Raw genomic sequence first — 114,201 nt, 5'->3', positions numbered from 1 at the left:
CGTGCTGCCGCGTATTTTCGAGCGATTCTATTCAGCCATGCCAAACGGCCAGGGCACCGGCATCGGCCTGGCGTTCGCGCGTATGGTGATGACCAGTTTTGGCGGCGATATTCGGTGCCATTCCGTTGTTGGACGTTATACCGAATTCGTCATGTTGTTTCCCGCAGTAGGCCGCGATGAGTAAAACCCGTTTAGCGCCGTATTTTCATCCCACTCAAATCGTGCTTGTCGACGACGACATTGATTTTCTGGGCAATTTGAGCCTTCAGTTGGAAGCGGATTTACCGTATCTGTTGTTCGACTCCACCGAAAAAGCGCTCGCCTATATCAATGATCGCGACGACGAGTCGCCGTCGCGGCAACGGTTCTTCCGTTTGGAGGACGAGCAGGAGGGGCGCCGGCATGTAACGCTCGATACTGACGCGCTTGCGCGCGAGATGCATTTCACCAACCGCTTCTCACGCATATCGATCGCGATGATCGATTACGCCATGCCGCGCATGAACGGGCTGGAGTTCTGCCGACGGATTCGCGATCCGCATATAAAAAAGATTCTGTTTACCGGCGTAGCCACGGAAACGGAAGCGGTGGAGGGGTTCAACGACGGCGTAATCGATCGTTACATCCGTAAAAGCGAACACAACGTCTACGAACACCTCAATCGTACGATTCGCGAACTCCAGCACGCGCACATTCTGGAGACATTCAAGACAGCAATCGACGTCTTCGATATCGAAATGCCGCCGTTGCTTGGCGACGAGGCGATCGCGGAGCTGCTCGGGACGCTGCGTTCGAGATACGAATTCGTCGAATATTACATGGTGTTCAATCCCGCCGGTTTCCTGTTGATTGATGGGGACGGCGAGCTCTACCGGCTGGTCATAGTCGACGAACTCGAGCAGCAGGCACTTGTCGATCAGGCCGCAGCGCTCGGTGCGCCCGCGGAATGCGTTCGATTGCTGCGTTCTGGCGAAAACTTGCTGGATCCGGCATTTATGAGTCGTGCGCAGAACGTCACATCTGACGCGTACCGTCACTGGAAATCGCATATGCGGGTGGCGGAGTGCATAAATGGGGCGCGCAATTATCGCTGGGCGGTGTTCGAATCGGACCCCGGTGAACATGGGATGTCGCGGCCAAGGTCGACCTTCAATCGTTATCTCGAGTGGTTAGATACGATGGGTTATTCGCTGATGTAGTCGCGTGCATACGCCTGCCTGTGCATCGTTGCGCTGGCCCACGCGAGGCCTTATTCGTGCTTGGCTATCGCCTGTTATAGATAGCCGGTGAGGTATTCATGGAAAAGCGTGGCTGTGCGCTTTTCAAACATTCGTTCGGACACATCCTGATATTGCCTCGGCAAACATAAAATTGCGTGCTATTGACGCCTCGCAATTTTGTATGGCGCAGATATTTAATATAAATAGAGTTCAATAGAAAATTGCGTTACTGACAAAAATTGTCAGATCGAAAAAGCAATGAACCGCCATATCAATACCAATACGAGGTTGTCATGAACGAATTTGAAGCTTCCAGCTATTCCTCCCTCCGGCCGAAGTCAGTCGCGGAACCCACGTTTCTCAAGCGACACGTGGACCACTATTTTCGTGAGCGCGTCGAGAAGACGTGGAAGGGCGGGCATATCATGCACGGTCGCCAGCCCGATGCGAATTCGATTCTGATGGTCACTAACGACTATCTGGACCTCGCCAATCATCCCGAAGTCATTCAGGCACAGATCGATTGTCTGCGTGCGTCCGACAATACGGTCGTGATGTCCGGCGTCTATCTGCATGGTGACAGCCCGCAACTACACCTGGAACGGCGTATGGCCCGTTGGATGCGTATGGAGTCGAGCCTGCTTTGCCAGTCGGGTTATGCGGCGAACGTCGGGTTGATTCAATCGATCGGCGCGCCGGGTACGCCAGTCTATGTCGACATGTTTGCCCATGCCTCTCTCTGGGAAGGTGTGCGCAGTGCTGGACTGGAATGGAAGCCGTTCCGGCACAACGACCCGTCACACCTCGAAACGATGATCAAGCGCAATGGCGCGGGCATCATCGTGGTGGACTCGATCTACAGCACGACGGGCAGTATCGCGCCGTTGAAGGAGCTCGTCGCGGTGGCCAATCGGCATGGCTGTGTGATGATCGTCGATGAGTCCCATTCCCTGGGTACGCACGGCGACCAGGGGCGCGGCCTGGTAGCCGGGCTGGGTCTGGAATCGCAAGTGCACTTCGTGACCGCGAGTCTGGCCAAGGCCTTTGCCGGTCGGGCAGGGTTGATTGCCTGCAGCGAGCGACTGCGTCAGTTCATCAAGTACAACTCGTTCCCGGCGATTTTCAGCTCCTCGCTGTTGCCCCACGATATTGCAGCGCTGTCGCGTACGCTCGATCTGATCAAAGGCGCCAATCACGAGCGCGAGCGGCTGCATGCGAACGCCGCTTATCTAAGGCGCCATCTTGATGCACTGGGTTATAACGTCGATAGCGGCGAGGCGCAGATGATCGCGCTCGAGTCAGGCCCGGAGGAGCAGACCATCGTATTGCGCGACGCACTGGAATCGCGTGGTGTGTTCGGCTCTGTGTTCTGTGCGCCCGCTACTGCGACGAAGCGTTCGTTGATCCGACTGTCTGTCAACTGCAACCATAGTTATTCTCAGCTCAATCGGGTGATCGATGTCTGTCGCGATATTCGCAATGAGGTCGATCTGGCCAACTGGCCGTCGACACGGCGCGGCGGCAAGCGCCCTGCGCTGGTACGCGCTAACGCGGCGTGAACGATGTGTGCATGTGTGTCGGCCCGTATATGTACGGAGCCTCTCTCGGGAATGATTCGCGCCAGTGTTTGTCGAAACCGAGACATGACGAAAGAGTGCGAAACTATGACGGACCTGAACGAACTCAGCGAGAAGACCGATACCAGCGTCGAAATACTGCAGGCGATCGCCGATCAGCAAGGTGACGATCCTGACAGGATCGAGGAGACGCTCGAAAACCCCGAGGATTTCGACTCGCTTATAGCGCGTGCCCGTGAACGCGCTAAAGACAAAGATGCCTCGCTGAAATGGCAGGGCCGGCAGATTCTCTAGCGGGTCATCTGCGTGGACTGAATGCGGGCCTGCCGATTCTTGGTCGACAGGCCCGCACCATTTTCATTGCGCGGCTTGCGCTACGCCGTGAATTTCAATCCCAGATGCCCGGTTCGACCTGATCCGGGTTCTTCAGTACGGCGCGGTGGAATACCGGCTCTTCGATGCCTTCGGCGCGTTGGCGCTCATAGTCCTTGAGCACGCGTAACGCGATCGGTAACAGCAGCAGAATGGCGATCAGGTTGGTCGTTGCCATCAAGCCCATCGCCAGATCGGCGAAGTCCCATACGAAAGTCAGTGTGGCCATCGAGCCGATCATGACCATGGCCAGAATCAGCGGTCGTAGAATTGTGACGGCTTTTTTGTGATGTTTGCCCGCCAGATATTCCAGATTGATCTCGGTGTAGGCAAAGTTCGCCAGAATCGAGGTATAGGCGAAGAAGAAGATAGCGATCGCGATGAAGCCGACGCCGAAGCTGCCCAAGTGGTCGGCCATGGCGTCCTGCGTGAGCTGAATGCCCTGCATCGAATCATCGCCGGTCTGGGTTGCCAGCATCTGGTCGTAGACACCGGACAAGAGAATCACGACTGCAGTACAGCTGCAGATGATCAGCGTATCGACGATCACGCCGAATGATTGCACCAGCCCCTGCGCGGCGGGGTGATTGACCTCTGCAGTCGCGGCGGCGTTCGGGGTCGAGCCCATGCCGGCTTCGTTGGAGAACAATCCGCGTTTGACGCCATTCTCCATGGCAACCTTGATGGTATAGCCCACGGCGCCACCTACGGCCGGACCGAAGCCGAAGGCACTCTGAACGATCAGCCAGAGCATGCCCGGAACCTGCTCGTAGTTCGCGATAAGAATATAGACTGCGACCAGAAAATAAGCGATGGCCATGAGCGGCACGATCTTCTCGGCGGTCTTGGCAATCGAGCGCAGACCGCCGTAAACAACGATACCGGCGAGTACCACCAGCGTAATACCGGTCGCCCAGGTCGGGATATCAAATGCGCCTTCCATGCCTTTGGCGATGGTATTGGCCTGAGCGCCCGAGAACGCGAAGCCGTAGGCGATGATCAAGAACACCGCAAAGATGATGCTCATCCAGCGCTGGCCGAGGGCACGTTCGATGTAATAGGCGGGCCCGCCGCGATACACGCCGTCGGCGTAGTGAATCTTGTATACCTGCCCCAGCGTGCATTCGATGAATGTCGTCGCGAGACCGACAAGCGCGGTCATCCACATCCAGAACACGGCGCCCGGGCCGCCGACCCAGAGGGCCAGGGCCACACCAGCCAGATTGCCGGTGCCTACCCGGGCGGCCAGCGAGGTCGCCAAGGCCTGAAAGGAACTCACGCCCTGATCGCTGCTGCGGCTATCGAATGTGATTCGGATCATGTGCCCGAGCATTCGAAACTGCATGAACCGCGTGGCCACCGTGAACACCACGCCGGCGCCGAATAGGAGATAGAACAGGATGTATGTCCAGACAAAGTCGCTAACCGGCGTCATCACGGCGTAGATCGCGCCGCGCAGCGTTTCAACGAATTCCATTATTGAGTTCCCCTGTATGCCGTTCGGATAGGCGAGCGTATGGCGTGCCATCACGCTTCGCCGCGTGGTGCACTAAAGCAATTGTTACGCCAGCTGTACTCGCAAGATGTCTTGAGTGTTGGCTAAACGCTTTCACCCCAGCGTTTCGATCGAGCCTACGCCCGCTACAAGATGAACGCTAGAGAGCGATTAGTCGGACTGTCGGAAATTTACAACCGCTTTGGATTGTGCACATGAAGTCCAAAAAAAACCCGTCGCATGCCTGGGCATGCGACGGGCTGGAACCGCAGGCGAGGATCAGTTGATCGCGCCACCCTCGCTGGGCTGACTGCATTCGGCCAGGCCGGCATCGGTCGAGCAACGGATCTTTTTGAGCATGTGCTGCATGTCGTGGTCGTACCAGTTGTCGTCCCAGAGTTTCTGGCGCGTGTTGCGGAACATCTCACGATAGTTCGCATCGCGTTCGCCGGAGATATGTACCCAGTACTTGTCCGGAATCTCCTGGTCAGCGTTTTTTACCCGACGCATGGTCGAGTCATACATGTTGTTGAATACCCATTCGCGCGACTTCTGCCCGAAGCCGTCCTCGAACTTGTCCTTATGAATGATCAACTGGCCCGACAGCATGCCGAGCACAAAGTCGGCAATGCCGCCCTGTTCACCGAGGCCTTTGTAGAGTTCGAGCGCGTTATAGGCGAAGGACGGCGCATAGGCCAGGTCCACGCTGCCGTTGTTGAACATCGGCCCGAAGGACGCGATCGACGCACCCACCGGCGAGGCGCCGGCCACATTGGCCAGCGTGGATGCCTGCTTGTCGTAGGACATGACCGCGATCTTCTTGCCGGCCACCGTATCCAGGCTCTCCAGATAGCTCTTGTCGCGCGAGAACAGGAACGCCTTGCCCAGCGGCACCACGCCGACGACTTCATAATCGTCTTCGGTCATACGATCGGCCGCCTTGGGGCTGGACATGACCTTGATCGCCGTCTTTTCCTGATCGTAGGTCTGCAGCCCCCCGGCCATATCGAGACTACCGGCGAATTTCACGAAGTGAATCGCCCGGATGCCGGTTACGCCGACCATATCGCACTTGCCGGCCTTGAAGTCGTTCGCGGCCACGGCTTCGTCGGTATAGGCACGCGTGTTGAGCTTGATGCCCCATTCACGCGCCTGTACGACGTAATCCTGAAACGATTGGTAGATAAAGCCGTTGGCGCCAATGGGGTCGTAGACGCAAAGCGAACGGGTTTCCTGGGCGCTGGCAGTTTGTAGTGCGCCGCCGAACAGGGCCGCGGCGCCGAGCGCGGCTGCACCCAGATAAGAGGTCATTTTTCGGGACAGCATGGATCATATCCTCCGGAGTTGTCTTCTAGTACGGGCTCAAAGACGTTCGTTGCAGGAACGAGCGGTGCCACAGCGCACACGCTAGAACAGCTTCATGAAAATCAGCGGGATGAAGGCCACCAGCAGTAGCGAGGAGCCCATCACCGTGATCGGCAGCAGCATTGCTTCGTGGCGTCGCCAGAAACTCGGATCGTTGGCGACCTCGGCCTTCGCTGCCTGAATTTCGGCGTCGCCGATCACCTGACGTGTCAACAATTGGTTGAGCGCGACCGGCGGGCTCAGGTAACCCAGCTCGAACGCCACGAGCACGATCATCCAGAAATGCACCGGATTGATGCCGTTGTCGTAGGCCAACGGCGCCAGCGTGGCGCTGACCAGAATGATGGCGCCGTATGGCTCCATGATCATGCCGATGATCACCAGCATCACCACCAGAATACTGGTGGCATACCAGACACTGCCGAGGTTTTCGGGGAACAGCTCCATGATGCCGGAGCGCTCCATCACGCCGCCGAATACGATGGAAAGCACCATCAGCATCAGCAGTGCGCCAAGCAGCATCGAGGTGTCGGCGGTTGAGGCACGCAGCGCATTCCAGAAACCGGCCGGTTCGTGATCGGGCGCCTTGGCCTGACCGCGGTCGGCAGCATAGATCGCCTTGTCGTAGAGACGACGGGCACGCCAGCGGTCGTAGCCGAGCAGGGCGATCATCATCAGCGGCAGAATGACCGGCGCCGAGAACTCGTTGAAGCTCTGCCCGAGCAGTTTCGCGTAGATGAGCACCACGACGACGCCAATTACCACATACGGAATGATAGGCCCGAGGGCGCGGCGTGTGGCCGGCAGGGCATCGTCGGGCGTTGCCAGATGGGGGCGACTCTTGCGCGTCATGTATACGAAAGCCGTGAACAGCAGTGCGGTAAGTGCGAACACGTATAAGCCCCAGCCATACAACTGGTCAGTCGTGACCTGACGGTTGAGGGCGGCGATGATCACCACCATCAGACAGGGGTTGAGCACCACGCCCATGCTGCCCGACATCGCAGTCGAGGCGACGGCCAGTTGTCGATAGGTGCCGGCAATACGCAGCTCCTGATAGATCACCGCGCCGATCGCGAGCACGAAGATGCCCGATGCGCCGGTATAAGCCGTGGGCCAGGCCGAGGCGATCACCACGATGATCACGATGAACTCGGGGCGCATCTCCCAGGAGCGGAACACGCCGAACAGCAACTCGGCGATGCGCGTGTGTTTGAGCATCATGCCGACCCACACGTACAGGCCGATGCCCGTATAAAGATCCGCGAAACGGATCATTTTGGTGAGCTGGATGGCCGGCCCAGCGATATAGCCTTCGCTGATGAAAAAATAAAGCAGGCTCACCAGCGCGAGCCAGCAATATAGCGGTATAGCAAGCTGTGCACGCAGAATCGAGCCGCCGGGCGTGGCGGTTGCGGGCACCTTGAAAAAGCGATAGGCGGCGACGGCGGCGAGCGCCAGAAAGCCGACGAGCCAGGTGAGGTTTAGGCCGAAGTCACCGCCCGAATCCAGTCGCAGCCAGACGAAGCCACTCACGGCCATTGCAAGATTGGCGGCCACCTGGGCGCCAGCGCTGACGCGGTAGTCCAGTCGCGACTTGGGCATGCGCAGTGCGATCTGTTCATTGAGCGCGAGCGCTATGAACCCGCCCAGCATGATCAGCAGTACCAGAATATAAGCCTGGACGCCCTGGCCCATCTGGTTGATACGACCCATGCCCAGTTCGAGGGAACGGTAGGCACGCAGCGTCGACGTCGAGGTCGTCTGCTGGTTGTATTCGTAACGTTCGTAGCTCTCACGGCACTGCCCGCGTTGAGCCTCCAGCGAACGGCGCAGCGCTTTCGGGTCCGACGGTCCGGCGTCGAAGAGGCTGTCCTCATCGGGTGCGGCTGAAGCGCTGGACTGGCTCTGGGCTACGCGGGCGTCGATATCCATGTCCGGGTCGCAGGCCGGCTCGGCCATGTCGACGCGTAACATGTTGTAGTTCTGCCAGATATCGCCGCCAAGGCTGAGCAGCTGGCCGTGAATGAACGCACTCGTGCCGAACAGGATCGCCAACAGCAGCAATGCCGCGATGGGCAATGTAATCAGCCAGTTACGGCCTGCACTGTATGTCGTGGACAGATCGTCGCTATGCGGATCGACCGGGGCCGATCCGCCACCATGATTTTGATTAGTCATCAGTTAAGAAAGCTGTCCGCGTCGAAGTCCGAATCCGAGTCGCTGCTATCTTCGCCGGGGAAATCGCCGAGCGCGAGAAACGGTGTGCGCTGACCGGTTTCGCGTGTCCAGATGCGATCGGACAGATAAAGCGCTTGTGCGTAGGCCACTTCGCTGAGAATCAGATAATCTTCCGGCCCGTCGCCGGCATTGTAGATCTTGGCAACCTGGCGAATTCCTTCTTTCTCGCGGGCGTCGTCGGACTGCCCATAGCCGGCCACCGCATACAGCATGGCGGCCATCGGCATGCCCTTGGTTTCACCATAGTCGGCGGCTTCCTTGAGCTGCGCCCAAGGGTCCTTGCCTTCCGGCATGGTGCCGGGAACGCTGAGCCACACGACGGCTTGCAGGGCATTCGGCACGCCCCACCATTTTTCGTTGTCCATGCATGTCGTTGCACGCCCGGCCCGCGCGGCGACATCCTGCGGTACGCCTACGCTGCTCGAGGCTTGAATATCGCTCAGCAGTGCCTGAATCGAGGTCAACGTGCCTGCCATGTACTCGAATTCTTCGGTGTCGTTGCCCAGCGAAGGACATTCGCCGTTGCCCAGTTCGCCGAAGGCATCCACCGTATCGCGATAAACCGCATAGCGGCGCAGCGCAGTACGCCGGAACAGGCGTTGGGATTCGATACGCGCATCGCGTGCTTCTTCGGTATTGCCTTCGCGCAGCGCTCGTGCGAAGCGCAGCTGTGCTTCCTGGGCCTCGGCTTCAGCGCACAGGCCGGCGAGCAGGCTGGTATTCAGCAACACGTTGGAGGGCCGACCGATGACACGGCTGAAGGAGGAAAGAAACTGATGCTGCCCCATGCCGGTACCGCAAGCGGCCAGGTCCAGATCACCGCTGCCGATCACATACGGTACGACTTCGTCCTGCGAATAATGCGCGAGCACGTGCCCGGTGGGCTTGTAGATGAGGCCGCAGCCACTCAAACCAACGACGAGGCCTGCCACGAGGGGCAGCGAGAGTCTCTTCAGCATGGCGTTTAAGCCTCCTACGTATTGTTGTAAGTCTTACGTTCTCGCACCACGCGTGCTGCGGCTAAGCCGTCTTTTTGTCGTGCCGTTGGCGCATGGGGTCCAGCGGTGCATGCCGTCATGGACTGCGATCAATATCCGACATCGATGACCACAACGCCACGGGCAGTTCGGAAAATATATCTTTTACGCGGGCCGAAACCAAGTTTCATCGAAAGCAGGGCGCAGCGTACGCGTTCGATCAGCCTCCCGACGGCGCCCGCGCTCGTGCGACAATCACCTGCTGAAAAGCCCGGATTCATACGCGTTTCGTGTCAGTTCGGGGCGCTGTTTCTAGAGACCATGGCGGTAGGATGAACGTCAATCGATCGACAGACGTGATCGTGCTCGGCGGCGGCGCAGCCGGGCTGATGTGCGCAGCGGTGGCTGGCGCGCGCGGCCGACGAGTGGTCGTGATCGAGGGCAGCAAGCGCTGCGGTAAAAAGATTCTCATGTCCGGCGGCGGGCGCTGCAATTTCACCAATCTGTACAGCGGCCCGGAGAATTTCCTTTCCGCGAACCCGCATTTCTGCAAGTCGGCGCTGGCGCGCTATACGCCAGCGGATTTCATTGCACTGGTCGAAGCGCACGGCATTGCCTACCACGAAAAAGAACGCGGTCAGCTTTTCTGCGACGAGTCGTCCAAGCAGATCGTAGCCATGCTGCTCGATGAATGCGCGTCGGCGGGTGTGGAGATTCGCGTAAATGAGCCGATCGAGCGCGTGACCCGTCCTGCGCAGGGCGGCTTCGAAGTCACCACGTCTGCAGTCACGCTGCATGCCGAGAGCGTGGTCGTGGCGACCGGCGGCTTGTCGATCCCTAAGATGGGGGCGAGTGATATCGGCTATCGCATAGCCCGCGATTTCGGTCTGCCGGTTCATGCGACTCGTGCAGGGCTTGTCCCGTTCACCGTCGACGGCTCGGCGCGCTCGGCATTCGCCGAGCTCTCGGGGATCGGGACCACCGTGGAAGCCGCCTGCAACGACGGCATGTTCGAGGCCGGGTTGCTGTTCACCCATCGCGGCTTGAGTGGGCCGGCCATGTTGCAGGTGTCTTCGTACTGGCAGCCGGGCGATACGGTGGCAATCGACTGGTTTGCAGGCGAGCCGGTCGGCGGTTGGCTCGACGGGGAGCGCGCAGCGCGCCCGAACGCTCGCCTGGCAAGCGCGCTCGCAAAACGTTTTCCGCGTCGACTGGCGAACTGGCTGGCCGAGCGCTGTACGCCGGGCAACGCGCGGCTCAAGCAGTTGGACGAAGCCAAGACTTCAGCGCTTGTCGGAGAACTTTCCGCATGGCCGTTCACCCCCGACGCTACGGAAGGCTATCGCACGGCGGAGGTTACACTCGGCGGTGTCGATACGAATGTGCTGTCCTCGGCCACATTGGCCGTAAAGAACGTGGACGGCCTGTACTTCATCGGTGAGGTGGTCGATGTGACCGGCCATCTCGGCGGGCACAATTTTCAATGGGCCTGGGCGTCCGCGAAGGCGGCAGGCGAGGTAGTCTAGGGCTCTCTTTCCAAAGGGTTGGTTTTTATGCGGATACGGTTCGTGTCGAGCAAGTTGCGTGACCTTCTGCTGCCACTGGGCGTGCTCACACTTGCCGCCTGTGCATCGCAGTCCGTGGAAACGGCACAATCGTCGGATACCGCACTAAGCGGGTCCGCCGATGTGGCCGCCGATATGCGCATGTCGGCGCCCCCGGCTGTTGCGACCGCGTCGGCGGAGCCGGTACGCGACACGGCAGGCTTCGAACGCTGGATCGCGGATTTTCGTCAGCGTGCCGCCGCGCGCGGCGTATCCAGTCGCACGCTCGACGAGGCGTTCGACGGGGCCGAATTCGTGCCGCGTATTGTCGAGCTGGACCGCCGCCAGCCGGAGTTTTCTCGCGCTATTTGGGATTATCTCGACAGCGCCGTGTCCGATACGCGCGTCCGCCAGGGCCGCGAGCAGCTGGGCACCTATGCCGAGGAGGCGCGCGAGGCCGAGAATCGTTACGGCGTGCCTGGCACGATCATCGGCGCGATCTGGGGGGTAGAAAGCAACTACGGCAGCAACTTCGGCAATTACGAAACCATCGATGCCTTGTCGACGCTCGGATACGACGGCCGACGCACGGGGTTTGCCGAAGAGCAGCTCTATGCTGCGCTCAAGATTCTCGAAAATGGCGATATCGACCGCGATCGCATGCGTGGCTCCTGGGCGGGCGCGATGGGCCACACCCAGTTCATCCCCACCAGTTTCCTGGCCTATGCGGTCGATGAAGACGGTGATGGTCGCCGCGACATCTGGGCGAGCATCGCCGATGTCATGGGCTCGACCGCCAACTATCTGCAGAAAAACGGTTGGCAGCGCGGCCAGACCTGGGGCCGCGAAGTGGTTTTGCCCCCGAACTTCGACTACGCCCAGGCCGAACTGGATACGCGACGTAGCACGTCGCAATGGCAGAGTGCCGGCGTTCGCGCGGTGGATAGCCGCGGCTTGCCGTCATTTCCCGCAGCTTCGATCATCGCCCCGGCCGGCGCGCATGGCCCGGCATTCATGGTGGGGCCGAATTTTCGTACCATTCTGCGCTACAACAACGCCACCAGCTATGCGCTGGCGGTCGGCCTGCTTTCCGATCGGCTCGCAGGGGCATCGGGCGTTTATGGCGATTGGCCGCGGACGCTGGCCAACCTCTCACGCACCGAAATCAAGGATATGCAGCGCCTGCTCAACGAACTCGGCTATGGCACCGGCACGCCGGACGGCATCATGGGGCCGAATACCCGTGCGGGACTGCGGGCCTTCCAGCGTGCCAATGGCCTGACCGCAGACGGCTACCCGACACACGAGCTATTGCGCCGGATTCGCGCGGTCGCGGGCTGATAAAAAAAGCCGGGCGTTCGGCCCGGCTTTGCATGGCGGTGTACGCCGTCGCTTAGTTGTGCCCGGCGATCGGGTGCGGAACGTAGGGCGCTTCCAGTGTTTCTTTTTCATCCGCCGACAGTTCGATATCGATCGCCTGGATCGCCTGCTCGAGATGATGCGACTTGCTGGCGCCGACGATCGGCGCTGTGACCATCGGATTGGACGCTACCCAGGCCAGCGCGATCTGGGCCATCGACACATCGCGGGCTTCGGCCACTTCACGTAGCGCATCGATCACCGGCGCGTCGATTTCGCCGCCGAGCTGCCATTTGCGCGTGTTCTCGTCGGTCTGAGCGCGCGTGGACTCGCCGCCTTCGCCCTGCGTTGTCTTGCCGGCCAGCACGCCGCGCGCCAGCGGGCTCCAGGGAATCACGCCCACGCCCTGATCGGCACATAGCGGCAGCATCTCGCGTTCTTCTTCGCGATAGACGAGGTTGTACATGGGTTGCATGGTCACGAACGGCGTCCAGCCATTACGTTCCGCCACCTGCTGCGCCTTGGCGAATTGCCATGCGTACATCGACGAGGCGCCGATATGGCGCGCCTTGCCGGCTTTCACCACGTCATGCAGTGCCTCCATCGTCTCCTCGATGGGCGTGTCGTAATCCCAGCGATGAATTTGATAGAGATCCACGTGATCGGTGCCCAGCCGTTCGAGTGAGCCATCGATCGCGCTCATGATGTGCTTGCGTGAGAGCCCACGGTCGTTCGGCCCGTTGCCCATGGGCATGAAAACCTTGGTGGCGAGTACGAAATCGTCGCGTTGGGCGTAGTCGGTCAGGGCCTTGCCGACCACGCGTTCCGACTCGCCGCGTGAATACATATCCGCGGTATCGAAAAAATTGATGCCGGCGTCCAGCGCCTGTTTGATGAACGGACGACTGGCCTGTTCGTCGAGCACCCATTCGCGCCATTCGGGCGTGCCATAGGTCATGGTGCCGAGGCATAGCGGCGAGACTTTCGTACCGGTGCTGCCGAGACGTTTGTATTGCATTGATGCCGTACTTTGAAGAATCGATGCCTCATACAATAAAGCAGGACGCGTCACTCTGTAACCGGCGACTCCCATGCTAATCTGAGGGGCATCCGCACCCTGCAATGAATGCCCCAATGGGCCAACAGCCGACCCTTACCGGGCTGCTGGAATCGCTGGATTCCAGCGCCGACGCCAAAGCCGAAAGCAACAGCGCCGCCGATCGACTCTCGATCGGTGAAGTGCTGCAGGTTATCGGCGAGCGTGGCTATGGCCCGCTGGTGCTCATTCTCGCGTTGATCGCCGCGCTGCCTACAGGGGCCGTGCCGGGCATTCCCAGTGTCTGCGGCATATCGATCGCGCTGGTATCCACGCAGCTGATTTTTGGCAAGGCGCATCCCTGGTTGCCCAAGCGCCTGCGACAGCTATCGATCGAGCGGCATCGCTATCGCCAAGTCTCGCGCCGACTCACGCCCTGGACCCGGCGTATCGACCGGCTTGTCCGGCCGCGTCTGACCGTGCTCGTGCAGGGGGCGGGCACACGTCTGATCGGTCTGGCCTGTGTCGTGCTCGGGCTGTGCATGGTACCGCTCGAGATCATTCCCTTTGCCGCGGCGGCACCTGCCTTCGCCATCGCGTTCATGGGGCTGGGGCTGACCGGGCGCGACGGCTTCTGGGTGCTGGCGGGGCTCGTGCCGGCGGGTCTTGCCGGCTATTTCCTCTATACCTTGATCAGCTAAGCGCGGGGATCAACTAGGCACCGGCTGACAATGCGGACAGCGGTATAGCCGACGACTGGCGACGGTGGATTTTTCGATGCCCGCTCCGCAGTCGTAGCAGCCTTGGCCGGCTCGGCCGAAGACCATATGCCGGCGCGCGCCGAAGCGCTTGCCTTGGGTTTTGAGGTGTTGCGCACGCTGTGGGTCGTTGGTTATCCCTTTGAGTCGGTAGGCGCGTTCGATCATGCAGCGCGTCGCCGCGATCAATCGGGCGCGTTCGTCGCCGGTCAACGATTTCGGCTTGCGTGCCGGGTGCAGGCCGGCCACGAACAGGATTTCGGAGCGTAGGTAATTGCCGACGCCTGCGATGAACCCCTGGTCGAGCAAGAGGCCGCCCAGCGCTCGGCCGGCGAAACGCGCCTCGTTGAGCTGTTGCGCCAATCGGTCATCGTCCACGTCCGCATCGTTCAGCAAGTCCGGGCCGAGCTTGGCGAGATAAGGCACTTCATCGAGTGCATCCGGGCGTATGAGCCGGATATCGGATGCGCTATACAACCGGGCGGCGCGCGGTTCGGCGGTTACCGCGAATCGCAGCTGGCGCCTGGTGGTGGGTAAGGCATTGGATCGGCCGATGCGCCACTGGCCATACAGCTGGTTATGGCTATAGACACACCAGGGCGCGTCGTCGCCGCGCGCGGCGAAAAACACCAGTACCGCCTTGCCGCGTGCCTCGACGGCGGTGACCCGGCGCCCGCCCAGCGCCGACTCGAAACCCTTGTAGCGTTCGAAGGCGAAAAATACCGTGTCGGCATCACGGCCGCCGATCGCGGCCTCGATGTCGTCCACCATGCGTCGTATTTCAGGGCCTTCGGGCATTCGTCGTTCAGTTTGGCTTATGTGGAGAGGCGCTAGGCTCGGGTAAATCAGCATCTACTTAAAATCCGATAGACTCGGATGCAGCCATCAAAACCCAAAACCGCAAGCAAGTGAATCGTATGAATAAAACCATTATCGGTCTGGCCGCGACTGGCATGCTCGCCGCGACGGCCATGAGTGCCAACGCAGCTGAAACCTACACGGTCGATCCATCGCATACCTACGGTAATTTCGAGATCGGCCATATGGGCCTATCCACCATGCACGGCCGTATCGACGTAACCGGCGGCGAAATCGTGATGGATCGCGAGGGCGATACCAGCAGCGTGAACGTGACGCTCGATCCGGCCACGGTGGATACCGGTCACGACAAGCGCGACGAACACCTGCGTGACACGGAAGGCTTTTTCGAAGTCGACAAATATCCGGAGATGCGTTTCAAGTCGACGCGCGTGACGTTCGATGGCGACGATGAAGCCACGGTAGAAGGCGATCTGACCATGCATGGTACGACCAAGCCGGTTACGCTCGATGTCGATGACATCGTCTGCAAGACCAATCCGATGGACGAGAAGAAATACACCTGCGGCTTCTCGGCTGAAACCGAGATCAAGCGCAGCGAGTTCGGTATGGACAAGTACGTACCGATGGTCGCTGACGAAGTCGATATTCAGATCGAGGTCGAGGCCAATCGGCCGAACGATAAGAGCTGAGTTAGCGCAGCTCGTACAAAGCCGGTGGCTTGAAAGAGCCGCCGGTTTTTTTTGCTTGAGGCTCGGGCCGAAAAGTTTCGGCGTGGGAGAGCATGACGAACACACGCGTGGAGCGTGAGCGAATGCTCGGTTCAGCGCCCGACCGAATCAGCCCTGACGCGCCTCCAACGCTTCCCAACGCACCAACGCCTCCTCGAGCTCGCTCTGTGCCTTGCCCAGCGCTTCGGTCTTGCGTTTGATTTCGTCCGCCGGCTTGTCATAGAAGCCCGCCTTGCCGAACTCGGCCTCGTAGCCCGCTATCGTTTTCTCAAGCTTTTCGATCGTATCGGGCAGGGAACGCAGTTCCTTGCGCTCGTTGCTGCTTAGCGGATTGGCTGGCTTGGGTTTGGATGCGGCCGGCGCTGGCTGGGGCGCGGGCTTGCTCTTCTTGCCAGCCGGCGCTGGGGTGGGCTCGGCGCTACGCGGACGCTGGCGCAGCCAGTCGGTATACCCGCCCACATAGTCGTTGACCTCGCCATTGCCTTCGAACACGAGGCTGCTGGTGACCACGTTGTCCAAAAAGGCACGGTCATGAGAAACGAGCAGCAGAGTGCCTTCGTAGCTCATCAGCCGTTCTTCGAGCAGCTCCAGGGTTTCCACGTCGAGATCGTTGGTGGGCTCGTCCATGATCAGCAGGTTGGCCGGGCGGGTGAACAGCTTGGCCAGCAGCAGACGGTTGCGTTCACCGCCGGAGAGCACGTGCGTAGGGCTGCGGGCGCGCTTGGGCGAGAATAGAAAGTCCTGCAGATAACTCATCACGTGCCGATCCTGGCCGTTGATGGTGATCGAGGAGCGTCCCTGCGCCACGTTGTCGAGCACGCTGATGGAGTCGTCGAGCGCGGCGCGGTGCTGATCGAAATGGGCGATATCGAGATTGGTACCGAGCTTGATGGTGCCGGCATCGGGCTCGATACGGCCAAGCAACAGGTTGATGAGCGTGGTCTTGCCACAGCCGTTGGGGCCGATGATGCCGACCTTGTCGCCGCGCTGGATCACCGTCGACAGATTATTGACGATCGGTTTTTCGTTGTTGCCGTCGCGCCAGGTATAGGCCAGGTTTTCGGCCACGATCACGTGCTTGCCGGATCGCGCGGCGTCCTGGGTGATGATATTGGCGTTGCCGCCACGTTCACGGCGTTCGGCGCGTTCAGCACGCATGGCTTTCAATGCGCGTACGCGGCCTTCGTTGCGGGTACGCCGGGCCTTGATGCCCTGGCGAATCCAGACCTCTTCCTGGGCAAGGCGCTTGTCGAACAAGGCGTTGGCCTTCTCCTCGTCGGCCAGCATCTTTTCCTTGCCTTCGGTAAACGTGTCGTAATCACCGGGCCAGGAGGTGAGCTTGCCGCGATCCAGATCGATGATGCGTGTGGCCAGATTCTTCAGAAAGGCGCGGTCATGGGTAATGAACAGCAGCGCGCCGTTCCAGGCCAGCAGCATTTCTTCGAGCTGGGCAATCGCGCTGATATCGAGATGGTTGGTCGGCTCGTCGAGCAGCAGCAGGTCCGGTTCCTGTACCAGCGCGCGGGCGAGCAGCACGCGGCGTTTCTGCCCGCCGGACAGGGCTTCGAACTGCCAGTCGGCATCCAGATTGAGCCGCGACAACGTGGACTCGACCTGCGGCGCGAGCGTCCAGCCGTCCATGGCCTCGACCTGGGCCTGGGCCTGGGAGAAAGCGTCCATGACGTCCTCGCCGGCCGACAGGCGCGCGGTCAATTCATGAAAACGTGCCAGCGCTGCGCCGACATCGCCGAGGCCGCCGGCGACGACGTCGAATACGGCGCCTGACGTACCGGCCGGCACTTCCTGTTCGAGGCGCGCGATACGCAGATCCGGCTTTTGTTCGCGAATGACTTCGTCCGGCTCGATTTCGCGCGAGACGATCCGCATGAGCGTGGACTTGCCGGTGCCGTTACGGCCGACCAGGGCGACACGTTCGCCGCGGTCGATGCTCAGTTCGGCGTCGTCGAGCAGCGGGTGGGTGCCATAGGCCAGACGCAGGTTGCGCAGTTGCAGAATCATGGGCGCGACCACATCGCGAGCTGGGAAAACGAAGCGCGTATTGTACGCGTTGGCAGGCCCGCTCGTTGTGGTGGGCACCTGGGGGCTCGACGCCGCGGTTTAAACTAACGCCCAACCTGCAAGAGCATCGATTTCGCGATGGCATCCGATACAACACTCTATATCGCCTGTGCGTTACTGGCCGGCGCGCTGCTGGGCGGTGTGTTCGTGCTGCTCTGGGCGCGCTCGAAACAGGCACAGCTGGCCGCGGAGCGCAGCAGCGCGCTGCGCGAAGCCGAAACGCGGGCTACAGAAATCGCGGACACCCGCGCTGCGCTGGACGAGGCGCGTGCAGAAAATGCGCGGCTGGAAACCCGTCTGGACGCCGAGCGCCGCCACGCCGAGGACAAGCTCAAGACGCTGACCGAAGCCCGGGAAGCGCTGACGCATCAGTTCAAAACGCTTTCGCAGGAAATTCTGGAAGAAAAAAGTCGTGCCTTCACCGAACAGAACAAGGCCAGCCTGGAACCACTGATCAACCCGCTGCGCGAGCATATCGGCCGCTTCGAAAAACAGGTTCGTGAGGCCTACGATCAGGAAAACCGTCAGCGCTCGGCCCTGGCCGAGCAGGTGCGCCTGCTCGAACAGTCCAACAAGGCCATCGCCGAAGACGCCACCAATCTCGCCAATGCGCTACGCGGCGAATCCAAGACCCAGGGCAACTGGGGCGAAATGATTCTGGAAACCGTGCTCGAGCGCTCGGGGCTGGAAAAAGGCGTGCAGTACGAAACCCAGTTTGCCGCGACCACCGAAGACGGCAATCGCCAGCTGCCCGACGCGGTGGTGCATCTGCCCGAACAGCGCAGCATCGTAGTCGATGCCAAGGTATCGCTGACCGCCTATCTGCGCGTGCATGAGGCCGAAGACGAAACCACGCGTCGTGCGGCCCTGGCCGATCACGTGGCCTCGGTGCGGCGTCATCTGAAAGGCTTGTCGGCCAAGAATTATCAGAACATCGACCGGATCGAAACACTCGACTACGTGTTCATGTTCATCCCTTCGGAAGCGGCCTATGTGGAGGCACTGCGCGGCGATTTCGATCTGCAGCGCGAAGCGCTGGATGCCAACATCGCGCTGGTGTCGCCGACCACGCTCATGCCCATGCTGCGGGCGATCGCCAACCTGTGGAAACTCCAGCAGCAGGAAGAAAACGCGGCCGAAATCGCCAACAAGGCCGGCGCGCTCTACGACAAGTTCGTGGGCTTCGTGGACGATCTGGACAAGCTCGGCCGGGCCATGGATACCGCCAACAAGGCCTTCGATTCCGCCCGCAACAAGCTGGTGAGCGGGCGCGGCAATATCGTGCGGCGCAGCGAACAGCTCAAGAAAATGGGCGCGAATACCAGCAAGTCCATCGGTGCGGCGTGGACACGCCAGGCCGAACTGGGGGCCGACGCCGAAGACGCACTAGAAAGCCCAGAAGACGATAGTGATAACGACAATGACGACGCGGGATCGACCCCATGAGTCTTAAAGATCAACTCGCTGCCTTGCGTGAGCGCATCCCGCCGGTGAGCGCCGCGCGTGCGGCTGAACTCGCGCGCGAGGGCGCGCTGCTTGTGGATATTCGCGAGGCCGACGAGATTGCCGAAGGCACGCCGGTGGGCGCCAAGCCATTGGGCCGTGGTTTTCTGGAAATGCGTATCGAACAGCAGGTCAGCGATCCGAACCAGACCATTCTGCTGCTGTGCGCGTCGGGTTCGCGCTCGCTGCTGGCTGCAGATCAGCTTTCGCGGCTGGGTTATGCCGATGTGCGCTCGGTCGAAGGCGGCTTCGACGCCTGGAAGGACGCGGGGCTGGCATTCGAAACGCCGGCCATGCTCGATACCGCCGATCGTGCCCGCTATGCGCGCCAGCTCACCCTGCCGGAGGTCGGCGAAGCCGGCCAGACCAAGCTGCGCGATGCGCGGGTGCTGGTGATTGGCGCCGGCGGGCTCGGCTCGCCGGCAGCGTATTATCTGGCCGCGGCCGGGGTAGGGCATATCGGCATCGTCGATCACGATGTGGTCGATCGCTCCAACCTGCATCGCCAGATCCTGCATCGCGATGCCAGCGTCGGCCAGCCCAAGGTGCGCTCGGCCATGGCCACGCTCACCGCGCTCAATCCGAGTATCGATATACGGCCCATTGAAAACCGCGTGAGTGCCGACAACGCCGCCGACCTGGTGGCCGGCTATGATCTGGTGGTCGACGGCAGCGACAATTTCACGGCCCGCTATGCCATCAACGATGCCTGTGTGGCGGCAAAAATCGCGCTGGTCTATGGTGCGGTCGAGCGTTTTTCCGGCCAGGTCGGCGTATTCCCGGCCGGCGGCCAGCCGTGTTATCGCTGCCTCTTCGCCAGCGCGCCGCCAGCGGGGTCCGCGCCGACCTGTGCCGAGGCCGGTGTGCTGGGCGTGGTGCCGGGCCTGGTGGGCACGCTGCAGGCCCTGGAAGCCATCAAGCTGATCGTCGGCATGGCGGATACGCTCAGCGCGCGGGTGCTTACACTCGACGCCCGGACGCACCGCTGGCGCAGTCTGCAGATACCGGCCGAGCCGCACTGTGTGGTCTGCGGTACCGCCTGAGGCGGGCGATACGCAGTTCCATCCGGCTTTTGGTATCGATGCGATCGACGATAGTCGACTAGCGGCGTTTCGGATGCCATTGCTAGCATTCGCCGATTACACAGCGCCAAGCCGTTCAGGGCGCGACAGCGTGGGGAGACGAGATGCCAGCCTTTCTTCTAATCGTGATTACGCTCGTCGCGTTTTATTTCGCTTACAAGTTCTATTCGCGCTATCTGGCTGAAAAGGTCTATCGGCTCGATCCCAATTTCGTCACGCCCGCCCATGCAATGCGCGACGGCGTGGATTTCGTGCCCACCCACAAGCATGTGCTGCTCGGTCACCACTTCACCTCCGTGGCGGGGGCAGCGCCTATTGTGGGCCCGGCCATTGCTGTCTACTGGGGCTGGTTGCCGGCGCTCACCTGGGTGGTTCTGGGCACGATATTCGCCGCGGGCGTACATGATTTCGGTTCCATCGTGGTATCAGCCCGCAACCGCGGCCAGAACATCGGCACCTTGTCCGGCAAGGTCGTGTCGGCACGGGCGAGTACGCTGTTCCTGCTGATCATCTTCTTCTTGCTTACGCTCGTGAACGCCGTGTTTGGCGTGGTCATGGCGATACTGTTCGAAAGTAATCCGGGCGCGGTCATTCCGGCGCTCATCGTGATTCCGATTGCGGTGTTCATCGGCCAATGGGCCTACCGGATGGGCCGGTCGATCGTCATTCCATCAATACTGGGTCTGTTGCTGCTCTATGTGGCGATTCCGGTGGGTCAGGCCTATCCGATCTATGTCGATGGTCTGGCCGAGGCGGTGGGTCTGTCGGTACGTACGACCTGGATCATTCTGATCTTTGCCTATACCTGGATTGCCTCACGCCTGCCGGTCTGGGTGCTGCTGCAACCGCGCGACTACATCAACGGTCAGCAGCTGATCGTGGCACTGGTGGTGATATTCCTGGGTGTCCTCATTGGCTGGGATACGATCAGCGCGCCGGCGGTTAACGAGGTCGCCCCGAATTCGCCGCACTGGTTCCCGTATCTGTTCATCACCGTGGCCTGTGGTGCGATCTCGGGCTTTCATAGTCTGGTCGCGTCCGGCACCACGTCCAAGCAGCTCGGCAACGAAACCGAGGCGCGCTTCGTCGGCTACGGCGGTGCGCTGGGCGAGGGCGCGCTGGCGCTGGCCGCGATTCTGGCCTGTACGGCCGGTCTCGGTGCAGCGGGCGACTGGAATACGGCCTATGCCGATTTTGGCGCGGCGTCCGGCGGGGCGTTGGGCCACTTCGTCAACGGTACCGGTCATTTCCTGAGCAATCTCGGCATTCCGGCAACCTTGGGTGCCACGTTTGCGGCGGTAGTGGTCATCACCTTCGCGGGTACAACCATGGATACCGGCGTACGCCTGCAGCGCTACATTCTCGAAGAAATTTCGGAACTGGCCGGTATCAAGTCGCTGGTCGGACGCGTGAATCTGCTGACCACGCTGGCAGTGCTCATTCCGCTCGGTCTGGCGCTGGTGCCCGGCGGCGACAGCGCCGGCGGCAAGGGCTTTGCCTTCGGCCGGCTATGGACATTGTTCGGTACGACCAATCAGCTCACGGCAGGTCTGGCGTTGTCGATCATCGGCGTCTGGCTGCTGGCGCGTAATCGCAATCCGCTGGCGGCACTCATTCCGCTGGTGTTCCTGTTGTTCATGACCACCTGGGCGTTGTTGCTCAACCTCGGCGACTTCTTCGCCAAGGGCGACTGGCTGCTCTTGGTCATGGATGCCGCGATCTTTGTGCTCGCAGCCTGGCTCGCGGTGGAGGCGTTCACGGCCTTCAATCGTGAACGTCGCAACCCGAGCGCTGCCGCCGAAGAGTCGTGAGTTCGACGTCTGCCGTCGGCCCGGCCTCGCGCGGCCAGGCTAGGGGCAGGCGTTCGCATCAGGTGATTCTGGTGCGCGAGCAGGATGCCCAGCATAGCGGTTCCGGCTGTTGTGGCCGGCTGGGCGAACGCCATACCGCGCTGGGCGCGGCGGCCGATTTCAGCCAGAGCCGAGCACGTATGGAACAGATCGGCGAGATCTATCGGGCGCTGGCGCAAGCCGCACCCGATCTCGAACTGGTGATAGCCGATCCACGTAACCTGATCTGGCTTTACCCGGCGGTATGGCGCGCGGCCCGTGCCAACGGCAGCACGGCGTTTTCAGCCTGTCGAGCCATGGCACGCGCGGGCGCGCCGGTCGCTGTGGTCGTGGATGGCAAGACGCTGTATTCGGGCCGCCTGCCGAGCGCACAGGTCGTCGTCGATAGAGTGCTTGCCTGGACGGCACGTCCACTCAACGCATAACGTCCTATTGTTTTTCGATCGGACACCTCAATGACAGATAAGAGCCTCTGGCAGCGTTTCTCCGATTATCACGACGAGCTGTTCATGGCGCCGTGGCGGGCCGGTATTGCCCGCGAGGCACGCTCGGAAGAGGACGCATTGGTCGCGTTGTTATTTCTGGAAGCGCTCGGTATTCCAGGGCCGGCAGACTACTATGCCCTGGAGCTCTACCCCGACCTGATCGAGGCGTTTCATCGCTGGCACCAGCGCATGGGCATGGAGACGTTTCCCGAGGCGGGCGTGTGCTGTTGAGCCGAGCACGCTGAGGGCGGCCACGCGACGCACTTCAACGTGCGCGTATGCCGTGTTGTTCGCACATTCACGCTTGTACCCACTGACAGACCAGGCCCATGGCGCACGACCACGCACATCATCATGATCTGCCCACCCGGTTCTATCTGTTCGGTGGCAAGGGCGGGGTCGGCAAGACCACGCTCGCGGCAGCCAACGCGCTGCGGCTGGCCGCGGCCGGCGAGCGTACGCTGCTGGTGTCGACCGATCCGGCCCATTCGGTATCCGATCTGCTGGAAGCACGACTGGGCGCCGAGCCCACCGCCGCGGGCGAGAATCTCTGGGCGATGGAAATCGATCCGCAGGCCGATGCCCAGGCTTATGTCGAAGGTATCCGCGAAGATGCGCAAGCCGCGGTTTCGAAAGCGGTGCTGCCAGCGCTCGATCGGCACCTGAAACTGGCTGTACAGGCGCCGGGTACGGCGGAATCGGCCTTGTTCGATCGGTTTACCCGCATCATGGAATGGTGTCCGCAACGCTTCGACCGCATCGTGTTCGATACCGCGCCCAGCGGCCATACGCTGCGCCTGCTTACCCTGCCTTCGATGCTGGGTGCCTGGGTGGAAGGTCTGCAGGCCCAGCGCGCCAAGGTGAATAAACTGCAGGGCATGTGGCGCTCGATGGCCGGTGTGCGTGAACCCGAGCGCGAGGACCGGGTGCTGACCCGCCTGCGCCAGCGCGCTGAACGCTTTGCCCAGGCCCGCCACCGGCTGCACGACGAATCGGTATTTCATCCGGTATTACAGGCGGAACGGCTGCCGATCGAAGAGACCGCGCGCGTGATCGAACAGCTGCGCGATACGCATATCCCCGTAGGCGCGTTGTATGTGAACCGGCTATGGCCGGCCGATGAAAGCAGCGCGTTCGTCACCGAGCGCGTGGCCCAGCAAAACGAATATCTGGCCGAGATTCGGGAGCGTTTTGCCCGCCACGAGTTGATCGAAGTCGCCCAGAGCGCACGCGATATCGTCGGTCGCGCCCAGCTCGACGCGCTGGCGGCTCGTTTGAGTGCGCCGTCTGCCGGTTAGCGTAACGCTCGAGCCGCGCGATTCACGCTCAAGGGTGCGTCAATCCAGCAGGCGAATGGTGATCCGACGTACGAGTTCCTTGGCCTGAGCAGGGCTCAAGTGGTGCGCGAGCGCAACGGTACGATGACGCAGTCGCATCATGACATGCGTTCGCGGCACGCAGAGCAATGTACCGGCGGGCGGTGTGCCGGTGGCCTGGGTCGCGACCGGTAGGGTCAACGTGTTCTCGTCGAGCGCCTCGTCGTAATAGTTACGAACGTTTGCCTGCGCCTGTTCGGGCACATAAAGCCCGCCGATATGGCCACGCTGGTAGCGGCCGCGGTCGCCACCCGAGATCACGCGCAGCGATTCGTAACCGATGACGATGCGGGCCAGCGCCGGGTGGCGTAGCGCCGATCGCACGACCATGAATAGCGCCATCGAAACCAGCACGATCAAACTTACCGTGACCGGCACCATGAATGCATCGGCCATGCCGAGCAGATAATAATGAGCCCAGAACAGCAAGGCGGCATACACGATCGCGGCGTTGGCGACGATATAGAGCAGTTGCGCGAGCGGGCGCCAGCGCGGCGCGTGGACGTCGATGGCAACGGTGCCGTTATGGCGGCGGCGCTCGGTGATGCCCAGTCGTTCTTCGACACGGTGGGCCCACATAGCGGATACCGCATTCAAGCCCAACGTCAGCGCTACGCTAGCGAGCACGAATAAGCCGGCAGGCGTCAACGGCAGTGTTGCGAACGTCGGCGCGTGTTGCCAGGGTGACAACCATAATCCGAGACCGAGTAGCCCGCAGACGATGAGCGCCAGCGTGATCGCGCACACGCTGACTTTGCCGCGGGCGCTTTGTACGACGCCGATCAACCCGAGCAGGGGTATCGCCCAGCCCAGCAGCGGAGCGATGTAGTCGCCGATGCCGAATCGGTCGATCGGCTGTAGCAGCGCCGGCAGGCCGAATGCCAGCTTGAAGCCGGACAGTTCCATGCCATGGCCCAGGGTCAGCCATGGCGTGAAATAGAGTACAAGCAGCGCGGTAGTCAACGCAGCGAGGGTCCAGCGACCATCGGTTTGCACAGGCGGCGTACCGGGTTCGAGACGAACCCGAATTATAGGTCAGCTGTCGCGCAACTCAATTGAACGCAATCCGTCTTGCGCAATCAGGATGCAATCGCCTCTGCGTGGCTCGGACGTGGTCGTACCCACGGCGACGTGGACAGGATCCGGCTTTCATCGCAGCGATGGGCGTAAAGCTGGGCTACATCGATGATCTCACTGAGCAGATTGTCGCGCAGCGTGGTTGGGTCGAGCCCGAGATCGAGCAGGCAGGCGTTGTCCACGCACAGATCGTTTTCGGGCGCCTCGCGACGGGGGTTGGGCAGGTTGGCGATGTTCGCGCCGGTCATGCGAGCGACGAGTTTGGCCAGCTCCCCGACCCGCCAGGTCTCGGTCATCTGATTGTAGATACGCACGCGCTCGCCGGCCGCCGGCGCGTTGCCGATCGCCATCTCGATACAGCGCACCGTGTCCTGAATATGGATGAATGCACGGGTCTGGCCGCCGCTGCCGTGTACGGTCAGATCGTGGCCGACCGCCGCCTGCATCAGGAAACGATTGAGCACCGTGCCGTAATCGCCGTCGTAGTCGAAGCGGTTGATCAGGCGCTCGTCCAGACGCGTCTCGCGAGTCTGGGTGCCCCAGACCACGCCCTGGTGCAGATCGGTAATCCGCAAGCCGTCGTTCTTGTTATAGAAATAGAACAGCAGCTGATCCTGCGTCTTGGTCATGTGGTAGATGCTGCCCGGATCCGGCGGAAACAGGATCTCGCGCTGGGTACGCGCGCCGTCGCTGTCGTCGACTTCGACCGTCAGATAGCCCTCGGGGATACGCAGGCCGCCGCCGTAGCCGTACACGCCCATGGTGCCCAGGTGCACCAGATGCGCGTCGATGCCGGTTTCGACCATCGCGCAGAGCACGTTCTGGGTCGCCGCGAGATTGTTTTCGACGGTGTAACGCTTGGCCCGTGCATGCTTCATGGAATAGGGCGCCGAGCGCTGTTCGGCGAAGTGCACGATGGCATCCGGGGCGAGACGCTCGATAGTTGCTTCCAGGCGGTCATACTCGCGCGCCACATCCATATGCAGCGCGGCAATCGTGCGCCCGGTCAGATCTTTCCAGGCCGCCAGCCGGATATCGAGAGGCGAGATCGGCGTGAGCGAACTCACCCCCAGTTCGTTATCGATATGCCGACGCGACAGATTGTCGATGAGGGTGACATCGTGGCCTTGAACCGACAGATGCAATGCCGTGGGCCAGCCACAGAAACCGTCGCCGCCAAGTATGAGGACTTTCATCGTGCGTTCTCCAATGCCGGGGGCGCAAAGCGCAGGTTGGGGCGACGTGCCGGCGCCAGCTGGGTGGCGAACTGGGCAGCCGAGGCTGCCCAGCTGTTGGCGCGGGCATAGGCGATGCCGGCTTCGCCGTCGAGTTCGAGCGCGGCCAGGGCGGCGGCCTGCAGGTCGTTGTCGAGCACGCCCGTAACGCCGTGCTCGACGACCTGCAGTGGGCCGGTCACCGGATAGGCCGCGACCGGCACACCACAGGCCATGGCTTCCATGAGGACCAGCCCGAGCGTGTCGGTCCTGCTGGGAAAGACCATGCAGTCGGCGACACAGATATGGCGAATCAATTCTTCGCCGAGGTGCATGCCCACGAAACAGGCGTCGGGATAGCGGCGTTCCAGTTCGGCACGGGCCGGGCCGTCGCCCACCACGAGCTTGCTGCCGGGCAGGTCGAGCTGCAAAAACGCCTCGACGTTCTTTTCCGGTGCGACGCGACCGAAGTACATGAATACCGGCCCGGGCAGATCGAGCGGCATGGGCTCGACCGGCCGAAACAGCCGGGTGTCGACGCCGCGACCCCACAGGGCCAAGCGCGAAAAACCACGGTCTTGCAGATAATCGGCCAGCGGGCGCGTGCTCACCATCGTGCGTACGCTGCGCCGGTGAAACAGATTGAGCACCTGATAACCCAGCCCCACCGGCACCATCGGCCAGCGTGCATTGATGTACTCGGGAAAGCGGGTATGGAAAGAGGTGGTGAAGCGCCAGCCCCGCAGGCGGCAGTAAAGCCAGCCGGCCAGGCCCACACTGCCCTCGGTGGCGATATGTACGGCGTCGGGCTGGAAGCGTTGCAAGCGACGGGCGACACCGGGCAACGGTGCGGCCGCCAGCCGGATTTCGGCGTACGTCGGGCAGGGCACGGTCACGAACAGCCCGGGATGGATGACCTGTACTTCGTGGCCGGCGACTTCCAGTTCGCGAACCAGGGCGGTCAGCGCGGTGACGACACCGTTGACCTGCGGTTTCCACGCGTCGGTGAGCAATGCGATACGCATGCGTCTCCTCGTTGCTGCCTTGTCATCACCATGACAACAGGCTTGCACTGGAGCGCAGTGTGGGTTGCACAGATAACGCCAGGATGACACGGCGATGTCGTTTCAATGACAGCCTCGCCGCGTTGTCGTTATCTCATTCGCGTTAGCCGAACGCGGTGCGGCCCGGTCGGCCACCACCAGACCGGGCCACAGAAACCGTTTATTCCTGCGGTTTGATGACCAGCTTGCCGGCTGCCTTGCGCGAGGCAAGCACGGTGATCGCTTCGCCGCCGCGTTCGAGCGGGTAGGTGCCCGAGACGTGCGGGCGCAGCTTTCCTTCGGCCAGCCAAGTGAAGATCTGCTTGAGCTGTTTCTGGTTTTCCTGCGGTTCGCGCTGGGTGAACGAGCCCCAGAACACGCCTACGATCGAGCAGCCCTTGAGCAGGGCGAGATTCAGCGGCGGCTTGGGGATCTCGCCGGCGGCGAAGCCGATCACCAGCAGACGTCCGCGCCAGGCCGTGCCACGCAGGGCTTTTTCTGTCATGTCACCGCCGACCGGGTCATAGACCACGTCCACACCGCGCCCGTCGGTGCGGGCCTTGATCGCGTCCTTGAGGTCTTCTTCGACGTAGTTGATGGTTTCGTCTGCGCCGTGTTCGCGGCAGACCGCCAGTTTTTCTTCGCTGGAGGCCGCCGCGATCACATGCGCGCCCAGCGCCTTGCCCAGCTCGATCGCGGCCAGGCCGACGCCGCCGGCGGCACCGAGCACCAACAGCGTTTCGCCAGACTTAAGTGCCGCGCGATCGGCCAGTGCGTGATAGGTGGTGCCATAGGTCATCACGAACGCGCTGGCGGTGACATGATCCACGCCGTCAGGCATCGGGATCACGCGGTTGGCATCGGTGGCGATCTGTTCGGCCATGGCGCCATAGCCGGTAAACGCGATCACGTTGTCGCCGGCCTTGAGATGCTTGACCTCGTTCCCGACGGTGTTGACCACGCCGGCGAGTTCGCCGCCTGGCGAGAAGGGCAGTTCCGGCTTGAGCTGGTACTTGTCTTCGATGATCAGGCTGTCGGGGAAGTTCACCGCCGCGGCCTGCACGTCGATGAGTACCTGCTTGGGGCCGACTTCGGGCGTGGGCTGTTCTTCGACGACCAGTGTTTCCGGCGGGCCGAACTGTTTGCAGAGCAATGCTCGCATAGGGGTCTCCTCTTTTTTTGACGACTGTATGGACCGAGCGCCGCTTTACAGCGAAGCAATGAACGGACGTTCGTTCGTCCATTCTGCCTGAAGCGCTTCCGATCGTCGCTTTTCGAAAGCATTCGTACAAATCGGGCCTGCCGGGCGGGCCGGGTGGCAATCGCCGGCGGCGATGCCGCCGCGACGCGCTTTATTCGCGCGCGGCGTATCGCGCCAGAAACGTGGCAACCGCGGCATCGCAGGTGCGTTGTACCTTGGCCGCCGAGGGGCGGCGCTCGTCGTTGAGCATGCGCGGCCAGAACACCACGCTGGAGATCATGCCCAGAAATTGCTCGGCGGCCAGGCCGGCATCGGGCACCGCCAGTGTGCCGAGCTGATGCTCGCGCTCGAAATAGCCTTTGACCGCGGCCAGAAACGGCCCGTGGCCGCGTTGCTCCAGCGCATGCCCCATCTGCGGCAGCCGTATCGCTTCTGCGATCAAGGCCCGCACCAGCGGATGGAAATAGGGCGTGAGGATCAGCCGCGCGTAACGGTCGGCAATGTCGTGGAGCACGCGCTCGGGTTCGCCCGAGGGCAGCGTCTCGATCGATTCCGGCGAGCCGTCGAGAAACGGCCGCTCGATGATCTGGGCGAACAGCTCGTCCTTGCTCGGAAAATGCCGGTAAAGCGTGGCCGTCGATACATCGGCGGCCTTGGCGATGCGGTTGAGGCTGGTGCCGGCAAAGCCGCGTTCGAGAAAACACTCGAGCGCGGCATCGAGAATAGCGTCGCGCTTCTCGGCAGAGATCTGGCGATGGTAGGCAGCGGCCGGACTCGCGCGGGCCATGGGCTTTCCTGAAAAGGTCAGGAGGCCAGTTTAACGTAACCATCCCAAAGGTGAGCCACTCGACTTGACTTAAGATCGAGAGCGCTGCAATCTCCATTCAAACAGGTCGTTTAGAACCAATGAGCCGTGGCACGGGCATAAAAATCGCTCGTGACCGTCGGCCCGCCTTTCGGCAGGAGACCCATACCGTGGATTCGGTGCGTATCGGCTGTGCGTCGGCGTTCTGGGGTGATACCAATACCGCAGCCGCCCAGCTTGTCGAACACGGCGAACTCGACTACCTGGTTTTCGACTATCTGTCGGAAATCACCATGTCGATTCTGGCAGCCAAACGCCGGCGTGATCCCGGCGCCGGCTATGCCGAGGATTTCGTGGCTTACGCGCTCAAGCCCGTACTTGTCCGGATCAAGCAGCAAGGCATTCGTGTAATCAGCAATGCGGGCGGTATCAACCCGGCTGCCTGTCGTGATGCGCTGGCGGCTGCTGCAGCCGAAGCCGGCGTCGAGTTCAAGATCGCTATCGTCACCGGCGATGACCTCATGCCCGAACGCGATCGCCTGGCCGGCTCGATCGAACCCATGGCCGGCGCGGGCGCCGCGCCGCAATCGCCGGTCAGCATGAATGCGTACCTGGGCGCGCCCGGTATTGTCGCGGCACTCGATGCCGGCGCCGATATCGTGATCACCGGCCGCTGTGTCGATAGCGCGGTCGTACTTGCCCCGCTCGTGCATGAGTTCGGTTGGGGCTGGCACGACTACGACCGTCTGGCGGCCGGCAGCCTGGCCGGCCATATCATCGAATGCGGTTGCCAGTGCACCGGCGGTAATTTCACCGACTGGCATCTCGTGGCCGATGGCTATGCCGACATGGGTTTTCCTATCGTCGAAGTCGAGCGTGAGGGCGCCTTCGTGGTGACCAAACCGGCTGGCACCGGCGGCCTGGTGAGCTGCCATACCGTCGCCGAACAGATGCTCTACGAGATCGGCGATCCGCGTGCCTATCTGCTGCCGGATGTCGCCTGCGATTTCACCGGCGTGACGCTGGAACAGGTGGGTGAAAATCGTGTGGCGGTCGCCGGTGCGCGTGGGCAGGCACCCAACGCCGACTACAAGATTTCGGCGACCTATATGGACGGCTATCGCTGTACCGCCGTGTTCGTGGTTGGCGGTATCGAAGCCGGCGACAAAGCCCGCCATGCCGCTGCCGCAATCCTCGCCAAGACCGAACGACAGTTCTCGGAAAAAGGTCTTGCGCCCTATGTCGATCACGATATAGCCGTGCTCGGCACAGAAGCCATGTACGGCGCGCATGCCCATGCCGGGGCCGCGCACAGCCGCGAGGTGGTGCTCAAACTCTCCGTGCGCCACGAATCGAAAGACGCGCTGACCCTGTTCACCCGCGAACTCGCACAGGCTGCCACCGGCATGGTGCCGGGGGTGACCGGTTTCTTCGGCGGGCGGCCGAGTGTGAGCCCGGTCATACGGCTTTATTCCTGTTTCGTGCCCAAACAAGCCGTCGCTGTGGCGGTGGATGTCGAGGGCACGCGCCGCGAAGTCGCGGTCGCTACAGCCGGCGGTTTCGATCCCCGCGGGCTGGCGCCAACCCATGGCTCGGCCGGCGCGACCGATCTGGAGAACAGCGTATGCGTGCCCTTGATCCGTCTGGCGCTCGCCCGCAGTGGCGACAAGGGCGATGCGGCCAATATCGGTGTGATCGCCCGCGATCCGGCGTATCTGCCCTGGCTGCGCGCCGCGCTCACCGATGAGGCTGTAGCCGCCTGGTTTGCCCATGTGCTCGAAGGCGAGGTGTGCCACTGGGAACTACCGGGCACGCACTCGATGAATTTCCTGCTCACCCGCGTGTTGGGTGGCGGCGGCATCGCGTCGCTGCGTGCCGATGCCCAGGGCAAGTGCCTGGGTCAGATACTGCTCGATTTTCCGGTGCCTGTATCACCGGACATCGCGGCGCGAATCGAGACCGAATAACGAGAGTCGACCATGCAATTCACCACCGAACACGACGCCCTGCGCGACACCATCGCCCGTTTCGTCGATGGCGAGATCAATCCCTACGTCGAGGCTTGGGAAGAAGCCCAGCAGTTCCCGTCGCACGCGCTGTTCAAGAAGATGGGCGATCTCGGCCTGCTGGGTATCCATAAACCCGAGGCGTATGGCGGCATGGGCCTCGACTACTCTTATGCCATGGTCGCAGCCGAAGAACTGGGCCGTATCAAATGTGGCGGCGTACCCATGGCCATCGGCGTCCAAACCGATATGGCCACGCCCGCGCTGGCGCGCTACGGCAGCGACGCACTGCGTCGCGAGTTTCTGGCCCCGGCCATCGCCGGCGACCAGGTGGCTGCGATCGGCGTGTCCGAGCCGCAGGCCGGCTCCGACGTGGCCCAGCTGAAAACCACCGCCAGAAAAGAGGGCGACGACTACGTCATCAACGGCTCGAAGATGTGGATCACCAACGGCATGAAGGCCGACTGGATCTGCCTGCTGGCCAACACCTCGGACGGGCCGGCCCACAAGAACAAGTCGTTGATCGTCGTGCCGCTGGATACGCCCGGCGTGGAGCGCGCCCGCAAGCTGCACAAGCTCGGCATGTGGTCGTCGGATACCGCGCAGCTGTTCTTCGACGACGTGCGGGTGCCGCAGCGTAATCGCATCGGCAACGAAGGCATGGGTTTCACCATGCAGATGCAGCAGTTCCAGGAAGAACGCATTTTCGCCGCCGCCTCGGCGCTCAAGGGGCTGGAGAACATCGTCCAGGCGACGATCGAATACACCTCGGACCGCCAGACATTCGGTATGCCGATCCTCCATAACCAGGTCGTGCATTTTCGTCTTGCGGAGCTGCAGACCGAGATCGAGGCGCTGCGCTCGCTGACCTATCGCTGCTGCGAACGCTATATCGCCGACCCCAACGACAAGGGCGTGCTGCAGCTGGCCTCGATGGCCAAGCTCAAGACGGGCCGGCTGGTACGCGAAGTCACCGATGCCTGTCTGCAATATTGGGGCGGCCAGGGTTATATGTGGGAAGCCGAGGTCGCACGGGCGTTTCGCGATACGCGCCTGGTGTCGATCGGCGGCGGCGCGGACGAAGTCATGCTCGGCATTATCTGCAAGACCATGGGCATTCTGCCCGGCCAGCGAGGTTAGAGGTTTCTTATGGCCGTTCTAGCGACAGGCGTGGATTGCCATGCCGAGAGTTTCCAGCGTAACCGCGAAGGCATGCTTGCGGCCGTGCAGGCGCTGCGCGATATCGAAGCGAGCGTGCATGCCACCGAGCAGAGCAAGGCCGAGCGCTATCGAAAACGCGAGCAGCTGCTGCCACGCGATCGCGTCAACCTGTTGCTCGACCGCGGCTCGCCGTTTCTGGAGTTGTCGACGCTGTGCGGCTATGGCTGTCACGACGACACCGACGGTTCGCTCGCTGGTGGCAACAGTATTTGTGGTATCGGCTATGTGTCCGGCGTGCGCTGCATGGTCAATGCCTCCAACAGCGCGATCAAGGGCGGCACGATGACGCCCTGGGGTGTGCAGAAAACCCTGCGTATCCAGGAGATCGCGCGGCAGCAGAAGCTGCCGATCGTGTCGCTGATCGAATCCGGCGGCGCCAATCTGCTTTATCAGGACGAGATGTTCATCGAAGGCGGGCGGACCTTTGCCAATCAGGCGCGTCTGTCGGCGCAGGGATTGCCCCAGATCACCGTCGTGCACGGCTCGTCGACCGCGGGTGGCGCCTACATGCCAGGGCTGTCCGACTACGTAATCATGGTGCGCGGCCGGGCCAAGGTGTTTCTAGCCGGCCCGCCGTTGCTCAAGGCAGCCACCGGCGAAATCGCCGAGGACGAAGAACTCGGCGGCGCGGACATGCATGCAGGCACCGCCGGCACCTGCGAATATCTGGCCGCCGACGATGCCGATGGCATCCGCCAGGCACGCGAAGTCATGGCGCGGCTGGACTGGAACGCGCGCGCGCCGAAGGCCGACCTGCGGGCGTTTGGCCCGCCGCGCTACGACATCGACGAGCTGTGCGGCATCGTCTCGGCCGACCATAAAAAGCCCTACGACTGCCGCGAAGTGATCGCGCGGTTGGTGGACGATTCCGACTTCGACGAATTCAAGGCCGATTTCGATGCCCAGCTCGTCTGCGGCCATGCCGCGGTCGAAGGGCGCACGGTCGGTGTGATCGGCAACAACGGCCCCATCACCACCCAGGGCGCGAACAAGGCCGCCCAGTTTATCCAGCTGTGCTGCCAGGCCGATATTCCGCTGGTATTCCTACAGAACATCACCGGCTATATGGTTGGCAAGGATGCCGAGCAGGCCGGCATGGTCAAGCACGGCTCGAAGATGATCCAGGCCGTGGCCAATGCCCATGTGCCCAAGATCACCTTCGTGATCGGCGGCTCCTTCGGGGCTGGCAACTACGGCATGTGCGGGCGCGGTTTTTCGCCGGATTTCATTTTTGCGTGGCCGAACGCGCGTACCGCGGTCATGGGCGGCGAACAGGCCGCGGGCGTGATGCAGATCGTCACCGAGGCCAAATACAAGGGCCGCGGAGAAGCCCCGCCCGAGGGCATGCTCGACAAGATGTACGAGCAGATCACCACCAAGTTCGAGCAACAGGGCCATGCCTTTTACGGCAGCGCCCGCCTGTTCGACGACGGCCTGATCGATCCGCGCGATACCCGCCGTGTGCTCGCGCTCACGCTATCCGTGTGCCGTGACGCGCGCCAGCGCGATGTGCGGCCCAACGACTTCGGCGTCGCCCGTTTCTAAGGCCTCGCTGCCAGGAGAATTCGAATGTTTACCCATGAACACGAAGAGATACGCCGCACAACCGAGCGCTATATCGAAGAACAGGTCAATCCGCACGTGCTCGAATGGGAAAAGGCGGGCGTGTTTCCGGCCCACGAGCTGTTCAAGGGCCTGGGCGATCTGGGTCTACTGGGCATTACCAAGCCGGAAGAATACGGCGGGCTCGGCCTGGATTATTCCTATCAGGTCGCGTTTGCCCAAAGTCTGGGGCGCATGACCTGCGGCGGTATTCCCATGGCCGTGGGCGTACAGACCGATATGGCCACGCCCGCGCTGGCGCGCTATGGCAGCGATGAACTCAAGCGCGACTTCCTGGCGCCGGCGATCGCCGGCGACCAGGTGGCCTGTATCGGCGTATCCGAGCCGGGGGCGGGTTCGGACGTGGCTGGCATTACCACCACGGCCAAGCGCGACGGCGATGACTACATCATCAACGGTCAGAAGATGTGGATCACCAACGGCACCCAGGGCGACTGGGTCTGCCTGCTGTGCGTGACCGGCGGCCCAAACGATGACAAGGGAAAACATACGAACAAGTCGCTGATCGTCGTGCCGCTGGACGCGCCGGGCGTGAACCGCGAAACCAAGCTCGACAAGCTCGGCCAGCGCAGCTCGGATACGGCCATCATCTTCTTCGACAACGTACGCGTGCCCGCGCGCAATCTCATTGGTGAAGAAGGCCAGGGCTTCACCTACCAGATGCAGCAGTTCCAGGAAGAACGCCTGTTTCTGGCGGCCAGTATTCTCGAGGCCATGCAACGGGTGTTCGACGATACGGTGGCCTACACCCGCGAACGCAAGGCCTTTGGGCGCGGCGTGATCGACAACCAGTATGTGCAGTTCACGCTCGCCGAGCTCGCCACCGAGCTGGAAGCCGCCCGCGCGCTCACCTATCAGGCCACGTCCGATCTGGTCGCCGGGCGCGATGTGACCCTCAATGCGTCGATGGCCAAGCTCAAGACCAGCCGCCTGGCCCGCCAGCTCACCGATACCTGTCTGCAGTTCTGGGGCGGGCAGGGCTACATGGCCGAATCGACCACGGCCCAGTTCTATCGCGATCTGCGTCTGCATTCGATCGGTGGCGGCGCGGACGAGATCATGCTCCAGATCATTGCCAAGCGCCTCGATCTGCGCTCGCTCTGAGGGCAGGAATATCCATGTCGCTACCTGAAACACAACACCTGGCGCTCGATCAGACCGACGGCGTGCTGGTCGTCACTTTCGACCGGGCCGATGTCTCGAACGCGCTCAATATCGACATGGTAGAAGAGCTGGCCGCGACCTTTGCAGCGGTTAGCGACGATCGCGAGGTGCGTGCGATCGTGTTGCGCGGCGCCGGCCGGCATTTCTGTGCCGGCGCGGATCTGAAATCAATCGGCGCTGTCTCGGGCGATGATCCGCACGCGGCAGTCATTGCATTCAACCGCCGCTTCGGCGAGGTGCTGGCCCAGATTGATCGCGCGCCGCAGGCAGTCGTGGTCGTGGCCCACGGCGCGGCCCTGGGCGGTGGTTTCGGCCTGCTCTGTGTGGCCGATATCACCATCCTCACCCGCGATGCCGTCACGGGCATGCCGGAAACGCGGCTGGGCCTGCCCGCCGCCCAGATCATGCCGTTTGCGGTGAAACGTATCGGCATCACCGTCACCCGGCGCATCGCCGTCTGCGGGCTGCGCTTTGACGGCGCCGAGGCGTATCGACTCGGCGTGGCGCATGAACTGGTCGACGACCTGGCTGCGGCCGATGCTGCGCTGGAGAAGGTCATTACGGATATTCGTGCCTGCGCGCCGGGCGCCAATGCAGCAAGCAAACGGCTTCTGGCCGCACTCGATGGCCGATCGATGGACGCGCTCGCCGATGCCGCCGCGGAAGCCTTTGCCGATTGTCTGCTCAGCGCGGAAGGGGCCGAAGGCACCCAGGCGTTTCGCGAAAAACGTGCACCCCAATGGGCGAACAAATGACCGAATTCGACAAGATCCTGATTGCCAACCGCGGCGAGATCGCGGTGCGGATCGCGCGCGGCGCGCGTGCGGTGGGTTGTCGCAGCGTGGCGGTATATTCGAGTGCGGATGCCGACGCACGCCATGTCCAAGAGGCCGACGAGGCGGTGGCGATCGGCGCCGCGCCGGCGTCCGAGTCCTATCTCGCGATCGACAAGCTCATCGCCGCGGCCAAAGCCAGCGGTGCCCAGGCGATTCATCCCGGTTACGGTTTTCTCGCGGAAAACGCGGATTTTGCCCGGGCCGTCGAGGCCGCCGGGCTGGTGTTCATTGGCCCCAGCGCCGAAGCCATCGATCTGATGGGGCGCAAGCGTGAAGCCAAGCAGCGCATGATCGAAGCCGGCGTACCCTGCGTGCCGGGCTATGAAGGCGCCGATCAAAGCGACGAGGTGCTGATCGGCGAAGGCGAACGGATCGGTTTTCCGCTCATGGTCAAGGCCTCGGCCGGTGGCGGCGGGCGCGGCATGCGGCTGGTCGAGCAACAAGCCGATCTGCACGACGCGATTCGCGGCGCGCGTTCGGAAGCAGCAAGCGCGTTCGGCTCGGATGAGCTGATTCTGGAAAAAGCCGTGCTCGGCGCGCGCCATGTCGAAATTCAGGTGCTGGCCGATCAACACGGCCATGTCATCCACCTCGGCGAGCGCGACTGTTCGGTACAGCGGCGTCATCAGAAAGTGGTCGAAGAAGCGCCGTCGCCGGCCGTCGACGCCGAGCTGCGTGCCCGTATGGGTCAGGCCGCGGTCGATGCGGCCGCCGCCATCGGTTATCGCGGCGCCGGCACGGTGGAATTCCTGCTCGATGCCGGTGGTGCGTTCTATTTCATGGAAATGAATACGCGCCTGCAGGTCGAACACCCGGTCACCGAGCTGGTGACCGGGCTCGACTTGGTCGCCTGGCAGCTGCGTATCGCCGCCGGCGAGCCGCTCGCGCTGGCACAGCACGATGTGCACTTCAACGGACATGCCATTGAAGTGCGGCTGTGCCTGGAAGACGTCACCCAGGACTTCATGCCGCAAACCGGTGTCGTGGCCGCATGGCGCGTGCCACAAGGCCCGGGTATTCGTGTCGACCACGGGCTGCTGGAAGGGCAGATCGTCAGCCCGCATTACGATTCCATGGTCGCCAAGATCATCGCCTGGGGCGAAACACGGGATATCGCGCGCCGCCGCCTTGCTGCAGCGGTAAACGATACGTTGTTGTTCGGCCCGACCAGCAATCGCGATTTTCTGGCCCGCATTCTGGCGCATCCCGCGTTTGTGTCCGGCGACTTCGATATCGGGTTTGTGGGCACCCATATGCAGCAGGCGCTGGGAGCCGACGCCCCCACGCCTGCGCATCTGGCACTGGCCGCGGCCGCCTGTCATGCCCGCGACGCGGCGGCGTTGGCCGAGCAGGCAGGCCTGGCGAACGCGCTTGCCGGCTGGCGAAGTTCCGGCACCAACGACACGCCGCTAGTCTTGGGCCACGAGGACAACCGCTACGAACTCAGGCTGCGCCACGACGGCACGTGCTACGAGGTGGCAGTCGACGATATCCGCGTGGATATCCAGATCGGGCCCATGAGCGGGACGCGTTTCGATTATGTATTGAACGGTGTGGCCGCGCGTGCCGACGTGTTATGTCGCGGCGCTCAGCTGTGGCTCTGTGCGCAGGGCCACACCGCGGTCTATACCGATGTACTGCGCCTGCCACCCGCAGCGGCCGACGGCGCCGGCGATGGGCGTGTGCTGGCCCGCATGGACGGCAAGATCCAGCGCGTCGATATTGCCGTGGGGGATCGCGTTGCCGTGGGTGACACGTTGCTCGTGCTCGAGGCCATGAAGATGGAGTTTACGATCACGGCGGATATCGAAGGCGAGATCGAAAGCCTGGGCTGCGCCGCGGGCGACCAGGTCGCGGCACGCCAGTTGTTGGCCGTGATCGCGGCGGATAATCTTTAAGGCCTTGTCCCGTCTTCGAGAACCCCTCTTGCCCGATCTGCGCCGTATCCCCGCGCTGGCTGCCACCTGTGTAGCGCTAGCGACTGCCTTGCTCGGTTGCGCGAGTGCGCCAGCTTATCGATTCGTCGATCCGGCCCACGAAGACAGTCGTTACGATGGTTTTCTCGCCTATGCGGCCTTTGCCGATCTGGCGATCGAAGCCGCTTTCGAACGCGCGCTCTGCGATCGGCTGTTTCAGGCCGGGCATGCCTGTACGCCCATGCTCAAGGCCGCGCCGCCCACGCGCGAACAGGATGCGGCCAGCCGCCATGCTGCCAGCCAGACGAGCGGTGCCCAGGCCAGCATCGTCATCGAACTGACCGATATGGATAGCGTCTCGCGGCAGGTGATCGGCCACGGGCGGGCGGCCTACAACGTGCGCGTGATCGACAATGCCGCTCAGCAAGTGACCGCGCAGTTTGCGTTCGACAACGCATCCGGCGCGCGCCAATCGGTCGCGAAACAGGCTGACGAGTTGGCCCGCCGGATCGTTTCCGCACTCAAGAAAGAATCGCTTCTTTACCAGCGATAGGGCGTGGACGCATCGACACTCGCAAAAGAGTGGAGCGGCGGACGAGATTCGAACTCGCGACCTCGACCGTGGGAGGGTCGCGCTCTACCAACTGAGCTACCGCCGCCACACCCGCACAGCTAACGCGATCTGTCGCGTTTTTGCAATAGGCAGATAAAAACGATGCAACGCAGCATTGGCGATCGGCGTATTGTAATAAAAGCATTCGGGTAGGGCTGGTACGGCGCGTATCGGCGTTCTAGTCTGTAACCTCTCATTTTTCCATAGACTTTCAGTCGCGGGAGCGGTGGCATGAATAAGGCGTTGGTGACCGGCGGCACCGGTTTTATCGGCCGGCATCTTTGCGAGTCGCTGTTGGCAGATGGCTGGGCCGTCCAGGTGATCACCCGCGATACTGCGGCTGCGGCCAAGGTGCTGCCGGCCGGCGTGGTGCCGGTCGCCGATATCAAGACCGCAGCACCGGCCGATGCGGTCATCAATCTCGCTGGCGAAAATCTGGCCGACGGTCGTTGGACCGAAGCGCGCAAGCGCGAAATGCTGGAAAGCCGCCTACGGATTACGCGTGAACTCACCGAAGCGCTCGGCGAGTGGGAGGATGCGCCGCAGGTCCTGGTCAGTGGCTCCGCGGTCGGTTATTACGGCGCGCGTGGCGACGATGTGCTCGATGAAAGCGAACCGCCCGGCGACGAATTCCAGTCCGAGCTGTGTGTGGCTTGGGAACAGGCTGCCCGGCGTGCCGAAGCTGCCAGTATTCGGGTATGCCGTGTGCGTACCGGTATCGTGCTGGGCGCCGAGGACGGCGCGCTGGCGCAGATGATCACGCCATTCAAGTTCGGGCTGGGTGGTCATTTCGGCACCGGCACGCAATACATGCCGTGGATTCATATCCGCGACGAGGTCCGGGCGATTCGCTTTCTTATCGATAAGCGGGACTGTAGCGGTGCGTTCAATCTGACCGCGCCCGAACCGGCGACGAATCGCGAGTTCACGACCACGCTCGCGCGTGTGCTGCACCGGCCCAACTTTGCGTGGGTGCCCGGCCCGGCGCTCAAGTTGATGGTGGGCGAGATGGCACACTTGCTGCTCACCGGCCAGCGCGCCGTCCCAAGCGCGCTCGAGAAAGCCGGTTTCACGTTCGAATTCCGTCGGCTGCAGCCGGCGTTGGAAGATCTGCTCGGAGACCGCTGAATGACCGATGCGCTGATTGCCACGCTGCGCGATATCGTCGGTACCGATGACGTTCTGCAGGCGCAGGCCGCGTCCGCCTATCTGGTGGAATGGCGCGGTGCATTTCGACCGACGGCCCTCGCGGTCGTGCGACCGGCGGATACGCAGCAAGTGGCGGACGTGATCGTGGCCTGTGCGAACGCCGGGTGTGCCGTAATTGCCCAGTCGGGTAACACGGGGCTGGTCGGCGGCGCGGCCGCGAACGATGCGCAACGGCACGTGATCGTCAATCTCGAGCGCATGAACCGCATACGTGCAGTCGATGCCGACAATGCCACGATTACCGTCGAGGCCGGCTGTATTCTGTCCGACGTGCAGCAGGCGGCCGTCGATGCCGGCCTGTTCTTTCCGCTGACGCTGGCGTCGCGCGATCGCTGTCGTATCGGCGGCAATCTGGCCACCAACGCCGGCGGGCTGAACGTGGTGCGCTACGGCAATATGCGCGATCTCGCGCTCGGGCTTGAAGTCGTGCTCGCCGATGGGCGCGTGTGGAACAACCTCACCGGCCTACGGAAGGACAACAGCGGTTTCGATCTCGATGATTTATTCATCGGCAGCGAAGGCGCGCTGGGCATCATCACCGCTGCAGTATTGAAACTCTACGAGCCGGTCGTCCAGCAGGTAAGCGCGCTCTTTGCGCTGGAGTCTCCGGCGCAGGCGGTGCGCCTGCAACGCCGGCTGACCGCGGCCTCGGGGCATAATCTGACCGGTTGCGAGCTTATGTCGCGTCAGGCGGTAGAACTTGCCTGTACGCATATCGACGGCTGCGAAGAACCGTTCGATATCGATCACGAGTGGTATCTGCTGGTCGAATTGGCCAGCTCGGCCGAAGGCCATTGGCTGCTCGATGCGATCTCGAGCGTGGTGGAGCGAGCGCGCCGAGAGCATGAATGGGTGGATGTGATCGTCGCCCACGATGTCGAGATGAGCCGTCGCCTATGGCATCTGCGCGAGTCGTTACCGCCGGCCCAGGTCGCCGAAGGCGCCTCGATCAAGCACGATATCTCGCTGCCCGTATCGAAACTGCCAGCTTTTCTCGAGCGGGCGCTGACCGCGATTCGCGAAGCGCTGCCCGGCGTCCGGCCGTGCCCGTTCGGGCATGTGGGCGACGGCAACCTGCATTTCAATCTGTCCCAGCCCGTGAACGCCCACGGTCCCGCGTTTCTCGCCCAGGCAGGGGCGGCCCATGCCGTGGTGCACGACATCGTCGCCGAGATGGGCGGCTCGATTGCGGCCGAACACGGTATCGGCCGGCTCAAGGTTGCCGCGCTCGACCGGTATAAATCCGAAGTCGAGCGCGACATGATGCGGGCGATCAAGACAGCACTCGATCCCGATAATCGCTTGAACCCGGGGGCCGTGGTCGCGTCGGATTAAACCGTTCGCGATTCACTGCTAGCGGATGAAGTATCCCGCCGGTTTGAGGGCATCGTCTTCACGAACCAGGGTCACCGTTTCCTGCATGGTTGCCGTTTTATCGAAACGGCTGGCGTAGACGATCACGACGTAGTCGTTTTCCGGGACGTTCGGTAGGTTGCGGGTTTGAGCGACCGAGATCAGCGCACGTTGTTCCAGCCGGCCGGCTCGTTCTCTTGCGTTTTCAATCGCGTCGACCCACTTCGCCTCGCTGATCCCGCCTTTGAACAAGGCGGAAGCCTGCTGCCAGCTGCGTGCATATTCGCCGCTGTCGACCAGCCCCAGCCATGAGCGGGCCACGTTATCGAAGCTGGCGTCGCTTTGTACGTGGGGCGGCTGCGTCGCGCAACCGGTGGCAGCTAGCATCAATGCGGCGAGTAATAAGCCGCCGAACGCTGCCCTGTGCCACGCTGCCACGAATGAATCAGCCGCCTGCCATGCCGGTAGCGCTAACCAGCGCAATCAACGGCTGCGGGTAGATGCCGAAAAAGATCACCGCCGCTGCCAGCAACAGCACCATGATGCCGCCCGACTGTTGACCCCAGCCGGAGACCGCATCGCGACGGCTTTCGCCGGGCTCGTCGAGAAACAGGATAACCATCATGCGCAGGTAGTAATACAGGCCGATGGCGCTGCCGAGGACGATGCCGGCAACCAGCGACCACAGGCCGGACTGTACGGCGATGGCGATTACATAGAACTTGCCGAGAAACCCAGCGGTCATCGGGATGCCAGCCAGCGACAGCATCATGATCGTGAACACTGCAGCCAGGTACGGCCGGCGCCAGAACAGCCCGCGGTAGTGGTGCAGGGCGCCGGCATCGGTGCCCGAGTACGGGCTCGATACGAGCGTGACCACGCCGAACGCACCCAGCGTGGTGGCGACGTAGGTCGCCAGATAAATGCCCACAGTCTCGATGCTGAACGTGCCGCCGGCGACAATCGCGGTCATCAGATAACCCAGATGCGCGATCGAGGAATAACCGAGCAGACGCTTGACGTTGCGTTGGCGTAGTGCGAGCAGGTTACCGATCATCATCGAAGCAAACGCGATAACGCCCATCAGCGTCAGCAGCCAGCCATCTGACGCCGGCGGCGCGAGCGTGAAAAAGCGCAGTAGCAAGGCGAACACAGCGACCTTGCTGACGGTAGCCAGAAATGCCGATACAGGCCCCGGCGCGCCTTCGTAAACGTCCGGTGTCCAGATGTGGAAAGGTACCAGCGACAGCTTGAAGGCCAAGGCCACGACCATCATGCCCACGCCGACAAGCAGCCAGGACTGACTGTCGCTGCCATTGGCCAGTGTGTCTGCGAGCCCGGCGTACTCGAGGGTGCCGGACGCGGCATAGAGTAGGGCCATGCCGAACAGCAAAAACGCCGAGGCCGCGCCGGATAGCACCATGTACTTCAGGCCGGCTTCCAGCGAGATACGGTCGCGATAAGCGTAGGCGACCATGCCGTAAAGCGGGACCGACAGCAGCTCAAGGCCGATGAAAAGCGAGGCAAAATGCCGGCTCGCGATCAGCGCGAGCGCGCCGCCGGCCGAACAGAGCAGCAGGATATAGAACTCTTCGCGCCGATCCGGCAGCGTTTCCAGATAGGCATGCGCAAGCGTCGTACAGGCGAGCGATGCCACCAGCACGATGGCACCGAACAACAGCGAATAGTCATCGATGATGAACAGCGGCGTGACCTGGATCGGCGTGATCTGGAGAACGCCCAGCAGCGACAACAGCGCGGCGTTCAAACCGACGACAGTCATCGTGGCCGCGGTGAAGTGGTTACGGCGCACCGCGATCGACAGCATCACGCCAACGACGGTCGCACAGAGGATGACCAGAGGCGCCAGGGCGAGCAGATGAGTAGAGAAGTCGGTCATGACGCCTTTCGCTTAACTAGTCGGCAACGGAGCAACGGCGAACCAGTCGGTGACTTCGGTCATCGCCGTATGCGAGATATCGAGCACGGTATTCGGGAACAGCCCGAGCCAGAGCGTGAGCACGAGCAATAGCAGCATCATGCTGTATTCGCGCGGATCGAGCCCGCCGAGCGAAGCTTCCGACTTGGGTGTGCCCCAGTAAACCCGGTGCATGAGCACGAGCGAATAAATCGCTGCCATGACCAGTCCGCCGCTGGCGGCAACCACCACCCACGGCACGGTATCGAAAGCGCCGAACAGGATCAGGAATTCGCCAATGAAGTTGCCGGTCCCGGGCATGCCCAGCGAGGCCATGACGAACACCAGCGCAAAGCCGGGCAGCGCACCCATACGCCCGAACAGGCCGCCCATCTGACGCATGTCACGGGTATGGATACGCTCGTAGATCTGACCGGAAATGATGAACAGGCCGGCGGCCGAGAAGGCATGCGCCACCATCTGCACGATCACGCCCTGCAGCGCCAAGAGCGTGCCGGAATAGATGCCGATGAGTACGAAGCCCATGTGCGAGATGCTCGAACAGGCAATCAGACGCTTGACGTCGGTCTGTGAAAACGCGAGCAAGGCACCGTAATAGATACCGAACAGTCCAAGTGCCATCGCGACCGGCGCGAATTGAGCCGAGGCTTCCGGGAACAGCGGAATCGCGAAACGCAGCATGCCGTAGGCCGCGGTCTTGAGCAGAATACCGGCCAGATCGACGGAACCCGCGGTCGGCGCCTGCGCATGGGCGTCCGGCAGCCAGCCGTGCAGCGGTACCACCGGCAGTTTGACCGCAAAGGCAATGAAGAAGCCCAGCATCAATACATAGGCAATCGTGCCGGTCAGCGGTGTTTCACGCAGCACCATATAGTCGAAGGTGAACGTGCCGGTCTGGCTATAGTGCGCGAACACCAGCCCAAGGATCGAAACCAGCATCAACAGGCCACTGGCCTGGGTGTAAATGAAAAACTTGATCGCCGCGCCGATACGGGTATTGCCTTTCGAGCCGCTGTGTCCCCACAGCGCGATCAGGAAATACATCGGCACCAGCATCATTTCCCAGAAGAAGAAGAACAGGAAAAGATCCACGGCCAGGAACACGCCGACCACGCCGCCGATGATCCACAGCAGGTTCAGATGAAAGAAGCCGATCCGGTTGGTGATTTCCTGCCAGGAGCACACCACGGCGAGCACACCGAGAAAGCCGGTCAGCATGATCATGATCAGCGACAGGCCATCCAGCGCCAGATGGAACGAAATACCGAAGCGATCGATCCAGGACAACCGGATTTCGTGCGCCCAGTTCGGCGCGTCGCCCACCACGCCGCCGGCCAGCGAATAGTCGCCCGTCAGCCATAGCCAGAGCGCGAGACCGACCACGAGCAGCATGGTCAGCAACGCGATCCAGCGCGGCGCCTGCGACGGCGCATGGCGGCTTTCCAGCTGCCAGCACAGCAGGCCGCCGATGAAGGGAACGAATAAAAGCCAGCACAGGATCATTGAAAGCGTTCCTTGGGACCTGTGAATGAGCGCGCAAGTGTCACGCCGTTATCGTGTGTGTTCATACGCATCAACCGAACAGCAGCGCGACCAGCAGCAGGGCGGCGCCGGCGAACAACGATAGGGCATACCAACGCAGCCGGCCGCTCTGGGTCGTGACCAGCGCGCTGTTGAGCATGAGCGCGAACTGTGGCGCGGCATTGACGGTCGAGTTGATCCAGTCACGCCGATGCAGACGAGTCAGCAGCAGGTACGGGCGCACGAACACACGGTCGTAAAGCGTGTCGAAGCCCCAAGCGTTATGCCAGAGCTGCCACAGGCTACGACCGAGCGGGTTGGCGGCCAGCTTTTCAGCCGTCTGCCGGTTGCCCAGGAACAACGCTGCAGCCACGCCGAGGCCGACTACGGCCACTGCGGCCGACAGAATTTCCACCACGAGTTTCGTGGTGCCGTGATCGCCACCTTCATGAACGGGCAGCACGTCGGCCAGAGGCGGATGGATCCAGGCGCCCAGGAACGTGGAAAGAATCGCCAGCACGATCAGCGGCAGGTGATGGGCGATGCCCGTACCCGCATGCGCCTTGATCTGGGCTTCGCCATGGAAAGCGATGAAGATCATGCGGAAGGTATACAGCGCGGTCAGGAACGCGCCGGCAAGACCGGCGAACCAGAGCACGTAATGGCCGTTGGCGAACGACAGCCACAGGATTTCATCCTTGGAGTAGAAGCCGGCAGTCACCAGTGGCAGGGCAGCCAGGGCCGCGCCGCCGATGATGAACACACCGTAGTCTAGCGGCAGGCTCTTGCGCAGCCCGCCCATCTTGAAGATGTTCTGCTCGTGATGGCAGGCGATGATCACCGAGCCCGAGGCCAGGAACAGCAGCGCCTTGAAGAAGGCATGGATCATCAGATGAAAGATCGCCGCATCCCACGCGCTAACGCCGAGCGCGAGGAACATGTAGCCGATCTGGCTCATCGTCGAATAGGCGAGGACGCGTTTGATATCGGTCTGGCACAGAGCGGCGAAGCCGGCGAGCAGCAGTGTAACGGCGCCGACCACGCCCACCAGTGCAAGCACGGCCGGCGCCAGTTCGAACACGACGTGCATGCGCGCGATCAGATATACGCCCGCGGTGACCATGGTGGCGGCGTGAATCAGGGCTGAAACCGGCGTGGGGCCGGCCATGGCGTCGGGTAGCCAGGTCTGTAGCGGCAGCTGGGCGGATTTGCCGACCGCGCCGCCGAGCAGCAGTAGGGCCGCAACGCTGGCCATGGTGTCGCCCTCGGCCCATGCCTGGGGCGCCTGTTCGAGCAGCGTCTGGATATCGAGCGTGCCGAAGGTCGCGAATAGCAGGAACAGGCCGATCGCCAGGAATACGTCACCGATACGCGTAATCAGGAACGCCTTGAAGGCAGCCCAGGCGTTGGCCTCATCCTTGTAGTAGTAGCCGATCAGCAGATAGCTGCACAGGCCTACACCTTCCCAGCCCAGGAACAGCAAAAACAGGTTGTCGCCGAGCACCAGCAGCAGCATGGCGACGATGAACAGGTTCATGTAAGCGAAAAAGCGGCCCATGCCCGGCCCGCCTTCCAGGTCGTGCTTCATGTACCAGCCGGCGAACAGGTGGATCAGAAAACCCACGCCGGTGATAACGCCCAACATGGTGGCCGCCAGGCCATCGAAATAAAGCGCGAACGCCGGGGTGAAGTTGCCGACCGAAACCCAGGTCCAGAGCGTTTGCGTGTAGGCCGCGCCGTCGCCTGTGACGAACGTATAGATCAGTAGCGCCGAAACCAGCGCCGACAGACCGACCGAACCAGCTCCTATAGTCGCCGCGGCGCGATCGGGCATGCGCGGAAAGAACGACAGCGCCAGGCTGCCGGCAAGCGGGAAAACAATGGTCAGGGCTAGCAAATTCATCCTTGCATCTCGCTGGCGGCGTCGATGTCAATGGTCTTGAATCGGCGATGCAGCTGCAGCAGCAGTCCAAGGCCAATGCTGGCTTCGGCAGCGGCGAGGGTGATCACCAGAATAAACATCACCTGGCCATCAGGCGCGCCATGGGCCGCGCCAGCGACGATAAACGCCAGCCCAGCCGAATTGAGCATGATTTCCAGGCACATGAGAATGAACAGCGTGTTGCGCCGTACCACCAGGCCAACCAGGCCAAGCGTGAACAGCAGGGCGGCAAGCACCAGCCCGTGCTCCATGGGGATACCGTTCATTGTTCGCCTCCCGGGTGGCGACGCCCGCGTGCCGCGGCGATACGCTTTTCTTCGGCGACGTCGCGATCATCGCGGCCCAGGTGGGCAGCGACCACGAGTGCGGCCAGCAGCACGAAGGCCGCAAGCTCCACGATCAGCACATAAGGGCCGAACATGGTCATGCCGATACGCTCGGCCATGAGCGGCGTGCTATCGACGTTGCCCATCGAACCACCGCTGGCCAGCGCGACCGCCAAAACACCTAGAAGCACGACGCCGAGCACGCCCGGCCCGATCCAGACCTTGGCGGCGAGCCAACTGCGCTCGCGGGCCACGGTTTCGTGATTGAGGTTGAGCATCATGATCACGAACACGAACAGCACCATGATCGCGCCGGCGTAGACGATTACCTCGAGCGCTGCCGCAAACGGCGCGCCCAAGGTATAGAACACGATCGCAACCGATAGCAGCGATACGATCAGATACAGCAGCGCGTGCACGGCGTTGGCACAGCTGATCACCCGGGCTGTGGCGGCAACGGCGACGATGGCAGCGAGATAGAAAGCGATTTCCATGACCGGCCCTTAAGGGAGAAGGGTTTTGACGTCGATGGGCGCAGCCTCGTTCTCGGCCTCGCCCTTGTCCTTGCCGCCCACGGCCATGCCGGCGACGCGATAGAAATTGTAGCCGGGCCGCTTGCCGACGCCGGCAATGGTCAGGTCGGATTTTTCGTAGACCATGTTCTGGCGATCGAACTCGCCCATCTCGAAATCCGGGGTGAGCTGGATCGCATAGGTCGGGCAGGCTTCCTCGCAATAGCCGCAATAGATGCAGCGCGAGAAATTGATGCGGAAGGTTTCCGGATACCAGCGCCCGCTTTCATCCTCGGCCTTTACCACGCTGATGCAGTCCACCGGGCAGGCCACACTGCACAGATTACAGGCCACGCAGCGCTCGGCGCCGTCCGGATCGCGCGTAAGCACGATACGCCCGCGATAACGCGGCGGCAGATAAGGCTTTTCTTCCGGATACAGCACCGTATCGCGTTTGCGAAAGGTGTGCATCAGGGTCATCCAGATGGTGCGCAGAACACTCAGCATAGGTGACTCGCGTAACCGGTTAAATCGAGTAAAGAGTACGAGGTGCTCATGCCATGGCCACCACGACAGCGCCCGTGATCGCAACGTTGACCAGCGCGATGGGCAGCAGGATCTTCCAGCCGAACGCCATGAGTTGGTCGTAGCGTGGGCGCACGGTGGCCGCACGCAGGAGCACGAAGAAGCAGATGAAGAAACCGGCCTTGAGCGCGAACCAGACGAAGCCGGGCAGGATCGGGCCGAGCCATCCGCCAAAAAACAGCACTGTGGTCAGGCACGAGATCAGCACGATGCCCAGGTACTCACCCACGAAGAACATGCCGAATTTCATGCCGGAATATTCGGTGTGATAGCCGGCCGTGAGTTCCTGCTCCGCTTCGGGCAGATCGAAGGGCGCGCGATGGATTTCGGCGATGCCGGCAATGAAGAATATGACGAACGCCGGGAACTGCGGAATCACGTTCCACATCCCCGCCTGCGATTCGACGATAGCGCGCATGTCGAAGCTGCCGGCAAGCAGTACCACGCCCAGCAGGCTCAGGCCCATGAAGACTTCATAGGAAATCATCTGCGCGGCTGTACGCATGCCGCCGAGCAGGGCGTATTTATTATCGGAAGACCAGCCCGCCAGGATGACCGAGTACACGCCCAGTGAACTCATGGCAAGTACGAACAGAACGCCGATGTTCAGATCGACCACGCCGATGGTTTCGGTGAACGGCACGACCGCGAACGCCATGAGCGTCGTGAACATGATGATGCCGGGCGCGATCACGAACACGGCCTTATCGGCGAACGGCGGGATCCAGTCTTCCTTGAAGAAGATCTTGATCATGTCCGCGGCGACCTGAAGGATGCCGAACGGGCCCACGCGATTCGGGCCGTAGCGATCCTGCCAGACGCCCAACAGCCGGCGTTCGACCCAGATCAGTAGCGCGGCCGCGATGACCACGGCCAGCAGAATGGCAATGGTTTCAAACGCGGTCAGCGCAAAATCGATCAGTGTTTCTGTACTGAAGCCGAACATCAGGGCGACACCGCTGCAGGCAGACGCACGCCCATCAAACCATGCGCGCCAACCGGCACACCAATGGTCTTGTCGGGCAGGCTGGGATCAATGGTGACCGGCAGCGCATGAATCTCGCCATCGATGGTCAGGCGCAACGTATCCGCGGCGGCCAGACCGAGCGCCTTGGCGCCGGCTTCGTTGAGCGTGAACCACGCACGCGGCATGCGTTCCTGAATAGCCGGCGCCTTGGCCGACTGCGACTCGCTGCCGAAGATGTGATAACGCGGGATCGCCTGCCAGCCCTGAACCAGCTTGGGCTCGGCCGGCGCATATTCGGGTACGTTCGGATCGACCTTGAGCAGTCGCGTGCCCGGATCGCCGCCTTTGAGATGGCCACCGACCTCGTCCTGAAAACGGGTGATGGCGGCCTGGTTGGAATCCCAGCCGGGCGTCCAGGCATAGGCCATCAGAGCCGGCGGCTGATCGGTGCCGTGGTAGCCCTCCATCGAATAGGAGAGTGCGGAGTCGACGTCGACTTCCGGTCGTTTCTCGCGCACATCGACATTGGCATACAGCGCGGTACGGCCGGAATATCGATGTGGGCTGCGCGGAAAGCGCATGCCGGCCTTGCGAAAGCTCGTGCTCGGCGCGGCCGATTTGATGCCCACGAACTGCGGACAGGCCGCTTCGATGGCATCGATAAGGTCGTCCATGCCCAGCCAGTCGACCGGTTTGCCGATGGCGCTATTGAGATCCGCACACCAGCGCCAGCCTTCCTGTAGCGGCGCTTCCGGAATGAAGACCTGGAAGAAACGCTGGGCACGGCCTTCGTTGTTGACCAGCGTACCGTCGGCTTCGGCAAAGCTGCCAGCCGGCAGCACATAGTCGGCTTTGGCGATGGTCGCGGTCATGCTGTGATCAAGCACGATCAGGTTCTTCGCGGCCTTGATCGCGGCATCGACCTTGCCGTGCTGCGCACGCTCGTAGAGATCGTTCTGCATGACGACCAGCGTATCCGCACGCCGACTGGTTATCGCTTCGAACGCGTGGTCCACATCGCGGTCGCTCATCATCGCCATGCCGAGGCTGTTGGCTTCGTTCAAGGTGACGAACAGGCCCGCGTCGTCGTGCACCGACTCGAGCGCACGCATCACATTGCCGGCTGCGGTAAGCACGGCTTCGCTGCCGAGACTGGTGCCAGCCACAACCAAGGGCTTCTTGGCTTTCCTGAGCGCGGTCGCGATGGTTTCGGCGTGCGCACGCGTCTCGTCGTCGATATTGGCCGGCATGGGCGCGGTATCGTCGAGCATCGCCGCAACTGCGAAGCCGAGCTCCGCAATACGGGCCGGGCGCAGATGGAACAGCTCGGTCGCCACGTCGTCCAGGCGCGTAGCGGCCGGTACCGCCATGAACAGCGGGCTGTAGAAATGCTGGCCCTCGTCGCGCACCGCGCGGGCGTGCCATTTCGGTATGTTGGCGGCTTCGGCGAGTACATGATGTTCGTTTCGTACCGCTTGCCGCAGCGACAGCGCCAAACGCGGCGCGAACTGGGTGACGTCTTCGCCAAGCACGAACACCGCGTCGCAGGATTCCACATCGCGCAGCGTCGGCAGGCGTCCGGCATGTTCCTGTAACAAGGCCAAGGCAGCCAGGCTGGCGTGGCTTTCCGGCCCGCTCATGCCGTTATAGAAGTTGTTGGCGCCGACCAGATGGCGCAGCGCGAAGTTGTCTTCGAGCGAGGCGCGTGGCGAGCCAATGCCGACCAGGCCCTTGGCCTCGGCGAGCACGCTCTTGAGCGACGACAGGATGACGTCCATATCCTGAGGTTCGAGCACGCCGTTATCGGCGCGCACCAGCGGCTGGCGCGGACGGTCTTCGCGATTGACGAAGCCGGCACCGAAACGCCCGCGATCGCACAGGAAGTAGTGGTTGATCTCGCCGTGATAGCGGTTCTGAATACGTTTCAGAATGCCCTGACGCGAACCGGGGCTGGTATTGCAGCCCAGTGAGCAGTGCGTGCAAATGCCGGGGGCATTCTGCATATCCCACTTGCGGTTGTAGTGGGCGCCGAGCGTTTTGTCGGTAAACACGCCAGTCGGGCACACCTCGACGAGATTGCCCGAAAATTCGCTGTTGAAAGCGCCGTCGGCTTCACGCCCGAAGTAGACGTTGGAATGCGAGCCGAGCACGCGCAAATCGTCGCCATCGGCATAATCGCGGTAGTAGCGCACGCAGCGATAGCAGGCGATACAGCGGTTCATCTCGTGATTGATGAACGGGCCGAGGTCCTGATTGCGATGGGTACGCTTGGGGCCGCGATAGCGTCGGCGCGTATGCCCGGTCATCAGGGTCATATCCTGCAGATGGCATTCGCCGCCTTCTTCGCAAACCGGGCAGTCGTGCGGATGGTTGATCATCAGCCATTCGATGACCTGCGCGCGGAAGTCGCTGGCTTCCTGATCGGCGATCGAGAAGCAGCCGCCGTCCGAGGCCGGCGTCATGCAGGCCATCACGATCTGACCTTCGGTGTCGTCCTCGTTCTTGTATTGCTTGACCGCGCACTGGCGACAGGCCCCGACCGAGTGCAGTTCGGGGTGCCAGCAGAAATAAGGCAGGTCGAAGCCCTTGGAGAGCGCGACCTTGAGCAGGTTGTCGGTGTCGTCCACCTCGAACTGCTTGCCGTCGATCTTGATCGTTGCCATCGCTAAACCGTGCCCTAGTTGTTCGAGGCGGCGTTGGCCGGCTGGGTCAGCTCAAGCGTTTCTGCGTCCGGCGGAATAAGCGCCGCCAGTTCATCGCGGAAATACTTGAGACCGGATTCGAGCGGGCCCATGGCGCCGGGCGCATGGGCACAGAACGTCTTGCCCGGGCCGAGCAGTTTGACGTGCAGATCCAGCAGCTCGATATCCCCCGGCTTGCCGTGGCCGGCTTCCAGATTGGTGAGAATACGCTCGACCCAGGGCAGGCCGTCGCGACAAGGCGTACACCAGCCACAGGATTCCTGTGCATAGAAATGCTCGAGGTTCTTGAGCACGCCCACGATCGGGGTTTGGTCGTCCATGACCACCATGGTGCCCGTGCCCAGACGGCTGCCGACCGCGCCCACGCCTTCGTAGTCCATGGGCGTATTCAGATGCTCGTCAGTGAGCAGCGGCGTGGAACCACCGCCCGGCAGCAACGCCTTGAGCTTGCGCCCGCCGCGAATACCGCCGAAATGATCCAGCAGATCCGATAGCTTGGTGCCCAGCGGCAGTTCCACCAGACCGGGCCGCGCCACATGGCCTGACGCGCCGAAGATCTTGGTACCGCCGTCCTTGTGCAGGCCCAGGCCCTTGTACCATTCGGCGCCGTTTTTCACGATATGTGGGACATTACAGATCGTTTCCACGTTGTTGACCGTGGTCGGCTGGCCGAACAGGCCGGAAGCGGCCGGAAACGGCGGCTTGTGGCGCGGCACGGCACGCCGGCCTTCGAGTGCCGACAGCAACGCGGATTCCTCGCCGCAGATATAGCGGCCGGCACTCATATGCAAATACATTTTGAGCTCGAAGCCGGTGCCCAGGATGTCGCTGCCCAGATAGCCGGCTTCCATGGCCTCGTCGATGGCCCGCTGAAGCTTGCGCTGGCTTTCGGTGTACTCGCCGCGCAGGAAGACGTACGCGATATCCGCGCCGATCGCATAGCTGGCAATGGCCATGGCTTCGATCAGCTGATGCGGGTCGCCTTCCATGAGGAGCCGGTCCTTGAAAGTGCCCGGCTCCATCTCGTCGGCATTGACCACGAGATAAACATGCGCCGGGCGTTTCTCCGGATTCTCTTCGAACCGCGGCATGAACGACCACTTCACGCCGGTCGGAAAACCCGCACCGCCGCGGCCGCGCAGGCCGGCTTCCTTGACCAGGGCAGAGACGTCGGTGGGCTTCATTTCCTGAAGCGCCTTTTTATAGGCTTCCCAGCCGCCCGCCTGCTCGTACTCGCCGATGGTCATCGGCTCGCGGTTGTCGCGGATGTTTTTGGTAAGAACCTTTTCCATGACTGTTCGTCCTTGCGCCGCGCCTAGGGGTATTCCGCCAGAATGGCGTCGACCTTATCGGGCGTGAGCCGGCCGTGATAGTCGGTATTGATACGCATTGCCGGGCCGTTATCGCAGTTTCCCAGACAACAGATCGGCAGCAGCGTGAAACGATTGTCCGGCGTGGTCTGGCCGAATTCGATGCCCAGCGTCTTCTTTAGGTAGGCCAGGATTTCCTCGTAGCCGGTTAGGTAGCAGGAGATCGAATCGCAGATCATGATCACGTGCCGGCCTACGGGCTGGCGAAAGATCAGATTGTAGAACGTGGCCACCGCTTCCATCTGGGTCGGCGTGACACCCACCACGGCCGCTGCCGCTTCCAGCGATTCGTCCGATACCCATCCACGATGTTCCTGCACGATCTTGAGTGCTTCGATCGTCGCGGCACCCGGATCTTCGTACAGGGTCATCTCATGCTGGATGGCCTCGATTTCGGTTTTCGATAACTTCATCGGTCCACGTCTGCCATAACAAAGTCGATCGCACCGATAATCGCCACGAGGTCTGCTACGAGACCGCCCTGCGAGATCAGCGGGATCTGTTGCAGATGGGCGAAGCTGGGCGTGCGAATACGCGTGCGATAGCTCATCGCATGCTTGTCGGAAATACTGTAATAGCCGTTCAGGCCCTTGGTGCCTTCGACCATGCACGCCGATTCCATCGCCGGGACCACCGGGCCCCAGCTGACGGTTAAAAAGTGCGCGATCAAGGTTTCGATGTCCTGCATCGTGCGTTCTTTGACCGGCGGCGTGGTCAGCGGGTGATCGGCCTTGTAGTCACCGGCGGGCATGTTCTTCATGCACTGCTCAATGATACGACAGCTCTGGAACATCTCTTCGATACGTACGTCCAGCCGGTCCTGACAGTCGCCATTGGTACCGGTGGGAATCTCGAAATCGAAGTTCTCGTAGCCGGAGTACGGGCGCGCCTTGCGCAGGTCGAAATCCACGCCGGTCGAACGCAGGCCCGGGCCGGTAATGCCCCAGTCGATTGCTTCGTCCTGCGAGTAGGCGCCGATATGCTTGGAACGTTTGACCAGCACGCTGTTGCGCGCCATGGCTTTCTTGTACTCGGCCAGGCGCGAGGGGAACCAGTCGAGGAATTCCTTGACCTTGCGATCCCAGCCGTTCGGCAGGTCCATGGTCAGCCCGCCGATACGGAAGAACGCCGGATGCATGCGAAAGCCGGTGATCGCCTCGATGACGTCATAGGCTTTCTGGCGATCCGAGAACATCCAGAAGATCGGGCTCATCGCGCCGATGTCCTGCACATAGGTGCCGAAGAACATCAGGTGGCTGGTGATACGGAAGAACTCGCACAGCATTACGCGCACGACCTTGACCCGTTCCGGCACCTGAATGCCAAGCACGTGCTCGAGGTTCATGACGTAGGGCAGTTCGTTCATCACCCCGCCGAGGTAATCCACCCGGTCGGTATAAGGGATGTAGGTATGCCAGGACTGGCGCTCGGCCATCTTCTCGGCGCCGCGGTGGTGATAGCCGATATCCGGCACCGCGCCGATGATTTCCTCGCCGTCGAGCTGCAGCACGATACGGAACACACCGTGCACCGAGGGATGGTTCGGGCCCATGTTGAGGAACATGAACTCGGTATCGCCGGACTCGCGCTTCATGCCCCAGTCTTCGGGCTTGAACTGCAGGGCGTTCTCTTCCTCGTCCTGGCGCTTGGGGTCCAGATGCAGCGGTTCGAATTCGGTCGCGCGGGCAGCGTGATCCTTGCGCAGCGGATGGCCCTTCCACGTCGGCGGCATGAGAATGCGGCGCAGGTTCGGGTGGCCATCGAAGGTGATCCCGAACATGTCCCACACTTCGCGCTCGTACCAGTTGGCGTTGGGCCATACGCCGGTGGCAGTGGGCGTGGTCAGGTCGTCGTCGAACAGCGCCACCTTGAGCCGGATCTCGGCCACCGGCGATAGGCTGAGCAGGTGATAGACCACCGTGAAATCGGCCGCCGGCTGATTGAGGCGGTGCTCGCGTACGCGCTCGTCGATCGCGGTCAGGTCGAACAGCATGCGGTAGGCCGGCGTACTGTCCTGACGCAGAAACTTGAGCACATCGCAGATCTTGTCGCGGCCGACCCAAAGCGTGGGCATGCCGTCGGCGGTGATCTGCTCGGTGAACGTACGCTCGTCGAAGCGTTCGAACAGCTGCTGTTTGATATCGACGCGATCGAGCATCAGACCGAATCCGGCGTACGCAGGGTGGTGACCGACAGGCGCTCGCTGCGTTTGCGATCACGCATCGAGAGTTTCGGGCGTTGGGTGACGCCCTGCGGGCCGATCATCCACGACAGCGGGCGTTTTTCCGCGCCGATGTTTTCCTGCAGCAACAGCAGACCTTCGAGGAAGGCTTCCGGGCGGGGCGGGCAGCCGGACACGTACACGTCGACCGGCAGGAACTTGTCCACGCCCTGAACGACGGAGTAGATGTCGTACATGCCGCCCGAATTGGCACAGGAACCCATGGAGATCACCCAGCGCGGTTCCATCATCTGGTCGTACAGACGCTGGATCACGGGCGCCATCTTTAAAAAGCAGGTGCCGGCGATCACCATGACATCGGATTGGCGCGGCGTGGCACGAATGACTTCCGAACCGAAACGGGCCATATCGTGAGGCGCCGTCAGAGCGGTCGCCATTTCCACGTAGCAGCAGGACAGGCCGAAGTTGAACGGCCACATCGAGTGCTTGCGCCCCCAGGCGATCATGTCATCGAGCTTGGCGGTGACGACATTACGCGCCAGCGCATCCTCGATCGTGCCGCCGCTGCCATCGTCCGAACCGGCGGAGCCGGGCTTCGGATTCTTGTCGGTACTAGTCAGTGACCATCCCATTAATGATCGTCCTGTCGGGTGTTCAATCGAACGTCGTGTTCAAAGCGCAGCTGATTCATCGCGGCTTGGCATCCAGGTTGCGGCGACGATTGCTTTCGATCGCCTCCAGGCGGTACTGGCGCGGCGCCTTGGGCGCCCAGTCCAGCGCGCCAATGCGCCACTCGTAAATCAGACCCAGAGTGAGTACGCCGAGAAAGAACAGAAATGCGAAATAACCGGGCCAGCCGAGCGCAGGCGCGGCGATGGCCCAGGAGAAGATGAAGACCACTTCGAGATCGAAAAGCACGAAGATGATCGCCACCAGATAAAATTTGGCCGAGAAACGCATACGAGCGCTGCCGGTGGGCTTGATGCCGGATTCGTAAGGCTCGTTGCCCAGTCGCGAGTTGTGGCGCCCCCCAAGAACGGCCGATACGCCGAGCATGAACACAATCAAGCCCAGCGCGCCCGCGGCGAATAGCAGCAGGGGCCAGATCACAACGGCTTGTTCGGTAGCGGCATTCATTGCGTGTTCCTATTCTACGCGAAGCACTCGTGCGTGGATCCATATCGCGTGCGGGTCGCGAATATAATCAGTGTAGTGTACACAATAATCCGGTGCCGGCGTTCCCTCGTGGCCAGCCGATGCATGACGCATCGCCGCGTCAACGGTAGCCGATTTGCCCCTATCTGTGCGAACTAAAAATTGCGCCAAATAGAAATAATTCTCATTTGCGGCATATTTTTTGCTTGAAGCGTGCGGTCAATACTTTCTGATTGGACCGACGCAGGCTATGGTGAAGGCAACAAACACGCCGGAGGGACCCATGGCCCAGAACGTTGCCCAGAAACTCATCGCGTCGCATCTCCTCGATGGAGAAATGACGCCGGGCGAAGAGATTGCGCTGCGAATCGATCAGACGCTCACTCAGGACGCGACCGGCACGCTGGTGATGCTCGAACTCGAGGCAATGGAGCTCGACCGCGTCAAGACCGAGATTTCGGCTCAGTATGTCGACCACAATCTGATCCAGGAAGACAACAAGAATCCTGACGATCATCTGTTTCTGCAGTCGGCCTGTGAACGCTTTGGCGTCTATTATTCGCGCCCCGGCAACGGTATTTCGCACGCGGTGCACATGGAGCGCTTCGGGCGGCCGGGCAAGACCCTGCTCGGTTCCGACAGCCACACGCCGGCTGGCGGTTCCATGGGTATGCTCGCGATCGGTGCGGGGGGGCTGGAAGTGGCCATGGCCATGGCCGGCGAACCGCTCTATACCAAAATGCCCAAGGTCTTCGGTATCAAGCTCACCGGCGAGCTGCCGGATTGGGTATCGGCGAAAGACGTGATTCTCGAAATGCTTCGCCGGCACGGCGTTTCCGGCGGCGTCGGTAAGATCATCGAGTACTACGGGCCGGGCCTGGAAAATCTGGAGGCCATGGACCGTCACGTGATCGCCAATATGGGCGCCGAGCTGGGCGCGACCACGACGGTATTTCCGGCTGACGCCGAGATCAAACGCTTTCTCAAGTCCCAAGACCGCGAGGATGAGTACGAAGAGCTCGTGGCCGATGAGGACTGCGAATACGACGAGCACGATGAAATCGACCTGTCGACGCTGGTGCCGCTGATCGCCAAGCCGACGTCGCCGGGCAACGTCGTACCGGTGGAAGAGGTCGCCGGCGACGAGCTGTATCAGGCCTATATCGGCTCCTCGGCCAACCCCGGTTATCGTGATTTCGCGGTCACCGCGGAAATGGTGCGCGGTCGCGAGGTGAGCAAGCATGTCTCCTTCGATGTGAACCCGTCGTCGCGGGCCATGCTGCAGACGCTGGCCCGCGACAACCTGCTCGGGCCGCTGATCGCATCGGGCGCACGGCTGCATCAGGCCGGCTGCAACGGCTGTATCGGCATGGGCCAGGCGCCGGCCTACAAGCGCAACAGCCTGCGTACGACGCCGCGCAACTTCCCGGGGCGTTCGGGCACCAAGGAAGATTCGGTCTTCCTATGTTCGCCGGAAACCGCGACCGCATCCGCATTGATGGGCAAGATCACCGATCCGCGCACGCTGGATTTCGAGTATCCGAAAGTGAAGAACCCGGACGATCCGGTGGTCAACGACAAGATGCTCGAAGAGCCGCTGCCGATCGAAGAGGCGCGCAAGGTGGAGCTGGTCAAGGGGCCGAACATCAAGTCGCTGCCGGATTTCGACGGCATTCCGGACGAATTCGAACTGCCCGTATTGCTCAAGGTGGGCGACGATATCTCGACCGACGAAATCATGCGCGCCGGGGCGGAAGTACTGCCGTTTCGTTCAAATATTCCGGCAATCGCCGAGTTCGTCTATGATGGTGTGGACGAGGATTATCCCGATCGCGCCAAGGATACGGGCGACCACGCCATTATCGGCGGCTCCAATTATGGCCAGGGCAGCTCCCGAGAGCATGCGGCGATCGCGCCGCGTTACCTTGGGCTGCGTGTGGTCATCGCCAAGGACTATGCCCGTATTCACTGGCAGAACCTGGTCAACTTCGGCGTATTGCCGCTGACCTTTGCTAACGAAGACGACCTGGATAATCTCAAGCAGGGCACCAAGCTCAAGATCACCGGCCTACACGAGGCCTTGGCTGCGGGCGACAGTGTCGAAGTGGAAACCGAAGACGGCGCAACGATCAGCTGCAAACATGCACTGTCCGAGCGTCAGATCGAAATCCTGCGCGCTGGCGGGTTGATTAACTGGAAGCGCGATCAGGGCTAGCCTCGGCCCGGGTGGGCGCGGTCTGACACGTCGCTGTCATGCGGCGCCGGTTACCATGCCGGCGCCATTTTTGCTTGGCGGCCCTCAGGGTCGCTGCGTAGGCAGCAGTGTTTTGTTTGGGTTGATAAACCTTTTTGCGCCAGGGCAACGACCATGACCCAGCTCTATCGCGATATCGACCATGCATACCGGCTCAGGCTTTGCGACACCGAGCGCAGCTGTATCGGCGCGCGTCTGGCAGGCATCGGCGTGCATTACGACCATGTTCCTCTGCCGGCGGTCGTATTCGACGAAGAATCACGTCCGGACGAAATCATCGGCAGTTATATCGAGCCGCTGGATCGGCTTATGGCGAGCATGCCGCGCGTGGCACTCGACGTGGCCAGTGTGTCCATCTCGCATCCGCGGCGCGAAACAATCGAGCGTGAACTCATGGTCGAGCACGCGCACGACGCGGTCGAGTCACAAGTAATGGTGCACGGCGCTGGTGTTTTGTTCATGCGTACGGCCGACACGGTGTTTGCGCTGTCCTGCGAGCCTGGGGACTATGTGCGGGTGCCACCGGGCCTCAGGCACTGGTTCCGTATGGATTCAAGTCGTTCGTTTCGTACGATTCGTTTCTTCGAAAACGAAGCCCGTCCGCGCCTGAGCCATCGCGGTGAGGATATGCGCGGGCTGTTTGAACTCGTGGGCGACGGCTTGCGTGAAACGCCGGGGCAGTCGATATAGAGCACCTCGCGTGCGACCGATTTTTGTGTCCATGTCGCCACAGGCGTATTCTTCGCTCGCCTAAGTGGTCTCACGGCTAATTTACGGGAAACCTATTCATGGATGAAAAATCCGTCGTAACCGCGTATCGCCGCCTGTCACGACAATACGATCGTTTCTTCGGCCCGGTTTTCGAACAGGGGCGCGAAGTCGCGGTGCGCAAGATGGAGTGCCGTGCAGGCGATCGTGTACTCGAGGTCGGTGTCGGTACGGGCTTGTCGCTCGATCATTACGCAGACGACGTTGAAGTCGTCGGTATCGATGTGTCGCCGGAAATGCTCGAGTACGCCAAGGCGCGCGTCAACGGCAACGCCGATCGCATTTCGCTGGCGCTGATGGATGCGCAGGCGCTCGAATATGCCGACAACAGCTTCGACAAGGTCGTCGCGATGTATGTCGTCTCGGTCGCGCCGGATCCGAAGAAAGTCGTCGAAGAAATGAAGCGCGTCTGCAAGCCCGGCGGCGATCTGTTTATCGTGAATCATTTCAGCCAGGGCAAGGGTGCCATGGCTTCTCTTGAGCGCATGGTGTCGCCGTTGTCGAAGCTGGTGGGTTTTCGCCCCTCGTTTCCGCTGGACGATTTTCTGGAAATGGCCGATCTCGACGTGGTCGAGACGCGCCCGGTCAACGCCTTTGGCTACTGGACGTTTATTCACGCGCGCAACAAAGCGGGCTGATGATGGCCTAGCGGCCGTGCCGAGGATTCTTCGGCACGGCCGCGATAAGGGCGGGTGGGCGTTCGTGCCTGGCGGTGCCGCTAGGCTTCGCCGAACAGTTCCTGACCGAGAGCGACGCGCTCGTTGGCCGAAGTCGGCACGCTCTCGAGCGCGCGGACTTTTTCCAGCCGATGGCGCAATCCCATCTGGTTGGCAAGCTGAATGTTCAGGCCCGGGCGCGCGTTGTATTCGAGCACAAGCGGGCCGTGCTCGGCGTCGAGTACTACGTCGACACCCAGATAGCCAAGCTGGGTGAGGTCGTAGGAACGCGCGGCGAGTTCCAGCAGCAAATGCCAGTCCGGAACCTGGATGCCGCGCACGGCGTTACCCGAATCCGGATGCGAGTCGAGCACGCTGTTGAACCACACGCCGTCGACCGTGCGGCCGGTGGCCAGATCGATGCCTGCGCCGATCGCGCCCTGATGCAGATTGGCCTTGCCGTCGGATTGACGGGTCGGCAAGCGAACCATGCTGGCGACCGGAATGCCGCGAAACACAATGGTTCGAATATCGGGCACACCCTGAAAACTCACGGCATCGAACACGGCATGCGGCTTGACGCGATACTCGATGATTGCCTTGTCCGGCAGCCCGCCCAGGCTGTACATGCCCGAAAGCACGTTGGAAATAAAGTGCTCAAGCTCGCTGCGGGAAACGCTCACACCCGACGAGCGCAGAAACTGATTGCCGCGCCGCCCGCCGATCACCATGATGCCGCTGCCGCCCGAGCCCTGGGCCGGCTTGATCACGAAGTCCTGACGATCACCCAGGATGTTGTCGAGATCGCGCACCTGATGCTCGATCTCGATCACGCCATAGAGCTCGGGCGTGGCAATACCCGCTTCCAGTGCCAGCTGCTTGGTCTTGAGCTTGTCGTCGACCAGCGGATAGAACTCGCGCTTGTTGTAGATGCTGATGTACTCGCCGTTGCGCTCGTTCATGCCGAGAATGCCGAGCTTTTTCAGCGTCGACGGCATGCGCAGCGGCGGGTTGCGCCGCAGTAGTCGCAAACGGCTGCGCCAGCTGCGCCCGAGGCTACTCATTGCTTGTTCGTGATCGCGCGGGCCGAAGCGCGAAAACGCCACAGCTCGGAAACCCGGTAGCCGGTATAACGGCCGGCCAGCAGCGTAAACGCGAGTACCAGCAACAGCAGTTCAGGGAATACAAAAGCGAGGTATTCGGCCAGCGGATGGGTCATGACGAGAAAACCCACGGCCGCAACGGCCAGACTGCCCAGGCCTGAGAGCAAGGCATCCTTCGGCCCGTTTTCATCCCAGACGATCGACATGCGTTCGATGGTCATCGCCAGAATCACCATCGGGAACAGCGCGATCGACAGCCCGTGTTCCATGCCCAGCTTGTGACTGATGACGGACACGCCGGCCATAAGCAGAATCACGATTGTGAGCATCGATGCCAGCCGTGGTACCAGCAGCAGTTTCAATCGCTCAAGATAGAAACGGATGATCAGACCGAGCGCCACGATGACCGAAAACAGGATGCAGCCCCAGAGCAGTTCGGTTTCACGAAACGCCAGTGCGATCAGCACCGGCATGAAGGTGCCGAAAGTGCGCAGGCCGATAAAGTTACGCAGCAGTACCACCACGAGCGCGCCCAGCGGCACCGTGAGCAGGATCTTGTAGGTGTTCTGTGTCGCGATCGGCAGCGACAGCAAAGAGTATTCGAGCACGTCCGAATTGATCAGGCGTGCACGCTGCTGGGCGAGACCCATCACGTCTCGTGACGTACGCAACGCCGAGAACTGCACGCTGGCATCGTCAGCGCCGGCCACATCGACCAGCGGCATATCGCCGGCGTACCAGACCAGCGCATCGGCCGGAAATCCGGCGGCGCCGGTACGTGGGTTGAACGCCAGCCAGCGCTCGCCGTTGTAGACCTCGAGCCAGGGCGTCAGGCTGCCGTGGCGCAGGCTACCGGCCAGCGGCAGGACATGCGCGATACGCGAGGGGATACGCGCGCCGGCAAGTATGTGCTGGATTTGCTCGACCTGGGCGGTGGCGTCCGCGGCCTCGTCGCGCAATACCTTGACCTCGGCTTCGGGGGTTGGGTCGTTGAAGCGACGCAGCAACTCGTGCGCGAACGAGGACGTGTCGGCCGAGCGCGCGCGTACGCTGTCGAGCAGGGTAAAGACAGCGGCCCGTTCGGGATCCGAATATTCGGGGATATCCGGGTAATTTGGGGTGGGCTGGGTCCGATCGCGGTGCGCGGAGCTATCTTCAGTGAGCACGACGCGGTAATACAGCGTTTGCGGCCCGCTCAGATTGCGTGCCGCCCATTGCACGACCCGGTTTGCGCCCACATCGTCGGTAGCCAGTCCGTAGCCCGCAGAAATAAAGTTCTCATCGAGCACCGAGAAACCTGGCGGGGTCTTGGGTACGGCGAGATTGATCTTGGCGGACTGATCCTTGCCGTTGAAACGCACCGTGGCTTCAGCGGTCCAGACCTGTGCACTGGACTGTGGTGTCAGTGGTACACCGAGGCGTTCGGTCTTGTAGTAGCACAGACCGATGGCTACAACGCTTAGGAAAAGCGCCAGCGCCTTGAGATGGAAGTCTTTCACTTAAGTGCGCAGCCCGTCAGTCGTCGGAATCGGAATCTTCTTCATGTTCGACGACCTTGGAATCGTGATCGCATTCGGGCTCGTTGAGAAAGCTCTTGCTGACATCGATCAGGCCAAGATGGCTGATGGTGCGCCGGCCCAGCAGTAGCGGGTAGATCATGTCGCTGCGATCACGCAGCGAAAACTGCTCTTCGTAGATCGTATCGTTCATGCAGACATCGAGCAGCACGACCGGGCGTTCGTCGCTGCCGCCCGCGCCGGTGACCTCGAGCTCTCGATACATCGGGCGCTCGAATTTCTTTTCCACCATTTCGTCGGTGCGCTGGTCTTCCACACGCGTGGTGAAGCGCACCCAGGTTTCATCGTCCTTTTCGAACTTTTCAATATCGGTGGCGTGTAGCGACGATGTCAGCGCGCCCGTATCGAGCTTGGCCTTGAGCGTGACGCCCCACGGTACGAGCTGCGCCTTCTCCACCCAGCCATAGACCGTCTTTTCACTGGCGGCGTGGCTGACCGCGGCCATTCCGAGTAGTGCGAGCATCAAGCACATACGGCTCAGGGTACGAGTCGTTTTCATCAAAACATTCCTTGGGGCAGTCTGATCAGCGGGGTAGGTAGAGTCTATTATTTTGCCGGAGCATGCGTACGCGCGATGGCACGGTGGCCGATATCGCGGCGATACATCGCCTTGGACCAGCTTATTTTTTCCACGCCAGCATAGGCGCGGGCCTGTGCCTGGGCAACGTCGTCGCCCAGGGCGCATACACAAAGCACGCGCCCACCGTCGGTGAGCACCCTGTCGTTATCGGCTGCGCGCGTGCCGGCATGAAATACCCGGGCTCCAGTGGCCTCGGCTGCGTCGAGTCCGGTGATCTCGTCGCCTTTTTCGTATGCGCCGGGATAGCCGCCGGCTGCCATGACCACGCCGAGTGCGGCGCGTGCGTCCCATTCGGCTTCGACCTGGTCGAGACGCGTTTCGAGTGCGGCCTCGATAAGATCGACCAGATCGCTTTGCAGGCGCATCAAAATCGGCTGTGTTTCGGGGTCGCCCAGACGTACGTTGAATTCGAGCACGCGTGCATCGCCGGCATCGTCGATCATCAAGCCGGCATAGAGAAAACCGGTAAAGGCGTTGCCGTCGGCGGCCATGCCGGCAACGGTCGGGCGGATCACGTCTTCCATGACGCGTTCGAACACGGCGTCGGTCATGACCGGCGCCGGCGAATAAGCGCCCATGCCGCCGGTATTGGGGCCGGTGTCGCCGTCGAACGCGGCCTTGTGATCCTGTGAGCTGGCCAGCGGCAGGATGTTTTCGCCGTCGACCAGCGCGATGAAGCTGGCTTCCTCGCCGGTCAGAAACTGCTCGACCACGATTCGTGCGCCGGAATCGCCAAAGGCGTTGTCCTCAAGCATGTCGCGCGCGGCGGCGAGGGCGGCTTCGACGCTATCGGCCAGGAACACGCCCTTGCCGGCCGCCAGGCCGTCGGCCTTGACCACGATCGGCGCGCCGACGTTATGGATGTAGGTGGCCGCTTCGTCGTAATCACTGAACACCGCATAGTCGGCGGTCGGAATGGCATGACGCGCAAGGAAGTCCTTCGAGAACGCCTTGCTGGCCTCCAGGCGCGCGGCATCGCGGCCCGGGCCGAAACAGGCCAGGCCCGCTTGTTCGAACACATCCACGATACCGGCCGCCAGCGGCGCCTCGGGGCCGATCACGGTCAGTGAAATATCGTGGTCGCGCGCGAAATCGCGCAAACCGTCGATATCGGTGGCTGCAAGCGCGACGTTTTCAACGCCGGTCATGCGCGCAGTGCCCGCGTTGCCTGGCGCCACATAAACCCGATCGACACGCTGCGAGGCGGCGATCTTGACGGCCAGCGCATGTTCGCGCCCGCCGTTGCCTACGATGAGAACCCGGTGTTGTGTCGATGTCATCTGATGTCTTGTCGTAGATAAAGGGGCGTGCCGCCACAGCGCGGTGGTACGGCTCGTGCGGCGAAGCTTAGCAAAAGCCTCTCGGAAAGCGTGCGTTCGTGGCTGTCATGAAAACGCCATGAAAGCGTCATCGAACCGTGATTTGCGCATCCTAGGCTGCATGCGAAGCCGTCACGGAGCAGGCCATGTCGAACGAGAACAAGCAACGCAAAGCGCTACGTTATCGCAGCGTGTTCATATCCGATGCCCATCTAGGCACGGCGGGCAGCCAGGCCGAAGCGTTGTCGGCCTTCCTGAAACACTGTGAGTGCGAAAACCTCTATCTGGTTGGCGACATCATCGACGGCTGGCGATTGCGTTCGACGTTCTTCTGGCCGCAGGAACATACGAACGTTGTCCGTCGCATTCTGACCAAGTCCCGGCGCGGTACGCAGGTGTATTACGTGACCGGCAACCATGACGATTTCCTGCGCAAGTTCGTCGACTATGAGCTGCGCATGGGCAATATCCAGATCGTCAACGACGCAGTGCATGTCACCGCCGACAATCGCAAGCTGTTCGTCATCCACGGCGATCTGTTCGACGTGGTCACGCGCTATCACCGCTGGGTGGCGCGTATCGGCGACGTGGCCTACGTGACGCTGCTGCGCGTCAATCGCTACTTCAATAATGCCCGCGCGCGTCTGGGCTATCCCTATTTCTCGCTGTCGGCCTATGCCAAGCACAAGGTCAAATCGGCGGTGAACTTCATCAGCGAGTTCGAAAAGGCGGTGGCCCACGAGTGTCGACGGCGCGGATTCGACGGCGTGGTCTGCGGGCATATCCACCACGCCGAGATGAAGACCATCGAGGGGGTGAGTTACTACAACTCGGGCGATTGGGTGGAGTCGGCCAGTGCGTTGGTCGAGCATTTCGACGGGCGCATGGAAATCGTCTATTGGAACGATATCAAGGACACGCTAAAACCGAGCAACGTACGTTCTCTTCGCGCGGCCTGAACCGGCGTGTGAACGTTTGCGCTGTAGCACGGTTAGACTATCGGCTTTCCTGTTGAAATCGAAAAAGCCGATATGTCTGCCGACCGCATCCTGCACGAAGGCGAATTTCTGCGCTTGAAGCGCCGCGACCATTGGGAATACGTCGAGCGCGCCAATGCCCGAGGGGCGGTCGTCATTGTCGCACTCACCCCGGACGATGAACTGCTGCTGGTCGAACAGCCGCGGCTGCCGCTACAGGCCAACGTGATCGAGTTGCCCGCCGGACTGGTTGGCGATATTGCCGGCGCCGAGGACGAAGATCTGGAGATCGCGGGCATGCGCGAACTCGAAGAAGAAACCGGCTATCGGCCGGCGCGTATGACGTTCCTCGCCGCGGGCCCGCCCAGCGCGGGGCTCGCCAACGAAACCCTGAGTTTCTATCGCGCCTTTGATCTGACGCGTATCGACGCCGGTGGCGGTGACGATAGCGAAGACATCATTCCGCATGCCGTACCGTTGGCCGAAGTCGAAGATTGGCTGGGCGCACGCGAGGCAGAAGGCAAGCTCATCGATCCGAAGATTTTTGCGGGCCTGTATTTTCTGACCCGGCAACGCTGAACTCACGAAACTCGACAGGGCCGATCGGACGATCACTGGCGAGACAGGCCGCGTAGTCGCTGCTCAGGTCGATCGCATTCAGGCACCACGGATGATCGTCCAGTCGTGCGGTATTGCCCTCGAGATCAATGGCACGAATGCGCTTGAGACCGACCCGGCCGCTGGCCTTGACCGTCGCTTCGCGCGCGCACCAGTAATCGAAAAAAGCCATGGGCGTGCGCTCGACGTGCTGACGCTCGGCAGGGTCGAGCAGGCGCGCCATGCGCGTCATGTCGCGTAGCCGTCGATACTCCACATCCAGGCCGATCCGTGCGTTATCGCACAGCGCGCAGGCGACCAGCCTGTCGCTATGCGAAATGCTGAATGCCGGTGCACCGGCGATCTGGGGTTGCCCGCTCGCACTGAATCCGATGCGTTCTACGGTGTTTCCCGAATAGCCCGCAGCCGCCAGCAACTGTTGCAATAACCAGAGTCCTGCACGGGTTCGTCGACGTGCGCCATCGTTGGCCATGCGTTCGATACGTTCGCGATAGGCGGGTGGATCGGATATGCCATGGCCGCGGATAAACAAGTCTTGATCGTGTGCATCCAAAAATGTGTAAAATACACGCACCATAAAAATAATCGATTCAATTTAGTAAGCCGCGCAGCCGAGGTTGGTCAGCAGAGACAGGCTGCGTTTTTGATTTGGCGTTCCCAGATGTCCAGCAGCCTATCCGATATTGCCTGTCCAACTGATGCGCGCGGCCCCTCCGCCGGTTTCGATGTGGCGCCTGATGAGGCGACGCGTCGCATGCTTGTGCGTTGGCATGACGTTTACGGCCCGGTTTATCGCATACCGGCGCCGCAGGGGAACGCGCGTCATTGGGTGATCCACGAGCCCGAGTTCGTTCAACAAATCATGGTGCGTCGCGCGGCGCGCTACGCCAAGGGCATGGGTCTCGATCGCGTTCGGCTGCTGCTGGGCGAGGGCATCATGGTCAGCGAGGGCGACTTCTGGGCGCGTCAGCGCCGGTTGCTTCAGCCGGCTTTCAAGCCGCGCCGTCTGGCGGACTTCAACGCCATGATCGCTGCCGAGAATGCCGATCTGGCCCAGCGTTGGGCCGAGGCCGCCCGTATCGACGCGCCGGTCGATGTCGCAGCGCATATCAGCGAGCTCACGCTGGTAATCGTGCTCAAGTCGATCTTCGGCGAGGATTATCCACGCCTCGTGGACGGCGCGGCCAACCCGTTTTCGCTACTCAGTGAGGAGGCCACCCGCGACCTGCGCTTTGCTGCGCGTTTTCATCGGCTGGGGCGCGTGGTGGAATCGATCATCGAGGCGCGTACCGAAAGTTCGCCCGAACGGTTCGATTTTCTCGGCCATATGCTCACGGCACGCGGTCGCGACGGCACGGGTATGAGCCGCCGCGAACTGGTCGACGAAGTCATGACGCTGATAGTGGCCGGGCACGAAACCACGGCTAGCGCATTGGCCTGGGCCTGGTACGAAATCGCCACGCATCCCGAGGTGTGCGCACGGGCCCAAGCCGAAGTCGATGCGTTAGCCGAGCATGAGATAGCCGATGTCGTAGATCACGCCAGCGATCGGCTGTGCTTCATCGAGGCGGTTATTCACGAAACGTTGCGTCTGTACCCGCCCGGCTGGCTGTTGTCGCGGCGGGCGATTCAGGCCGACACGCTGGGCGATTACGAGATCGCAGCAGACGATCAGATATTCATTAGCCCCTACGTGTTGCATCGCGACGCGGCGTACTGGTCCATGCCGGATCGATTCCGCCCCACACGTTTTCTGCAGGCGGGTGTGCCGTCGCAACGCTTTGCCTATATTCCGTTCGCCGCCGGCCCTCGCCACTGCGTGGGCGAGCATTTGGCGATGACTGAAATGCGACAACACCTGGTCACGATGTTGCGCCGCTTCACGCCGGTCTACGCCGGCGATCATCCACCTAAGCTGGAATCGCGGATCAATCTGCGTCCCGGCGACGGCGTGCCCATTCGCTGGCGCGCCCGAAAAGAATTCTTCTAGAGGTTTGCTTATGTCTGGTTTCCGTACGCTTGCCGACGTGTTGGATGCGCAGGGCGATTCGCCGCACGGTATCGTTTTTATCGATGGCGCCCACGACGAACGCGGACTCAACTACCGGATGCTTGCGCGGTCCGCCGAGGGGCGTTTGGCCGTGCTGCAAGAGCAGGGCATACAGGCCGGCGAACCGTTGATTCTGTTCGTCGAGGACAACCTTCGGTTCCTGCAGTTCTTCTGGGGCGCAATCTATGGCGGTATCGTGCCCGTGCCGATTGCAGCGGGTGCCACGCCGGCCCAGTTGGAAAAACTGGTGCGCGTCTGGCGCCATCTCGACGAACCACGCATCGTGGCGAGCCCCAAGCATATCGAGCGCGTGCGCGATTTCATGGAGCAGCGCGGCGAACGCGACACCGGCGAACGTTTGGCCGAGCGTTCGCTGTCGGACGAGCCGCCGGCGGTGGAGACACCGGCCGAGCGCGCATCGCTGACGCCGCAGGATACGGCGTTCATCCAGTTTTCTTCCGGTTCGACCGGTGACCCGAAAGGCGTGGTGCTCACCCATGCCAACGTGCTCGCGAATATCGAAGCGATCAGCAGCGGCTCGCAGTTCGGGCGCGATGAGGTGGCGCTGTCCTGGATGCCGCTTACCCACGACATGGGCCTGATCGGTTTTCATCTCACCCTGGTGTACAACGGCTTTGTTCATTATCTGATGACGCCGGATCTGTTTGCGCGCCGGCCGTTGTTGTGGCTAGAAAAAGCCGCCGAGATTCGTGCCACGCTGCTGTGTTCGCCGAATTTCGGTTATCGCCATACGCTGCGGGCGATTGCCGCCAAGGGCCGCCCTGAACTCGATCTGTCGAGCGTGCGCCTGATCTACAACGGCGCGGAGCCGATCGCGCCGGCGCTGGTGCGAGAATTTCTTGCGACCTTGGCACCCACCGGTCTCAAGGCCACAACGATGTTCGCTGTCTATGGCCTGGCCGAGGCCAGTCTCGCAGCCACGTTCCCGGCACCGGGTCGTGGCCTGCGTAGCGTGTCGGTGGCACGAGGCGAATTGGGCTTGGGCGATACCGTGCGCTACGACCCCGGCGCGCAGGCGCTCGAACTCGTCTGCCTGGGCACGCCGGTCAGGTCGACCGAACTCAAACTCGCGGACGCGCAAGGCGATGCGGTCGAGGAGGGTGTGGTCGGCCGGGTCTGGATACGGGGCGCCAATGTGACCGCCGGCTATTACGGCAATCCGAACGCAAACGCCGATGCGCTGGTGGGCGACGGCTGGCTGGATACCGGCGATCTGGGTTTTTGTTACGACGGCGAGCTCGTCATTACCGGCCGTGCGAAAGAGATCATCTTCGTCAATGGCCAGAACCACTATCCGCAGGATATCGAGGCCCTGTTACAGGACGTGCCCGGCGCGGAACTCAACAAGCTTGCAGCCGCCGGCGTACAGGCGCCGAGCACGACCGAACAGGCGCTGGTTCTGTTCGTCGTATTTCGTGGTCACCTCGAGGATTTCGCCGCGATCGCGCGCGAACTGCGCGGGGCGCTCAATCAGCGCGCCGGTCTGGTGGCATCGCAGGTGCTGCCCATCTCGCGTATGCCCAAGACCACCAGCGGCAAGCTGCAGCGTTCGTTACTTGCGCGTCAGTATGCCGAAGGTGAATTCGCTGCAATCGTTGCAGAACTCGACAAGCTGCTTGGCGCAGCAGAGCCTGAGAGCGCGACGGCCGATCGCAGCGATATCGCGGCTGAACTCAAGGCCATTTGCGACGACATCGTTCCCGAGCGCGATCTGGGCTATGACGACGATCTGTTCGAAAGCGGGCTATCCTCGCTGGAGCTGGCCCAGATTCACGAGGGCATCGAAACACGTTGGCCGAACCGCTTGGAAATGACCGACTTGTTCGAATACCCAACGATCAACGCTTTGGCAGCGTATCTACAGGAGGAAACTGCAGTGGCCTAATCGGAGTTAGCCGAGTCCGTCTCCGGCGCATTTTCGGTTTCGGTGCCGAGATATCGGGGCGGACGCGGCGTGGCGCCGGTCTGGTGATCGGCGTCACGCGTGAGTTCGTCGAGCCGTGTACCCAGCGTTCTGGCAGCCTCGTCGATATTAGCGCCACGCGCCACCGTCAGCGGCTCACCGATCGTGATCACGACGCGCGCAAACGGCTTGGGAATGATCAGCCGATCCCATGAACCGAGCTGCCAATAACGGTCGGCCGAAAAGGACATGGGTAACACCGTGGCCTGGGTCATCTGTGCAAGCATGAGCGTGCCGGGCTTGGCGATGAATGCCGGCCCGTGCGGGCCGTCCGGATGAATGATTGGCGAGACACCGGTTTTCATCACGCCGTAGAGATCGCGCATTGCCCGCGCACCGGTACGTGTTGCCGAGCCGCGAATGACGTGAGCGCCCATGCCATCGACCACGCCCGCCACGATTTCGCCGTCGCGCGACGGCGATACCAGAAACCCGGGCCGCAGTCCTCGCGCTTTCGCCTGCAACAAAAAGCCAACGCTTACGCTTAGCCGCTGATGCCAGCAGCACAGCAGTAACGCGCGCCCGCTGTCGATCGACTCCGACAACCGTCCATCGCCGCTTACATGCTGGATTCGGCAGCTGGCGAGCAGGGCGCGGGCGACCAGCCGCAGTAGCGGTAGGCCGATACGCATGCCAAGCCGTGTGGTCCAGCTTGGGGGGCTCTGACTGTCCTGGCTCATAGACGAGGCGGTTGTCCTATGGATTTGCGTCTTGAGCGATTTCACACAGTGCATTGAGCCGATGGCCGAGTTCCTCGGCGATGTCTTCGGCATCCTGCTTGTCGTGCAACGTGCCGATCGGCCACGGTTCGCCCACTGCGATTTTAAAACAACAGAAGGGCTTGGGCACGTGGAACGTGTCCCACGATTTCACCTGCCAGTAACGACTCGCCGCGGCGCCCACCAAAAACAACGGTGCGCCCGAACGGCTGGCAAGAATGACTGCGCCCGTCTTGAATACGCGTGCGGGGCCGCGCGGACCGTCGCCGTACATCATCGGCGATATGCCCTCGGCGACCGCCTCGGTGAGCGCCTGCATCGCTTCCTTGCCGGTGCGACTGGATGAGCCGCGTATCGGTACGACACGGTGATTGTGTGCGACCCGAGACATGAATTCGCCCTCGCGCGACGGGCTGATCAGAAAGCCGACATTCATGCCGCGATCCACGAGCGAACGCAGAAACAACCCGCTTGGCACCAGGCGCTGGTGCCAAGCACAGGGCACTACCGGGGTGGCGCGAGCGAGGCTGTCTTCGAGGTGCTGCCGGCCTTCGACGATCTTGATTCGACAGGTCAGGCGAAGCAGCCAGATATAGCCGGCCATACCCCACTGTGAAACCGTTCTGAGCGCACGTTGGCCAAGGCTCGGTGGCGGGCGTTTTCGCGGTGTCTTCTTGCCCGCGGGTTGCGATGGATCGGTCTGCGCTGCCATAGGTTTTTCATCCTCCATCCGGCGGAGCTTGCGGCCCGACAGGGGGTTGCGCAAGTTGCGCAGATCGGCCACGAGTTGAAACTCGGGCCGAACGTTCGCATTGTGTTCGAACCATTCCCGCCGCTTTTGCCTATGTCCTTGCTGGGGCAACTTTACGGCCGCGCGCCCGCGCTGCTGACTGACCTCTATCAGCTCACCATGGCCTATGCGCATTGGCATAATGGTTCGAGCGAGCGCGAGGCGGTCTTTCATCTGTTCTTTCGCGAGGCGCCGTTCGATAACGGCTTCGCGATCGCCTGCGGGCTGGAAACCGCGGTGGAATACGTCACCCAGATGTCTTTTTCCGAGGCCGATGTTGCGTATCTGGCCACGCTCGAGGACAACGCCGGGGACGCGCTTTTCGACCCCGCCTTTCTGGATTACCTGCGCGATCTTCGTTTTACCGGCGATATCGATGCGGTGCCCGAAGGCACGGCTGTATTCGCGCATCAGCCGATGCTGCGAGTGCGTGCGCCCATCCTGCAGGCGCAGCTGCTCGAAAGCGCGCTACTGAACATGATGAATTTTCCGACCCTGGTCGCGACCAAGGCCGCGCGTATCGCGCATGCCGCAGGCGACGACCCGGTGCTCGATTTCGGTCTGCGCAAGGCCCAGGGTATCGACGGCGGCGTGTCCGCGGCACGCGCGGCTTATATCGGCGGCTGCGCGGGGACCTCGAACGTGCTCGCCGGCCAGCTGTTCGGCATTCCGGTCTCGGGCACCCATGCCCATGGCTGGGTGATGGCATTCGATGACGAGATCGACGCTTTCGATGCCTACGCTGCAGCGCTGCCGGAGAACTGTGTTTTCCTCGTGGACACCTACAACACGATCGAAGGCATCGAGAACGCGATCCGTGCCGGCCGGAAACTACGTGAAAGCGGCCACGAAATGGCCGGCATCCGGCTGGATTCAGGCGATCTCGCCGAGCTATCGAAAACCGCGCGCCGAATGCTCGATGCCGCTGGGTTCGAGAACGCGCGTATTGCCGCCAGCTCCAGTCTCGACGAAAAAGTCATCGCCGAGCTCAAGCGCGAAGGTGCGCCCATCGTGCTGTGGGGTGTGGGCACGCGCCTGACGACCGCCCAGCCCGATGCGGCGCTCGATGGCGTTTACAAACTGGCTGCGATTCGCAGTGATCGCGGCACCTGGTCGTATCGAATGAAGCTCTCGGATACGCCGGGCAAGCTCACCCGGCCCGGTGTGCATCAGGTACGCCGCTTCACCGAGCAGGGCGCACCGTTCGCGGATCTGTTGTTCGACGAGGCCGCGCCGAAAACCGCCTGGGCAGGCACGCGTGGCCCCCATTGCCATAGCTTTGATGCGCAGGCACCGCATATCGATCTGCTCGCGGGCGTCGTGCGCAACGGTGCGCGTGTGGGGGCGGCCCCGGATCTGGCCGATGTGCGTGCCTATGCCGGTGAACAGTTCGCTTATTTCGCCAGGCACAGCGATTACCCGGCGCTGATCGATCGCTATCTCGAGGAATCTACCGACGCGCTGCGTGACTGGCTGGCGCGGCGCGATACGCCAGGACCGTCGCGCACGGGAAAAATCGCAGAGTGAACTCGATATGAAACAAGCGCTGTTACTCGTCGACATCCAGAACGATTTTCTGCCTGGGGGCGCGCTCGCGGTGACGGAGGGCGATGCGGTCGTGCCCGTGGCTAACGCCTTGATGCCCGCCTTCGATTATGTGGTGGCCAGCCAGGACTGGCATCCGCCGCATCACCTGTCATTCGCGGCCGAGCATGCCGGCTACGAGCCCTTTCAGGTCACTGAGCTGGATGGCCATGATCAGGTTCTGTGGCCGGTGCACTGTGTTCAAGGCGCGCCCGGCGCAGGATTCGCTTCGGCGCTGGATATTGCCGGTATCGACCACGTGGTGCGCAAGGGCATGGAACGGCGACTGGATAGCTACTCGGCGTTCTACGATAACCACCACCTCAACGCCACGGGGCTGGCCGACCACTTGAAGGCGCGCGATATCGATCATCTCGTGGTGCTCGGGCTCGCGGCCGATGTGTGTGTGAAATTCACTGTCGTGGATGCGCTGGCCGAGGGCTTTGGGGTCACGCTCGTGCGCGACGGCGTGCGCGGCGTGGACATGCAGCCCGGTGACACGCAGGCTGCGATCGATGCCATGCAGGTTGCTGGGGCAACGATCGTCGACAGCAGCGAGCTGCTTACCGGTCTCAAATAAGTACAAGCAGCGCGTAAATACGCATGTGCACGGCTTTTATTGCACATAGCAGGTTGGTAGATTGGACGGATATTCCCCCTGACGGCATATCCGATATGAGCGCTGTTCCCAAAGATCTGGCGGTGTCCGCGCGTCTGGCCGACGAGATGCGCGTCCCGTTCCCGAATTCGTCGAAAATCTACGCCACGGGTTCGCGTGCCGATATTCGTGTGCCCATGCGCGAAGTCAGCCAGTCGAACACCCCGGCCACATTCGGGGTAGAGAAGAATCCGCCGATCACGATCTACGATTGCTCGGGGCCATATACCGACCCCGAGGCGACGATCGATCTCACCGTCGGCCTGCCGGCCCTGCGTGCGGGCTGGATCGAAGAGCGGGGCGATACCGAATTGCTCGACGGCCTGTCGTCGCAGTTCGGGCGTGCCCGTGCCGAGGATGCATCGACCGGCCATCTGCGTTTTCCCGATGTGCGCACGCCGCGTCGCGCCAAGGCTGGCGCGAACGTCAGCCAGATGCACTATGCGCGCCAGGGCATTGTCACCCCGGAAATGGAGTTCGTGGCGATTCGCGAAAACGCGAAGATCGATGCGATCAAGGATTCACGCCTGTTGCGTCGCCATCCCGGTGAAGGCTTCGGCGCCAATTTGCCGGAACATGTGACCCCCGAGTTCGTGCGCGACGAAATCGCGGCCGGGCGCGCCATCATTCCCAACAACATCAACCATCCCGAATCCGAGCCGATGATCATCGGCCGCAATTTCCGGGTGAAGATCAACGCCAATATGGGTACCTCGGCGGTATCCAGCTCGATTGCCGAGGAAGTCGAGAAGATGGTCTGGGCCGCGCGCTGGGGCGGCGATACGATCATGGATCTGTCGACCGGCAAGCATATTCACGAAACCCGCGAATGGATCATCCGCAATTCGCCGGTGCCGGTGGGCACCGTGCCGATCTATCAGGCGCTCGAAAAAGTCGACGGCAAGGCCGAAGAGCTGACCTGGGAGATGTATCGCGACACGCTTATCGAGCAGGCCGAGCAGGGCGTCGACTATTTCACCATTCATGCCGGCGTGCGCCTGCCGTTCGTGCCGATGACGGCCAATCGCGTGACCGGCATCGTCTCGCGCGGCGGCTCGATCATGGCCAAGTGGTGTCTGGCCCACCACACCGAATCCTTTCTCTATACGCATTTCGAAGAGATCTGCGAAATCATGAAGGCGTACGACGTGGCCTTCTCGCTGGGCGACGGTCTGCGCCCGGGCGCGATTGCCGATGCCAACGACGAAGCCCAGATGGCCGAATTGCGCACGCTGGGCGAACTCACCCAGATCGCCTGGAAGCACGATGTACAGGTCATGATCGAAGGGCCGGGCCATGTGCCCATGCAGCGTATCAAGGAGAATATGGACGCCGAACTGGCCGATTGCCACGACGCGCCGTTCTATACGCTTGGCCCGTTGACCACCGATATCGGCCCCGGCTACGACCACATCACCTCTGCAATCGGTGCCGCCCAGATCGGTTGGTACGGCACGGCCATGCTTTGTTACGTCACGCCCAAGGAGCATCTGGGCCTGCCGGACAAGGACGACGTGCGCGAAGGCATCATTACCTACAAGATCGCGGCCCATGCAGCCGATCTGGCCAAGGGGCATCCGGGCGCCCAGATTCGTGACAACGCCTTGTCCAAGGCGCGTTTCGAATTCCGTTGGGAAGATCAGTTCAATCTCGGGCTCGATCCCATGAAGGCGCGCCAGTTCCATGACGAAACGCTGCCCAAGGACAGTGCCAAGGTCGCGCATTTCTGTTCGATGTGCGGGCCGAAGTTCTGTTCCATGCGTATTTCCCAGGAAGTCCGCGAGTTTGCGGCCGAGCGTGGCATTGAAACCCCGCAGGACGCGCTCGATGCCGGTCTGGCTGAAAAGGCCGAAGAGTTCCGCGAGGGTGGGAGCACGCTTTATAAATAACGGCGTCAGACGAATTCAGCGATAATTCATCCTGCAGAGACTAGCGTTCAACTTCGAAGCAGATCGAATCACACGGGAGAAACCCATGAGAAAAGAAACCGGTACATTGGTGCGGCGTCTCACGCTATGCGGCGTGGCCGTTGTGGGTCTGAGCGTGGCGACCATCAGCTCGGCTCGCGATCGGGACGACTTGATCACGACCGCGAGTACGGCGGGCACCACCGCTTATATCGTGGGTAAGAATATCGACGACGATTTCACCCAGGCTCAGGACTTCGCCGATACCCAGTCGGTTGCACTACGCCGAGAGGCCGCGACCGGTGAAGGTGAAAATCTCGATGCGCTGGCCGCGCTTCTGCATGAAGAAAACCCAGATGCGTTCGGTCGCTGGATGCGGACCAACTATGGACAGTTGTATGGGCCGCAGGTCTCCTCTGACAGCAACGTGGTCGATCGCATCGTCGCGATGCGTTAGTTCGCAACGACGGGCTGACAGGAAAAACGCCGCTTCGAGCGGCTTTTTTTTGCGCGAACATTCGGGGCTTCGCCCCAGCATACGGCTGTAACCCATATGCATACTTGCATTGCGCGTGTCGGTGTTGTTCGATGCCTGTAGCAGCCCGGCTTGTTGTAGCCTCGGCTTGATGCTTACTGGTATTCGGATGCGCCCCATATGACCACTGCCTATTTTAGTCATTCCAGTTGCCCGCTACATGACATGGGGCGCGGTCATCCCGAGTCGCCGTCACGGCTGGTGGCCGTCGAAAAAGGCATGGGCGTGGTTGGCGTGGATCGTCGCGTAGCGCGCCGCGAAGCGCCGCAGGCGCCGCTGGACGCGGTCAAGCGCGTCCATAGCCCGGCTTATGTCGACGAGTTGGTGACCTTTGCTCCCACACGGGGGCGCGTTCGTTTGGACGACGATACGTCGATGAACGGCCACAGCCTGACCGCAGCATTACATGCGGCGGGCGCCGTTGTCGCGGCGACCGATGCCGTTCTGGCGGGCCAGGCTGCGAACGCGTTCTGTGCCGTTCGCCCGCCCGGTCACCACGCCGAACACGATCGGGCAATGGGCTTCTGTTTTTTCGATAACGTCGCCGTCGGCGCCGCACATGCACTGCACGTGCACGGCTTGCGGCGCGTCGCCATCCTCGATTTCGATGTCCATCACGGCAATGGCACGGAAGACGTACTGCGCAACGAGCCACGCGCGCTGTTCTGTTCGAGCTACCAGAACCCGCTGTTCCCGTTTACCGCAGACGACAATGCACACGACACGTTAATCAAGACGCCCCTGAAGGCGGGTACGCCGGGCAGCGTGTTCCGGCAGGCCGTCGAGCGCGACTGGCTGCCCGCGCTCGATGCCTTCGCGCCCGATATGATCTTCGTGTCGGCCGGTTTTGATGCCCACCGTTCCGATCCGCTCGCCGATCTTATGTTTGAGGCCGAGGATTACCAGTGGGTTACCGAACGCATCGTCGAAGCCGCCGACCGGCTGTGCGACGGGCGTGTGGTTTCCACTCTGGAGGGCGGGTATGCCCTCGATGCGCTGGCCGCCAGCTCGGCGATCCATATTCGTACGCTGTGCGAGGCCGGCGAGCGGTGAGATCGACGCTGCGGCATGCCGTAGCAATAGCGCTGTTTATCTGCGCGCCGGGTGTCGCCGGCGCCAACCCTTCGGACCAGTCGGGTCCGGCACGCGTGGCCAATGCGGCCGGCGAATATCTCGTATTCAGCGACGCGCTCACCGCCGATTGCATGCTGCACCGCGGCCGATCTCGACGAATTGCAAATACGCATCCAACACGTGCAATCCGAGTGGTTCTGATCGCCTATACCGGCAAGACACGGGCGCAGGGTGATAGCGAATTTATCCTCGATCCGAAGACCGAGCCGAAGCCGTTGGGTTGCGATTCAGTCAGCGGCCTAGCGCGCCGCTGGGAGATCGTACACGCGAGGTTCGTTTCGCCGGCGAGGCGTTAGCACGGCCTCTGCGATAGTGGCGCAGCATGCAATTGATTATTAAAACGACATTTTAATAATCACTCTAAAAATTTAATAAGTGATTGAAAAGTGGAAGCGCATTATCGATGGATAGCCCTGATAGTCATGGGTGTTTGCGCTCCGTTTTCATGGTCGATAATTTATAACTTCTCCAATAATAAGAGGAGTGGGGAAGATGAAAAACGTATTTGTTCTGATAATCGCGACTGTGCTGCTGTGCATGAGTGCGGTCGCCATGGCGGCAGTGAATATCAATAGTGCCGATGCCGAGACGCTGAGTCAGCTGCCTTATATCGGCGAATCCAAGTCGGCCTCGATCATCGAAGAACGCGAAGCCAATGGCGAGTTCGAGTCGGTCGATGATCTGACCCGGGTCAATGGTATTGGCAGCAAGACTGTCGATCGTATTCGCGATCAGGTAACGGTCGACGGCGATTCGGCTATGTCCGACGATGGCATGTCCGAAGACGACACGGCGGATGAGGCGCAAGACAACTGATACATTCACGCCAACCGCATCGACAAGGCCCGCCGACGTGCGGGCCTTGTTGCATTACGCGTATGCGTAAGGGCCGCCGGCTTTCAGAGCGCGCTGATAGGCGGGACGCTCGTGGATGCGTTTGACGAAGGCTGCGATGTTCGGACACCGCGGCTGAAGATCCATACGCGCGCAGGCGGCTTCCAGCGGAAAACTCATCATGATATCGGCGGCACTGAACTCGTCGTCCACGAACCAGTTGTGCTGGCGTAGAGAATGCTCGATATAGTCCATATGCAGGTTGAGCTGGGGCCGGATGAACTGTTTCTTCACATTGGCGGAAATCGCTTTGGCGATTGGCTTGATCAGGAACGGGGCCTGTTTCTCGACGGTGTCGAATACCAGATGCAGCAGTAGCGGAGGCATGGCCGAACCCTCGGCGTAGTGCAGCCAGTAGTCGTAATTAAGACGCTGGTCGCTGCCGCGCGGCGGCGCGAGGCGGCCGTTGCCGTGCGTTTCGACGATGTAGTCGATTATCAGGCCGGTTTCGGCGACCGTACGTTCGTCATCGGTAATGAGCGGGGACTTGCCCAGAGGGTGCACTTTCTTGAGTTCGGCCGGCGCAAGCATGGTCTTGGGATCACGCTTGTAGTGCTTGACCTCGTAAGGCAACTCTAACTCTTCGAGTAGCCACAAGACGCGCTGCGAGCGCGAATCCTCAAGATGATGAACCGTAATCATGTGCCTATCCCTGCATATTGAAGTCGAGCGTAAACATACGCCATTCGGTATGCGTGTGTCAGACCTTCGTCTTATTCCGGATGCCTTGATTCAGCCGCTGGCGCGTCGACCGCCGCCCGGGCCCGGCGTTGTCGGCGGCGACCACACGTTGCGTATCGCCTGACGTCCCGTTTTGGGGAAACTGTCGGAAAAGCGCAGTCGCGCTTTGCGGCCTTTGCCCTTGCATTCGATTTCGCCCTGATCGATGCCGTGCAAGCGCGCGACATCACGCACCGCGGCCAAAAAACGTGGTGGCACGCGGCCGGCGACAACCTCGATGCCCTCGGGGGTAGCACGTAGTCGGTAGATCAAGCGGAAACGATCGAACACGCGATGGTTTGCGGGCGTTGAATTTGATGTCACAGTCTGCGTATGACGCAGCCTGCGCACAACAACGCCGTACGGGTCGATAAATGGCTCTGGGCGGCTCGCTTCTTCAAGACCCGTTCGATGGCGGCCAAGGCAGTCAAAGGCGGCAAGGTGCACGTCAACGGCCACCGGGCCAAGGCGAGCACCGGCGTGAAAGTTGACGACCGGCTCGAAGTCACCAAGGGTGAAACGGCATTCGAGATCGACGTGCGCGGACTCTCGGAACAACGCGGCCCGGCCGCGCGGGCGGTGGAACTCTATGCCGAGACGCAGGCCAGCCGTGAGCGCCGCGAAGCCCAGGCTACCGAACGACGGGCCGCGCGCATGTCCATGCCACGACCGTCGTTACGGCCGGACAAGAAACAGCGGCGTGAACTCAGGCGTTTCAAACAGGGTGAATGAGAAACGGATTCGATTAGCGGCAGCTCGCTGGCAAATAACGCTCGGCGACGCCACCGCTACTGGGTGCCGTACAGTTCCAGGTGATCGAACCGCCTTCGAAATCCGCCTCTAGATAAAGTAGATCGTCGTCGATCGGTAGGCCGCTATAGCGGATTTTGATCGCAGATAACTGTTCGTTGTTGAGCCACCAGATACGTTTGACGTTATTCCCCGACGCTGCGCCCGACTCAAAGCTGTTGGGCAAATTGAGCGCTTCGAGAACCTCGGTCCATTTGCTGCCCTCGGGCAGTTTGCCATGCATGCTGTAATACTCGGTCACCGCCGTTTTTACTGGCCCGGCCAACGCCAGACCTTCACTGACCTTGGCCCGCGCGATGTAGTTGATATAAACCGGCACCGCGATCGCGGCCAGAATGCCGATGATCGCCACCACAATCATCAGTTCAATGAGCGTGAAGCCGGGGGTGGATCGCCACGGTTGATGGCCGTTTGCTGGAGATTGGGTTCGGTTCATAGCCGCCCCGTATTGTTGTGACATGATTCCTGGATCGGCAGCCGATGGCCTATTTTTACTTGATCGGCCGCAGACGTGAATCCTGAGTAGGCGCTACAATTATTTAGTCGGTAGAACCGCCTGGAAGGGCCATGGCCGGAAAATTCGACAGTCAATTCATCTAAGGGGAATCATATGACCGATCGACTCAGAGGCGCGCGCCGCGCCGGTATCGTGGCAGCCATGGCAGGAACGCTGATCGGCACCACCGCCTGCGGCGTGATCCTGTATCCCGAACGCAAGGGCCAGGTCGACGGCCGTATCGATCCGGCAGTGGCCGTACTTGATGCCGTGGGGCTGTTGTTCTTCATCGTGCCGGGCGTGATTGCCTTTGCGGTGGATTTCGGGACCGGTGCCATCTATCTGCCGGGCAGTGCGAACAACACCACGCTCGACCTTAACGAAGCCGAACTGGTCAAGCTCAAGAAAGGCGAGCTGGACGCAGCAACCATCGAGCGCATGATCGAAGAGAAAACCGGCGAAAAAGTCTCGCTGGCCGATCCGGCACTGCGTACCCGTACCCCGGACAGCCAGGCCTGGCTGCCGTTGGACGCGGTGCTCAACGATACGCAGTTCGCAGCGCTCACCGGCGTGCGTCAGCAGGCCGCGCGCTAGCTCTGCAGCTTGTCGTCCGTGCCCGGCGTCGTTGCGTTTAAAAACCGATGTCGGGCGCGGTAGCATGTGGGTACGTTCCATTATCGAGTAACGCACTCCATGTCCGAACATATCGAATACAAACGGCCCGACGGCGGTAGCGCCAGCGGCTTCTATGCTGAACCGGCCAACGCGAATGCGCCCGGCATTGTCGTTATCCAGGAATGGTGGGGGCTCAACGATCAGATCAAGCGGGTCGGCCAGCAGTGGACCGATGCCGGTTACCGTGTACTGGTGCCTGACCTCTATCACGGCGACAAGGCGCTCGATGAAAAAGAAGCCGAGCACAAGATGAACGAGCTCGACTTCGGTGATGCGGCCACCCAGGACATCCGCGGCGCGCTGCAGTATCTCAAGGCCGATAGCGACAAGGTCGGCGTGATTGGCTTCTGTATGGGGGGTGTACTCGCCGTGCTTTCGGCCATGCATAACGACGAAACCGATGCGGCGGTGTCCTGGTACGGCATCCCGCCGGATGAAGCCGGTGATCCGAGCTCGATCACCATCCCGCTGCAGTGTCATTTTGCCGAGCAGGACACTTTCTTTCCGATCGATCAGGCCGACGCGTTCGAAGACAAGCTCAAGGCCGCGAATGTGCCTTATGAAGCCTATCGCTACGATGCACCGCATGCCTTCGGCAACGAAGACTGGGACTACTACGACCCGCAGGCCAGCAAGGCAGCCTGGGAACGCAGCATGTCCTTCTTTGAAAAACACCTGAAAGGGTAAATCGGTACACCAGGGTGGCGAGAAGGCGGCCTGCGGGGCCGCCTTTTTTATGGGCGACTACAGTGTTCTCGACCAGCGGCCACGCAGCGCGGGCGTGTCGGGCAACCGAATGCGAGTGCGAGCCCGCATGGCCAACGGTATAGGAAGTGGATCGGCCGGCGCCGCGCCGGCGTGCTCTAGGCGATCGAACAAAAAGCCGGCAAAGTGGCGCTTTTTGCGCCGGAGAAAGCGTATGAGCGAATCGGATCAAACCGTCGTCGTCGAGCACGAGAGCCATCTGGCACGGGTGTGCCTGAATCGCCCGCGCAAGCACAACGGCATGAATCTGGCGATGCTGGATGCGGTCAACGACACTGCGAGCACGCTGGCCAAGGATCGTGATCTGCGCGCCATCGTCATTCAGGGTAACGGGCCGTCGTTCTGTGCCGGACTCGATTTCGCGTCCGTCATGAAATCGCCGCTCGCTGCGGCGCCGGCGATGGCGCAATTGCTGCTGCCTTATGCCAATCGTTTTCAGCGCTGGAGTCTGGCCTGGCGCGATATCGGTGTACCGGTGGTGGCTGCCATTCACGGCAACTGTTTCGGCGCCGGGATACAGCTGGCGCTGGGTGCGGATGTACGGGTGGCATCGCCCGACGCGAAGTTCTCCGTGATGGAAGCCAAATGGGGGCTGGTGCCGGATATGGGCGGCGTGGCCCTGTTGCGCGAGCTGGTACGTATCGATGTGGCCAAGCAACTGGTCATGAGCGCCAAGATCATCAGCGCCCACGAAGCGCACGAGTTGGGTCTGGTCACTCATCTCGACGACAACCCCGCCCAGGCGGCCCGCGATATCGCACTCGAAATGAGCGCCTATTCGCCGGATGCCGTGGCGGCTGGCAAGTTCCTGCTGCAGGAATCCTGGGATGCCAGCGAGTCGTCGGCCACGGCCGCCGAGCGGCGTTGGCAGCGACGTCTGATCGGACGTGCGAATCAGCGCATCAGCGTCGCGCGCAACGGCAAGCAAAGCGACAAACCCTTCAAGCGGCGCAGCGTTTCCAAATGAGCTGGATATCGGGGCTGGGTCTTGAGGCCAGCCTGGGCTTTTTTGCACTGATCGCGGTGATCATCGCCGTGGTTGGCACGCGGCTGACGCATATCGCCGACGATCTGGCCGACCGCACTGGCCTGGGCGAGGCGATCGCCGGCGCGGTCTTGCTGGGCGCGGCGACGTCGTTGTCTGGCATCGTGGTATCGGTCACGGCCGCACTCAAAGGCGAGCCGGAACTGGCGATGAGCAATGCGCTCGGCGGCATCGCAGTGCAGACCGTTTTTCTCGCGATTGCGGACGGCGTCTATCAGCGCGCCAACCTCGAACATGCGGCCGCATCGACAGCGAATCTGGCTCAGAGCGCGTTGCTGATCTGTCTGTTGTCGTTGTTGCTGCTCGCGCCTTATACGCCGGCCTACACGCTGCTGGGCATCCATCCGGCAACGCTTGTTCTGTTCGTCGGCTATGGTTTTGGCTTGCGTGTGGTCAACGATGCCGAGCAACTGCGCATGTGGGCGCCGCGCGAAACCGGCGAAACCCGGGAAGACAGACCCGACGATAGCGCCTTGTCGCGCTCGCTGATTTCGCTTTGGCTCGGGTTTCTGGCACTGGCCGCACTGCTTGGTTTGAGTGGCTTCGTGCTCGAGATCGTGGCGAGCCGTATCGGCGAACAGACCGGGCTGGGTGCGACCGCGGTTGGTGTCATCCTCACGGCTATCTGTACGTCATTGCCGGAACTGGTGACCTCGATTGCTGCGGTACGGCGTGGCGCGCTGCAATTGGCGGTCGGCGGCATCATCGGCGGCAATGCTTTCGATTGCCTGTTTGCTGGCGCGGCCGATCTTGCCTATCGCGATGGCTCGATTTACCACGCCGTCCCCGAGCAGACTCTGCTCTGGATGGCGCTCTCGATACTGATGACGGGCGTACTGCTGCTGGGCCTGATTCGTCGTGAGAAAAACGGCGTGGGCAATATCGGTTTCGAAAGCGCGACGATGGTGGTGCTTTATGGCTTCGGCATCGCAACGGCCGTGCTGGCGGCTTGAGCCGCCGGAACGAGCCTAGCTGGCGTCGTCCGTGAATACCGGCAAATGGCCCAGCGAGATGATGTCGTGCCAGTTTTCGCGTTCGCCTTCGGTCAGGATGGCCGCTTCAGCGGCCACGGTGGCGCCCGCGCGGTCCATGATCGCGCGCATTGCCTGGAGCGTTGACCCGGAGCTGATCACATCGTCGAGCAGCACGATCTTTGCGTTCTGTACGAGCGCGCGATCCTTGGCATCGAGGAACAACGTCTGCGGCTCGCCCGTGGTGATCGACAAGGTTTCGGCCTTGAGCGCGTCGCCCATATACGGTTTGTAGTTCTTGCGTAGCACGATATAGGGCTTGCCGGTCGCGACCGACAGCGCATGCACCAACGGAATCGATTTCGCCTCGGCCGTCACGAGAACGCTGTAGTCCACCGGTTCGAGTTTTTGCGCAAGCGCGCGGCTCGCGGTTTCGACCAGTTCGGTATCGCCGAGTACGTTGAGTACTGCGATCCGTGTGCCCGCAGAAACTTCGAACAAGGGCAGTTCACGGTGCAGGCCGGCGATATCGATCGGGTAGGTCTCGGTACTCGGGGTCATGGCAAAGCCTTTGCGGGCAACCCGCACGCGCAGCGCGTCGCCCGTCGAATAAACGATGTGATACGCATAGTTTTGCACGACTTGGGCGCAGCCTCGACACCCCGGCGTAAAATTCATACCCCCGACACGTCATTTCAAATGATAGATTCGGGCGCAGGCTGCCCTTGGCGCCGTCTTATTTTCAGGATCAGGAGTTCTTATGCAGACCCGAGCTGCCGTATTGCGCGAAATGTCGGCGCAGCGTCCCTACAGTGATTCCCAGCCGCTCAAGATCGAGACGTTCGAGCTCGACGCACCGCAAGCCGGCGAAGTGCTCATCAAGATACATGCAGCCGGTCTGTGTCATTCCGATCTATCCACCATCGACGGCAACCGTCCGCGGCCCACGCCGATGGTGCTCGGCCATGAAGCCGCCGGCGAGATCATCGAGGTCGGGCCGAACGTCAAGGATTTCGAAGTTGGCGATCATATCGTGTGCTCGTTCGTGCCCAGCTGCGGCCACTGTGAATATTGCGCCGATGGCCGTGCCGCGCTGTGCACGCCCGGCGCACAGGCCAACAATGCCGGCACGTTGCTCGATGACGGCATTCGTTTGAAAGAGCAGGGCAACGATGTCTATCACCATCTGGGCGTGTCCGGCTTTGCCGAGCATGCCGTGGTGCGCACCGAATCCCTGGTGAAGATCGACAAGAATCTCGATTTCGAGATTGCCGCGATCTTTGGCTGTGCCGTGCTCACCGGCGTGGGCGCGATGATTCATACCGCCAAGCTGCGTTTGGGGCAGACCGTCCTGGTCGTCGGACTTGGCGGCGTCGGTCTGTCGGCGGTTCTGGGTGCGATCGCCGGTGGGGCCGCGCAAGTGATCGCGGCCGATATCGACGACGACAAGCTCGAACGTGCGCGCGAACTGGGTGCCACGGCGACGGTCAACACCAAGGACGACGACGCGCTCGACAAGATCAAGGAATGGACAGGCGGCGGCGTGGATGTCGCGGCGGAATTCGCGGGCGTACAGCCGGCGTTGGAGTTCGCGTTTGCGGCGACCGGCAAGGGCGGCAAGACGGTCACCGCCGGGCTGCCACATCCGGACGTGCGCCTGCCCGTATCCCCGACCCAGCTCGTGGCCCAGGAACGTACCCTCATGGGGTCGTATCTCGGCGGGCATGTGCCGAAGCTCGATATTCCCGAGTACATCGCGCTCTATCAGGCGGGCCGGTTGCCGGTAGATCGGCTGCTCACGCATCGCCTGTCGCTGGACGAAATCAACACCGGTTTCGAACGCCTCGCGGCCGGTCAGGCCATCCGCCAGGTAATCGTCTTTTAGGCAGGCGCCGCGTGACGCCGTCAGCAAACGTTAAGCCTTGTCGACTAGACTCTCGAATGATGTAGTCGGCGAGACGCTTGCAATGTGGCGAAGGCGCGCAAGGCCTTGTCACAGCTTGCGTATCGCGCGAATTCGTTGCATTGTGCACGTACAAATCCGATGGAGATAAAACGATATGTTGAAGAAAACAATCCTGTTCGCGCTGTTTGCCGCGCTGTCCACGCTGGCAGTTGCCGCTCAGGCCAAGACGGTCGAGATCGAAGGCACCAACAGCCTTCGGTTCAGCCAGGAATCGATTACGGTCAAGCCGGGTGAAGAGGTCACGATCAAGCTCGTGAACAACAGCAAACTGCCTGCCTCGGCAATGGCGCATAACTGGCTTCTGCTCAAGTCCGATGCCGATGCCGGCAAGGTCGATGAAGCTGCGATGGGCGCCAAGGCCAACGACTACGTGCCGGAAGACATGAGCGATCAGATCATCGCCCATACCGGCCTCGTCGGCGGCGGCGAATCCGATACGGTGACTTTCACCGCGCCGGAAGAGCCGGGTGACTACACCTATATCTGCACCTTCCCGGGCCATTTCCAGGCTGGTATGAAGGGCACGCTGACGGTCAAGGCCGAATAAGCGCAAGGCTCTTTCCGAGTCCAGCCCTGTCGCTCTGCGGCAGGGCTTTTTTTGCCCACGACGCACAAAAGCGTTGTGCACGATCGACTTGATTTGATCGTCGTGGCCACCAACTCCTTGTACATCACACAATCTTTCGACCTAGGGAACACAATGGCCGTCGACAAACTTCTCTCGCCTATCAATTTCGGTGCCGTGCAACTGCCCAATCGCGTACTTATGGCGCCGCTTACCCGCGCGCGCTGTCGCGATCAGGTGCCGGGCGAAATGCAGCGCACTTATTACTCGCAGCGTGCGGGCGCCGGCATGATTATCTCCGAGGCCACCAATATCTCGGAATCCGCCCGCGGCTATGTCTTCACGCCGAGCATCTTCACCGACGAACAGGAAGCCGGCTGGAAAGGCGTTGTCGACGCCGTGCATGAAGCCGGCGGGCGTATGTGCCTGCAGCTGTGGCATGTCGGCCGTGTGGGCCATGAGATGGTGCATCCGGACGGCCGCAAGCCGGTCGCCCCGAGCGCCATCCGCGGCGAAGGCGCAAAATCCTATGTCCAGTTCGAGGACGGCAGCGAAGGCCTGCAGGATTCCTCCACGCCGCGCGCGCTCGAAACCAAGGAAATTCCCGAGGTCGTCGACGAATATCGCCAGGCCGCCATCCGCGCCAAGCGGGCCGGTTTCGATATGGTCGAAGTCCATGCCGCCAATGCCTATCTGCTGCAACAGTTCATGGCCACGGGCTCGAATAAGCGTACCGACGCCTACGGCGGCTCCATCGAGAACCGGGCGCGCCTGCCGCTGGAAGTCGTCGATGCGGTGGTCGAAGTCATGGGCGCCGATCGCGTGGGCATTCGGATGTCGCCCTTCATCGAACTCTTCGGCCTGACCGATGATGAACCCAAGGCGATGGCGTTCTATATGGCCGAACAGCTCAACAAGCGCGGCCTGGCCTATCTGCATATCAACGAGCCCGACTGGGCCGGCGGCGATATCAAGCTCACCGACGAATTCCGCCAGTCCATGCGCGAACGCTTCGCCGACGGCGCGTTGATCTTCTGCGGCCACTACACGGCAGAAGGCACCGAAGCACTCATCGAGAAGGGCCTCGGCGACGGCGCTGCCTTCGGCCGTCCCTATATCGCCAACCCGGACCTGGTGGAGCGTTTCCGCGTCGGCGCCGAGCTCAACAAGCCGGACGAAGCCACGTACTACGGCGGCGACGAAAAAGGCTATACCGATTATCCGTTTCTGAGTGAACAGAACTGATTGGTTAACTGACGTTCCGACGTTAAAAAGCCGGCCGATCACGTGATCGGCCGGCTTTTTTTATGCGTGTCGTGAGTGCATTTGCAGAACACGCGATGTTGTCGAAGCGTAGCAGTAGTAGGAACAGCGACAGGCCGGTTTGGCAGCAGAATTCAATGCTGAATTCGGCGCGCTAGTGGACCTGCGTGCCGGGGAGACATTTCAATACTGGGCATTACCGGTCGAAGCTGACGTGTTTGTAAAAGATGGCGTAGTCGGACAGGCCTTCTCAACAAAACTATAGAACGCAATAAAGCGCGATCGGTATAACCGCCAGGGCGATCACGTGCCCGACCGCTACGATCGCGGCCACCTGTTGTGGGGCAATCTCGAACTGTTCGGCGAGCATGTAGTTGAGTACCGCCGGCGGTAGGGCGCCAAACACGATCAGCAGAGCGGCCAGCGGTGGCTCGGGTTGCGTGATCAATACCCAGGGCACGGCCACGATCAGGCCGGTGAGCGGGCATAGCAGCCCGCCCCAGAAGCCCGCAGCCCATTGGCCGGGCGCGCCGTCCGCCAGGCGTACGCCCAGCGCAACGAGCATGAGCGGAATGGATATTTCGCCGAGCATGCGAATACCCGGTTCGATCATCGCTGGCGCGTGCCAGTCCATAATCATGGCGAGTACACCGGCGAAGGTGGCAATCAGCATGGGGTTGGTGACCAGGCGCTTGATATGAATCGAATCGCCCAGCAGCCACAGGCCGAGAGTGAATTGCAGCAGGTTTTCGGTGACCAATAGCACGACGGCCAGCGGCAGGGCATCGTCGCCGAAGGCGAGGATAGCCAGCGGCAAACCCAGGTTGCCGCAGTTGTTGAACATCGCTGGGCCGATATAGATCGCCGGGTCGCGTTTCGTGAATCGCACCCAGACCCAGGCAAGCAGGCCCGAGCCGAGCACGATGACCGTGGCGCCGATGGCGGCCATCAAGAAATCCTCGCCGCCCTGCGAGCGTTCGGTGAGCGCATGAAAAATCAGCGCGGGTGTGAAGAGGCTGATATTGAGCCGGTTCGCATCGCGCAGATCGGTCGGGCGCCGGCGGCCATAGGCGTAGGCCAGGGCGATGATGCCGAACACCGGCACCGTGATCTCGAGAATACGAATCAGCACAGCGGCTCCCGTGGGGCGAGTGCGAACGCTCGGCCCAGTCACAAAGCGCGCTATTCTAGCTGTATTGCGCAAGGATCGTGGGCAGGCGGTGTGGCGCGATGCGTATACTCGCTACGGTTTTTCAAAGATGGGAGCAGGCCATGTTCATCGCCATGAACCGTTTCAAGATCAAACCTGGCTGTGAGGAGGAGTTTCTCGCGATCTGGCGTGAACGCGACAGTCATCTACAGGATGTGCCCGGCTTCAAACAGTTCAATATGTTGCAGGGCGCGACCAACGACGAACACACGTTGTTCGCGTCGCACTCGGAGTGGGAATCGCGTGAGGCATTCGAAGCCTGGACCCGGAGTGAATCTTTTCGTAAAGCCCATGCGAACGCCGGTGCGCGCCGTGATATTTATCTCGGCCCGCCCCAGTTCGAGGGTTTCGACGTCAAGATCTAGTAACGGATAGCGCGTCGATGACACGTTTATCGGCCCACCAGCGCGGCGTGCTTCGCGGCATGGCGGCAGGTGCCATCGTGGCTGTTGCCGTGGTGTGGGGCGGTGCGTTCGTCGAGGTGTTCGGTCCGTTCGACGATACGCCGGCCACGCGTTTGTCGATTGCCAGTGGTGCGGCTGTACTGCCCGCGCTGTGCCTGATGATCGCTCTCGGGCGTATCGCCAAGCATCGCTTCTTTCATGCGGCGGATATCGACGGCGCCGGGCTCACCCAGGGCGCGCCGCGTGTACAGTTGTTACGTGCGCTGGCGCAGAACACCCACGAACAGGCGCTGCTCGCCGTGCTGGCCTATGTTGCCTGGGCCGTACTCATGCCTATCGGCACGCTCTCGGTCGTCGGCCTCGCGGCGATCGTATTCGTGCTGGGTCGTATTTTGTTTTTTATTGGCTACGCACGCGGTGCACCGGCCCGCTCGCTAGGTTTTACCGCCTGTTTTTATCCGACGGCGCTGATGCTGCTGACAGTCGCAGCGGTGGTGGGTTCGCGCCTGCCGTTCGGCTAAGCGGTAGCGCTTTCGAGCGCGTTAACGCCCCGTGGACGGCTCGGGTGGTGGCCCGCCTGGTCGCCGGCGCAAGAAACGGGCAAAGCGCGGCAACCCGGTCGCGGTTTCGCCGTTGTAGCGGTAGGTGATCCAGCTGCCAAGGGGCGGTGGGTCGGCGCGTTCGGCGTCGGTGAAGCCGCTGCCGATGGCGAATTCGCGACCATCCGGCGTGCGCACGTCGAGCGAGCCCATCAAGCCTTCGAGTCGGCCCTGGCCGGGATTGATGCCGATCACACGAGCTTCGGCGTCTTCATAGGGCTTGAGTTTGAGCACGTCGTCGCTGCGTCCGGCGCGATAGGGCGCATCGCCGCGATGCAGAATCAAACCTTCGCCGCCGCGGGCGAGTACACGTGCCAGCGCCGTATCGAGCGCCTCGGGGTCGTCGACCTTGAACTGGCGTATTGCGACGACCCAGGGCTGATCGATCGCGGCTACGGTTTTGCGAATCGCGGGCACGCGCGCGTCGAATTCGCCGCCATGTTCCGGCAAGTCGAACACGCGGTAGCTGATCTGGCGCCACTGCCGATCGCTGGCGTCGTGCGTGCGAACGATGCCCGAGACGCGTGCGAATTCGCCGTAGTCGATCCATAGCTCCCCGTCCATGGGCGTGTCCGGCCAGCCGGCGGTGAACCAGGCCGGCGGATCGATCGGTGTGCCGCCGCGCGTGATGAGCGCCTCGCCGGTCCAGTAGCCGCGTACGCCGTCGAACTTCTCGCTTACCCAATAGTCGGCGAGATCGCTTTGGCCGTCATAACGCTCGGCCAGCGTGACCTGCGGCGCCGGGGCGGCCCGGACCGCCCAATTCAAAACAAAGAACAGGACGATCGCGGCCACAATAGCCAGCAATCGGGTGATTGGATGTGTCTTCTCCTTGCGGCGCATCACTGCGTTCCCTCGATCGGCCCGGCGCGGCTTGATCTCCCTGCATCTGTGTATCCGACGCTAGCGCAGATGGCCGGCCTATGCATCCGGGCCTTACACTGAAGTCGCCATTCCTGCTTGCTCTGCCATGCCGCGTACGATTCGAAGCCACGGGCGCTATCGCTATAGCGCCATCGTCGATCGCCCCGATTTCGACTGGCCGCAGGGGCGACGGCTGGCCGTCTATATCGGGCTGAACCTCGAACACTTCGATTTCGGCGAGGGCCACGGCTCGGCACTGGCCGCCGGCCGGCGCGAACCGGATGTGCTCAACTATGCCTGGCGCGACTATGGCAACCGCGTGGGCGCCTGGCGCATGCTGGATCTGTTCGAGTCGCTGGAATTGCCGGTGGGGTTGATCGTCAACAGCACGATCGCCGACTACTGCCCGGAACTGGTCGCTGCCTATCAAGAACGCCTGGATACCGAGCTGATCGCCCACGGGCGTACCAACAGCGAATCCCAGAACGCGTTCGACGAGCCGGGCGAGGTCGCGCTCATCGCCGAATCACGCGATCGACTTTCGGAAGCGTTCGGTGAAACACCGAACGGCTGGCTGGGCCCGTCGATCGCACAGAACGAAACCACGCCGGATCTGCTGGCCGAAGCCGGCTTTGGCTATCACCTCGACTGGTGTCACGACGATCAGCCCACCTGGATGGCCACCCGCGACGGCGGGCGCATTCTGTCGGTGCCGTATCCGCAGGAGATCAACGATATCCCGTCGATCGCGGCTCACCATATCGACTACCGCGAGTTCGCGGCCCGCATCGTCGATCAGTTCGATGAAATGTACGAACAGTCGCGCGACCAGCCGCTGGTCATGGGCATTGCGCTGCACCCGTATATCGTCGGCCAGCCGTTTCGGCTGCGGGCGCTACGCCGGGCGCTGTCTCATGTCGCCGCGCCGCGCGACGATGTCTGGCTGACCACGCCGGGCGCGATCGCGCGTCATTTCATGTCGCTAGCGCCGGTTTAATCCGCGGGCTGTATGCAGGTCAGAATGCCGCGCAGCTGCGAACTGTCGACGAGTTCGTCGGCCGGGTTCACCACGATCTGAGAGCGGGCAATCACATAGGCCTTACCGGTAATCGTGTTTTCGACCACGTCGTAGCCGCCGGCCTGGGCCACCCGCGTGAACGTGCCCAAGAAGCTGGAGCCGCGTAGCGAAACGGTTTCCAGCGTATCGCCGGGCTGCATACGGCCTTCGTGATGCATGAGCGCCATGCGCGCCGAGGTACCGGTGCCGGTCGTGCTGCGACAGATCACGCCGGGGTGTACATAGGTGGCCGAGCGCGAGCGGTAGTGGCCCCCGGCGATCTGTTCGACATCGCCCATGAAATGCAGAAACGGCAGCGGCCCCACGTCGCCGAGTTCGTAGTGGGAAAAGCCGCGTTCTGTAAGGATCGCTTCTACAATCGCCTGGGCACAATGGGCCAGACGCGACTCTTCGTCGCGCGTTAGTGAAAAGCCCAGTTCGGCTGCATGCACCAGCGCATAGAAACCGCCGCTATAGGCAATGCTGTAGGTCACATCGCCAATCAGCGGCACATGAATGGTCGCCCGGTGAGTATCGATATAGCTGGGCAGGCCTTCGCAGGTGATGGCTTCCACCACGCCGTTTTCCACGCGTGCGTCGATGGCCACCCGGCCCGCGGGCGATTCCAGCACGAACTGCTGCTGGCCTTCGCGCTTGGGGATCATGTTGTTTTCGAGCAGGGCGGTGGCCGTACAGATCGTGTTCGAGCCGGAATAGATGGGGTAACCCATGACTTCCATGATGATGTAGCCCGCCATGGCTTCCGGGTTGGCAGGCGGCACGATCAGATCGACCGACATCTCGGGGATGCCGTAGGGCTCTTCGAGCAACACGGTGCGCAGACCATCTGCATGGTCGCGCAGATATTCCATCTGCTGGCGCACGGTGGCGCCGGGCAGCTTGGCGATACCGCCCACCACGATACGGCTGACATCGCCGCCGGCATGGGTGTCGATGATCTGAAACGTCAGTTCTGCGCTCATGCAGCGTTCTCTTTCAAAAATGGGGCCAACAGGCGTCTACGCAGCATCGCTTACTCGGTCAGCGCGTAGGGCTCGCCGTGCTCGGCCCACTGGCTATCGGGCACGATGACGATCTTGCCCAGATAGTTGCTCGAGCGATCCACGAAATAGCGCTCGGCTTTGTGCAGTTCGGAGAGTTTGAACGCCGCATGCAGCACCGGCTGCAGCTCGCCGCCGCGTATCCAGCGCATGAGCTGTTCGGCCTCGTCACGGGTGCCGTGAGAGACGCCGAAAATCTGTACCTGGTAGAGATAGATCCGGGTCCAGAGCACTTCGCTGACATTGCCGCCGCTGGCCCCGGCGATACTGAGCCGTGGATAGGTCGTACGCCGGGTCATATCGAAGATCATCGTATCGATGAAGCGATGGGTCATCTCGCCGCCCACCAGATCCATGACCGCATCGATCGGCTCGCCGTCCGTCGCTTGGCGGACCGTATCGGTGAAGTCGTCCATATCGGCGCGATCGAACACCGCTTCGGCGCCAAGTGCGCGCAGCGCGTCGGCCTTGTCCGGCGTGCTCAGCGCATAGGGAATAGCGCCCATCACGCGACACAGCTGAATAAGCGCAGTGCCCACGCCACCACTGGCGCCCGTGACGAGCACACGCTCACCTGCCGCGACGTTGGCCGCGGTCAGCATGTGATACCCGGTCTGATACGAACACATCCCCAGGCTGGCGAGTTCCGCGTCGCTGAGGTTGTTATCGATGGTATGGAACTGATCGGCTGGCACGGCCACATATTCGGCATAGCCGCCATCGGCGCCGTGGCCGTAGTAGTCGGGGGTGAGATTGATATCGCGCCGCGGCCCACCGCGCATTTCGGCATAGATATTGAAATCGAGCAGGCCGCGATCGGCAATGCGCGATGCATCCACGCCGTCGCCCACGGCGGCCACGCGACCGACGATATCGGCGCCTTGAATACGCGGAAAGGTCAGCGTGGGCGTGCCGCCGATCGCGAAAGAGGTGACATCGTCTGCTTCACGTGTCGGGTAAAGCCCTTCGCGGGCCTTGCGGTCGGTATTGTTCTTGGCCGTGGCCGTCACCCGTACCACCACTTCGCCCGGGCCCGGCACCGGTGTTTTGACGTCCTCGTGATAAACGAGCTTGTCAACGCCGCCATGGCCGGTCAGCAGCATGGCGTGCATGGTGTCGGGCAGTGTTTGTGCAGTCATTGCCGAAGTCTTGGGTCGGTGTATTCGATTAATGACCGACCGTATCAAAGACAGCGGCGTTAGCCGTAACCAGGCGCGCGCAGGTCGGCAGGCGCGCTTGGGGTTATTGCCGCCACACGGTCGCTAAGGCCGGCTGCTAGCGTGCGTCGGCGACCAGTTCGGTCAAGCGCTGGGTCACGGCTTTGCGCCGTGCGAGCGCGGCCTGGGTGCCGAGCGTTGTGGCCATGGTCCTGTCCTGGCTGGGCACCACGGAGCGCACATAGCGGATACGTGCATCGCGGTAGGCACGATAGCTGGCGTTGCAAGCGGCCTGGGCCCGCATCGCAGCGGCGCGCGGGCTTACGCTGTAATCCTCGGCATAGGGCATGGCCGCGCCATAGGCGCACTGCCAGTAGCGTTGATAGGCGGGTTCGGTCGGGTCTTGCCTGGGCGAGCTCGCGCAGCCGGCGAGCAACGCGCCGGCTGCCACCAGAACGGTTAGCCGGTTGAAGGCTAGAACACGGCTCACGCGTGGCTCAGGCATCACCGCGATCAGAGGGCGTACGGTTGGCGTCGCGGGCGGCATTGGGTTTGCTGTCTTCCACGCGGCTGCCATTGCGGGCATCACGACGTTGCTTGAACTTGCCCCAGACGTCGCGCGCGGTGCGTTTGATGCGTTCCTGATTTTGCGGTTTGCGCAGCCAATTGGCGGCCATCGCGCCCAGTGCTCGTTTCATGAATCGCTCGTTATCAGCTTTCGAATCTTCTACCGATCATGTGGGCGTCAACGCGTTTGTACAACGGTTCGTGCGCCGTTGATCGCGACGGCGCTGGCAAGCCCGATGGATTTATTCCGATACCGCGCTCACCTGAAAACCATCGCGCGGGAAATGTACCCGGATGGGCGTGCCGCCCGGGCCGTCGCGCTCGATGGTTACACAGTCGTGGCCGGTGGATACCAGTTCGCCCACTGTGGGGTCGGTGCCGTAATCGGTCGCAGCGACTGCCACGCGTGTGCCGGGTTCGAGCCGGCTCTTCACCGCCGACGGCAAGGGCTGCCACTCGCTGCAGTGGGCCGCGATATCGAGCGCCTGGCTGGCCTCGATGTCTTGGCGCTGGCCGTGGCCGAAGGCGCGAATACGATCGGCCCAGGCCAGCAGGTTGGGGTAGTCGTCGAGCAGCGGTGCGACACCGCTGTTGGCGCGGATATACCAGAGCGGGTGATACGCGGCAAAATCGGCGATGCAGGGCTGTTCGCCTAGCAGGAAATCGCGGTTGGCCAGCTGTGTATCCAGGGCTTGTAGCGTGGGCGGGAGCACGGCATCGGAAAAGGCGCCATCCGGGCGTTCTACATGCCCGCCTTTGAACAATGCGGCGCGGTCAGCGCCAAAGCGGGCCAGATACTCTTCGCCAAGTTTTTCGATCAGAACCGCGCGTGCGGCCGGCCGGAACAATACCGGCACGGCGGCAAGAAACAGCCGTTTGTCGCCCAGCTGTTCGAGTGCCAGGCTGCTCGCCATATCCGAGGTCGGGAAGACACTGGGCTCGGGCGCCAGGGCTTCGATTTGGCGTGTGATCAAATGCGTATCGGCATACACATCGCGCCCGATCTGCATCACCGGCGTCTTGCGATAGCCGCCGGTCAGCGCCAGCAGATCCGGTTTGGGCATGATCCGTGGAATCAGAACCGACTGCCATTCGAGCTGCTTGTAGCCGAGGACGGCACGTACCTTTTCGGAAAAAGGCGAGGCCTCGTAATGGTGCAGAATGATACCGGTCATGGCTTGCTTTCGACGATGAAAGAAACCAGTTTGAGTTGTTCGCCATGGTTTGGCTATCGAGGCGTCACGATGCGTGTCTCGTCTTGCCTTGGCATGAGGCATACACGGCGTGCGTTATTCGCGTCAGATACGCAGCCGCGTCACGGCCATTTACGGGCTATCCCTCAACGCTGACATAATCGTTTCGTACGGGCCCCTGACAGGCCGTCAAAACGTGCTCCAGCCGTCTGCGTCATCGACCAGGCCCGGCTCTTGCCGGCGCGACGGGGTTTTCTGTGGTGCGGGTCGGCGTGCCGGCTCAGGCTGCTGGACAATCGGTGGCGGCGAAATGGCAGGGCGGGCATCTGCTGCATCGAGCTTGAATCGGGCCATCAACTCGACGAGTCCTTTGGCCTGAGCGCGCATGGCCTCGGCTGCCCGGGCGGACTGGGTCACCATGCTCGCGTTCTGTTGCGTCATGTTATCGAGCTCTACGACCGCGGTATTGATCTGTCCGATGCCCTCGCTTTGCTCTCGTGCCCCCGTGTTGATTTCCTCGATGGTCGTATTCACGCGCGTTATAGCGCTGAGTATCTCGTCCATCCGTTGGGCCGCCAGTTCCACGTGTTCGTTGCCGATGCGGGTGTGCTCGGTCGACTGCTCGACAAGGCCATGAATATCGCGTGCCGCGTCCGCCGAACGCGACGCCAGCGTACGGACTTCCTGCGCGACGACTGCAAACCCGCGGCCGTGCTCGCCGGCGCGTGCCGCCTCCACCGAAGCATTGAGTGCAAGGATATTGGTCTGGAAAGCGATGCTATCGATAAGCGATACGATTTCGCCGATCTTCGACGCCGAGGCGTTGATATCCTGCATGGATTGGCGCGCGCTCTGCACCGCGCTGTTGCCCTGACTGGCGCGGTCGCTCGCTTCGTGAACCAGCTTGAAGGCCTCGTCCGCCGCTTGTGAGGTATTGGCTACGGTCGCCGTGATTTGCTCGAGCGAAGCGGATGTCTGTTGCAGGCTGCTTGCCGCCTGGTCGGTACGCGACGCCAGGTCCTGGCTGCCCTGGGCGATATCCTGCGCCGCATTCTCGACATGGCCGGTACGTTGGCGCACGTCCTGAACGAGGCCTGTCAGGCCATCGCCGACGCCGTTCATTGCGGTAACAAGTTTGCCGATTTCGTCCTGCCGGCGCGGCTCGACGCGATGGGACAAATCGCCGCTAGCCAATCTCTGCGCCACGCCGACCAACGACTGCAGCGGCTTACCGATCATGCGTCGCTGTATGTAGTAGAGGCCGCCGGCCAGCGCCAACGCCAGCAACAGCGCAGCGATGCCATGATTTGGGCATAACTGCGGCTGTCCCGATTGAGCTTCGTACCGACCGCGCGTTCGCCGTCCGCTTTCTTGAGCGATGTCGTCACCCGCACGAAATCCTGTCCGTCGCGGGCAAACAGGGTTACCGGCGCGCCGGTGCGTGCAGTGAACTGATCGGGCAGCGTCGCATCGTTATTCATCAGCGATGCGCCATTACTCAGGGCAGGCGTCGATTCGCCGGCGACGGACACGCGACGTGACTCGTTGAGCGAGAAGCCGGCGGAGAGTTCCGGCGCAGCAAGGAAAAGGTTGAGGAACTGGGTCGCTTGCTCACGCAAGGTGTGATCGAACAGCGAGAGCATGTCTGCGACCTGGGTTTGTTGGCGAGCAAGGCTACGCCCCACCTCCCGGTCGAGTTCCTGGCCTGCTTCGCGGGTCAGACCCAGGCTTAGGGCGCCGAGGCCCACGAACAACATCAAAGCGGCTAACAGCGAGACACGGGTGGCGACGCCGGCTTTGCCCAGCCGTAGATTGGAAATCGGCATCGTTCGATACCTAAGCGCATCCGCTCGGCGATGAGTCTTTAAAAATTCGATCGCATTGCGGGCTGCGAGGATCGCATGGTCTTACCTATTCACTGCGCTTATCGGCCGGCATGCGTTTCGCTTTAGCGGATTTCCTTGCTGGATGGTTGGCTGATATAAAAAAGTAGCTGCGCGTGCTTTAGTCGGTTTGGCGCATGAGCGAAAGCGAGCACGGCTGGCGCACATTCGTATGCCTCGTATGCATTGCCCACATGCCAGGCTTATTGGGTAGCTGGCATGCGCGCAGCCTGCGCTTGACGCCTTGCCGCGACATAGACGCAGTAGCCCGCGACCACGGCAAACACCAGGCAAATACCCATCACGACGCCCCAGCCGGCCCATTCATACAGCGATACCATCACGCTCGAGCCCACTGTGCCGCCGGCGAATACTGCGGCTACGAACAACGCGCTGACCGTGCCGGACTGCGAACGGGCGAAGTAATCGTTGAGCAGAACGATCTGCGTGGCCTGCTGGAACACCATGCTGCCGCATAGCAGCACCACGCCGATCACCAGCGCCAGGAACGAGCCCTGGATCACGCCGCACAGACCGATGACAAACAGGATGGCAGCGACCAGCGTGGCATTAGGCAAGCCGCGGCTGATACGCGTGATCGCCGGCGCGCCCAGCGATGTGGCAATGCCGACCGCATAACCGCCGTAGACGATGGCCAGCATCAATGCGCCGCCGCGCTTGTAACCGATTTCGAAAGGCAGACAGGTGAGTACCGTGGTCAATACGCCAAAGGCTAGCGCCAGACCGGGGTAGGACAAGGTCACCTGACACCACCAGCTTTTCTTTTGCTCGACCGGGGCGGTCGCCGTATCGCCAGCCGTGGCAGGCCGGCGCGGTATTTCGCTGGCCAGTTCGGGTGGATCGCGCAGCAGCCAGGCCGAGAACAGCAGCATCGCCGTAATCGCCAGGCTGCCGATCTGCCAGTGTTCGAAGGTGACCGAGCCGACCGCGATCAGCCGGCCGCCGACGCCGCCCACAATCGTACCCGCGGTATAGAACGCCAGATCGCGGGCGCGGTTGTCCGAACCCTGGATATTCGACGAGCCGGTGATCACGGCTGGAATCAGCAACGGCAGTAACAAAACTTGCAGGCCGCGCAACGCGAAATAGGGCACCGAGTCGAATGCACCGCGAACAGCGCCGCCAGTAACAATTCGGTGACGATGACGATCCGCATCGCACGTGCCACGGTGATGAATCGCCCGAACAGCACCGGCCCGGAGGTGAGCACGATAAAGGCGAAGGTCATGGGCATCGCTGCCCACAGCACCGACACATCGAATGTGGTCTGGATACGCGCGGCCAACGGCTGCGGGAAATAGATCGCAGCTGCGGCGGCCGCGCCGGCTACGCCCAGGCGTATTCCGTCTCGATAAGCACTCATATCGGTGCCTGAAGAAGCCAAGGCCTCATAGAAGGCCAGAATATGGCTGCTACATCAAATAACCGTGCACGACATTTCGCGGGCGAACGATCGTTCGATGATAAGTTGCGTTCGACAATAATGATCCGAAACGCGTGCGCTTGAAGGAGATCCCATGGCCGCGACTCACAAAATACTTGAACCCAGCCGTCCGATCATCGACCCGCATCATCACTTATGGGATCGCTCGCGGCTGGACCTGCGCGACATGCCGTTTGCCGAGCACGGCTTTAGCCAAATGCTACGCGAGCGCTCGCGCTACATGCTCGATGAACTGCTGGCCGATACCGACATCGGCCACAATGTCCGCGGCACCGTATTCATTGAATGCCGGGCGATGTATCGCGCCGACGGGCCGAAAGCCCTGCGCAGCGTGGGCGAAACCGAGTTCGTCAGTGGCGTGGCGGCGGTGGCAGCCAGCGGCGTGTATGGCGATACGCGCGCCTGTACCGGCATTGTCGGGCATGCCGATCTGCGCCTCGGCGCGGACGTGGCCGAGGTGCTGGAGGCGCATATTTCAGCCGGGCAGGGCCGTTTTCGCGGTATTCGTCATAGCGCGGCCTATGATGCGGATGAGAACGTTCTGGGGCCGCTCTCCACCCGCGGTACGCCGGCACATTTGCTGCGCGACCCGGATTTTCGCAAGGGTTTTGCCGAACTCGCCCCGCGCGGGCTGAGCTTCGATGCCTGGCTGCTGGAACCGCAGTTGTTGGATCTCGTGGATTTAGCGCAGACGTTCCCGGAAACGACGATCGTGCTCGATCATGTCGGCGGCCCGGTCGGCATCGGGGTATACGCTGGCCAGCGCGATGCCCGGTTCGATGAATGGCGCGCGCAGATTCAGGCGCTGGCGGCCTGCGATAACGTGGTCGTCAAACTCGGCGGCCTGGGGATGCCGTTTGCCGGTTTCGAATGGTCCTATGCCAATCGACCGGATTCGCACGAAGCGCTGGCCCGTGCCTGGGCGCCGTATATCGAAACCTGTATCGAAGCGTTTGGTGCAACGCGTTGCATGTTTGAGAGTAATTTCCCGGTCGATCACTTCACCTGTGATTACGCCACGCTCTGGAACACGTTCAAGCACCTGGCGCGCGACTGCTCGGAAGACGAAAAGCACGCCTTGTTCTTCGAAACCGCGGCACGCGTCTATCGGCTCGATTCGGTGTCCGCACAGTGACACAACGCGCTATTCTGTAGCGTTTTTCGCATAGGTAAGGCCGTGGGTTTGCTGCAAATCAGCGCTGTCGTGGTGTCGCTCGCCGCGCTACTGGCATTTTTCAATTATCGCGTTGTCGGGCTACCCACCACGATTGGCGTGATGCTGCTCAGCCTGATCGTATCCGCGGCACTCGTGGCGGCCGACTTGTTCGGCGTGCTGGCGGTGAAAGAACAAACCGGCTCGTGGTGGCTGGCCATCGACTTCAACAAGGCGTTGATGGACGGCATGCTCAGCTTCCTGCTGTTTGCGGGCGCGCTGCAGGTGAACCTGGGCGATCTCTGGAAGCATCGCTTTTCGATCGGTGTGCTGGCATCGGTCGGCGTGGTCCTGTCGACTGCGGTAATTGGCTGCGTAACGTATGTGCTCGTGCCGTTTCTCGGCTTCGAGCTGCCGTTCGTGTATTGCTTGCTGTTCGGCGCGCTGATCACGCCCACCGACCCGATCGCCGTACTGGCACTGCTCAAACAGGCCGGGGTATCGCAGGAACTCGAAACCAATATCACCGGCGAGTCGTTGTTCAACGATGGCGTGGCCGTGGTCGTGTTTCTGGCGTTGCTGGGGCTGACCGGTGCCGGGCATGTCGACGGTGCCGGTGAGATCGCGCTGTTGTTCGTCCAGGAAGTCGCCGGTGGCGCGTTGCTGGGCTTGGCGCTGGGCGGCCTGGCCTTCGCGATGCTGCGCCAGATGGATGATCACCAGGTCGAGATTCTGGTTACGCTTGCGGTGGTGCTGGGCGGCTATCAGCTGGCACTGGCGCTGCATGCCTCGGGCCCGATTGCGATGGTCATCGCCGGCCTGCTGATCGGCAATCATGGCCGCATGTTCGCGATGAGCGATACCACGCGCGAGCATCTGGATATTTTCTGGGAAATCGTCGACGAGATTCTCAATACGGTGCTGTTCGTCATGATCGGCCTGGAGATGATCCATATCACCCTCGACGGACGCTATCTGATGGCCGGCGTGCTGGCGATTCCGCTTGTGCTGGTCACACGTTATGGGTGTGTCAGTGTTGCTTTGCGCCTGGTGCGGCCCTGGCATCGCCTGGGCGACAACGCCAGCGCGCTGCTGACCTGGGCAGGTCTGCGCGGCGGGATTTCTGTGGCGCTAGCCCTTGCTCTGCCGCAGGGCGAAGCGCGCGATACGATCCTGACCATCACCTACTGCGTGGTGCTGTTTTCGATTGTGGTCCAGGGCTTGAGTGTCGGGCGGGTCATTCGCCGCTTGAACCGTAACAAGTAGAAGTATCGAATTTTTCGATCGAATAACCGCAGAATTCGCGCTTTTTATATACGATAAGTCGATCAATCATGGGGTTTGATTTCTCAACAACGGCACAGCCCCATGATTACCGAAGAGTCTTTCGAATCCACCCAACCGGATACGCTCACAGCGTTCGTCGGCCGCCACTTCATCTACACCTACGACAACGGCTGGCAGTACGAGATGTATATCAAGAATGCCCGCACGATCGACTACCGTATTCATAGCGGCATGGTCGGTGGCCGTTGGGTGCGCGATCAGGCAGTGCATCTCGCGCGTTTGTCCGACGACGTCTGCAAGGTGTCGTGGAACGAGCCGACCGGCACGTCGGTCAGCGTGGCGGTGAATTTCGCCGAACGGCATCTTCACGGGGTGATCTTCTTCCCGCGCTGGGTTGCCGATGCGCCAGAAAAAACAGTCTGCTATCAGAACGACCATCTGGACACGATGCTGGCCTATCGCGACGCCGGCCCGACGTATCCGACTCTGGTTATCGACGAGTTCGCCACGGTCACTTTTCTGGAACGCTGCGCGGTCGATGACGAAAGCGTGGTTGCCGAGGCCCCGGATCAATTGCCCGCAGGCTACGCCGACCGTCGTAACTAGAGCTGTGCCCTAGGCGTCGCGTAACAGTTGTGCGAGTGCGTGGGTCGCAGTGCCCGCTTCGGCCTCGTCGGCATAGCAAAGCGCCAGTGGTATCGGCCGTCGGATGGGGCCGGACAAGGCCAGCGGCACTAAGCGTCCGTCGTCGAGATAGGGCGCGGCCAGATGCGCGGGCAACCAGCCCCAGCACAGGCCGCTCGCCACGGCTTCGACGGCGGCTTCGAGGGTGTTCACCTGCCAGACGCGGCCGTTGGTGGGCGCCAGCGTGGCCGCGTTGGCCGATGCGCCTTCGCCGATGATCGACACACAGCGATGCCCGGCCAGGGTCGACGCCGACAGGGTGCGGCCACTTCGGCCGTTCAGCGCATGCGCCGGACAGGCCAGGGCCAGCATGTCGACATCCAGCAGATGGTGCTGATCGGCCCGGGCGGGCGTCCACGCCACAATGGCCAGATCGAAACCGGGCTCGGTGTATGCAGCCAGCCGTGTCGCTTCGCGTAGATCGATCTCTACCTGTGGGTAAGCGGCGCTGAAGGCGCGCAGCGCGGCAAACAATTTGGTCCGTGGATAGATGCTGTCCACATGCAGGCGCACGTTCGCCTGGGTCTCGGTCAAGGCCTGCGCGCGTTGTTCGATGCGCAGTAGCTCGTCGACCAGTGGCACGGCTTCGGCCAGCAGGCTACGTCCGGCATCGGTGAGTTGCGCTTTGCGCCCGTCGATCACGAGCAGATCGATACCGGCGCGCTCCTGTAAGCGGGCCACGGCATAGCTCACTGCCGACTGGCTGCGATTGAGGCGTTCAGCCGCCTGCGCAAAGCCGCCGTATTCGACGAGGGCCTGAAGTACGCGCCATTGTTCCAGTGTGGTCTTAGGAATACGCATTGCGGATCAACCTCGACGGTCGCTGAGTTCGCTTCATGGCTTTTTAATCTTGTGTTGTGCCTGTTTTGGATAGCCGTATTACGGTAACGCGCTGTGTTTTCGCACCACGCGCGGTTTGGCACTCGTTTTCCATGTTGGCGCCGGCTTGCGTGAGCCCGTTTATTCTGAATTGCGTGATGAATCGGGTTCGATCGCGGTGGCGAGTCTTCGCGTTCTGGACGGTTGCTTTGCGAGCGGTGTGCGCAGTTTGGCTAGCGCTGGATTCGACGCGAAGGCCTAGCCGCCCGATAATCGTACTTACACCATTTTTAAAAGCGCGCAGCCAATGAGCGACAACGATAATTACACACCGCCGAAAGTCTGGACCTGGGAGCAGGGCAGCGGCGGCAAGTTCGCCAATATCAATCGACCCGTTGCCGGGCCCACCCATGAGGCCGAGCTGTCGGTCGGCAAGCACGATTTCCAGCTCTATTCGCTGGCCACGCCCAACGGCGTAAAAGCCACGGTGATGTTCGAAGAGTTGCTCGAGCTTGGCCACGCGGGCGCGGAGTACGATGCCTGGCCGATCAACATCGGCGAAGGCGAACAGTTTTCCAGTGGCTATGTCGCCATCAACCCGAACTCCAAGATCCCGGTGATGGTCGACTACGGCACGTCCACGCCCACACGGGTGTTCGAGTCGGGCTCCATCCTGGTGTATCTGGCCGAGAAGTTCGGTGAGTTTCTGCCCAGTGACCCCGCCACGCGTACCGAGGCGATGAACTGGCTGTTCTGGCAGATGGGCAGTGCGCCGTATCTGGGCGGCGGATTCGGTCACTTCTATGCCTATGCGCCGGAGAAGATGCAGTACCCGATCGACCGATTCACCATGGAGGTCAAACGCCAGCTCCACGTGCTCGACCGGCGCCTGGCTGAATCCCAGTATCTGGCGGGCGGCGAATACAGCATTGCCGATATTGCGACCTGGCCCTGGTACGGCGCACTCGCGCTCGGCCGTCTTTACGACGCCGGTGAGTTCCTCCAGGTTCAGGAATACGAGCACGTTCAACGTTGGGCCAAGGAAATCGATGCACGCCCCGCGGTTCGGCGTGGACGCATGGTCAACCGGGTCTGGGGCGAGCCGCACGAACAGCTGCGCGAACGACACGATGCCAGCGATTTCGAGCACCGCACCCAGGACAAGCTCGAATCGAAGGGCTGACCGAAATCATGGCGCGGGCATCACATCGTTCGGCCGGGGCTGCCCGGATGCGTGTATCCAGGCGCGGTGCAGCGCCGGTGTGCCGCGACTTGGTCGACGAGGTCGCGGCGCGGCACGTAACACCCGTTGTGGACGGTGTCGGATGGCGCGGCCTGCCAGCTGCGTACGCCACGATGCGCTTGAAAAAAATCGCCGGCCGAGCGATAACCCTCGGGATATGCGCATCTAGTGAGGCGTCAGCGAGAGGACGGGCACCGTGACAAGCGAAACGACCGGCGATGGCCCGTCGCGGCAGGCCGCGACGCACGACCGCGCGCCCGCGTCCGTCGAGACCGACCGGCGCGAGTACAACCGCCTGTCCGATCTGCTTGAACTTGGCCTGCTCAATACGCGTCCCGAGGAACGTTTTGACCGCATCACGCGGCTCGCTACCGAGCTGTTCGGAATGCCCGTCGCGTTGATGTCGTTGATGGAAGGCGACCGTCAGTGGTTCAAGTCCACCTGCGGTGTCGAACTCGAGGAATCGGCACGCAGTGCGTCCGTATGCGATCACACGATTCGCCATGACGAGGCGCTGTTCGTAGAAGACGCGAGTCGCGATCAGCGGTTTGCACACCTGCCCAACGTGGTCGAGGCGCCGTATCTGCGTAGCTATGCCGGCATGCCGTTGCATGGCCCCAATGGCAAGCCGGTCGGCACGATCTGTGTGGCTGGTTTCAAGAAGCGCTCGTTCGGTGAGCGCGACCATGTGCTGCTCAAGGAACTGGCGGATTGGATCGAACATGAATTCGATCTCGACCGGCGTATTGCAGCACACGATCAGCACGTCGCCCGGCTCATGGACCGCGATCCGTCGTTACCCGTGGCCACGCGCACGATCGCGCTCGAACGTCTGGACGATGTGCTGATGTCGCGAGCGCGTAACGGCCAGGGCAGTGCCGTACTACATCTGGATATCGTCAATCTCGCCCACTATGAACAGACCTACGGCGAACAGGTCACACGCGAAACGGTCGCGACCTGGCTGGCCGAGCTCCAGGCCGGCGCCGCGGACTTCTGCTATATCACCCGCCTTTCGGATACGGAATTCGTCGGCGCGGTACCCGATACCGAAGATATGGAAACCATGCGGGCCGACTGCGAGCGCCAGGTGGATCATGCCAACCGCGCCGTGAGTGCCGGCGCGGCACAGGTGGCGTTGCGCGTTGTCGGTGGGCTTGCCGTGTATGGCGACCACGGCCGCCATGCCGCAGAACTGGTTGCACGCGCGCGCCAGGCGCATCGGCGCGCCGATATCAGCCGCGGGGTGGTCCTGTTTTCGGAAACGATCAACCGCCAGTTGCTGCGTGATCGTCATATCCGCCGGCTTTTCGAAACCGCGTTGCAAGAGGGCGGCATCGATTTTCATTGGCAGCCGTTGTTCAGCAACCGTGGCGACGTGCTGGCCGGTTTCGAGTTGCTCGCCCGGTGGCGCGATCCCGAACTGGGCGATATCTATCCGGACGAATTCATCCCCGTGGCAGAAGCCGAGCACAATCTCAGCCGCGCGATCGTCGAGTATGCGCTCGACACGGCCGCATCCCAGATCGCGCAATGGCAAACGGATGGGGTACAGGCGCCCATTCCTTATGTCGCAGTCAACATTCCCGGCCGCGAATTCTATGAAAGCGATTTCTACGATTGCGTTGCAGCGGTACTGGAAAAACATGGCGTCGACGGCCATCGACTGGTTTTCGAACTCACCGAACGCAGCCTGATCGCGGATTTCGAAGTTGCCGCCCGAACCATGAAGCGGCTGAATACGCTGGGTATTCGTATCGCGATGGACGACTTCGGCACCGGCTACTCGTCGATCGCCTATCTCACCCGGCTGCCGCTCTCGATCGTCAAGCTCGATAAGAGCGTCATTCAGCGGCTGGAGCACGATGCAGTTGCCCGCGAACTGGTGCGTGGCATCGTCGATCTCGCGCATGGACAAGATCTGGATGTGGTAGCCGAAGGCGTGGAAACACGTGTCCAGCACGAGTGGATACGTTCGTTTGGCTGCGAGTACAGTCAGGGCTTTCTACTCGCCCACCCCGAGTCGCGGTCAGCTGCCTGTCAGCGCGTGGTCGACCGGCCGACCGAACAACCCGGCCCGTTATAACCTGGCGTCGAGCATGCCGAGTATCGACGTGATCATCGAACTGTCTGCGGCCCAGTGCCGCGCCCATTACGCGGGTTCGGTGGACCATGTTTATGCGCGTAGCGTGGACGGCCGGCGGGTGCTGTTGCCGGCCCAGGCGCTGCGCCGTGTCGTCACGCGTGACGGGGTGCACGGGGTCTATCGGCTGAGCTACGACGCGACAGGACGTTTCGAATCCCTGCAGCGCTTGAGCGACAGCGTTCGATAGCGCGCCGGCTACGCGACGGGCCGATTCGCTGTATATCGAGCACGGCTTGGCGCGTCTGCTACCTTGGCGCCAGTAATTCAACACCCGATACGCTATGACCAGTCGTCGCAATTTTCTCCGTACCGCCGCGCTTGGCGGAGTCGCCGGCGCGGCTTCCTTGTTTGTGCCGCGTGCCTTTGCTGCCGACAACGCGGCGCAACCCAAGCATAGCCCCGACTCGATGCCTGCGAACCCCGGCGATGGCGCGGCCGCGGGGTATCGTCCGCCGCACAAATACGGCGCCGGCGGCACCCAGGCCGGCAACATGTTCTTCGAAACCTCCGACGAAACCGTCGAAGCCATGATGCAGGCGCACTGGGACGCGGGCGTACGTTATTTCGATACCTCGCCGTGGTACGGCCTGGGCCTGAGCGAGCGTCGGGTGGGGCATTTTCTTGATGGCCAGGCGCGTGACAACTATGTGTTGTCCACCAAGGTCGGGCGGCTGCTGACGCCCGATGTGTCGATGGACAGCCACGGCATCTGGGCCGGTGATCTGAATTTCAACTATCGCTACGACTACACCGCGGCCGGCGTACGCCGCTCGGTGGAAGACAGTCTGCAGCGGCTCGGTGTACCCAGCCTCGATGTGGTCTTCATCCACGATCTCGCCCCCAGCAACAAGGATCTGGACGACTACGACGCCCAGCTCAAGACCGCGATCGAAGGCGCCATGCCGGAGCTCACCAAGATGCGTGACGAGGGTCTGATCAAGGGCTGGGGCATGGGCGTGAACGATATCGAACCCGCGCTTGCGGCACTCGACAACGCCGAGCCCAACGTCATTCTGCAGGCCACGCGCTATACGCTGATGAACCACGACGACGCGCTCGAGCGGCTGTTTCCGAAATGCGAGGCGCAGGATTGTTCGGTCGTGATCGGCGCACCGCTGGGTGCTGGCTTTCTCGCGGGCAAGGATCGCTGGCTCTACAGCGGCGACAGCATCCCCGACGGCTATCGCGAAAAGCGCGCCCGAATCAGCGAGATCGCCAAGGCGCACGGTACCGATTTGCGTACCGCCGCGTTGCAGTTCACCGCGGCACCGTCGATTGTGTCTGCAACGATTCCGGGGGCGCGTAATGCACAACAGGCGCGCGAGAATGCCGCGTCCATGCGTGCGTCGATCGATCCGGCCTTCTGGCAGGCGCTCAAGCGCGAAGGCTTGATCAGCGAAGCCGCGCCGACTGCGCTCGCTGGCACGGCCTGAATACGCCGGCCGGTCTAGCTTGCGCCGGGCAGGCTCGGCGCAAGCTCTCGCGACTCGCCACTGCCCAGGCCATCGAGCGACCAGGGGCCGACACGCACGCGGACCAGGCGCAGCGTCGGTAAATCGACCGCGGCGGTCATGCGCCGGATCTGGCGGTTGCGACCTTCGCGGATGGTGATTTCAAGCCAGGTGGTCGGCACGTTCTTGCGGTAGCGTACCGGCGGATTACGTTGCCAGAGATCCGGTTCGGCGATGACGTGCACATCGGCAGGTCGGGTCGGGCCGTCCTTGAGGGTCGGCCCGGCGCGTAGCGCTTCGATCTGTTCGTCCGATGCATCGCCGTCGACCTGTACCCAATATGTTTTCGCCAGCTTGTGCTTCGGGTCGGTGATGCGCGATTGCAGCTGGCCGTCGTTGGTCAGCAGCAGCAGGCCTTCGCTGTCGCGATCGAGCCGCCCGGCCGGGTAGACGCCGGGCACATCGATATAGTCGGCGAGTGTGGCGCGATCGTTGCCGTCGGTGAACTGGGTGAGCACGCGAAACGGCTTGTTGAACGCAACAAGCCGCGGTGTTTCGGGGCGCGGCGCGGGTTTGCGTACCGGTTTACGGCCACGCGGTGCCGGTTTGTTCTGCGGTGCTTTACGTGGCGCTCGGCTCATGACGACATTCGATTATCGAGTGGGCGAAAGATTGCCGCGCGGGTAAACCGGGTTCAGTCCGTGTCGAATTCCTTGCCCCAGCTTTCGTAGGCCAGTTCGACCACGCGCGCGATTTCCTCGTCCGGCACCGCATCGGCGTTGCCGTGTTCGAGCGGATCGTAATGGAATACGAACAGCCGCGAGGCGAACTCTGCGAACGGTAGCGAGGCTTCGCCCGGTAGTTCGCCGTGTTTTTCCGTGGTGGTGATGATGCCCTGACCCCAGTCCTGGCCGCTGTCGTTGTTGGGGTTGAAGAAGTAGACGCGCATCTCGCCGTCGGGATCGAGGGCAACACGCAGAATCGCGATCGCGTGGCGGCCCACGTAGCGTGCCGCGCTGTCGGTCACGGCGATGCCGGCCGGCTGGGAATGAATGACCGGCACGTTACCGTTGTAGTAGGGGTGATAGCAGGCATAGAAATGGCGCACGAAACCGGCGTGGTCGTTGATCTCGCCGGTCTTGGGGTCGGCCACCACGGCAAAGCCCTGGCCGACCCACCAGCCATAGAACTCGGGGTTGATCCAGCGATGCAGGTCGTTGTCGCGTTCGCCGCACAGCCGGCCCATTTCGATATAGAGCCGGTCGAGGTGTGGCACTAGCACCAGCGAAACCGGATCTACATCCAGCGGGGCTTCCTTGGCGAGCCCGGCTTCCAGGCCTTTCGAGGAAATATGCTGGCCTTCGAAACGGGTGAGCACCTCGTCGTCGCGCGCGGCCCAGGTCACCAGTTGCAGCAAATAGTCCGGATCGTTGTCGGCCCACATGGACAGACCGATCACCGACTGGCAGGTCGGATTGTTGCCCTGACCCACGCCGAGCGGCTGGCCCAGCAGTTTGAGTACGCCCGCCAGCAAGAACACCCGCGGCGGTTGGGCGTCGCCGCAGACGAGGCGGATATTGTCTTCGGTGGCCGGCGAGAGCTTGAGGCCGATTTGGCGCCACAGGCCGGCCGCGACGGGGGTGGAGAACAGCACGCCACGCTCGAGCAGCATGGCAAGCCCGTAGATCGCCTGGGCGGTTTCCACGAATACGGTCTCGTCGATGAGCGTATACACAAGCTGGCGATAGCACAGCAATGCATCCTGGCCGGTCGGGCTCAGGCCGAGCGCAATGGGGATCAGCGTATCGCCCGCGCCGTCGGGCAGGCTACGCAGATGACGCAGAAATACCGCGTTATAGACCGAGGCCAGCCCGGTATCGTGCATCGCGCTGGCAAAACCCAGCGCTTCGCTTTCCAACGCGCCCTCGTCCATGGCTTGCAGGCGTTCGGCGTAGACAGTCACGCCCGGGTCTTCGGCACAGCCCGGCGAGGGCGCGAACAGCGATTCGACCAGCCGGCGGGCGTCGTCGTTGCCCGTCGTGCTCTCGATGTCGGGGTCGTATAGACAGGTGGCGATCTGAATGACCATCTGGCGCACATCGTCGACCTGAATCGGACGTTGGGCGAGGATGCGCCAGACCTCGGCGACCAGGCTGTCGAGAATGCTCTCGTAGCCCATGTGCTCGAGCTGATAGTGATACAGCGCTCGCACGGCCTCGCCGAGCTGATCGGGGCGTTCGCGATCGGCTTCGCTGAGCGTGCCCGAGAGCAGGTCGAGATTGAGCGCCATGACCTGGGTCAGGAAATTGCGCGCGCGCTCGGCGGTGATACCGGGGTGGCGAAAATCACCGCGTGCGACCGCGAGCAAACGCAGTTCGCTCAACGCTTCCATGGCGGTTAGCACCGCGTCGCCCTCACGTAGCGAACGCACGGCCAGTGCGGGCTGGAGGATGGCAGGGCGGCCCCAGTCGCTTTTAGCGAAGATGCCGGCCTTCTCATAAAGAGCGACCCGCTCGTAGAGCGCCTGCGCGCCGCCCTCGCAAGCGAGAATCGCCGCGGCATGTTCCAGCGCTTCGTTCTTGATGGCTTTACGGGTGTCTTCGGCCGCTTCGCTCAACTGGGCGATCGCGCCCTCGAAGGCGTCGGTCAGGGTAGAAAAATCGGCGTTTTCGTTCGGCATAGTCATGAGCGAAGCGTACCTGGCGGCGAGGTCGTGCCTGGCCTGAAGTTGGGGTATTCGGTGTTACGCATACGGTGCGCGCTACAGGTTACTTTGTTCGGCGTATGCGCGAGCGAACAGGCGCATAAAAAATCGCTGAACGCATCGGTACCCGCGATCTACCCAGTGTTGTGTGTCGGTTTTATAGCCGATGCTGGCACTTCGCGGGCAGATCGAGCGCAATTGCGCTAGTGTCAAAAATCGCTGCTGGCATAAAGGCTGAAGTGCTTACACACAGGCGTGACGACAGGCAAAAAGCGCTTTTGATGCCGCTTCGTCGATGGACGTACGGCGGTCAATTCTCGCGGCGGGTCAGGTATGGCCGGGCGCAAAGGCTGTAAAACACAGAGAAAATATGCGTGAAACGCGATTTCAATTCGGGCATGATCGGCCCATCCGGACTTGCCGGATTGCGACGGGTACCGCGTGCCGCGAATGCGTGGACCGTTTGCAACGCACCATTCATGGAGGAGAGATCCGATGCTTTCGACACCTTTAAAACGGGGTCTGTTGGCGGGCGCCACCGCGCTCGCACTGACGGCCTTTATTGCCCCCACGAGCGCGCTCGCGCAGGACAGCACGACTTGGCGCGTGCAATCGCACTGGCCGAGTTCGAGCAGCTCGTATGACGACAGCCTGGTGCGCATCAAGAACGTCATCGAAGAACGCACCGACGGTCGCGTGAAACTCAAGCTCTATCCTGCCGGTGCCCTGTTCAAGGCGCAGCAGACCTTCGATGCGGTCAAGCGCGGCACCATCCAGATGGGCACGATCTCGCCGGCCTATGCCCAGAACCAGATGAGTCTGGCCGGCATCGCCTCGGGCCTGCCGTTCGCGTTCCGCAACGTCTGGGAAGCGGCCTATTTCCACCAGAACATGGGCTTTGAGGACATGCTGCGTGAAGAGGCCGCCGAAGAGGGCGTGTACTGGTCCACCGACAAGGTCTATCCGACCGAAATGGTGGTCGATCGTCCGATCAACAGCATGGACGACTTCAAGGGCCTGAAGATCCGCTCCTCCGGCGCGCTGCAGACCTTCTTGACCGAAGCCGGCGCCTCGGCGAGCTATATCCCGGGCGGCGAGCTTTACACGGCCCTCTCCAGCGGCGTCGTCGATGGCGCGCACTGGGGTGCGGCACAGGGCGCGGCCAGCATGAGCCTGTACGAAGTGGCCAAGTACCACGTCAAACCGGCGCTCAATATCGCCGGCACGGACGTGTTCATCATCAACCAGAAGGCCCTCGACAAGCTGTCGGATGAAGATGCCAAGACCGTCAAGCAGGCGCTCGACGAGCAGTTCTGGGTGCGTACCAACGAGTACCTCTACAAAGAGCAGATCGCGCTGGCCAACGCGATGGCCGAGCAGGACGTGCAGATCACCACGCTGCCGGACGACGTGCAGCAGCATCTCACCGAGGTCGCGAAAAAGTCCTGGGAAGAGCAGGGCGAGCGTAGCGACAAGGCCGCCGAAGCGCTCGACAAGCTCAAGAGTATGCTGACGGACCTGGGCTATCTCGACGACAACGCCTGATCGCGTTTTTGTCTGACCGCCGCCCCGCTGGCCCTCGTGGCCATCGGGGCGGACTTATCTGCGGGAGTCGCTTATGCGCCTGCTCAATGGTTTCATCAACGCAATCACCCGGCTCAACGACTGGATCGGCCGGGCGGTGGCGTTACTCATATTCGTGATGTTCGCCGTGCTTCTGCTCGGCGTGTTCTACCGCTACGCGATCGACGCGCCGCGGGTGTGGACCACCGAACTCACCCAATTCGTGTTCGGTTTCTACGCGGTGATGTCGGGTGGCTATGTCATGGCCCACCGCGGGCACGTGAACGTCGACCTGCTCTATAGTGCGCTCGCACCGCGCGTGCGCGCCGTGCTGGACGTGCTCACGTCGTCGCTGTTCTTCTTGTTTGTCATCACGCTGCTCTACTACGGCGGCACTATCGCTTGGGAATCGGTCGACAGCATGGAAACGTCCTACTCGGCGTGGAACCCGCCGGTATGGCCGTTCAAGATCGCTATCCCGGTCGCGGCGTTGCTGTTGCTTCTTCAGGGAATCGCCAAGCTGGTCGAGGATATTGCCATCGCCGTGGGCGCGATCGAGCCGCCCGCCGTGGCCTCGGATCGTGACAGCAACCCCGGAGAAACGGCATGAGTATCGAGCTCACCACGCTGGCCTTCTTCGGGGCGCTGCTGTTCTTCCTCGTTCTGGGGCTGCCGCTGACGTTCGTGCTCGGTGGCGTATCGGTGATATTCCTCTACTTCACCTGGGGGATCGATTCGTTCTACATGGTGGCCTCCCAGATGTGGGGCACGATGGAGAACTTCACCCTCGTCGCCATCCCGCTGTTCGTGTTCATGGCGATGATTCTGGAACGCACGGGCGTGGCCAATTCGCTCTACCGGATGATGTATCTGTGGTGGGGCGGCACGCGCGGCGGCCTGGCCATCGGCACGGTGTTCATCTGTGCCGTGTTCGCCGCCATGTGTGGCATCAGCGGCGCGGCGGTGGTGGCCATGGGCACGATTGCGCTGCCGTCGATGCTCGAACGCGGCTACGACAAGCATATGGCGTTGGGCGCCATCAATATCGGCGGCGGTCTGGGCATTCTCATCCCGCCCAGCATCATCATGATCCTGTATTCGATGATCACGGGCGTGTCGGTCGGCCAGATGTTCGCCGCGGGTGTGTTTCCCGGCCTGTTGCTCGTTGTTCTGGTGGCGATCTACGTGCTCGTGCGGTGCTATTTCCAGCCGGAGCTTGCACCCGCCCTGCCGCCGGAAGAGCGGGCCAGCTGGCCGGAGAAGTTTCGGTCTCTGGGCGCCGTGCTGCTGCCGATTCTGATCGTGATGATGGTGCTGGGTTCCATCATGCTCGGCATGACCACGCCGACCGAGGCGGCCGCGATGGGTGTGCTCGGCGCGCTGATCTCGGCCGCGGTCTATCGTAAGTTCAATTGGACGTTGATCCGCGACGCTTCGCTACGTACTTTTTCGCTCACCGGCATGATCATGTGGATCCTGTTCGCAGCCCATGCGTTCAGCGCGGCCTATCAGAGCATGGATGCACAGGCCATGATCGAAGGCTGGATGGAACTGATCCCCGGTGGCCCGTGGGGCACGATCATCGCCATGCAGGTGATCCTGTTCCTCATGGCCATGGTGCTCGACCCGGTCGGCATCATGCTGATCACGCTGCCGGTGTTCATGCCGATCGTGCAAAGCCTGGGCTTCGACCCGATCTGGTTCGGCATTCTGTTCGTGATCAATATGGAAATCGGCTACATGACGCCGCCGTTCGGCTTCAACCTGTTCTATCTCAAGGGCGTGGTGCCGCCCTCGATCACGATGCAGGATATCTACCGATCGGTACTGCCCTACGTCATGGTCGGCATCGTGGGGTTGGCGATCATCATGATGTTCCCGCAGATTGCCACCTGGCTGCCGGGCTACGTGTTCTAGGGCGTGTTGCCGTTTTGCGCTAAGTTATTGATTGTAGGAA

109 protein-coding genes, 1 tRNA gene and 1 pseudogene (1 of these 111 only partly in view) are annotated in these 114,201 nt (G+C 61.8%); 58 read left to right on the top strand and 53 right to left on the bottom strand.

Annotation, left to right across the window (positions count from 1 at the left end; all coding sequences use genetic code 11):
* The 4 genes from SSPSH_RS03820 to SSPSH_RS03805 form a co-directional block, all read left to right on the top strand.
* A protein-coding gene (locus SSPSH_RS03820; protein ID WP_161627800.1) for a sensor histidine kinase crosses the window boundary here: on the top strand, positions 1-184 show its 3' portion. It extends 977 nt beyond the left edge of the window; the window shows 184 of its 1,161 coding nt (coding positions 978-1,161); its start codon lies beyond the left edge, outside the window; it ends in the stop codon at positions 182-184.
* On the top strand, positions 177-1,199 hold the full coding sequence (locus SSPSH_RS03815) for a response regulator (RefSeq protein ID WP_021031379.1): 1,023 nt from the start codon (positions 177-179) through the stop codon (positions 1,197-1,199). The genes SSPSH_RS03820 and SSPSH_RS03815 overlap by 8 nt, the downstream gene beginning before the upstream one ends.
* A 314-nt stretch (positions 1,200-1,513) precedes the next feature.
* The gene (cqsA, locus tag SSPSH_RS03810) at positions 1,514-2,779 is read left to right on the top strand and encodes an alpha-hydroxyketone-type quorum-sensing autoinducer synthase (RefSeq protein WP_006912311.1); all 1,266 of its coding nucleotides are present in this window, start codon (positions 1,514-1,516) and stop codon (positions 2,777-2,779) included.
* A 105-nt stretch (positions 2,780-2,884) separates the two neighbouring features.
* A complete protein-coding gene (locus tag SSPSH_RS03805; protein WP_006912310.1) occupies positions 2,885-3,091 on the top strand; it encodes a hypothetical protein in 207 nt (68 codons plus the stop codon).
* A 94-nt stretch (positions 3,092-3,185) separates the two neighbouring features.
* Here SSPSH_RS03805 and SSPSH_RS03800 read toward each other — a convergent pair whose 3' ends face one another.
* The 4 genes from SSPSH_RS03800 to SSPSH_RS03785 form a co-directional block, all read right to left on the bottom strand.
* Complete coding sequence (locus SSPSH_RS03800; protein ID WP_021031378.1) at positions 3,186-4,646, bottom strand: alanine/glycine:cation symporter family protein; 1,461 nt, start codon at positions 4,644-4,646, stop codon at positions 3,186-3,188.
* A gap of 297 nt (positions 4,647-4,943) precedes the next feature.
* Entirely contained in the window at positions 4,944-5,990 is a 1,047-nt protein-coding gene (locus tag SSPSH_RS03795) for a putative solute-binding protein (RefSeq protein WP_021031377.1), read from the bottom strand.
* 81 nt (positions 5,991-6,071) lie between these two features.
* Complete coding sequence (locus tag SSPSH_RS03790; protein ID WP_006912307.1) at positions 6,072-8,210, bottom strand: TRAP transporter large permease subunit; 2,139 nt, start codon at positions 8,208-8,210, stop codon at positions 6,072-6,074.
* Complete coding sequence (locus tag SSPSH_RS03785; RefSeq protein WP_006912306.1) at positions 8,210-9,229, bottom strand: hypothetical protein; 1,020 nt, start codon at positions 9,227-9,229, stop codon at positions 8,210-8,212. Before SSPSH_RS03785 ends, SSPSH_RS03790 begins: the two co-directional genes overlap by 1 nt.
* 350 nt (positions 9,230-9,579) lie before the next feature.
* Here SSPSH_RS03785 and SSPSH_RS03780 point away from each other — a divergent pair, with 350 nt between their 5' ends.
* A complete protein-coding gene (locus tag SSPSH_RS03780) occupies positions 9,580-10,773 on the top strand; it encodes a BaiN/RdsA family NAD(P)/FAD-dependent oxidoreductase (protein ID WP_006912305.1) in 1,194 nt (397 codons plus the stop codon).
* A gap of 27 nt (positions 10,774-10,800) precedes the next feature.
* A complete protein-coding gene (locus tag SSPSH_RS03775; protein WP_006912304.1) occupies positions 10,801-12,132 on the top strand; it encodes a lytic murein transglycosylase in 1,332 nt (443 codons plus the stop codon).
* Positions 12,133-12,184: 52 nt separating this feature from the next.
* Here the strand turns inward: SSPSH_RS03775 and SSPSH_RS03770 are convergent, their stop codons facing one another.
* Positions 12,185-13,168: an aldo/keto reductase gene (locus SSPSH_RS03770; RefSeq protein WP_006912303.1), complete on the bottom strand. Its 984-nt coding sequence runs from the start codon at positions 13,166-13,168 to the stop codon at positions 12,185-12,187.
* A gap of 116 nt (positions 13,169-13,284) precedes the next feature.
* Between SSPSH_RS03770 and SSPSH_RS03765 the strand changes: the two genes are divergently transcribed.
* Positions 13,285-13,887: an exopolysaccharide biosynthesis protein gene (locus SSPSH_RS03765; protein ID WP_006912302.1), complete on the top strand. Its 603-nt coding sequence runs from the start codon at positions 13,285-13,287 to the stop codon at positions 13,885-13,887.
* A gap of 9 nt (positions 13,888-13,896) precedes the next feature.
* Here SSPSH_RS03765 and nei read toward each other — a convergent pair whose 3' ends face one another.
* Positions 13,897-14,742, bottom strand: coding sequence for an endonuclease VIII (nei, locus tag SSPSH_RS03760; RefSeq protein WP_006912301.1), 846 nt, complete (start codon positions 14,740-14,742; stop codon positions 13,897-13,899).
* 119 nt (positions 14,743-14,861) lie between these two features.
* On the opposite strand from nei, the gene SSPSH_RS03755 reads away from it, so the two are divergent.
* The gene (locus SSPSH_RS03755; RefSeq protein ID WP_006912300.1) at positions 14,862-15,455 is read left to right on the top strand and encodes a YceI family protein; all 594 of its coding nucleotides are present in this window, start codon (positions 14,862-14,864) and stop codon (positions 15,453-15,455) included.
* A gap of 147 nt (positions 15,456-15,602) precedes the next feature.
* Here the strand turns inward: SSPSH_RS03755 and SSPSH_RS03750 are convergent, their stop codons facing one another.
* Positions 15,603-17,513 (bottom strand): ATP-binding cassette domain-containing protein, encoded by a 1,911-nt coding sequence (locus SSPSH_RS03750; protein ID WP_006912299.1) that lies wholly within the window; start codon positions 17,511-17,513, stop codon positions 15,603-15,605.
* A 138-nt stretch (positions 17,514-17,651) separates the two neighbouring features.
* On the opposite strand from SSPSH_RS03750, the gene SSPSH_RS03745 reads away from it, so the two are divergent.
* The 6 genes from SSPSH_RS03745 (at position 17,652) to SSPSH_RS03720 (ending at position 23,791) form a co-directional block, all read left to right on the top strand.
* A complete protein-coding gene (locus SSPSH_RS03745) occupies positions 17,652-19,019 on the top strand; it encodes a DNA recombination protein RmuC (protein WP_006912298.1) in 1,368 nt (455 codons plus the stop codon).
* Entirely contained in the window at positions 19,016-20,119 is a 1,104-nt protein-coding gene (moeB, locus tag SSPSH_RS03740; RefSeq protein ID WP_006912297.1) for a molybdopterin-synthase adenylyltransferase MoeB, read from the top strand. The genes SSPSH_RS03745 and moeB overlap by 4 nt, the downstream gene beginning before the upstream one ends.
* A gap of 143 nt (positions 20,120-20,262) precedes the next feature.
* Positions 20,263-21,969: a carbon starvation CstA family protein gene (locus SSPSH_RS03735; protein ID WP_006912296.1), complete on the top strand. Its 1,707-nt coding sequence runs from the start codon at positions 20,263-20,265 to the stop codon at positions 21,967-21,969.
* Positions 21,966-22,433, top strand: a complete 468-nt coding sequence (locus SSPSH_RS03730) for a hypothetical protein (RefSeq protein WP_021031375.1) — start codon at positions 21,966-21,968, stop codon at positions 22,431-22,433. The genes SSPSH_RS03735 and SSPSH_RS03730 overlap by 4 nt, the downstream gene beginning before the upstream one ends.
* A gap of 30 nt (positions 22,434-22,463) precedes the next feature.
* A complete protein-coding gene (locus SSPSH_RS03725; protein ID WP_006912294.1) occupies positions 22,464-22,724 on the top strand; it encodes a cory-CC-star protein in 261 nt (86 codons plus the stop codon).
* A gap of 98 nt (positions 22,725-22,822) precedes the next feature.
* Entirely contained in the window at positions 22,823-23,791 is a 969-nt protein-coding gene (locus tag SSPSH_RS03720) for an ArsA family ATPase (RefSeq protein WP_006912293.1), read from the top strand.
* A 39-nt stretch (positions 23,792-23,830) separates the two neighbouring features.
* On the opposite strand, the gene SSPSH_RS03715 is transcribed toward SSPSH_RS03720, so the two are convergent.
* From SSPSH_RS03715 to SSPSH_RS03690, 5 genes are all read right to left on the bottom strand, one after another.
* Positions 23,831-24,865, bottom strand: a complete 1,035-nt coding sequence (locus SSPSH_RS03715) for a hypothetical protein (protein WP_006912292.1) — start codon at positions 24,863-24,865, stop codon at positions 23,831-23,833.
* Positions 24,866-24,948: 83 nt separating this feature from the next.
* Positions 24,949-26,142: an NAD-dependent epimerase/dehydratase family protein gene (locus SSPSH_RS03710; protein ID WP_006912291.1), complete on the bottom strand. Its 1,194-nt coding sequence runs from the start codon at positions 26,140-26,142 to the stop codon at positions 24,949-24,951.
* The gene (locus SSPSH_RS03705; protein ID WP_006912290.1) at positions 26,139-27,185 is read right to left on the bottom strand and encodes a glycosyltransferase family 4 protein; all 1,047 of its coding nucleotides are present in this window, start codon (positions 27,183-27,185) and stop codon (positions 26,139-26,141) included. The genes SSPSH_RS03710 and SSPSH_RS03705 overlap by 4 nt, the downstream gene beginning before the upstream one ends.
* Positions 27,186-27,384: 199 nt before the next feature.
* On the bottom strand, positions 27,385-28,365 hold the full coding sequence (locus SSPSH_RS03700) for an NADPH:quinone oxidoreductase family protein (protein WP_006912289.1): 981 nt from the start codon (positions 28,363-28,365) through the stop codon (positions 27,385-27,387).
* Positions 28,366-28,555: 190 nt separating this feature from the next.
* Positions 28,556-29,191 (bottom strand): TetR/AcrR family transcriptional regulator, encoded by a 636-nt coding sequence (locus SSPSH_RS03690; protein ID WP_006912287.1) that lies wholly within the window; start codon positions 29,189-29,191, stop codon positions 28,556-28,558.
* Between the two features lie 188 nt (positions 29,192-29,379).
* Here SSPSH_RS03690 and SSPSH_RS03685 point away from each other — a divergent pair, with 188 nt between their 5' ends.
* Genes SSPSH_RS03685 through SSPSH_RS03655 form a run of 7 tightly spaced genes read left to right on the top strand, consistent with a single transcriptional unit; the run spans position 29,380 to position 38,528 of the window.
* Positions 29,380-31,176 carry an acyclic terpene utilization AtuA family protein gene (locus SSPSH_RS03685; RefSeq protein WP_006912286.1) on the top strand — a complete coding sequence of 599 codons (1,797 nt, stop codon included), beginning with the start codon at positions 29,380-29,382 and terminating at the stop codon, positions 31,174-31,176.
* A gap of 12 nt (positions 31,177-31,188) precedes the next feature.
* On the top strand, positions 31,189-32,355 hold the full coding sequence (locus SSPSH_RS03680; protein WP_006912285.1) for an acyl-CoA dehydrogenase family protein: 1,167 nt from the start codon (positions 31,189-31,191) through the stop codon (positions 32,353-32,355).
* A 9-nt stretch (positions 32,356-32,364) separates the two neighbouring features.
* Positions 32,365-33,981: an acyl-CoA carboxylase subunit beta gene (locus SSPSH_RS03675; protein ID WP_006912284.1), complete on the top strand. Its 1,617-nt coding sequence runs from the start codon at positions 32,365-32,367 to the stop codon at positions 33,979-33,981.
* 24 nt (positions 33,982-34,005) lie between these two features.
* Positions 34,006-35,163, top strand: coding sequence for an acyl-CoA dehydrogenase family protein (locus SSPSH_RS03670; protein WP_006912283.1), 1,158 nt, complete (start codon positions 34,006-34,008; stop codon positions 35,161-35,163).
* Positions 35,164-35,177: 14 nt separating this feature from the next.
* The gene (locus SSPSH_RS03665) at positions 35,178-35,978 is read left to right on the top strand and encodes an enoyl-CoA hydratase-related protein (protein WP_006912282.1); all 801 of its coding nucleotides are present in this window, start codon (positions 35,178-35,180) and stop codon (positions 35,976-35,978) included.
* Positions 35,963-37,957 (top strand): acetyl/propionyl/methylcrotonyl-CoA carboxylase subunit alpha, encoded by a 1,995-nt coding sequence (locus SSPSH_RS03660; protein WP_006912280.1) that lies wholly within the window; start codon positions 35,963-35,965, stop codon positions 37,955-37,957. Before SSPSH_RS03665 ends, SSPSH_RS03660 begins: the two co-directional genes overlap by 16 nt.
* 28 nt (positions 37,958-37,985) lie before the next feature.
* Positions 37,986-38,528: an SH2 domain-containing protein gene (locus SSPSH_RS03655; protein ID WP_006912279.1), complete on the top strand. Its 543-nt coding sequence runs from the start codon at positions 37,986-37,988 to the stop codon at positions 38,526-38,528.
* Between the two features lie 30 nt (positions 38,529-38,558).
* Here the strand turns inward: SSPSH_RS03655 and SSPSH_RS03650 are convergent.
* Positions 38,559-38,634 (bottom strand) — tRNA-Gly (locus SSPSH_RS03650).
* A gap of 185 nt (positions 38,635-38,819) precedes the next feature.
* Between SSPSH_RS03650 and SSPSH_RS03645 the strand changes: the two genes are divergently transcribed.
* Together SSPSH_RS03645 and SSPSH_RS03640 are read left to right on the top strand one after the other, a co-directional pair.
* Positions 38,820-39,716, top strand: coding sequence for a TIGR01777 family oxidoreductase (locus SSPSH_RS03645; RefSeq protein ID WP_006912278.1), 897 nt, complete (start codon positions 38,820-38,822; stop codon positions 39,714-39,716).
* Positions 39,717-41,132 carry an FAD-binding oxidoreductase gene (locus SSPSH_RS03640; RefSeq protein WP_006912277.1) on the top strand — a complete coding sequence of 472 codons (1,416 nt, stop codon included), beginning with the start codon at positions 39,717-39,719 and terminating at the stop codon, positions 41,130-41,132. It abuts the gene before it with no gap.
* A gap of 18 nt (positions 41,133-41,150) precedes the next feature.
* Here SSPSH_RS03640 and SSPSH_RS03635 read toward each other — a convergent pair whose 3' ends face one another.
* From SSPSH_RS03635 to ndhC, 14 genes are all read right to left on the bottom strand, one after another.
* Positions 41,151-41,537: a DUF4019 domain-containing protein gene (locus SSPSH_RS03635; RefSeq protein WP_006912276.1), complete on the bottom strand. Its 387-nt coding sequence runs from the start codon at positions 41,535-41,537 to the stop codon at positions 41,151-41,153.
* 58 nt (positions 41,538-41,595) lie between these two features.
* Entirely contained in the window at positions 41,596-43,050 is a 1,455-nt protein-coding gene (nuoN, locus tag SSPSH_RS03630) for an NADH-quinone oxidoreductase subunit NuoN (RefSeq protein ID WP_006912275.1), read from the bottom strand.
* 12 nt (positions 43,051-43,062) lie between these two features.
* Positions 43,063-44,592, bottom strand: coding sequence for an NADH-quinone oxidoreductase subunit M (gene nuoM / locus SSPSH_RS03625; RefSeq protein ID WP_006912273.1), 1,530 nt, complete (start codon positions 44,590-44,592; stop codon positions 43,063-43,065).
* A 70-nt stretch (positions 44,593-44,662) separates the two neighbouring features.
* Entirely contained in the window at positions 44,663-46,513 is a 1,851-nt protein-coding gene (nuoL, locus tag SSPSH_RS03620) for an NADH-quinone oxidoreductase subunit L (RefSeq protein ID WP_006912272.1), read from the bottom strand.
* Entirely contained in the window at positions 46,510-46,818 is a 309-nt protein-coding gene (gene nuoK / locus SSPSH_RS03615) for an NADH-quinone oxidoreductase subunit NuoK (RefSeq protein WP_021031373.1), read from the bottom strand. Before nuoK ends, nuoL begins: the two co-directional genes overlap by 4 nt.
* Positions 46,815-47,372, bottom strand: coding sequence for an NADH-quinone oxidoreductase subunit J (gene nuoJ / locus SSPSH_RS03610; protein WP_006912270.1), 558 nt, complete (start codon positions 47,370-47,372; stop codon positions 46,815-46,817). Before nuoJ ends, nuoK begins: the two co-directional genes overlap by 4 nt.
* A 9-nt stretch (positions 47,373-47,381) precedes the next feature.
* Entirely contained in the window at positions 47,382-47,897 is a 516-nt protein-coding gene (gene nuoI / locus SSPSH_RS03605) for an NADH-quinone oxidoreductase subunit NuoI (RefSeq protein ID WP_006912269.1), read from the bottom strand.
* Positions 47,898-47,943: 46 nt separating this feature from the next.
* Positions 47,944-48,921 carry an NADH-quinone oxidoreductase subunit NuoH gene (nuoH, locus tag SSPSH_RS03600; protein ID WP_006912268.1) on the bottom strand — a complete coding sequence of 326 codons (978 nt, stop codon included), beginning with the start codon at positions 48,919-48,921 and terminating at the stop codon, positions 47,944-47,946.
* Complete coding sequence (gene nuoG, locus SSPSH_RS03595) at positions 48,921-51,605, bottom strand: NADH-quinone oxidoreductase subunit NuoG (RefSeq protein WP_006912267.1); 2,685 nt, start codon at positions 51,603-51,605, stop codon at positions 48,921-48,923. Before nuoG ends, nuoH begins: the two co-directional genes overlap by 1 nt.
* Before the next feature lie 14 nt (positions 51,606-51,619).
* Positions 51,620-52,936, bottom strand: coding sequence for an NADH-quinone oxidoreductase subunit NuoF (gene nuoF, locus SSPSH_RS03590; RefSeq protein WP_006912266.1), 1,317 nt, complete (start codon positions 52,934-52,936; stop codon positions 51,620-51,622).
* Between the two features lie 23 nt (positions 52,937-52,959).
* Entirely contained in the window at positions 52,960-53,427 is a 468-nt protein-coding gene (nuoE, locus tag SSPSH_RS03585; protein WP_006912265.1) for an NADH-quinone oxidoreductase subunit NuoE, read from the bottom strand.
* Entirely contained in the window at positions 53,424-55,172 is a 1,749-nt protein-coding gene (gene nuoC / locus SSPSH_RS03580; RefSeq protein WP_006912264.1) for an NADH-quinone oxidoreductase subunit C/D, read from the bottom strand. Before nuoC ends, nuoE begins: the two co-directional genes overlap by 4 nt.
* Positions 55,172-55,828, bottom strand: a complete 657-nt coding sequence (locus SSPSH_RS03575; RefSeq protein ID WP_006912263.1) for a NuoB/complex I 20 kDa subunit family protein — start codon at positions 55,826-55,828, stop codon at positions 55,172-55,174. The genes nuoC and SSPSH_RS03575 overlap by 1 nt, the downstream gene beginning before the upstream one ends.
* Before the next feature lie 55 nt (positions 55,829-55,883).
* Positions 55,884-56,333, bottom strand: a complete 450-nt coding sequence (gene ndhC / locus SSPSH_RS03570) for an NADH-quinone oxidoreductase subunit A (RefSeq protein WP_006912262.1) — start codon at positions 56,331-56,333, stop codon at positions 55,884-55,886.
* Between the two features lie 301 nt (positions 56,334-56,634).
* Between ndhC and SSPSH_RS03565 the strand changes: the two genes are divergently transcribed.
* From SSPSH_RS03565 to SSPSH_RS03555, 3 genes are all read left to right on the top strand, one after another.
* Positions 56,635-58,566, top strand: coding sequence for an aconitate hydratase (locus tag SSPSH_RS03565; protein WP_006912261.1), 1,932 nt, complete (start codon positions 56,635-56,637; stop codon positions 58,564-58,566).
* Between the two features lie 153 nt (positions 58,567-58,719).
* A complete protein-coding gene (locus SSPSH_RS03560; RefSeq protein ID WP_006912260.1) occupies positions 58,720-59,295 on the top strand; it encodes an acireductone dioxygenase ARD in 576 nt (191 codons plus the stop codon).
* Positions 59,296-59,393: 98 nt separating this feature from the next.
* A complete protein-coding gene (locus SSPSH_RS03555) occupies positions 59,394-60,011 on the top strand; it encodes a class I SAM-dependent methyltransferase (RefSeq protein WP_006912259.1) in 618 nt (205 codons plus the stop codon).
* A gap of 80 nt (positions 60,012-60,091) precedes the next feature.
* Here SSPSH_RS03555 and SSPSH_RS03550 read toward each other — a convergent pair whose 3' ends face one another.
* Genes SSPSH_RS03550 through purD form a run of 4 tightly spaced genes read right to left on the bottom strand, consistent with a single transcriptional unit; the run spans position 60,092 to position 64,569 of the window.
* On the bottom strand, positions 60,092-61,093 hold the full coding sequence (locus tag SSPSH_RS03550) for an alpha-L-glutamate ligase-like protein (RefSeq protein WP_006912258.1): 1,002 nt from the start codon (positions 61,091-61,093) through the stop codon (positions 60,092-60,094).
* Positions 61,090-62,631 carry an inactive transglutaminase family protein gene (locus tag SSPSH_RS03545; protein ID WP_006912257.1) on the bottom strand — a complete coding sequence of 514 codons (1,542 nt, stop codon included), beginning with the start codon at positions 62,629-62,631 and terminating at the stop codon, positions 61,090-61,092. Before SSPSH_RS03545 ends, SSPSH_RS03550 begins: the two co-directional genes overlap by 4 nt.
* Positions 62,632-62,647: 16 nt before the next feature.
* Complete coding sequence (rloA3, locus tag SSPSH_RS03540; RefSeq protein WP_021031372.1) at positions 62,648-63,208, bottom strand: retropepsin-like aspartic peptidase RloA3; 561 nt, start codon at positions 63,206-63,208, stop codon at positions 62,648-62,650.
* A 47-nt stretch (positions 63,209-63,255) separates the two neighbouring features.
* Positions 63,256-64,569, bottom strand: a complete 1,314-nt coding sequence (gene purD, locus SSPSH_RS03535; RefSeq protein ID WP_006912255.1) for a phosphoribosylamine--glycine ligase — start codon at positions 64,567-64,569, stop codon at positions 63,256-63,258.
* Between the two features lie 185 nt (positions 64,570-64,754).
* On the opposite strand from purD, the gene SSPSH_RS03530 reads away from it, so the two are divergent.
* Positions 64,755-65,567 (top strand): UDP-2,3-diacylglucosamine diphosphatase, encoded by an 813-nt coding sequence (locus SSPSH_RS03530; protein WP_006912254.1) that lies wholly within the window; start codon positions 64,755-64,757, stop codon positions 65,565-65,567.
* 72 nt (positions 65,568-65,639) lie between these two features.
* On the top strand, positions 65,640-66,164 hold the full coding sequence (locus SSPSH_RS03525) for an NUDIX hydrolase (protein ID WP_006912253.1): 525 nt from the start codon (positions 65,640-65,642) through the stop codon (positions 66,162-66,164).
* Here SSPSH_RS03525 and SSPSH_RS03520 read toward each other — a convergent pair.
* Positions 66,112-66,735 (bottom strand): 4'-phosphopantetheinyl transferase family protein, encoded by a 624-nt coding sequence (locus SSPSH_RS03520; protein WP_161627799.1) that lies wholly within the window; start codon positions 66,733-66,735, stop codon positions 66,112-66,114. The two genes, SSPSH_RS03525 and SSPSH_RS03520, sit on opposite strands and share 53 nt — an antisense overlap.
* A gap of 222 nt (positions 66,736-66,957) precedes the next feature.
* On the opposite strand from SSPSH_RS03520, the gene SSPSH_RS03515 reads away from it, so the two are divergent.
* Both SSPSH_RS03515 and SSPSH_RS03510 read left to right on the top strand, forming a co-directional pair.
* Positions 66,958-68,193, top strand: a complete 1,236-nt coding sequence (locus tag SSPSH_RS03515; protein WP_021031371.1) for a cytochrome P450 — start codon at positions 66,958-66,960, stop codon at positions 68,191-68,193.
* Positions 68,194-68,203: 10 nt separating this feature from the next.
* Positions 68,204-70,159, top strand: coding sequence for a non-ribosomal peptide synthetase (locus tag SSPSH_RS03510; RefSeq protein WP_006912250.1), 1,956 nt, complete (start codon positions 68,204-68,206; stop codon positions 70,157-70,159).
* Here SSPSH_RS03510 and SSPSH_RS17720 read toward each other — a convergent pair.
* Both SSPSH_RS17720 and SSPSH_RS03500 read right to left on the bottom strand, forming a co-directional pair.
* Complete coding sequence (locus SSPSH_RS17720; protein ID WP_021031370.1) at positions 70,156-70,917, bottom strand: lysophospholipid acyltransferase family protein; 762 nt, start codon at positions 70,915-70,917, stop codon at positions 70,156-70,158. The two genes, SSPSH_RS03510 and SSPSH_RS17720, sit on opposite strands and share 4 nt — an antisense overlap.
* Before the next feature lie 16 nt (positions 70,918-70,933).
* Positions 70,934-71,668, bottom strand: coding sequence for a lysophospholipid acyltransferase family protein (locus SSPSH_RS03500; RefSeq protein ID WP_161627798.1), 735 nt, complete (start codon positions 71,666-71,668; stop codon positions 70,934-70,936).
* 132 nt (positions 71,669-71,800) lie between these two features.
* Between SSPSH_RS03500 and SSPSH_RS03495 the strand changes: the two genes are divergently transcribed.
* From SSPSH_RS03495 to SSPSH_RS03465, 7 genes are all read left to right on the top strand, one after another.
* Complete coding sequence (locus SSPSH_RS03495) at positions 71,801-73,273, top strand: nicotinate phosphoribosyltransferase (protein ID WP_006912247.1); 1,473 nt, start codon at positions 71,801-71,803, stop codon at positions 73,271-73,273.
* 7 nt (positions 73,274-73,280) lie between these two features.
* The gene (pncA, locus tag SSPSH_RS03490) at positions 73,281-73,910 is read left to right on the top strand and encodes a bifunctional nicotinamidase/pyrazinamidase (RefSeq protein ID WP_021031368.1); all 630 of its coding nucleotides are present in this window, start codon (positions 73,281-73,283) and stop codon (positions 73,908-73,910) included.
* Between the two features lie 95 nt (positions 73,911-74,005).
* Complete coding sequence (thiC, locus tag SSPSH_RS03485) at positions 74,006-75,877, top strand: phosphomethylpyrimidine synthase ThiC (RefSeq protein WP_006912245.1); 1,872 nt, start codon at positions 74,006-74,008, stop codon at positions 75,875-75,877.
* A gap of 85 nt (positions 75,878-75,962) precedes the next feature.
* Complete coding sequence (locus tag SSPSH_RS03480) at positions 75,963-76,352, top strand: DUF3015 family protein (protein ID WP_006912244.1); 390 nt, start codon at positions 75,963-75,965, stop codon at positions 76,350-76,352.
* Between the two features lie 198 nt (positions 76,353-76,550).
* On the top strand, positions 76,551-77,483 hold the full coding sequence (locus SSPSH_RS03475) for a histone deacetylase family protein (RefSeq protein ID WP_021031365.1): 933 nt from the start codon (positions 76,551-76,553) through the stop codon (positions 77,481-77,483).
* A gap of 95 nt (positions 77,484-77,578) precedes the next feature.
* Positions 77,579-77,860, top strand: a complete 282-nt coding sequence (locus tag SSPSH_RS18935; protein WP_161627797.1) for a hypothetical protein — start codon at positions 77,579-77,581, stop codon at positions 77,858-77,860.
* A gap of 196 nt (positions 77,861-78,056) precedes the next feature.
* On the top strand, positions 78,057-78,380 hold the full coding sequence (locus SSPSH_RS03465) for a ComEA family DNA-binding protein (RefSeq protein ID WP_006912241.1): 324 nt from the start codon (positions 78,057-78,059) through the stop codon (positions 78,378-78,380).
* 54 nt (positions 78,381-78,434) lie between these two features.
* Here SSPSH_RS03465 and SSPSH_RS03460 read toward each other — a convergent pair whose 3' ends face one another.
* Both SSPSH_RS03460 and SSPSH_RS18930 read right to left on the bottom strand, forming a co-directional pair.
* Complete coding sequence (locus SSPSH_RS03460; protein WP_006912240.1) at positions 78,435-79,100, bottom strand: glutathione S-transferase; 666 nt, start codon at positions 79,098-79,100, stop codon at positions 78,435-78,437.
* 90 nt (positions 79,101-79,190) lie between these two features.
* Positions 79,191-79,469: a DUF3634 family protein gene (locus SSPSH_RS18930; protein WP_006912239.1), complete on the bottom strand. Its 279-nt coding sequence runs from the start codon at positions 79,467-79,469 to the stop codon at positions 79,191-79,193.
* A 42-nt stretch (positions 79,470-79,511) separates the two neighbouring features.
* On the opposite strand from SSPSH_RS18930, the gene SSPSH_RS03450 reads away from it, so the two are divergent.
* Entirely contained in the window at positions 79,512-79,910 is a 399-nt protein-coding gene (locus SSPSH_RS03450; RefSeq protein WP_006912238.1) for an RNA-binding S4 domain-containing protein, read from the top strand.
* A 13-nt stretch (positions 79,911-79,923) separates the two neighbouring features.
* Here the strand turns inward: SSPSH_RS03450 and SSPSH_RS19645 are convergent, their stop codons facing one another.
* A complete protein-coding gene (locus tag SSPSH_RS19645; protein ID WP_006912237.1) occupies positions 79,924-80,349 on the bottom strand; it encodes a pilin in 426 nt (141 codons plus the stop codon).
* 249 nt (positions 80,350-80,598) lie between these two features.
* Between SSPSH_RS19645 and SSPSH_RS03440 the strand changes: the two genes are divergently transcribed.
* The 4 genes from SSPSH_RS03440 (at position 80,599) to SSPSH_RS03425 (ending at position 83,922) form a co-directional block, all read left to right on the top strand.
* Entirely contained in the window at positions 80,599-81,078 is a 480-nt protein-coding gene (locus SSPSH_RS03440) for a hypothetical protein (protein ID WP_006912236.1), read from the top strand.
* A gap of 99 nt (positions 81,079-81,177) precedes the next feature.
* Positions 81,178-81,846 carry a dienelactone hydrolase family protein gene (locus SSPSH_RS03435; protein ID WP_006912235.1) on the top strand — a complete coding sequence of 223 codons (669 nt, stop codon included), beginning with the start codon at positions 81,178-81,180 and terminating at the stop codon, positions 81,844-81,846.
* A gap of 232 nt (positions 81,847-82,078) precedes the next feature.
* Positions 82,079-82,891 (top strand): crotonase/enoyl-CoA hydratase family protein, encoded by an 813-nt coding sequence (locus tag SSPSH_RS03430; RefSeq protein WP_006912234.1) that lies wholly within the window; start codon positions 82,079-82,081, stop codon positions 82,889-82,891.
* On the top strand, positions 82,888-83,922 hold the full coding sequence (locus SSPSH_RS03425) for a sodium:calcium antiporter (RefSeq protein WP_006912233.1): 1,035 nt from the start codon (positions 82,888-82,890) through the stop codon (positions 83,920-83,922). Before SSPSH_RS03430 ends, SSPSH_RS03425 begins: the two co-directional genes overlap by 4 nt.
* Positions 83,923-83,937: 15 nt before the next feature.
* Here the strand turns inward: SSPSH_RS03425 and SSPSH_RS03420 are convergent, their stop codons facing one another.
* Entirely contained in the window at positions 83,938-84,501 is a 564-nt protein-coding gene (locus SSPSH_RS03420; protein WP_040607423.1) for a phosphoribosyltransferase family protein, read from the bottom strand.
* 199 nt (positions 84,502-84,700) lie between these two features.
* Between SSPSH_RS03420 and SSPSH_RS03415 the strand changes: the two genes are divergently transcribed.
* From SSPSH_RS03415 to SSPSH_RS03405, 3 genes are all read left to right on the top strand, one after another.
* Complete coding sequence (locus SSPSH_RS03415; RefSeq protein ID WP_006912231.1) at positions 84,701-85,825, top strand: zinc-dependent alcohol dehydrogenase family protein; 1,125 nt, start codon at positions 84,701-84,703, stop codon at positions 85,823-85,825.
* Positions 85,826-86,000: 175 nt separating this feature from the next.
* The gene (locus SSPSH_RS03410) at positions 86,001-86,453 is read left to right on the top strand and encodes a plastocyanin/azurin family copper-binding protein (protein WP_006912230.1); all 453 of its coding nucleotides are present in this window, start codon (positions 86,001-86,003) and stop codon (positions 86,451-86,453) included.
* A gap of 153 nt (positions 86,454-86,606) precedes the next feature.
* Positions 86,607-87,716, top strand: a complete 1,110-nt coding sequence (locus tag SSPSH_RS03405; RefSeq protein WP_006912229.1) for an alkene reductase — start codon at positions 86,607-86,609, stop codon at positions 87,714-87,716.
* A 277-nt stretch (positions 87,717-87,993) separates the two neighbouring features.
* Here SSPSH_RS03405 and SSPSH_RS03400 read toward each other — a convergent pair whose 3' ends face one another.
* On the bottom strand, positions 87,994-88,866 hold the full coding sequence (locus tag SSPSH_RS03400) for an AEC family transporter (protein WP_006912228.1): 873 nt from the start codon (positions 88,864-88,866) through the stop codon (positions 87,994-87,996).
* Positions 88,867-89,006: 140 nt separating this feature from the next.
* Here SSPSH_RS03400 and hmuQ point away from each other — a divergent pair, with 140 nt between their 5' ends.
* Together hmuQ and SSPSH_RS03390 are read left to right on the top strand one after the other, a co-directional pair.
* The gene (gene hmuQ / locus SSPSH_RS03395) at positions 89,007-89,309 is read left to right on the top strand and encodes a heme-degrading protein HmuQ (protein ID WP_006912227.1); all 303 of its coding nucleotides are present in this window, start codon (positions 89,007-89,009) and stop codon (positions 89,307-89,309) included.
* A 17-nt stretch (positions 89,310-89,326) separates the two neighbouring features.
* Positions 89,327-89,869 carry an MAPEG family protein gene (locus SSPSH_RS03390; RefSeq protein WP_006912226.1) on the top strand — a complete coding sequence of 181 codons (543 nt, stop codon included), beginning with the start codon at positions 89,327-89,329 and terminating at the stop codon, positions 89,867-89,869.
* 21 nt (positions 89,870-89,890) lie between these two features.
* Here the strand turns inward: SSPSH_RS03390 and SSPSH_RS03385 are convergent, their stop codons facing one another.
* Positions 89,891-90,790, bottom strand: coding sequence for a DNA ligase (locus SSPSH_RS03385; protein WP_006912225.1), 900 nt, complete (start codon positions 90,788-90,790; stop codon positions 89,891-89,893).
* A 127-nt stretch (positions 90,791-90,917) separates the two neighbouring features.
* On the opposite strand from SSPSH_RS03385, the gene SSPSH_RS03380 reads away from it, so the two are divergent.
* A complete protein-coding gene (locus SSPSH_RS03380) occupies positions 90,918-91,808 on the top strand; it encodes a polysaccharide deacetylase family protein (RefSeq protein WP_006912224.1) in 891 nt (296 codons plus the stop codon).
* Here SSPSH_RS03380 and SSPSH_RS03375 read toward each other — a convergent pair.
* The 10 genes and pseudogenes from SSPSH_RS03375 to SSPSH_RS03335 form a co-directional block, all read right to left on the bottom strand.
* Positions 91,805-92,851, bottom strand: coding sequence for a proline racemase family protein (locus SSPSH_RS03375; protein ID WP_006912223.1), 1,047 nt, complete (start codon positions 92,849-92,851; stop codon positions 91,805-91,807). The genes SSPSH_RS03380 and SSPSH_RS03375 overlap by 4 nt on opposite strands.
* A gap of 50 nt (positions 92,852-92,901) precedes the next feature.
* Complete coding sequence (locus SSPSH_RS03370; protein ID WP_006912222.1) at positions 92,902-94,068, bottom strand: zinc-binding dehydrogenase; 1,167 nt, start codon at positions 94,066-94,068, stop codon at positions 92,902-92,904.
* Positions 94,069-94,204: 136 nt separating this feature from the next.
* Positions 94,205-94,576 (bottom strand): hypothetical protein, encoded by a 372-nt coding sequence (locus tag SSPSH_RS03365; protein ID WP_152522726.1) that lies wholly within the window; start codon positions 94,574-94,576, stop codon positions 94,205-94,207.
* Between the two features lie 7 nt (positions 94,577-94,583).
* Positions 94,584-94,784 carry a hypothetical protein gene (locus tag SSPSH_RS19065; protein WP_006912220.1) on the bottom strand — a complete coding sequence of 67 codons (201 nt, stop codon included), beginning with the start codon at positions 94,782-94,784 and terminating at the stop codon, positions 94,584-94,586.
* Between the two features lie 111 nt (positions 94,785-94,895).
* On the bottom strand, positions 94,896-95,828 hold the full coding sequence (locus SSPSH_RS03355; RefSeq protein WP_006912219.1) for a glutathione S-transferase family protein: 933 nt from the start codon (positions 95,826-95,828) through the stop codon (positions 94,896-94,898).
* Positions 95,829-96,035: 207 nt separating this feature from the next.
* Positions 96,036-96,968 carry a methyl-accepting chemotaxis protein gene (locus tag SSPSH_RS03350; RefSeq protein ID WP_476748601.1) on the bottom strand — a complete coding sequence of 311 codons (933 nt, stop codon included), beginning with the start codon at positions 96,966-96,968 and terminating at the stop codon, positions 96,036-96,038.
* A gap of 42 nt (positions 96,969-97,010) precedes the next feature.
* Positions 97,011-97,085: pseudogene (locus tag SSPSH_RS19980) on the bottom strand (HAMP domain-containing protein); the annotation flags it as partial.
* Complete coding sequence (locus SSPSH_RS03345) at positions 97,082-97,672, bottom strand: Cache 3/Cache 2 fusion domain-containing protein (protein WP_006912217.1); 591 nt, start codon at positions 97,670-97,672, stop codon at positions 97,082-97,084. The gene SSPSH_RS03345 and the pseudogene SSPSH_RS19980, both read right to left, overlap by 4 nt.
* A gap of 260 nt (positions 97,673-97,932) precedes the next feature.
* A complete protein-coding gene (locus tag SSPSH_RS03340; protein ID WP_021031362.1) occupies positions 97,933-98,844 on the bottom strand; it encodes an MFS transporter in 912 nt (303 codons plus the stop codon).
* Positions 98,793-99,113, bottom strand: a complete 321-nt coding sequence (locus tag SSPSH_RS03335; protein ID WP_006912215.1) for a hypothetical protein — start codon at positions 99,111-99,113, stop codon at positions 98,793-98,795. Before SSPSH_RS03335 ends, SSPSH_RS03340 begins: the two co-directional genes overlap by 52 nt.
* A gap of 154 nt (positions 99,114-99,267) precedes the next feature.
* Between SSPSH_RS03335 and SSPSH_RS03330 the strand changes: the two genes are divergently transcribed.
* The 3 genes from SSPSH_RS03330 to SSPSH_RS03320 all read left to right on the top strand — a co-directional run bounded on the left by SSPSH_RS03330 (position 99,268) and on the right by SSPSH_RS03320 (position 102,240).
* Positions 99,268-100,329, top strand: coding sequence for an amidohydrolase family protein (locus SSPSH_RS03330; protein ID WP_006912214.1), 1,062 nt, complete (start codon positions 99,268-99,270; stop codon positions 100,327-100,329).
* 42 nt (positions 100,330-100,371) lie between these two features.
* Positions 100,372-101,613, top strand: a complete 1,242-nt coding sequence (locus SSPSH_RS03325; RefSeq protein WP_021031361.1) for a cation:proton antiporter — start codon at positions 100,372-100,374, stop codon at positions 101,611-101,613.
* A 102-nt stretch (positions 101,614-101,715) separates the two neighbouring features.
* Complete coding sequence (locus tag SSPSH_RS03320; protein ID WP_006912212.1) at positions 101,716-102,240, top strand: phenolic acid decarboxylase; 525 nt, start codon at positions 101,716-101,718, stop codon at positions 102,238-102,240.
* A gap of 9 nt (positions 102,241-102,249) precedes the next feature.
* Here the strand turns inward: SSPSH_RS03320 and SSPSH_RS03315 are convergent, their stop codons facing one another.
* Positions 102,250-103,119, bottom strand: a complete 870-nt coding sequence (locus tag SSPSH_RS03315; RefSeq protein ID WP_006912211.1) for a LysR family transcriptional regulator — start codon at positions 103,117-103,119, stop codon at positions 102,250-102,252.
* A gap of 325 nt (positions 103,120-103,444) precedes the next feature.
* Here SSPSH_RS03315 and yghU point away from each other — a divergent pair, with 325 nt between their 5' ends.
* From yghU to SSPSH_RS03295, 4 genes are all read left to right on the top strand, one after another.
* Complete coding sequence (gene yghU / locus SSPSH_RS03310; RefSeq protein WP_006912210.1) at positions 103,445-104,320, top strand: glutathione-dependent disulfide-bond oxidoreductase; 876 nt, start codon at positions 103,445-103,447, stop codon at positions 104,318-104,320.
* Between the two features lie 256 nt (positions 104,321-104,576).
* Positions 104,577-106,466, top strand: a complete 1,890-nt coding sequence (locus SSPSH_RS03305; RefSeq protein WP_006912209.1) for a putative bifunctional diguanylate cyclase/phosphodiesterase — start codon at positions 104,577-104,579, stop codon at positions 106,464-106,466.
* A 13-nt stretch (positions 106,467-106,479) separates the two neighbouring features.
* Complete coding sequence (locus SSPSH_RS03300; RefSeq protein ID WP_006912208.1) at positions 106,480-106,713, top strand: DUF2835 family protein; 234 nt, start codon at positions 106,480-106,482, stop codon at positions 106,711-106,713.
* Positions 106,714-106,807: 94 nt separating this feature from the next.
* Positions 106,808-107,959 (top strand): aldo/keto reductase, encoded by a 1,152-nt coding sequence (locus tag SSPSH_RS03295; protein ID WP_006912207.1) that lies wholly within the window; start codon positions 106,808-106,810, stop codon positions 107,957-107,959.
* A gap of 14 nt (positions 107,960-107,973) precedes the next feature.
* Here SSPSH_RS03295 and SSPSH_RS03290 read toward each other — a convergent pair whose 3' ends face one another.
* Complete coding sequence (locus tag SSPSH_RS03290; protein WP_006912206.1) at positions 107,974-108,618, bottom strand: pseudouridine synthase; 645 nt, start codon at positions 108,616-108,618, stop codon at positions 107,974-107,976.
* A gap of 53 nt (positions 108,619-108,671) precedes the next feature.
* Positions 108,672-110,663 (bottom strand): hypothetical protein, encoded by a 1,992-nt coding sequence (locus SSPSH_RS03285; RefSeq protein ID WP_021031360.1) that lies wholly within the window; start codon positions 110,661-110,663, stop codon positions 108,672-108,674.
* Between the two features lie 513 nt (positions 110,664-111,176).
* Here SSPSH_RS03285 and dctP point away from each other — a divergent pair.
* From dctP to SSPSH_RS03270, 3 genes are all read left to right on the top strand, one after another.
* The gene (dctP, locus tag SSPSH_RS03280) at positions 111,177-112,226 is read left to right on the top strand and encodes a TRAP transporter substrate-binding protein DctP (protein WP_006912204.1); all 1,050 of its coding nucleotides are present in this window, start codon (positions 111,177-111,179) and stop codon (positions 112,224-112,226) included.
* A gap of 73 nt (positions 112,227-112,299) precedes the next feature.
* The gene (locus SSPSH_RS03275) at positions 112,300-112,854 is read left to right on the top strand and encodes a TRAP transporter small permease subunit (protein ID WP_006912203.1); all 555 of its coding nucleotides are present in this window, start codon (positions 112,300-112,302) and stop codon (positions 112,852-112,854) included.
* Positions 112,851-114,161 carry a TRAP transporter large permease gene (locus SSPSH_RS03270; protein WP_006912202.1) on the top strand — a complete coding sequence of 437 codons (1,311 nt, stop codon included), beginning with the start codon at positions 112,851-112,853 and terminating at the stop codon, positions 114,159-114,161. Before SSPSH_RS03275 ends, SSPSH_RS03270 begins: the two co-directional genes overlap by 4 nt.
* Positions 114,162-114,201: the final 40 nt, after the last annotated feature.

The organism is Salinisphaera shabanensis E1L3A, assembly GCF_000215955.2.
In the GTDB taxonomy this organism is placed as follows: Bacteria; Pseudomonadota; Gammaproteobacteria; order Nevskiales; family Salinisphaeraceae; genus Salinisphaera; species Salinisphaera shabanensis.
This window is presented reverse-complemented; position numbering and strand designations above follow the sequence as displayed.

Coding starts and splice junctions, on each gene's coding strand:
- purD (WP_006912255.1), bottom strand. CDS start 64,569: ATGACATCGACACAACACCGGGTTCTCATCGTAGGCAACGGCGGGCGC.
- SSPSH_RS03380 (WP_006912224.1), top strand. CDS start 90,918: ATGCCGCGTACGATTCGAAGCCACGGGCGCTATCGCTATAGCGCCATC.
- dctP (WP_006912204.1), top strand. CDS start 111,177: ATGCTTTCGACACCTTTAAAACGGGGTCTGTTGGCGGGCGCCACCGCG.
- SSPSH_RS03735 (WP_006912296.1), top strand. CDS start 20,263: ATGCCAGCCTTTCTTCTAATCGTGATTACGCTCGTCGCGTTTTATTTC.
- SSPSH_RS03755 (WP_006912300.1), top strand. CDS start 14,862: ATGAATAAAACCATTATCGGTCTGGCCGCGACTGGCATGCTCGCCGCG.
- SSPSH_RS03290 (WP_006912206.1), bottom strand. CDS start 108,618: ATGAGCCGAGCGCCACGTAAAGCACCGCAGAACAAACCGGCACCGCGT.
- SSPSH_RS03375 (WP_006912223.1), bottom strand. CDS start 92,851: ATGAGCGCAGAACTGACGTTTCAGATCATCGACACCCATGCCGGCGGC.
- SSPSH_RS03675 (WP_006912284.1), top strand. CDS start 32,365: ATGGCCGTTCTAGCGACAGGCGTGGATTGCCATGCCGAGAGTTTCCAG.
- SSPSH_RS03335 (WP_006912215.1), bottom strand. CDS start 99,113: ATGAGTGCTTATCGAGACGGAATACGCCTGGGCGTAGCCGGCGCGGCC.
- pncA (WP_021031368.1), top strand. CDS start 73,281: ATGAAACAAGCGCTGTTACTCGTCGACATCCAGAACGATTTTCTGCCT.
- SSPSH_RS03790 (WP_006912307.1), bottom strand. CDS start 8,210: ATGACTAATCAAAATCATGGTGGCGGATCGGCCCCGGTCGATCCGCAT.
- SSPSH_RS03475 (WP_021031365.1), top strand. CDS start 76,551: ATGACCACTGCCTATTTTAGTCATTCCAGTTGCCCGCTACATGACATG.
- SSPSH_RS03270 (WP_006912202.1), top strand. CDS start 112,851: ATGAGTATCGAGCTCACCACGCTGGCCTTCTTCGGGGCGCTGCTGTTC.
- nuoI (WP_006912269.1), bottom strand. CDS start 47,897: ATGCTGAGTGTTCTGCGCACCATCTGGATGACCCTGATGCACACCTTT.
- SSPSH_RS03720 (WP_006912293.1), top strand. CDS start 22,823: ATGGCGCACGACCACGCACATCATCATGATCTGCCCACCCGGTTCTAT.
- SSPSH_RS03745 (WP_006912298.1), top strand. CDS start 17,652: ATGGCATCCGATACAACACTCTATATCGCCTGTGCGTTACTGGCCGGC.
- yghU (WP_006912210.1), top strand. CDS start 103,445: ATGAGCGACAACGATAATTACACACCGCCGAAAGTCTGGACCTGGGAG.
- SSPSH_RS17720 (WP_021031370.1), bottom strand. CDS start 70,917: ATGAGCCAGGACAGTCAGAGCCCCCCAAGCTGGACCACACGGCTTGGC.
- nuoF (WP_006912266.1), bottom strand. CDS start 52,936: ATGGAAAAGGTTCTTACCAAAAACATCCGCGACAACCGCGAGCCGATG.
- SSPSH_RS03330 (WP_006912214.1), top strand. CDS start 99,268: ATGGCCGCGACTCACAAAATACTTGAACCCAGCCGTCCGATCATCGAC.
- nuoL (WP_006912272.1), bottom strand. CDS start 46,513: ATGAATTTGCTAGCCCTGACCATTGTTTTCCCGCTTGCCGGCAGCCTG.
- rloA3 (WP_021031372.1), bottom strand. CDS start 63,208: ATGAAAACGACTCGTACCCTGAGCCGTATGTGCTTGATGCTCGCACTA.
- SSPSH_RS03390 (WP_006912226.1), top strand. CDS start 89,327: ATGACACGTTTATCGGCCCACCAGCGCGGCGTGCTTCGCGGCATGGCG.
- SSPSH_RS03565 (WP_006912261.1), top strand. CDS start 56,635: ATGGCCCAGAACGTTGCCCAGAAACTCATCGCGTCGCATCTCCTCGAT.
- nuoG (WP_006912267.1), bottom strand. CDS start 51,605: ATGGCAACGATCAAGATCGACGGCAAGCAGTTCGAGGTGGACGACACC.
- SSPSH_RS03460 (WP_006912240.1), bottom strand. CDS start 79,100: ATGATTACGGTTCATCATCTTGAGGATTCGCGCTCGCAGCGCGTCTTG.
- SSPSH_RS19065 (WP_006912220.1), bottom strand. CDS start 94,784: ATGAAACGAGCACTGGGCGCGATGGCCGCCAATTGGCTGCGCAAACCG.
- SSPSH_RS03530 (WP_006912254.1), top strand. CDS start 64,755: ATGTCGAACGAGAACAAGCAACGCAAAGCGCTACGTTATCGCAGCGTG.
- SSPSH_RS03710 (WP_006912291.1), bottom strand. CDS start 26,142: ATGAAAGTCCTCATACTTGGCGGCGACGGTTTCTGTGGCTGGCCCACG.
- SSPSH_RS03500 (WP_161627798.1), bottom strand. CDS start 71,668: ATGGCAGCGCAGACCGATCCATCGCAACCCGCGGGCAAGAAGACACCG.
- SSPSH_RS03345 (WP_006912217.1), bottom strand. CDS start 97,672: ATGCCGATTTCCAATCTACGGCTGGGCAAAGCCGGCGTCGCCACCCGT.
- SSPSH_RS03815 (WP_021031379.1), top strand. CDS start 177: ATGAGTAAAACCCGTTTAGCGCCGTATTTTCATCCCACTCAAATCGTG.
- moeB (WP_006912297.1), top strand. CDS start 19,016: ATGAGTCTTAAAGATCAACTCGCTGCCTTGCGTGAGCGCATCCCGCCG.
- SSPSH_RS03670 (WP_006912283.1), top strand. CDS start 34,006: ATGTTTACCCATGAACACGAAGAGATACGCCGCACAACCGAGCGCTAT.
- SSPSH_RS03700 (WP_006912289.1), bottom strand. CDS start 28,365: ATGCGAGCATTGCTCTGCAAACAGTTCGGCCCGCCGGAAACACTGGTC.
- SSPSH_RS03705 (WP_006912290.1), bottom strand. CDS start 27,185: ATGCGTATCGCATTGCTCACCGACGCGTGGAAACCGCAGGTCAACGGT.
- nei (WP_006912301.1), bottom strand. CDS start 14,742: ATGCCCGAAGGCCCTGAAATACGACGCATGGTGGACGACATCGAGGCC.
- SSPSH_RS03425 (WP_006912233.1), top strand. CDS start 82,888: ATGAGCTGGATATCGGGGCTGGGTCTTGAGGCCAGCCTGGGCTTTTTT.
- SSPSH_RS03370 (WP_006912222.1), bottom strand. CDS start 94,068: ATGACTGCACAAACACTGCCCGACACCATGCACGCCATGCTGCTGACC.
- SSPSH_RS03450 (WP_006912238.1), top strand. CDS start 79,512: ATGACGCAGCCTGCGCACAACAACGCCGTACGGGTCGATAAATGGCTC.
- SSPSH_RS03770 (WP_006912303.1), bottom strand. CDS start 13,168: ATGCAATACAAACGTCTCGGCAGCACCGGTACGAAAGTCTCGCCGCTA.
- nuoC (WP_006912264.1), bottom strand. CDS start 55,172: ATGCTCGATCGCGTCGATATCAAACAGCAGCTGTTCGAACGCTTCGAC.
- SSPSH_RS03510 (WP_006912250.1), top strand. CDS start 68,204: ATGTCTGGTTTCCGTACGCTTGCCGACGTGTTGGATGCGCAGGGCGAT.
- SSPSH_RS03285 (WP_021031360.1), bottom strand. CDS start 110,663: ATGACTATGCCGAACGAAAACGCCGATTTTTCTACCCTGACCGACGCC.
- SSPSH_RS03495 (WP_006912247.1), top strand. CDS start 71,801: ATGTCCTTGCTGGGGCAACTTTACGGCCGCGCGCCCGCGCTGCTGACT.
- nuoJ (WP_006912270.1), bottom strand. CDS start 47,372: ATGGAAATCGCTTTCTATCTCGCTGCCATCGTCGCCGTTGCCGCCACA.
- SSPSH_RS03300 (WP_006912208.1), top strand. CDS start 106,480: ATGCCGAGTATCGACGTGATCATCGAACTGTCTGCGGCCCAGTGCCGC.
- SSPSH_RS03515 (WP_021031371.1), top strand. CDS start 66,958: ATGCTTGTGCGTTGGCATGACGTTTACGGCCCGGTTTATCGCATACCG.
- SSPSH_RS03415 (WP_006912231.1), top strand. CDS start 84,701: ATGCAGACCCGAGCTGCCGTATTGCGCGAAATGTCGGCGCAGCGTCCC.
- SSPSH_RS03640 (WP_006912277.1), top strand. CDS start 39,717: ATGACCGATGCGCTGATTGCCACGCTGCGCGATATCGTCGGTACCGAT.
- SSPSH_RS03385 (WP_006912225.1), bottom strand. CDS start 90,790: ATGCGCCGCAAGGAGAAGACACATCCAATCACCCGATTGCTGGCTATT.
- SSPSH_RS03410 (WP_006912230.1), top strand. CDS start 86,001: ATGTTGAAGAAAACAATCCTGTTCGCGCTGTTTGCCGCGCTGTCCACG.
- nuoE (WP_006912265.1), bottom strand. CDS start 53,427: ATGAAGTTATCGAAAACCGAAATCGAGGCCATCCAGCATGAGATGACC.
- SSPSH_RS03645 (WP_006912278.1), top strand. CDS start 38,820: ATGAATAAGGCGTTGGTGACCGGCGGCACCGGTTTTATCGGCCGGCAT.
- SSPSH_RS03350 (WP_476748601.1), bottom strand. CDS start 96,968: ATGAACGGCGTCGGCGATGGCCTGACAGGCCTCGTTCAGGACGTGCGC.
- SSPSH_RS03690 (WP_006912287.1), bottom strand. CDS start 29,191: ATGGCCCGCGCGAGTCCGGCCGCTGCCTACCATCGCCAGATCTCTGCC.
- SSPSH_RS03560 (WP_006912260.1), top strand. CDS start 58,720: ATGACCCAGCTCTATCGCGATATCGACCATGCATACCGGCTCAGGCTT.
- SSPSH_RS03420 (WP_040607423.1), bottom strand. CDS start 84,501: ATGACCCCGAGTACCGAGACCTACCCGATCGATATCGCCGGCCTGCAC.
- SSPSH_RS03635 (WP_006912276.1), bottom strand. CDS start 41,537: ATGCTAGCTGCCACCGGTTGCGCGACGCAGCCGCCCCACGTACAAAGC.
- SSPSH_RS03435 (WP_006912235.1), top strand. CDS start 81,178: ATGTCCGAACATATCGAATACAAACGGCCCGACGGCGGTAGCGCCAGC.
- SSPSH_RS03315 (WP_006912211.1), bottom strand. CDS start 103,119: ATGCGTATTCCTAAGACCACACTGGAACAATGGCGCGTACTTCAGGCC.
- SSPSH_RS03550 (WP_006912258.1), bottom strand. CDS start 61,093: ATGAGTAGCCTCGGGCGCAGCTGGCGCAGCCGTTTGCGACTACTGCGG.
- SSPSH_RS03750 (WP_006912299.1), bottom strand. CDS start 17,513: ATGATTCTGCAACTGCGCAACCTGCGTCTGGCCTATGGCACCCACCCG.
- SSPSH_RS19645 (WP_006912237.1), bottom strand. CDS start 80,349: ATGATTGTGGTGGCGATCATCGGCATTCTGGCCGCGATCGCGGTGCCG.
- SSPSH_RS03785 (WP_006912306.1), bottom strand. CDS start 9,229: ATGCTGAAGAGACTCTCGCTGCCCCTCGTGGCAGGCCTCGTCGTTGGT.
- hmuQ (WP_006912227.1), top strand. CDS start 89,007: ATGTTCATCGCCATGAACCGTTTCAAGATCAAACCTGGCTGTGAGGAG.
- SSPSH_RS03555 (WP_006912259.1), top strand. CDS start 59,394: ATGGATGAAAAATCCGTCGTAACCGCGTATCGCCGCCTGTCACGACAA.
- nuoH (WP_006912268.1), bottom strand. CDS start 48,921: ATGTTCGGCTTCAGTACAGAAACACTGATCGATTTTGCGCTGACCGCG.
- SSPSH_RS03465 (WP_006912241.1), top strand. CDS start 78,057: ATGAAAAACGTATTTGTTCTGATAATCGCGACTGTGCTGCTGTGCATG.
- SSPSH_RS03525 (WP_006912253.1), top strand. CDS start 65,640: ATGTCTGCCGACCGCATCCTGCACGAAGGCGAATTTCTGCGCTTGAAG.
- SSPSH_RS03680 (WP_006912285.1), top strand. CDS start 31,189: ATGCAATTCACCACCGAACACGACGCCCTGCGCGACACCATCGCCCGT.
- SSPSH_RS03575 (WP_006912263.1), bottom strand. CDS start 55,828: ATGGGATGGTCACTGACTAGTACCGACAAGAATCCGAAGCCCGGCTCC.
- SSPSH_RS03725 (WP_006912294.1), top strand. CDS start 22,464: ATGACAGATAAGAGCCTCTGGCAGCGTTTCTCCGATTATCACGACGAG.
- SSPSH_RS03275 (WP_006912203.1), top strand. CDS start 112,300: ATGCGCCTGCTCAATGGTTTCATCAACGCAATCACCCGGCTCAACGAC.
- SSPSH_RS03665 (WP_006912282.1), top strand. CDS start 35,178: ATGTCGCTACCTGAAACACAACACCTGGCGCTCGATCAGACCGACGGC.
- SSPSH_RS03775 (WP_006912304.1), top strand. CDS start 10,801: ATGCGGATACGGTTCGTGTCGAGCAAGTTGCGTGACCTTCTGCTGCCA.
- SSPSH_RS03355 (WP_006912219.1), bottom strand. CDS start 95,828: ATGACCGGTATCATTCTGCACCATTACGAGGCCTCGCCTTTTTCCGAA.
- nuoN (WP_006912275.1), bottom strand. CDS start 43,050: ATGACCGACTTCTCTACTCATCTGCTCGCCCTGGCGCCTCTGGTCATC.
- cqsA (WP_006912311.1), top strand. CDS start 1,514: ATGAACGAATTTGAAGCTTCCAGCTATTCCTCCCTCCGGCCGAAGTCA.
- SSPSH_RS03780 (WP_006912305.1), top strand. CDS start 9,580: ATGAACGTCAATCGATCGACAGACGTGATCGTGCTCGGCGGCGGCGCA.
- SSPSH_RS03800 (WP_021031378.1), bottom strand. CDS start 4,646: ATGGAATTCGTTGAAACGCTGCGCGGCGCGATCTACGCCGTGATGACG.
- SSPSH_RS03660 (WP_006912280.1), top strand. CDS start 35,963: ATGGGCGAACAAATGACCGAATTCGACAAGATCCTGATTGCCAACCGC.
- nuoK (WP_021031373.1), bottom strand. CDS start 46,818: ATGAACGGTATCCCCATGGAGCACGGGCTGGTGCTTGCCGCCCTGCTG.
- SSPSH_RS03405 (WP_006912229.1), top strand. CDS start 86,607: ATGGCCGTCGACAAACTTCTCTCGCCTATCAATTTCGGTGCCGTGCAA.
- ndhC (WP_006912262.1), bottom strand. CDS start 56,333: ATGAATGCCGCTACCGAACAAGCCGTTGTGATCTGGCCCCTGCTGCTA.
- SSPSH_RS03295 (WP_006912207.1), top strand. CDS start 106,808: ATGACCAGTCGTCGCAATTTTCTCCGTACCGCCGCGCTTGGCGGAGTC.
- SSPSH_RS03430 (WP_006912234.1), top strand. CDS start 82,079: ATGAGCGAATCGGATCAAACCGTCGTCGTCGAGCACGAGAGCCATCTG.
- SSPSH_RS03320 (WP_006912212.1), top strand. CDS start 101,716: ATGATTACCGAAGAGTCTTTCGAATCCACCCAACCGGATACGCTCACA.
- SSPSH_RS03480 (WP_006912244.1), top strand. CDS start 75,963: ATGAGAAAAGAAACCGGTACATTGGTGCGGCGTCTCACGCTATGCGGC.
- thiC (WP_006912245.1), top strand. CDS start 74,006: ATGAGCGCTGTTCCCAAAGATCTGGCGGTGTCCGCGCGTCTGGCCGAC.
- SSPSH_RS03795 (WP_021031377.1), bottom strand. CDS start 5,990: ATGCTGTCCCGAAAAATGACCTCTTATCTGGGTGCAGCCGCGCTCGGC.
- SSPSH_RS03440 (WP_006912236.1), top strand. CDS start 80,599: ATGACCGATCGACTCAGAGGCGCGCGCCGCGCCGGTATCGTGGCAGCC.
- nuoM (WP_006912273.1), bottom strand. CDS start 44,592: ATGATCCTGTGCTGGCTTTTATTCGTTCCCTTCATCGGCGGCCTGCTG.
- SSPSH_RS03805 (WP_006912310.1), top strand. CDS start 2,885: ATGACGGACCTGAACGAACTCAGCGAGAAGACCGATACCAGCGTCGAA.
- SSPSH_RS03765 (WP_006912302.1), top strand. CDS start 13,285: ATGGGCCAACAGCCGACCCTTACCGGGCTGCTGGAATCGCTGGATTCC.